Here is a 115,343-nt window from a genome sequence, read left to right as displayed (position 1 = left end):
CAACATCGACATTGAAGGCATTTCAAGCCAGTCATCCGTTAATGATCCAACCTTTTATTCATCATGGGGCCTGCGTATTTCTGAAGATCTGGGGAACGGAATCAAAGCACTGGCAATGATTGATTATGGTTTTGATACCAATGGCGGCCCTACCGGCGCCCGAGAACGATGGGTTGGATTTTCTAACGATACCTGGGGCCTGATAAAATTTGGACGCATCCATTCGCCATTTGCTGATTTTGCCGGGGGATGGACGATTGATCCCTTTGTCTATACGGTACTGCAAGCGACCGGCAGCGGCGGCACCATGATTGCCAGCGCCAATGGGCTGGGCTCAGGCTCGTACTCTGCTGTTAATAGCGTCGTACGGTTTGACTCTGTCGACATAAACGGACTTTCCTTTGCAGCGATGCTCATGCCGGGCGATGCCAGTCAGCTTGAAGCCAATCTTGGTGGCGTTCTCGGCGGTGCAGGAGGCAATATCGGCAATACAGGCGGTGCAAATGGCGAATGGGATTTGCAAATCGCGGCCAAATATTCGGTTGACTATGAGGATCACACCTTTGATGTGTTCGGTGGTTACTCGCGAGATAACATTAGTACCTTACAAAAAAATATCGCGGCAGTCCATCTCAAAACAGAAGAAGTCGGACGCATCGGCGGTGTCTGGCATTACAAGAATTTCCGCCTTCAAGGTCAACTCGACTATATAAACAACGCACTCGGCGCGGCGACCTGTTCCGATGCGGCAGCTCTGGGCAAGATAGGCGAAGCAACCAGACAATGTAATTCCGCGATCAATCCTGGGGGTGATGGCATTGTCTGGTATGCAGGGGGGCAGTATAAACGGGGGAATAATACGTTCATTCTACAAGGCGGCATGACGAATGCGTTTAGCGCAAATGCTTTTGCGAGCCGGAAATCAGAAAGTATTACAGTGGGCGCATTTCACGATTTAAGTAAACGCTCCAGTCTTTTTGGCGGCTATCAACATGTCAATGTAGACGATAACAACGCTACCATGGATCGTGACCGCAACACCTGGACAATGGGCATACGTCATCATTTTTAAATAAACCACACTCTCTCCTCTGATTCAAACGATTTTCCCAAGGGTGTGGGGGTGAAATACGGATTATTCAGATATGATAACCGGTTGCCGTCGTTTACATTTAAATCCGGTATAAATTAAGTTTACCCAGAATGTGCGGAGGAGTTAAGGCAGCCTTAACACCGTCTCACTTAAAACAGTTCATCAAGTAACTTACGCTCATCTTCCAGATAAACCAGTTTATCCAATAATTCCTCAGTGCTTGTAACCTGAGCACAGGCAAAACCCAATGCCGCCATGAAAGCAGCATGCACCTGATCTGCCGGAATAACATTACCATTAAACTCCACATCTAATGTCGCACAAGCATCATGCGCAACTGAGCAGTTATAACCAAAATCATGCGCCGCACGGGTCAGTGCATCAACACACACATGACTCACGGCACCGGCAATGATCGTATTCTCTATGCCCGCCCGGTCTAAGAAATCTTTTAACCCTGTATCCCGCAAACTATTTACCTGATGACTCTGTATCACACATTCACCATCCTGAGGCATCATCGATGCATGAATCTCAGCACATCTCGAACTGGGCAGGAAAAAAGGCGGGGAATCAATTGCATATTCATGTCGTATATGCACAACGGGAAGTCCATTCTCTCTAAAGACAGCCAACAATTTTTCACCTTGTTTAACGGCCTTCTCCATGCCTCCCAGCAGCCATTTACCATCCTGGAAATAATCATTCTGGAAACCAATTAAAAGCAATGCTGTCTTCAACATAATCACCCTTGCTCGGTAAAGAAAAAAAGATTATTACCGACAATAGCAAGATACACTAAAGCCATAAATGGCATAAAACAGGTTAAAAATAACAAATGGATGCTATAACTATAAAAATCGGTATTATCAATTATCCTGGAGCCATGCAATCAGCAGTACATGGGCTCGAAGAAATGTTTATATTGGCTAACAATATATGTAAGCAGCATGACATTCAGCGATGCTTTTCTACGGAATCGTGTGACATTGAACGCGTTACAGAAACGATAAATGATGATCACACCTTCTTATTGCAGGCGGTCCTTATTCCACCAAGTATTGCAAATGATTATTATTTATCTCCGGACAAACAGTTGAAAGACTGGATAAAAAAACATCATGCCCGAGGTGCTATCACCTGCTCAGCCTGTGCAGGAGCCTTTATTCTTGCCTCTACAGGCTTGCTGGAACAGAGGCCGGCCACAACCCATTGGGACCTCGCCGCACAGTTTTCTTACGCCTATCCCAACGTCGCATTAGACGTTGATAAAACATTGATTAATGATGGTGACATCATTACCGCCGATGGCATTATGTCTTGGATAGATTTAGGCTTGGAGTTGGTCGCGCAGTTTACGCACCCGCATATCATGCGTCAGCTCGGAAAATATCTGATTGTCGACACGGGCTTGCGGGAGCAGCGCTATTATCGAAGCTTTGTGCCTAAACTAGATCATGGTGACCCCGTGATTCTTAAAATTCAGCATTATATGCAGATTCATTTTAATGAGCCCATCACAATAACCGCCCTATCAAAGCAAGGCCATCTCAGCGAACGAACTTTCTTAAGACGATTTGTTAAAGCCACTGGATTGCGGCCCGCACAATATTTACAAAGACTGCGTATTCAAAAAGCCTGTGACCTAATTGAAACAACAAATAGCACATTCGAAACCATATCATCAGAGGTAGGTTATGAAGATAACAGTGCTTTTAGAAAAACATTTGTAAAAATTATCGGGCTAACCCCCAAAGGTTTCAAAACTAAATTCGTGAATAGCTAACCCGGTTGGGTGCAAAAATAACTGGAGGCCTTTGCAAAAGCCCTCACCATAAGTTTTTGACTATTGATTATAAAGGATTAATTTTTCAACTATAGGGGTTTTGCAAAGGCCTCCTCATATCTAGCTTTCATCGCGGCATAACGACAGGCTGACTCTATTTGGTTGGTTTTTTTCTGGTGTGCTTTTGTGCAATCAATTCAGCCATTACCCTTCCAAATAGCGCATATTCCTAAATACCAATGAAAATTCCGACCATTGGTGCAATCCAAAATCGGCGCAAGCACCTTACGCAAACGTCATATTCATTGCCGGTTAGGCATCCTATCCGTTCCCCATTTCTTGCACCCCCCAAAAAAAACAAGTCCACCCAATGCCGATCACTGACACCCATTATCATCAGTTGATATATTTAGACCCTTTGATGCGAAAGACATTACCTTGATACCAGCGGCGATGACATAATAAGTCGGGTCGTGTTAGCAATAGTGAATCAAGTTGATTCAGACCACTGGCGGCCGAAAACCTCACATACCATGTGACTCTCTTATTTGAATTTTATTTTATCGCTTGTTTTTACTCAATCCACAGGAATACAGCAATCATGACGGAATCGGAGCGCATCCCAACCGAATCTACAAAACCCTCTATAGATGAAGTTATTATCCTGCTACAACAAGCAGATTTTGATCAATTAAAGTTTTTATTAAACCACTTCCATCCCGGACAGCTGGCAGATATTCTGGAGGCAATGCCGCCCAAGGAACGTAAACAGCTATGGGATCTTATACCAGAATCCCAGGGTGCCGACACATTAACACTTCTGCATGATGAAGTTCGCAACAGTCTGATCGTTGAAATGCCGACCGAAGAACTGGTCGCGGCTACTGAACAAATGAATGTCAGCGATTTAGCCGACATGATTGAAGAGTTACCCGAACGCATCAGGCAATCTATCGAAGAGAATTTATCTGATGAAATTCGTGAGCATCTGGAAACCAACCTGTCTTTTGAAGAGGGAACGGCCGGACGCCTGATGAGCCCAGATGTAATTACCGTCAGAAACGACGTCACACTGGAAGTAGTGTTGCGCTATCTACAATTGCACGAGGATCTGCCCGATTATACCGATGGGCTGATGGTGATTGACCGGTCTGGTCTTTATCAAGGCAAGTTGCTGCTAAACAAGGTGTTAACTCATGATAAAACCAGTCTGGTTAAAGAAGTCATGAACAGCCAGCATCCAGCCATATTGGCAACCACGGATGAACATGAAGTCGCACATTTCTTTGAGCAGTTTCATTTTGTTTCGGCCGCAGTGGTAGATGAAAATAATTATCTATTGGGGCGCATAAAAATGGATGATGTTATCTGCATTTTACGCGCAAAATCAGATCACGCATTAATGGGCCGCGATGGCCTGCATGAAGAAGAAGATCTGTTCGCACCGGTCATCAGCAGTGCTAAACGCCGCACCGTATGGCTGGGCATTAATCTAGTTACCGCCTTTCTCGCAGCCTGGGTAATCGGCATATTTGCGGACACTCTCGATAAAATCGTGGCGCTAGCCGTATTGATGCCCATTGTTGCCAGCATGGGCGGCATTGCGGGCAGCCAGACATTAACCTTAACCATCAGAGGACTGGCATTGGATCAGATTACCAACGGCAACAGTGGTTGGTTAGCTCGTAAGGAGGTTTTAATCGGTATTATCAGCGGTTTATTATGGGCGCTCGTTGTCGCCGGAATGGTCTGGCTCTGGTTTCAAGATACCGGCATCAGTCTAGTCATTGCAGCTGCCATTGTAATCAATCTGGTCGCAGCAGCCGCAGCTGGCATTGCCATCCCCCTGATTCTACAACGCCTCAACATAGACCCAGCACTATCCGGCGCAGTTATTCTGACAACAGTCACTGATGTGGTCGGATTTATGAGTTTCCTCGGCTTGGCTACATATTATTTATTATAAATCAGCTTATTGCATAATCTTATAGAAACGCTGATCGGGCAATACATATATAAAGGGGCGGTCTCGTAATAGAATTACTTGAAACTTCACTCGTTAATAATCAATAAGTTGTACGGTAAAAAACGGATAACTCTATATTACGAGGCAGTCCCATAAACGACACAGATACCTGGTTTAAATCAGGCAGCACGGGATCAATAAAACAGGCCTTTTACCCCCCCTTATGATGCGATAATTAGAGTGGGTGTAAGCACGACTAAACTGCTCTAGCATGCCATCATCCTATCTTGCATTAACGGCCACCAGTTAATCGGACAAATAAACGGATCCCTACTCGAGCCAAAAGATTGGTTTATTCTGCTATAAAAACCAGGCTTCCCCAAAACAATATCTTAAAACGCACGACAATCAAGGAATCTGCATTGACAACCCATAAAGCCTTCAGTACATTTCCATCAAATAGGCAGAAAACTTTTTCTCGAGTACTCATTATAAATTTCGATCATATCGCTTCATTAGATAGAACAGGAATTTGTAACACATAGTTTGAAGTCAACCTATTGATAATGATAAATGTATAAAACCGCTGCATAACTGGTTATCTCGGGCTGGGAAAGATTTTAAGTATTAATTTATCGATGCTGAAAGTAATCAGAAAAGCTCAAAAACGCAGTTGTGCAGAGGTCTCTGTATGGCTAATTATCGCTTCACTACTGAGAGGAATATCATGACTATCCGTAACCCCATTGATGTTGCCACCCGCGTAAGCCCCGATCTATCCGCGTTAATAGAAACCCGGATCAACAACTCAGATTCCGATCAGCCTATAACACTTGCCACCATGCGCACATTTATAGCCGGTTTGTTACCAGCAACCTTCACCGAAACAGAGCAATCACATCATTTTGATATCACTGAATCATTGCTCGATGAGCTAGATGCTCTGATTGAAGAGTTTGATGAAACAACGTTAGCTATCGATTTCGTGCAAAGTGTAGCCAGCGAGCCACTTTCCAGAGTAGTGGAAACGGTCATAAATAGTGAGAATTGGGAATCTCCACCTACACTGGGAAAAATACAGGAAGCGATCACTTCTGGTTTATTAGCCAGCCTGGTAGGTGCGGGTGTACTGGAGGAGGATGAAGATGATGCCTTACTCGCTGAAATTGAAGGATTAATTAGTCGTCATGGTGTCGATTCATTGGCAGAAGAATTTTTACGTTACGAATAACAATACATCTGTTTTATTCTGATTCATATATAAAAAGGTGAATAAATGGAACTTAGTCAAAAATTTTAAATCATAGTTGTTGATTTAAAATCGTTTGTTTTTACTGACATATGAGCCTCAATCAAAATTATTCGTTACAGACGGGTGTTGTTCTGGAAATTTCGGCAGCAACCTTACATCACCTGATTAAAAGCGCTGCGTACGAACAGCGCACAACGGCGCTCATAAAGATTCGCCGCCCAGCGGATCTTTATGATTATCTATCTGTTATCGTGCATCAGGATGCTCATGGTCTGATCAAAAGGCGTCACGCTTGGGCCAAAAAAATCAAAGGTGATCTACTGGCAGGGAAGCCAGTTTCATTCAAGAATTTTGATAACTTATTTTGGCGTCATCTTGATGAAGAGGATCCAGACGGTGATGAATGGTATCGATTAATCGCCGACGAAAGATTCCATTTTCAGTTGACCAGCTTATTGGATACATTACGTTCAGTTGAGCGGAGACTTCATCAAACCATCAATACACCATCTGACTTAAACCTTGGGTTAGGTAATGTTGATATGATGACGTCTGACATATCCCTATTTCAGTACTGATAGATCTATGCTCCGATCTTAAATTGACTGCTCCCCTCCGTAAACGAAGGGGATTCCCAATTCAACGAATCCAACCCGGACGCACCTAAATGCAAACAGGACTTATAGATTCTCCAAGGGCTGACACCGCCAGTCCAGCGGCCAAAACATTACGCGCTGCGTTGATGTCTCGATCATGGATTGATCCGCATTCCGGACAAGTCCATTCACGCACATTCAAAGGCATCTTGTTTACGGTATGCCCACATCCCGAGCAGCGTTTGCTGCTTGGATACCATCGGTCAATACCTACAAGCTCTCGCCCGTACCACAGCGACTTGTATTCTAATTGCCGCACAAATTCACCCCATCCTGCATCGGAAATTGATTTTGCGAGGCAACGATTTTTCTTCATATTGCTAACAGCTAAAGACTCTACAGCTATCACTTGGTTTTCGTTCACTAGCCGTGTTGAGAGTTTATGTAGAAAGTCTTTACGAGCATCAGCAATTCCTGCATGTAGTCGCGCTACTTTTAGTCTGGCTTTTTGTCTATTGGCCGACCCTTTGCGCTTTTTAGATAGCTTGCGTTGCAGCTTAGCAAGCCTGGTTTCATTCTTTCGTAGCGTGTTAGGAGACGCAATCTTCTCGCCCGTAGAAAGAATAGCGAAGTGCGTTAATCCTAAGTCAATGCCGACTTTGCCGCTAACCCTTGGCTTTCGCGCAACAGAGTCGTCGCAAAGCATAGAAACATGGTATCGACCCGCTGAGTCTTTAGAGACTGTTGCAATCGTTAGTTTTGTTGCCTTAGGAAGGGTGCGCGACCATCTGATATTCAGTGGATCTTTCATCTTCGCCAGTTTCAGAGACTTACCGTCCCACTTGAAGGCGCTGGACGTGTATTCAGCCGATTGCTTCTCATGCTTGCTTTTGAATGACGGGTATTTGGCTCGTTTGGCAAAGAAATTACCAAATGCCGTTTGCAGGTGGCGGAGAGATTGCTGCACAGGAACACTGGAAACTTTGTTCAGCCATTCAAATTCAGGCTCTTTTTTTAACTCGGTCAACAAAGAGGAGGTAGCATGATACCCGATTCTTTTTTTCTCGGTATACCAAGCATCAGAACGAACGCGCAACATGCGATTATAGACAAACCGAGCACACCCGAATGTTTGAGCCAGAATAGTTTCTTGCTCAAAAGTTGGGTAAAACCTGAATTTGTATGCGCGCTTAATTTCCATTAACACACTGTAACAGAAATAGGTGAAAAAACAGGCTTTAGTATCAGCGAAGCTGACTCCCTATCCATCCCCGGCCTTAAGACCGGGGTTTTCCGGAAGTTGAGATGATAAATAGAAGCCTAATGTTCATTATTGAATAGGCAATAAAAAAAGCACACTGAAAAACCAGTGTGCTTTTCATTTTAAACGACAATTACAGCAATGGGATAATTAACAATGCAACAATGTTGATAATCTTGATCAACGGATTAATTGCAGGACCCGCCGTATCCTTATAGGGATCACCCACTGTATCACCAGTAACCGCTGCCTTATGAGCTTCGCTTCCTTTTCCACCAAAGTTACCATCCTCGATGTATTTTTTGGCATTATCCCATGCACCACCACCAGTCGTCATTGAGATAGCCACAAACAAACCGGTTACAATGGAACCCATCAGCAAGCCACCCAACGCTTGAGGACCGAGGAATACGCCTACTAACACTGGCACAAGCACCGGCAATAGCGAAGGAATCATCATTTCCTTAATGGCAGCTCTGGTCAACATATCCACTGCGCGCGAATAATCGGGCTTGGCTGTTCCATCCATAATGCCAGGAATCTCACGAAATTGGCGACGCACCTCGATTACAACAGAGCCAGCAGCACGTCCAACCGCTTCCATGGACATGGCGGCAAATAAATAAGGCACCAGACCACCAATAAACAGGCCAATAATAACCATGTGATTGGATAAATCGAACGTTAACACATGTCCCGCATCTTCCAGCCCATGCGTATAATCGGCAAACAGGACTAATGCTGCAAGACCTGCGGAACCAATAGCATAACCTTTCGTTACCGCTTTGGTTGTATTACCCACTGCATCCAGTGGATCAGTAATCGCTCTTACCGACTCAGGCATCTCAGCCATTTCAGCAATACCGCCCGCATTATCAGTTATCGGACCATAAGCATCCAATGCTACGATAATTCCGGTCATCGAAAGCATGGCGGTCGCCGCAATCGAAATACCATAGAGCCCGGCTAATGCATAAGCAATCCAGATACTGGCACAAACAGCTAAAACAGGAGCCGCAGTAGCGCGCATTGAAACACCTAAACCGGCAATAATATTAGTGCCATGTCCCGTCGTAGATGCTTCGGCAATATGTTGTACAGGCGGATATTCGGTAGAAGTATAATATTCAGTGATGACAACCATTAATCCGGTTAGCAACAGACCAATAGCAGCTGCAAAGAATAACCGCATAATCAACGCACCACCCGTCACATCTACACCATCAAGTACAAGGGTCATGTCGCCCATAAACCAGACCGTAACAGGAAGATAAGCAAACAATGCGAGCCCCCCGGCAACAGCCAATCCACGATACAGTGCATTCATGATGGTGCCACCCTCACGCATCTTGACGTAATAGCAACCAACAATGGAGGCAACAATAGAAACGGCACCCAACATTAACGGATAAATGACCGCATTCATATCATTCGTCGTAAATAGCAAGGCACCCAGCAGCATGGTTGCAATAATTGTAACCGCATAAGTTTCAAACAAATCTGCGGCCATTCCGGCACAGTCACCCACATTATCCCCGACGTTATCCGCAATAACGGCTGGATTACGTGGATCATCCTCAGGTATGCCCGCCTCTACTTTACCAACCAAGTCGGCACCAACGTCTGCACCTTTAGTAAAAATACCCCCACCAAGACGTGCGAAAATAGAAATAAGCGAGCCACCAAAAGCAAAACCAATCAATGGCTTAATAATATCGCTGATAGATTCATCACTGCTTGCGCCATTGAATAGCATGGCACTATATCCGGCAACGCCCAGCAATCCCAGGCCAACCACCAGCATGCCGGTTACCGCCCCACCACGAAAAGCGATAGCAAGCGCCTCATTCAGTCCGGTACGAGCTGCCTCGGCAGTTCGCACATTCGACTGAACCGACACATTCATACCCAGGAAACCAGCGGCACCGGATAAAATCGCGCCTAAGGCAAAACCAATGGCGGTATCCCATGTGAGCGCAAAACCAATGGCAAAAAATAGCACAGCACCCACGACACTAATGGTCATGTACTGGCGTTTGAGATAAGCTGATGCCCCTTCCTGCACGGCAGAAGCGATTTCTTGCATACGCTTGTTACCGGCAGATTGGGTATAAATACCCCTGATCCAGATACCACTGAATATCAGGGCCAGAATCGCACTACCTATTGCGACAATTAAACCGTTAGCCATAAAGAACTCCAATTAAAGTCAGACCATCTAAAACACATGTAGAATTTCGGCCTGATAATTCCACATTAAACCCTAGTCCAAAACCAAAATACAACAACATATATTTTATATGTTCTTGCTATCTGGATGTATCAAGTTTAATGAAACTTAGATCTTGAATTCATCCAATTTTTTCTTGACCGCTACATTCTTTAACCGCACGTAATCGGGTAAACCATCCTTATAGGGCGGATAGTCTTCTCCTTCAATGAGCGGTGCAAGATATTCACGGCATGCTTCGCTGATACCAAAGCCATCTTCGGTGATGAAATTCTCGGGCATCATTTTTTCAACATTAGCTACATTTGCAAGCTGCGCCATTCCAACCTTCCAACGATAAGGCGAATTAGATTCGCGCTCTATCGTCGGCATCACCGAGTTATGCCCCGCAATGGCAAATTCCACCGCAGCCTTACCCATTGCATAAGCCTGCTCCACATCGGTTTTGGAGGCAATATGACGTGCAGCACGCTGTAAATAATCTGCCACACCCCAGTGATATTTCAAGCCCAAACCATCTTTAATGATATTTGCAACAACCGGCGCAACACCACCGAGCTGAGCGTGACCAAAAGCATCTCGCAAGCCCTGATCAGAAAGGAAATTCCCATCTGCACCTTTAACACCTTCAGATACCACCACTGAGCAATATCCAAATTCCTTGACATAACTATCTACTTTAGAAAGAAACTTTTCTCTATTAAAAGCAATCTCTGGGAATAAAATAACAATGGGTATCTCGCAATCTTTACTCGATGCCAAACCACCTGCTGCTGCAATCCACCCGGCATGACGGCCCATCACCTCCAGCACAAAAACTTTTGTAGATGTTTTTGCCATGCTGGCCACATCAAAACTAGCCTCACGTGTGGATACCGCTATATATTTTGCTACTGAACCAAAACCGGGACAACAATCCGTAATGGGCAAATCATTATCAACCGTTTTGGGAACATGAATCGCTTGGATTGGATAACCCAGCGTATCCGACAATTGCGATACTTTCAGACAAGTATCCGCAGAATCACCGCCTCCATTATAAAAGAAATAACCAATATCATGTGCTTTGAATACTTCAATCAGGCGCTCATATTCACGACGGTTTTGCTCGAGGCTTTTCAGCTTGTAACGACAAGAACCAAATGCACCTGAAGGTGTATGGCGCAACGCACTAATCGCAGCAGCCGAATCTTCACCGGTATCAATGAGATCTTCAGTCAACGCACCGATGATGCCATTCCGGCCCGCATAAATCTTGCCAATTTTATCTGGTTGCTGACGCGCGGTCTCTATAACACCCGCGGCGGATGCGTTAATGACAGCAGTAACACCCCCAGATTGGGCATAAAATGCATTTTTTATTGCCATAATATTTCTTTCTCCTGATTGATCAAACCGTAAGCAAAACTATCCGTGTATATTGACACGATTCATATCCACATAAAAACTCAGACGCAATGTGATACACCCTGAGTCTGTAAATAATACGACCAAGTGATAAGACTAAAACTAGAGCAAGCTGAGATTATTTCAATGCAGCAAGAATACGGTCACGAATTTCTTCAACCGTTCCAACTCCGGCTACTTTTATATAACGGGGCCCATTTTTCTCCCCATTAGCTGAGCATTTTGAATAATATTCAATCAGAGGCTCGGTTTGATTATGATAAACCTCTAATCGTTTCCTGACGGTATCTTCTTTATCGTCATCACGTTGTATTAGCAACTCACCGGTTTCGTTATCTTTTCCTGCTACCTTAGGCGGATTGAAATCCACATGGTAGGTGCGGCCTGAACTTGGATGAACTCTGCGGCCAGACATGCGTTTGATGATTTCCTTATCACTCACATCAATTTCAACGACGCAATCAATGTTCACACCGGCCGCTTTCATTGCATCGGCTTGAGGAATCGTGCGTGGGAAACCATCAAATAAAAAACCATTGTCACAGTCAGGCTGCGCAATGCGTTCTTTAACTAAGTTAATAATAATATCATCTGAAACCAGCCCGCCTGTATCCATGATTTTTTTTGCCATGATACCCAGCGTAGTACCCGTTTTAACAGCACTACGCAGCATGTCGCCAGTAGAAATTTGTGGAATACCGAAATGCGCCTTAATATAATTGGCCTGTGTGCCTTTTCCCGCACCGGGACCACCTAATAAAATAATTCGAATCGCTATTCTCCCTCTGTCGCTAAATAAATTTTTTGCTGGCACAGTGATGAATTTATACCTGTCACTTCAGCAACATCTGTTAATTATATCGCAGGCAAGCCAGATACTCGAATTTTTTACTGCAACCCACATTCCTGCACTAATTAACCTCATTGTAAGTTCACTTTGCATAAAACCGAATATGCGATAATTTAGTCAACTCTTTACAGGACAAATTATGGATGAGAACAGAAGTACAGCACTGGAACTCGCACTCTCTCAAATTGAAAAGCAATTCGGCAAAGGATCAATCATGCGTTTGGGGGCGCATGAAGTCGCCAATGATATTCAAGTCGTTTCTACCGGCTCATTAGGATTAGATATTGCGCTGGGTATCGGTGGATTACCACGCGGTCGTATAATTGAAATTTATGGGCCGGAATCTTCAGGTAAAACCACCTTAACGTTACAGGTTATTGCGGCAATGCAGAAGAAAGGGGGAGTCGCCGCTTTTATAGATGCAGAGCATGCGTTGGATCCACAATATGCACAGAAAATTGGAGTCAACGTACAAGAACTATTGATATCTCAACCCGATAATGGTGAACAAGCACTAGAAATCGCGGATATGCTGGTACGCTCCGGTTCAGTTGATATCATAGTGGTAGACTCGGTTGCCGCCTTGACGCCGCGCGCGGAAATTGAAGGTGATATGGGTGAGCCACAAATGGGACTGCAAGCCAGATTAATGTCGCAGGCTTTGCGTAAATTAACGGCCAATATCAAACGTACCAATACAATCGTTATCTTTATCAATCAAATCCGCATGAAAATCGGTGTTATCTTTGGTAGCCCAGAAACAACTACCGGTGGTAATGCACTTAAATTCTATGCATCAGTACGCCTTGATATTCGCCGCACCGGATCCGTCAAACAGGGAGAGGAGGTGATCGGCAGCGAAACACGTGTTAAGGTAGTTAAGAATAAGGTGGCCCCACCATTCAAACAAGCTGAGTTTGATATTCTCTATGGCGAAGGTATTTCGCGTGAAAGTGAAATTATTGAATTGGGCGTATTATATAAACTTATTGATAAATCAGGGTCCTGGTATGCTTACAACGGTGAAAAAATTGGCCAGGGTAAAGATAATGTGCGCGCATATCTTAGAAAACATGTTGATATCACAAAAGGGCTTGAACAGAAAATTCGATTAGCTGCCGGTATTCTCGACCAGGTCAAAACAACCAAGGTAAAATAATTATCGTAAAAATTAAGTTATCTCTGAAAAACTTGAAATTATCTGGCACGATGAGCGTATCTCTGACAAGAACGGAAATTTGGGCAGCTTCCCCACCAACATCCAGGAACGAGGCAAACAAATGCGTGCAAAGTCGCAGTTTTTTGATAAAGAAGCAAAATCTCTGGTGTTATCACATACCGATATGAGGCAATTTATTGCATCACTCGTCTTGACAATAATGATCGCTCTGCCGGGTAGCCAGGTAAATGCCAGCGATACCACGCCTATTCACGATATCAACACATCGCCCGCAAATTTTGATGGCAAAGAAGTAAAACTTGAAGGGATTGCAAAAGAAGTCACTCGTCTTCCACTGCTGAATCTGAAGTCCTTTGTATTAGAAGATGCAAGTGGAGAAATTACCATTCTAACTGAAGCAGAGTTACCCAGGATGAATGAAGCAATCAGCCTTCGTGCCCGAGTCGAAAGCATTGCAATTATCAAGGGTGAATCGATCGGCATGACGGTCATCGAACTGGAGAGATACTAGCCCGGATGTTACTAAAACGAATTCCCTGCGAACCCGTCGTCGTATCATGCCCGGCAATGACTTCAAATCATAACCACCAATTATTTATTGAGTATTTCCTAATTATTTGAGTTTGATATGAAAAGTAGCGAAATAAGACAGCAATTCCTAGCGTTCTTCGAATCTCATGGTCACACAACCATAACTTCCAGCTCGCTCGTTCCCAATAATGATCCCACGCTGTTATTTACCAATGCAGGCATGGTACAGTTCAAGGATGTCTTCCTCGGTCAGGACAAACGCACTTATACACGCGCCGCAAGTTCGCAACGGTGTGTACGGGCCGGCGGTAAACATAATGACCTGGAAAATGTTGGCTATACCGCTCGACACCATACATTCTTTGAAATGCTGGGAAATTTCAGCTTTGGTGACTATTTTAAGCGTAACGCTATTCAGTTCGCATGGGAATTTCTCACGGTCACGTTGAACATTCCACGAGAAAAATTGTGGGTAACCGTATATGCGGAGGATAACGAAGCCGCTGATATCTGGCTTAACGAGATTGGTGTTCCCCCTTCCAGACTAACGCGTATCGCAACTACGGATAATTTTTGGCAGATGGGAGAAACGGGTCCCTGTGGACCTTGCTCAGAGATTTTCTATGATCATGGTCCTGAAGTGGCCGGTGGGCCACCCGGTTCTGCTGAAGCGGAAGGTGATCGCTATATAGAAATCTGGAATCTGGTCTTTATGCAGTACAACCGTGATGATGCCGGCGTTCTGCACCCCTTGCCTAAACCTTCTGTCGATACCGGCATGGGGTTGGAACGTATCTCTGCGGTGATGCAACAAGTTCATAGTAACTATGAAATTGATCTATTCCAGGCTTTAATCAAGGCAGCCGCAAAAATTACAAATACACAAGATCTATCAAATAACTCTCTTAAAGTTATCGCCGATCATATTCGGGCTTGCGCATTTCTGATTACCGATGGGATCATTCCGGGCAGCGAAGGACGAGGTTATGTCCTACGGCGCATTATCCGCAGGGCTATTCGCCACGGTTACAGGCTTGAGCAGAAACAGCCCTTCTTTTACCTGTTAGTAGAAGATTTGAGCAAAGTAATGGGCGCGGCCTATCCGGAATTAGTTGCAGCCAAAGAACAGGTTGCAGCGATATTACGACAAGAAGAAGAACGATTTGCGGAAACACTAGAGCACGGTATGCAAATTCTTGAATCGTCATTACATAAAGAAATTAGCACATTAGATGGTGAAACTGCATTTCGGCTTTATGATACTTTCGGTTTTCCACTCGATCTCACAGCCGATATAGCCCGTGAACGAGGCATTACGGTCGATCATGCCGGCTTTGATCAGGCGATGTCCCGCCAACGTGAACAGGCACGTGCAGCCAACAAATTTACCATGCAGGAAAGCATGGCTTACAGCGGACAGCAAACCGTCTTTCACGGTTATGCATCACTACAGCACGAAGGGCAGATCCAAGCTATTTATAAACAAGGCAGCCCGGCTAGTTTTATCGAAGCAGGCGATGAAGCCGTCATCGTACTGGATCAAACACCTTTTTATGCTGAATCGGGTGGGCAGGTTGGCGATTGCGGTGAATTGCTGGCTGGGAATGGTACCTTCGTGGTTTCAGATACACAAAAAATTCAAGCAGCGGTATTCGGACATAAAGGTATATTGCAAAGTGGCCGGCTGGCCATAAGCGACAAGGTTATCGCCAAGGTTAATCCATTAACACGAGCCAGTATAGCCAATAACCATTCTGCCACACATCTCTTACATGCCGCTTTACGCAAAACATTAGGCAATCATGTCACGCAGAAAGGATCTCTGGTGGATGCCCAGCGGTTGCGCTTTGATTTTTCACACCATGCCCCTCTGGCTATTAATGAAATACGCAGCATTGAATATCTGGTGAACGAACAAATCAGACACAACTGGTTAGTTAATATACAGCATATGAAATATGATGATGCCATCAAACATGGCGCAATGGCTTTATTCGGTGAGAAATATACTGACGTAGTTCGAGTAATTGGTATGGGTGAGTTTTCTACTGAATTATGTGGTGGCACTCACGTCGCGCATATTGGCGAGGTCGGATTTTTTAAGATGGTATCCGAATCGGGTGTAGCAGCCGGCATCCGACGCATAGAAGCCATAACAGGAAAGGCAGCCATAGAATATGTACAGCAACGCGAAGCACAGTTATTAGAAATAGCGAATATATTAAAAACACACCCACAGGAAATAACGCAAAAACTTTCTCAGACACTGACCCATGTCAAGCAGATGGAAAAGGAGCTGGCCTGCCTAAAATCAAAATTGGCGCATTCCCAAAGTGAAGCATTAATCGGACAAGCACAGGAAATAGGGGGAATTAAAGTACTGGCTGCTAACCTGGATGACGCTAATGTCACTACTCTGCGTGAGACTCTGGATCAGTTTAAAAATAAATTTAAATCCTGTGTAATCGTGTTAAGTTCGATAGAAGATAGAAAAATAACCCTAATTGCCGGCGTTACAGGGAATCTGACCGACCAGATCAAAGCTGGCGAATTAGTCAATTTCGTAGCACAGCAAGTAGGTGGTAAAGGAGGCGGACGACCCGATATGGCACAGGCAGGCGGAACACAACCCGATAAATTGCCAGCAGCGTTGGAAAGCGTAGCTGACTGGGTCAAAAATAGAATGACCTCAAGAAAAACTCGGGATATTCAATAGATTCAAGTGGTCAATTATATGAGCACTGATTTTCTAGAGCGCAGATGTATGGCACGCGCATCTGTTCATATTTTTCTCTGACAAAAATATTCAGCTGCCAGCAGGGGTTACCAAGATGACTCGGGATATTACATTCATGCGACTTCCATGCCGTATTACGGATACCACTTGTAAAACCCACCCAATTACAGTTTATCTGCCGGTCAACTACACAACAACTTCTGTATAGCTAATTTTATGGATAGCTTTGAATTTTTAACTGATTGATCTTATGAACCAAACATAAGTATAAAAATGCTTATAACACAGTTCGCAAAGATCTCTCGCTCCAGCCTACTTGACCAGTTTCATTGCTCAAAACACAGTTACGCAAAGATCTCTCGTCCCAGTCTATTTGACCAGTTTCATTGCCCAAAACACGCCGAATAACTTATTTTCAAAAATGATTTAAACGTAAATGACTGTAAAACAAAAAGATAGCAAACATACACCGATGATGCAGCAATACCTGCGTATCAAGGCGCAACACGCGGATATGCTGATGTTTTATCGTATGGGTGACTTCTATGAATTGTTCTTTGATGATGCGGAAAAGGCTTCTAAGCTTTTGGACATTACACTAACACAACGGGGTACTTCGGGAGGAGAGCCAATCAAGATGGCCGGCGTCCCTTATCATGCTGCCGAACAATACTTGGCCAAACTGGTCAAATTAGGAGAATCCATCGCTATCTGTGAACAGATAGGTGATCCAGCTACCAGCAAAGGACCCGTAGCCCGTGAGGTAACACGTATTGTTACGCCCGGAACCTTAACCGATGCAGCATTGCTAGAAGATAAGCGCGATTGCATATTACTTGCTTTATTTATACATGAATCTGTACTGGGATTAGCCTGGCTGAATTTAGCTGCTGGACAACTACGCGTAATGGAAACATCGCAAAATAATCTGGTAAGTGAGCTAGAACGCATTAAACCATCTGAAATTCTCTTGCCGGAATCCCTATCAATAGCTGAAATATTCAACAATCCCCGGACACTAAAACGTTTACCACTATGGCAATTCGATGCAGGCAGTGCAATCTCCAATCTTACCAGGCAATTTGAAACACACGACCTTTCCGGCTTTGGGTGCGACGATTTATCGGCTTCATTGAATGCCGCAGGTGCACTATTAGAGTATGTTCGTCTCACACAGGGAACACATATCACTCACATTACAACACTACAAGTCGAGCGCGACGGTGCTTATATTCGTATAGATGCATCGACACGGCGCAATCTGGAAATTTCTGAAACCATACGTGGTGAAAAATCGCCCACACTGACATCATTGCTGGACACGTGTTCTACCAATATGGGCAGCCGTCTACTGCAGTATTGGTTACATCATCCATTACGGGATCATACGGCCATTCAAGATCGGCTCGAAAGTGTCACCGCTTTGATCGGAAAAGATGAGCAGCCTATCTATCTCCCTATACGAAATTGTTTCCGGCATATTGTTGATATCGAACGAATTACTGCCCGTATCGCTCTAAAATCCGCGCGCCCCAGAGATTTATCCGGATTACGCGACAGTTTACAACGACTCCCTGAAGTAGCTCATCTGGTTACTGCATCTTGCCACGGATTAGTCAATCGGCTAGCACAACTCATAATATCAGATAAAACGCTCATTAATTTACTCAAAACATCCCTGCTTGCAGAACCCAGCGTCGTGCTGCGTGAAGGTGGGGTCATTGCAGATGGCTATGACACTGAACTAGATGAATTACGCGCTTTGCAAAATAACTGTGGCGAATTTCTATTGCAACTGGAAACACGGGAAAAGGAGCGCACCGGCATTACTAATCTCAAAGTCGAATATAATCGAGTTCACGGCTTCTACATTGAGGTCACTCATGCACATAGCAATAAGATCCCAGAGGATTATCGCCGCAGACAAACCCTGAAAAATGCAGAACGTTATATCACACCGGAACTAAAGGCCTTTGAAGATCGAGCGTTGGCTGCTCAGGATCGTGCCTTAGCCAGAGAAAAATCCTTATATCATGCGTTATTAAATACCCTTTCAGAATATATTAATCAACTGCAGCGCATTGCTTCAAGTGTAGCTGAAATGGATGTATTGTCCACATTTGCTGAGCGCGCGCAATCTCTTGGCTACAATGCACCCATTTTTACGAATACGCCTGTCATTGAAATTGATACGGGGCGTCATCCCGTCGTCGAGAGCCAGGTAGAAAATTTTATAGCCAATAATATTCAGCTGGGTACTCGGCGCAATAACAAACAGCAAATGCTTATCATCACAGGTCCAAATATGGGTGGAAAATCGACCTATATGCGGCAGGTTGCACTGATTGCATTGCTCGCACATTGCGGGAGTTTTGTTCCTGCGAAGTATGCACGCATAGGGATACTGGACCAGATATTCACCCGCATTGGTGCCGCAGACGATCTTGCGGGTGGACGTTCGACATTTATGGTCGAAATGACAGAAACAGCCAACATACTGCACAATGCTACAGCACATAGCCTGGTCTTAATGGATGAGGTAGGGCGAGGGACTGCTACCTTCGATGGCCTCGCATTAGCCTTTGCTATTGCTCGGCATCTCTTAATGAAGAATCAGAGTTATACACTTTTTGCCACACATTATTTTGAATTGACACGACTTGCTGACGAATTTGAACAGGTAAAAAATGTACACTTAAATGTTGTCGAACATAAAAACCATATTGTATTTTTGCATAAGGTCACCGAGGGAGCGACTAGTCAGAGCTATGGCTTACAAGTTGCTGCACTGGCCGGGGTTCCTGCATCCGTTATTCAAACAGCAAAGAAACATTTGATAAAACTGGAACAGAAAAACACGGTACAACTGGATTTATTTCCCTCCATTCCCAATAAAATAGAAGAGACTCCACAAGACCATCCGATCATCACAATGTTGCATGACATTATCCCTGATGAGTTAAGCCCCAAACAAGCACTGGAAAAGCTGTATCTGTTTAAAAAAATTATTGTCGAAGAGAAGGATAAAAAGATTGACAGGCATTAGCCTCCACCACCAGAATTCACTTTTGTATCTGGATACAGAGCTAGATTATTCTAAAATATCCAGTCATGGATCTTTTATCATATACGTGACTGATGATCATCAGTCACGATACTCAGAAACTAATGTTCATGCCCATGCGGGCCATGAGCGTGCTGATGGGAAAGTTCTTCCTCGGTAGCAGGACGCACTGCCGTAACCGTACATGCGAAATTCAGCGTCATTCCTGCTAAGGGATGATTCCCATCTACAATCACCTTATCTTCAGCAATGTTGGTAACCGTATAAATTAGAATATCATCAGAGCCTTCTGCACCGCCTTCAAATTGCATTCCCACCGCCACATTCTCAGGAAAAGCACTACGTGGTTCAACACGAACCAGCTCGCTATCATACTCGCCAAAAGTATTCTCAGGTTCCATGGAAATAGAGCAGGCATAGCCCACCTCCATATTATGCAGTGCTTCTTCCACCATTGGAAAAATACCACCATAACCTCCATGCAAGTAGCTAATCGGCGTATCCGGTTTCTCCACAATATTACCGGACGCATCTGATAATTCATAGCTTATTGATACTACGTCATTTTTTTCAATGCTCATAAAACCCCATCCTTGTTTAATTAGGTCAATTATAAATTATTCAGAACATACTCTGTACCCCGCAGATAGCCCATCCATCTTTTTTATCCTAAATCATCCAGTTTATTGAACTATTCAGAAGAAAAAAACAAGATAGCCACTTTACCAATCAGTATATGAAATTGCCGAATGGAATTGATCTGCCTGAGATTACAGCCATCATTATCATAATATCGCATATAAGATTTATTTCGATCAGAAAACGATTCCCTGACAGTACAGTATCCACCGATCATTGCCAGCCTTCTGGAAAAATATGACACTTGAGCGCTGCATAAGTTACAAAAAATACAGAAACAGAGCTTATCTATCATTACTAGATCTCGTTAATATTACCAAGCGCTTCGACAATATGGGCGAAATGGATAAATGAGAGAAAGATGGTATTCAGTTTGTCGAATCTGGAGAATATTCGACAAAACTCCTTGAATCTGTGGAATAGTCTTTCGATCTCATTGCGTTTTTGTATATGCACGATCATATTCCCAAGGTCCCAACCGATTAGTTTTGGGTGGGCAACCGGAATATAACCGAATCTCAATGCAAGTTGTCTGGTTTGGCCACTCTCATAAGCACGATCCATCAACAGATGGGTAAGTGAAGAGACTAAGAGAGATTTTTTCAAAAGCTCTCGCCAGAAGTCTTTTGGCTATTGATTATAAAGGATTAATTTTTAAACTATTGGGATTTTTCAAAGACCTCAGGCTATATAGAGCAGTCTCACTGCATTTCCAAGATTCTGACGGGCGAAAAGGTACGGCGATGTACAACAGTAATACCATATTTTCGTAGTGCAGCTATATGTTGCCTCGTTGGATATCCCTTATGTTGATCAAATCCATAAAATGGAAAGCGCTGATGTAACGCACACATCTCAGCATCCCGGGCTGTTTTTGCTAAGATAGAAGCTGCTGAAATTTCGGGTATCAAACTATCACCTTTAATCACTGTATGCACCGGATAATTCAGCTGCGGGCTTTGATTTCCATCTATCAGCACAATATCGGGTGCTAATGATAAACTTTCTACCGCACGCTTCATGGCTAGTAAACTGGCCTGTAAGATATTTAGCTGGTCTATTTCTGCAACTGATGCAGAAGCAATCGCCCACGCCCTGGAATATTTTTTGATCGTCACTGTGAGGCTATCCCGTTTCTTTTCATTTATTTTTTTTGAATCAACTAACCCATCTATCTTATGATCCGGATCAAGAATGACACAGGCAGCAAAAACGGGTCCAGCTAACGGGCCTCTTCCAGCCTCATCTACACCACAAACCAATCGATAGTTATCTAAGCTAAGCCCGCAACCGCTGTTAATTGTTTCACTATGTATGTTCATACTCCATTCCTGTTGACTATTTTTATAATTAACAGGAGACTTTCGCAAAAGCCCTCGCCATAAGTTTTATACTATTGATTATAAATAGTTAATTTTTCAACTACTGGGGTTTTTCAAGGGTCTCAACAGGTTAATTCGATTAGCACATAATGCGCGAGCTATGTATGTTTTTTTATAAACATAAATGTTGTTATATGATGAAAGACAACCTGATCAATTCTGCTGCCAACGACACAGTAGGGAAACATTCAATCAAACCTGGCTTGATTGATTGATTGATTGATTGATTGATAAAACAGCCTAACAATAAACGTTCAAATATAATATTCCAACTAGCTAAAACAACGCTTCAATTGATCAGGATATGCTTATTTTTTGATGTTTGCCCACGCCAAATTAAACATTTCTTGCAGTACACATTAATTTAGCCTCAGTAATCAGTTTATCATCTACTTCTGCGCGTGCAGTATATTTCCATACACCCTTTATTTGTCGCTCTATTTCAACCTTCAGAATCAATTGATCACCTGCCATCACAGGTTTTTTAAAACGAACTCCATCTATTCCAACAAAATAATAAACAGAATCATCACTACTTACTGAACCCTTAGTCCTCAGTGTCAGAATGGCAGCAGCCTGGGCCAATGCTTCAACAATCAGAACACCCGGCATCACAGGATGATGTGGAAAATGTCCTGAAAAAAATGGCTCGTTAATGGTTACATTTTTGAGCGCTACAATACTTTTTCCGGTTTCGTAAGCAATTACCTTGTCCACCAACAAAAATGGATAACGATGGGGTAAATATTTTAAGATCTCATGGATATCCATGGCACTCACTGCTTCTCCCTTAAATTTGAATATTCGATTGTTTTTATTTATATCAATCGAAAAAGTTTGATCCCGTTTCTCACTATATCCTATATTCAGTGATTACTTTTTATCCAATGCTTGAATCACCTTGTCGGTAATATCAATTCGCTGACTTCGGTAAACCGAATCCTGTAATTGCAGTATAAGGTCATATCTCTCGGTTTCCGCAATACTGTTAATAGCATGATTAGTGCGTTCTAGAATTAGACCATATTCATCGTTTTGACGTACACTCAAATCTTCCCGCATCTGTCTTTGAGCGCGCTGATATTCACGACTAAGATTAGCCAGATCCCGCTCTAAATTGCGGCGCTCAGCTTCAGCCATCGCAGTGCTATCTTCTTCTAGTCGATCTTGTAATATTTTAGCCTGGTTAGCCATTTTTTTGATCTGCTCATCACGCAGTAAAAATTCCTGTTCAATGCTTTTTTGTGCTCTCACTGCTGCCGCAGATTCACGCAGGATCTTTTCAGTATTCACAACGCCAATCTTAATTTCATTGGCATCGCTATCCAGCGATCCGCTAATCGATACAATGACCATACAAGCTATAAGCAATTTCCGTTTCAATTTTTTCTCCTGATTGATCAGAACTAACCTTAGAACGTCTGCCCAAATTGGAATTGAAATACTTGTAAGTTATCCTCTGGCTTGTCATTTAACGGTTTTGCAAGACTGACTTTTAATGGCCCCATTGGAGAAATCCAGGTAACAGCAACACCGGCCGAATAGCGCATCGCTGATAAATCTGCTTTTCCAGCGAATACCGTGCCACCATCCACAAAGGTACTCAAACGAACAGATTTATCATCCTGCATAAAAGGAACCGGAAATAACACCTCTATATTGCCCACAAATCTTTTATTGCCGCCCAAAGCAATACCCCTCTCATCACGCGGTCCCAATGAATTCAAATCATAACCACGGATTGAATTATTACCACCTGCGAAAAAATTCTTAAAGAATGGCAAGGGCTTTCCAGAATATCCATCACCAATCCCTGCCTCTCCGTTTAGCATAAGCGTAAAATTCTTTGAAACTGGATAAAACCATTTCTGCGCATAGCTCAATTTATAGTAATTCAAATCACCAATTGGAGCACTGACTTCGCCAAATAATCGATGAGTTGTTCCCGATGTTGTCCAAATTGCGCTATCACGCCGGTCACGTGCCCAGCTAACCGTTAGTGGCAAATTACTTGTGCTACGCCCAAACTCCGCAACAAAATCTTTATTACGCTGTGGACTATCATCAAATATACCAATCGACGTTAGCTCGGCACCAAAACCAAACGACACGGTATCATTCTCGGCGATAGGTATTCCTACCCGTATAGTCGCACCCGTTGTAGCCGTTCTGAAAGTGCCGACTCTTGATAGTGAGCGCGTATTCAGGTTACGTCTAAACACATCGAACCCAAGACTAACGCCATCAACTGTATAGTAAGGATTAGTGAATGATGCCGCATAGGTTTTGTTAATGCTGCCCGTATTCACTTGCAGGCTCAAAAAATTACCGGTACCAAAAATATTATTCTGCGAGATAGAACCATTTAGTATCAAACCTTCACGATCGGAAAAACCCGCGCCAAACATAATGGCTCCAGTTGGTTTTTCAACGACGCTCATATTCACATCAACCTGATCAGGTGCATCGGGAACGGGTGGTGTTTCCACATTCACACTGTTAAAAAAGAATAATCTATCCACCCTTTGCCGGGAAAGATTAATTTTAGAAGTAGAATGCCAGGCGCCCTCCATTTGACGAAACTCCCGACGAATCACTTCGTCACGTGTACGATCATTCCCGGATATATTGATACGCCGTACATAAACCCGACGACCTGGATCAATAAAGAATGTGAAAGCAGTTTGATGTGCTTCTTTATCCAGTTCCGGCGATGCATTAACATTTGCAAAGGCATAACCCTCATCACCTAATCGATCGGTAATGAGCTTCACCGATTCGGTCAACTTCTCACGTACAAATACTTCTCCGGGCTCAAGCTGTATGAGCTTACGTAACTCCTCTTCCGGTAATAAGGTTTCCCCAGCCAGTTTAATATCAGAAACGGTATACTGATTTCCTTCGGTAACATTGATCGTAATATAAATATCCTGCATATCAGGTGTTATAGATACCTGCGTAGACTCAATATTAAACTCCAGATAACCTCGGTCAAGATAATGAGAGCGCAGCGTTTCTAAATCCGCAGATAATTTCTGCTTTGAATACTGATCATCCTTAGTGAACCAGGATAAGATGCCTGGTGTTTTGAGCACCAGCAACTTACGCAATTCGTTATCATCAAACGCTTTGTTACCTACGAAGTTAATTTGCCGAATTTTGGCCGTCTTTCCTTCATCAATATCAAAATTAATGCCCACACGATTACGTTCTAGTGGCGTTGTCGTGGTCGTAATTTTTACCGCATATTTTCCGCGACTGATGTATTGTCGTTTTAATTCCAACTCCGCCCTTTCCAGAACAGAGCGATCAAAAATTCGTGATTCCGTTAAACCTGCTTGTTTTAAACCATCCTTAAGCTGATCTTTTTCAAATTCTTTGGCGCCATTAATGTCAATTTGTGCGATAGCTGGACGTTCATCAATCTGAACGATTAACACGCCATTCTCAGCTTTTAATCTCACATCTTTAAAAAAACCAGTTGCATACAGTGCCTTGATCGCGGCAGTAGCTTTTACATCATCCAGAATATCACCGACCTTAACCGGCAAATAACTAAATACGGTTCCTGCTTCTGTGCGTTGTATTCCTTCAACTCGAATATCTTTGACTATAAATGACTCACCTGCCCAGACAGTAAAAGCGTAAAAAAAACAAACTAACGCGGCAAGATGCTTAGATTTCATTATCTAGCCAGAAACAAGCCGAGTAATATCATTGTATATAGCAAAAATCATTAAGGTAAATAACAGTGCCATTCCGATTCTTTGGCCGATCATCATAGCCTTTTCGGAAAGAGGCGCACCCTTCACGATTTCAATAATATAATACATTAAATGCCCGCCATCTAATATCGGGATAGGTAACAGATTCAAGACACCCAGGCTGACACTGATAAGCGCCAAGAATCCGAGATAGGAGGCAATCCCCATTTGCGCAGATTGACCCGCATAATCAGCAATTGAAATAGGACCACTGATATTTTTCCATGACACATCACCCATTACCATCTTAACGAGCATTTGTAATGTTAATACCGTCGTTTCCCAAGTTTTATCGATAGCCTTGAGCAGAGCTGTTCCTACCGGATAGCTCACCTTTACCAGTAATTTCTCCAATTCAGACTGGTTAATTTCAGGTGCAATCCCAATTTTTCCTATTTCTTTGCCATTTTCAGTTATTATGTCCGGAACCACATTAATACTGATCACCCGGTCATCACGAAAAATATCCAGCATCAAAGGCTTCCCCGGATTAGCCTGTACCTCTTGAACGAACTCTAGCCAGTTATTAATTTCCTTTTCATTTACTGCTAAAATTTCATCTCCTGCTAACAAACCAGCGCTATGACCCGCACTATCCGGTATTACTTGAGCAATCACCGGCTTAATTATGGGTTGATGACTGCTTAATCCAATTTTTCTCAGAAAATCTTCATTCAACTCATTCGGATGAATACTGCTTAAATTTAATTCCCGCCAATTAACTTCTTCATTCGAATTAAGCGTCTCAATACGCACATTAGAAGATTGATCCACCGCATGTTTCAGTAATATCCAACGCACATCCTGCCAACTAGCAACCAGTTCATCCCCAATTTTAACAATCGTCTCTTGTGCTTCAAATCCTGCCACAGCCGCCGGTGTTGCCGGTATCACCGGTCCTAATATTGGCTTCATTCCATTGATGCCTATAATGAATAATAACCAATACAATAGGGCAGCCAGTAAGAAATTAGCGATAGGCCCTGCAGCGACAATAGCAAAACGACGTCCGACTGGTTGACGATTAAATGACCGCGGCAGATCTTCAGGCGCAACCTGACCCTCCTGTTCATCGACCATTTTGACATACCCCCCCAGCGGGATGGCAGCCACTACCCATTCAGTCTGATCTTTCCCCCAACATTTGCGGAATATGGGCGGACCAAAACCAATCGAAAACCGCAATACCTTCACGCCATTCCAACGCGCTACCAGGTAATGACCAAATTCATGGAATGTAATAAGTACGCCCAAAGCGATGATAAAAGAAATTATCGTAAAAAGTAGTGTCATGTCGGTTTATTGAGTCAGAGATGGTAATACAAAGGTTTCAGTCGAATCCAAATAAAATACGTTATCCCAAGCAATTTCAATCAATATCAACACAGTATTATTAATAGTCAGCAACGAAGCACACGAAATAGATGCCTACTGAAAATTAGGCAGGCAATTATGCCTATTCGACAATGAATCATTGAAATAATTTAAGAAGGCTATGCCAGACAGGCCAACCATTCGCGAGCAGCTTCTCGTGCCACATTGTCCGTTCTCAATACGTCATCCAGAGTCGTCATTTCTTCGCATTTAACTGACTGCATGACCTGTTCAATCATCGATGGGATTGCGGTAAATGACATCAGGCCTTTAAGAAAAGATTCCACTGCAATTTCGTTAGCCGCATTGAGCACAGCAGGCATATTACCTCCTATAGCCAATGCTTGATAGGCTAACTGCAAACATGGGAAGCGTTTCAAATCAGGTTCTTCAAAATTTAACTGGGCAACCTTAAACATATCCAAAGGCGTGACGCCACTACTTATTCTTTCAGGATAACCTAATGCATGTGCAATAGGAGTACGCATATCAGGATTACCCAACTGAGCCAGCACGGAACCATCGACATACTCGACCATAGAGTGAATAACACTTTGAGGATGAATCACTACCTGAATATCCTTAGGCGCGGCATCAAATAACCAATGCGCTTCAATAACCTCCAACCCTTTATTCATCATAGTTGCTGAGTCTACTGAGATTTTTTGACCCATGTTCCAGTTAGGATGAGCACATGCCTGTTCAGGTGTAACCTGCTCCAGCGAAGCAAGAGGCGCACATCGAAATGGCCCGCCAGAAGCGGTCAGTAGAATTCGGCGCACTCCAGCAGCGGCCAGGTTTCCGTTAAAATGATGGGGAAGCGACTGATATATCGCATTATGTTCGCTATCGATTGGCAACAAGGTTGCCTGATGTTTTTTCACCACGTCCATAAAAATTCGGCCCGCCATGACCAAAGTTTCTTTATTGGCAAGCAATACCAGCTTGCCCGTGCGGGCAGCAGCAAAAGTCGGCCGAATACCTGCGGCACCAACAATAGCCGCCATCACGCTATCTACCTCAGGAAGTGAAGCTACCTTTTCCAAAGACTCAACACCGGATAGCACCTCCGTATCCAACCCGTTTGCACGCACTTCTTTAGCTAATCGTTCAGCACTTCTCGCATTCAGCATGACCGCATAGCGCGGCTGATAGCGCTGACATTGTGCTAGCATTCTCTCAGTATTATTATTAGCCGTCAGGGCTATGACATGAAATCGATCCGGATGACGTGCGACTACATCCAGTGTGCTCTCACCGATGCTACCAGTGGAACCAAGTATGGTTAAATGATGAACAGCTTTCATAACTGGCGTGAGTAAAAAACCAAAAATGCCAGTATGGCTACTGGCAGGGTAGAAGTAAGTGCATCAATGCGGTCCAGCACACCACCGTGTCCTGGGAAGAAATGACCGCTATCTTTAACATCGGCAAAACGTTTCATCCGTGACTCAAATAAATCACCAATAATACCGAGCGCAACCAGTAAAAGCAGTAGAGGTAAAAGCATTATGATTAAAGATTCTTCCATCAGATAATCCCAAACCAGAGCATATACCAAAACAGCCATCAATGCGCCAGCCACACCTTCCCAAGTTTTTCCTGGGCTAATCATACGTGCTAATTTATGTTTACCAAATGCGCGTCCTGCGAAATAAGCCGCACTATCAGAAATCCAAATAGTCCCCATAAACCCCAGCAAAAGCATAGGATTAATTTCACGTAACTGGTACATGGCCAGGCATGTTGGTAATAATAATAACCATCCCATCGACATCAGTATAATGGGGTTTTTGACTGGATTGGATAATTTCAGAAATATGGGCGCCACCGTTACCCAAAAAACAGATGACAATGCATAAAGCCATATAAATTCTGATGTGTAAGGATTGACCCGAACAGCTTCACTTAGCAGAAACAATAATTCCCCGCCCAGCAATGTTGTCAGCACCATAAAGAGAATCGTATTTCTTACAGATAATTTAGCTAACCGACTCCATTCCTGTGACCCTACTACAACCAGGACGAGTAGCAATGCCGCCCAGAAAATAGCTGGCAAATAAAATATAGCCGCTAGAAATAAAGGAAGGATAATGATGACGGTGAGAATACGAACTTTAAGCATGAAATAGAACTATCGAATAAAAGCGCATATTGATTTTAAAATGGTAAGGAATTTGTTTCATTATTAGATGGTCGTTTCTATTATCTTTTCGCAGATAAAGAAATTTCAAGTTGCTCGCTAGTCCGGCCAAATCGACGCTCACGTTGCTGATAAGATTGAATAGCCAGATCAAGTTCATTTGTATCAAAATCCGGCCAAAGAGTGTTGGTAAAGTACAATTCTGTATAAGCCAGCTGCCACAACAAGAAGTTACTGATACGGCACTCACCGCCAGTGCGAATAAATAAATCAGGCTCTGGAGCATAACTCATGGAAAGATATTCCGTCAGATTTGCTTCAAAATTTACAGGCAGCTCATGAGAATTTATCATCATCTTACGAACAGCCTGCATAATATCCCACCGTCCACCATAATTAGCAGCAATCGTAAATATGAGACGTGTATTTTTAGCCGTCAGTATCTCACCATTGCGAATAAACTCTACTATTTTAGGTTCAAACTTTGATAAATCACCGATCACCTTAAAACAAATACCATTCTCATGCAGCTTGGCAATTTCTTGTTCAAGGGCGCCAATAAAAAGTTGCATTAAAAAAGAGACTTCATCCGCCGGTCGACGCCAGTTCTCACTACTGAAAGCAAATAACGTTAGGTATTCAATGCCACGCTCAATACATGCTTTAATGGTGCCACGAACAGTTTCAACACCCTGCCTATGTCCCGCTATTCGGGGCATGAAGCGATTTTTTGCCCAGCGGCCATTACCATCCATGATAATAGCAATGTGTCGCGGTGTTGATCCTATTTCAGGGATGTCTTGGGTAGAACTGGAACCTCGCGGCATATCAAACAGCCATTAACTCGGCTTCCTTAATTTGTAGAATTTTATCAATTTCAGCAATGTAGTGATCTGTCAGCTTTTGAATTTCATCCTCACCGCGACGTTCATCATCCTCAGATATTTCCTTGGATTTCAATAAATCTTTTAATTGAGCGTTTGCATCACGACGAATATTTCGCATCGCAACACGCACAGCTTCCGCCTCGTGTTTTACCACCTTAGTTAAGTCGCGACGACGCTCCTCTGTTAAGGGAGGCATAGGCACGCGAATCATCTCGTTTACTGACACAGGGTTGAGCCCCAGATCGGAATTACGAATTGCCTTTTCAATAGCATTCGCCATTTTCTTATCCCAAGGAACTACACCAATAGTACGTGCATCAACCAAATTAACATTCGCAACCTGACTAACGGGGGTTGGCGTGCCATAATAATCAACCAGAACATGATCCAATAAACCGGCATGTGGCCGCCCACTACGCACCTTACTCAAATCAGTTTTCAACGCCTCCAGGCTCTTTTGCATTTTTTGCTCAGCAGACTTCTTTACATTGATGATCATAATAGTTATCCCATTGATATCTTTTTAGTTAGAGATTTAAGATCTATCCGGATCAGACTGTTACCAAGGTTCCTTCATCTTCTCCCATGACCACCCGTTTGAGTGCCCCAGCCTTAAAGATACTAAATACATTAAGCGGTAGTTTCTGGTCGCGGCATAATGTCAATGCAGTCGCATCCATAACCTGAAGATTTTTAGCGATCGCTTCATTAAAGGTAATTTTTTGAAAACGGGTAGCCTCTGAATTAATTTTTGGGTCGCTTGTATAAATCCCATCTACCTTTGTTGCCTTCAGTACGATATCAACATTCATTTCCATGCCACGTAACGCAGCGGCCGTATCCGTAGTAAAAAAAGGGTTCCCTGTTCCCGCAGCAAAAATTACGACTCGTCCTTCTTTTAGATAACGCATTGCTCTACCGCGAATATAAGGTTCCACCACTTGTTCCATACGCAATGCAGACTGTATGCGCGGTATTAAACCACCTTGCTTCATCGCATCCTGCAATGCCAAGGCATTCATGACGGTCGCTAACATACCCATATAATCAGCAGTAACCCGTTCTATTCCATCTTTCGTTGATGTCATTCCACGGAAAATATTACCACCACCTACCACAATGGCAATCTCAACGCCTAGTTTATTTACTTCAGAGACTTCGGCAACAATACGCTTCATGATTGCGTGATTAATACCGTGGCTATCCTCTCCCATTAAAGCTTCACCTGAAAGCTTTAGCAAGATCCGTTTATAAGTAGCAGTCATAAATTATAAGCAATGAATATAATGTCTACTTTATTTTGTCTGGCTCAACTGCGCTCTGACTTCATCCGCAAAATTCTCAGCCTTCTTTTCTATTCCCTCTCCAACAATAAACAGAGTAAAATCATTTACTTTGGAAGATTTTTTTATCAAAAGCTGTTCAATTGTTTGCTCCGTATCTTTAACAAAAGGCTGACCTAGCAACGTAACCTCGGCAAGGTACTTGACAATACGCCCTTCTACCATTTTTTCCACAATATTAGCAGGCTTTCCGCTTTCAGCGGCTTGAGCAGCGAATATTTTCCGCTCATGCTCCAGTACATCAGCCGATACCTGTTCTTTAGACACGCATATTGGTTTGCTCGCTGCAATATGCATTGCCAAATCCTTGCCTAGTGCTGCATCGCCGCCGGTATAGTCAACCAAAACACCTATTTTGGCTCCATGCAGATATACCGCAAGTTGCCCTGTCGTTACATGACGACTACAACGTCGTATGCTAATATTTTCGCCTAGCCTCATCACCAGCGCTTTACGAAATGTCTCTACGGTTTCGCCATTTGGCAATGATGCGTTACTTAATGCTTCAATATCCATTAGATTTTTTGTTGCGACCAGTTCCGCCAGATTCTTAGAGAAACTGATAATATCTTCATTCTTTGCAACAAAATCGGTCTCACAATTCACTTCCACCAGTGCACCACACCGACCATCCGTCGCGACAAATGCACCTACTATTCCTTCTGCTGCAATACGCCCAGCAGCTTTGCTCGCCTTAGCACCACTTTTAATTCTCAGCAGATCCTCGGCTGCCTTCATGTCGCCATTCGTTTCTATCAATGCTTTTTTGCATTCCATCATGCCAAGTCCGGTCGACTCACGCAATTCTTTTACCATGCTCGCGGTAATATCCGCCATATTTACTCCAGATGCCAAATTGGTTTATAACTTGAGCTCGCTTAGCCCGGAGCAATCTCAATACATTCGATTGTCTATCGTAGGCATTGAAAATCCGAGCTAAAGACACTGTCTGAATAGAGCAGTTACTATAAAAATCCAACTGCTCTATTAATTATTTACAATGCAGCTAGCTTATAGCTCCATCCATTTCAACAATTTCTTGAACAGATTGATTGCGCCCCTCCAGAATCGCATCGGCAGCTCCGCGCGCATACAGGCGTATCGCCTGACTAGAATCATCATTCCCTGGAATGATGTAATGTAGTCCGCTAGGGTTATGGTTCGTGTCCACTACGCCTACAACTGGGATACCCAGTTTCTTAGCCTCAGTAACAGCACCTTTTTGATAACCAACATCAATAATAAATAAAGCATCAGGCAGGCCCTTCATATCCTTAATACCTCCCAGGCTGCTATTCAGTTTATCTAACTCACGCTGCGTATCAAGCGCTTCTTTTTTAACCAGCTTCTCCAGTGTACCGTCTTGAACCATCGTTTCCATATCATGCAAACGCTTGATCGACTGCTTGATCGTTTTAAAATTGGTCAGCATTCCGCCTAACCAACGCTGATCTACATACGGAGAACCACAACGTGTTGCCTCTTCGCGCACAATATCACGCGCCTGACGCTTAGTACCAACGAATAAAATTACACCTTTATTCGCCGATAATTGACGTACATATTTCATCGCTTCTTCATACCGTACCAACGTCTTTTCCAGGTTGATGATATGTATTTTGTTGCGATGTCCAAAAATGTACGGAGCCATTTTTGGATTCCAGAAACGAGTTTGATGACCAAAGTGCACGCCCGCTTCCAGCATTTGCCGCATAGTTACTGACATAATGTCTCCTGTTAGGGTTAAGCCTCCATTCGCCATAATCGCCCTACGCCGTAGGGCACCCCTCTTTTGACGAATGTGTGAATTTAATCTGGTCTAGCATAAAATAAAACGCAAATATAACCAAATTATACGGATATTATAGCATTTTCCGAGACTTACTCAAGATAAGAAGGCATCATATAATCTCGACTATTTTAAAGAAAAGCATAGATGAATAGATCAGCCCGGCTTATCTCTACAACCCTCCAAAAGGGTTCTCCACGACTTAACCCATTCTAAAAAGGCACTAATAGAAAATTTTTTCAGAGAATCATATAAAAATCATTCATGTTAGTAGAAATATATTTTTGCAATCTGAAATCACATAATTTTGTCTGTACAACCCTGTTTTTACGAGAGAAAACAGAACATTTCCGTCTGCTATTTCTTTTAAGTTCCACACAGCAGCCAATATTTCAAACACCGTTATCTATTTAAAACGGGCTGGGATTTAAACACACAAAGAAATTCCAATTTTCGATTTCAACCGTTTAATATCGCTTATTTGAATATATTTATTATCAACGGTAAGGATTTTTTCTTCCTGCAATTTAGAAAAGGCACGGCTGACTGTTTCCAACTTAAGGCCTAAATAGCTGCCAATCTCTTCCCGTGTCATACGCAGGTTAAAATTCAGAGAAGAATAACCCAATCTGGAGAAACGTTGAGACAAATTAAGCAAGAAAGCTGCCAGCCGTTCATCCGCTTTCATGCTACCCAGTGATAACATCACATCATGATCTTTTACAATTTCACAGCTCATAATTTTATAAAAATGGTGCATCAATGTCGGAATGATGCGTGTTATTTCTTCCAGCTTTACAAAAGGAATTTCGCATACCTCACTATCCTCCAATGCCACGGCATCACATGTATATGCCTCTGCGCTAATGGCACTGAGTCCCAACAATTCCCCTCTCATGTGTAATCCAACGACTTGCTGGCGTCCATCCTCATGAAGCAAGCATGTTTTAAAGAAGCCATTACGAACAGCAAAAAGAGATTGAAAATCTGAACCCGCATGATACAGATACTCGCCACGCTGTATTCTCCGTTTACGACTGACTACCTCACCAAGCATTTCTATTTCATCTTCGTTGAGGCCTACCGGAAGACACAATTCACGCAGATTACATGATGCACAGTTAGCCTTGATATCAGAGGCATCAAGGTGATCTGTTGATACGGTATTTAGTAACACAGCAGATTCCTCGCTTACTTTTATTTATAACAGTTTTTTAACTCACACAAATCTATTTAATGTGATGTTAAATAATCAGCCATCCATTACTCACATAGGAGAATACCTCTATCCATATGTTATATAGACGATTATTTTTTCTCAACACCTATTCTTTTATCTTATGCACCATTCCGTAATGATTCTCCACTATAACTATAGCCCGATTGATTCAAATAATAAAATCTATACAAAAAGGACGGACTATTCGTCGCATAAAATAAGCTAACCCGGCAAGTTGGCTCAGCGTAATATAGTCCGCTGGATAGCATTCTGATCACTTTCAGTAAGCGACAGTTCTGTCTGAATAGGCTCTTAAGAATATTTATTGCCTGAGAACCCTGTCGATTCCCAGACACATTGGTTTAGTTATTTGGCTTGACTATTGGCTAATATATAGTCGGCTAGACGATCTGCTGCTTCGCCTTGAATATTCGTAAAAGAAGGCATCCTCATGCTACCTGACTTTACCTTATTAAGAATAGCATCCTTATTTGCCATATCCTCACTCAGTATCATTGCAACACTGCCACTTAAAGGCTTATGACATCCTGTACACGCTGTACTGAATATCTCTTCACCAGTGGCGTCGGCTACAGGGGTGTAGTCATTACTTGCTCCACAACCAGCTAAAATGAACAATACAGCCGCTGCTAACAAGAAATTCGTTTTTTTCATCTTCTACTCCAGTTTATTTTATTAAAAAAGCCAGTAGGCTTATCAGACAATTCATTAACAAGACATCATAGCTCGTACGAACATCCAGATAGACCACCTGACCCAAGTTACCACACCTTACAATAGCATCAGGATTCATTTTTAGTCCATTTCAGCCATATATCAACCACCACTCGATCTCTCTACTTTCTATGATTCATTACTTCCTTGACAACAGAAATACACATAAGCACCATTACCATAGAAAATGGCAACGCACCAATAATCATGGCATTCTGCAAGGCTTCAAGACCACCATCACCAACAATCAGTAAGGTACCGATAACCGTTGTAAGAATTAGACCCCAAATTATTCTATGCTTTATACTGGTATGCTTTTCACCACCAGCCATAATCGTATTGAGTACCAATACACCAGAGTCCGCTGATGTAATCAGAAAAGTCAGTATCAGAATTACCGCCAAAATTGAAACAGCCTTTGACATCCCGCCAGAAAGCAACATATTTAATGTTTCAAATAGCTGTGCCGAAGGTGCCGCACCAATGATATTACCATCAGCCGTACCATAGAGCTCTAAATTTACTGCAGTACCACCTAATAAAACAATCCAGATAAAGCATACGGCCGTGGGCGCAAACATCGCTCCTAATATGAATTCACGAATCGTACGCCCCTTAGAGATACGGGCTAGAAATAATCCAACAAATGGTGCGAACGCTATCCACCAAGCCCAATACAGAATGGTCCCATTTTCTTGCCAATCCCCTAGTGGTGTTTTAATTTCAAATACCGCAACTGAAATAGCCGGTAACGTAATCACATAATCAATTAATCCGCTAATATATAGCTGTAATAAAAAAAATAATGGGCCAAAAATCAGGAAGATTAATAATAATATACATGACAACCCCAGATTTAAATTACTTAAGTACCTGATTCCACGCCCAACGCCGGTAGCAGCTGAAATAGTTGATAACGACATAACGATGCATAATATAAAAATAAGTGCTGTATTCGTTGGAGCTGAATTTTCATCCGATGACATCATCCAGCCAAACTCGGTAATATCGCTAAAACCAATCACCAATTGATTCACGCCATAACCAATTGTCACAGCAACCCCCAAAAGCGTCGATATAATCGCCGTGATATCAAGAATGTGCCCGATGTAGCCATTCAGATGTTTACCCAATAGCGGTGCCAATGTCGAACGTACTGTCAAAGGTAGGTTATGCGTGTATGAGAAATAGGCCATACTTAACCCGGTTACAACATAGATTCCCCATGGGTGTAATCCGTAGTGCAAAAATGCATAACGAAAAGCCGATTGAATTGCATCACGAGTATAGGGCTCAACATTGCCCTTGATTACCTCAGGATTGTCACCGAAGTGCCAAAGCGGCTCCGCAGTAGAAAAAACCATTAGCCCAATGCCCATTCCAGCACTAAACATCATGGAAAACCATGACAAATTAGAGAATTCTGGCTTCTCATGCTCCTTGCCAAGTTTCAACTTGCCAATTGAAGGAATGACTGCCATCCCAATACAAAAGACAAGAAAAAAAGAAACGACCCAGACATAATAAGCATTAAACCTATTAAGTAATGCATCATTAGCGGTATTTAAAACAATTAATGCCTGATCGGGAGAAATTGCAGCCCAAAGAACAAGCGTCATAATGACGGCTTTGCTACAAATTGTAATAAATCTATTCAACCCTTTATAAAAACCAGATTTTGCGAGTTTAATTTGTATATTTGTAAATAAAATAATATCCGCCCCTCCTTTTTTATATATTCAACTGAATTTATCTCTTAATCTCTTAACATTTTCTTAACATTTTCTTCACATTTTCTTGACATTCGTCGTGTTAAGCTGCCAGTCAATTCTAAATCTTATCCTCTATTAATCTGACCTCGCACTTTGATAAAACAAAAATTGACATATTTTCAATTGCTTGTGGTGAAAAATTATTTTTAATAATAATTTTAGATTTAATGATCCCCAAAAAATAAAGGAAAGTGTAATGTTAAAGAAACTCAACATTTTTATAGTTTCAGCAATAATTAGTCTGATCCCTTCCAGTTTGGCATTCGCTGATGAAAAAACCGTGAATGATTTCATGACCTGGAGTGGAACAACGATTACAGGTGATTTGTCTTTTATCGATCCCAACAACCCCCATTTAAAGAAAATCAAAGTCATGCTTTTAGCACAAGGGCGTTGGGGTGATGATACATCGCGATTTACCCAGGCACTCATACGCCCTGGCATCGGCTATGCTTTTAATAAATATGTAACAGCCATGATTGGTTACGACTGGCTACCCACTCAACGTCCATTTGCGGGTAACCGCCCATTCAATGAACACAGACTCTGGCAGCAATTAGAGATAAAGGATACCTTTTCTTTCGGCACATTAAGTGCCCGTACTCGATTTGAGCAGCAGTTTTTTGATATCCCCGGCGTCAAGGATGTTGGTCAGCGGTTCCGGGAAAAATTAAAATTATCCATACCTCTGTCTTTTGTATCCCCTAAACTGAATTTAGTTGTATGGGATGAGGTATTTGTCAATATGGTAGATACTGATTCAGGTATTCGGCAAGGTTTCAATCAAAACTGGGCATTTGGAGGGTTTGGTTATAAATTTACCGATGTCATTTATGGCGAATTGGGTTATCAAAATCAGATTATTAACAGACCAGACAGTCCCCGCCCAGACCAAATGGATCATATTCTGGCGATTAACGTTAATTTTAATTTCTAAGTATAATAATCTAACAAATTATTCGTTATAAGAATAGCTTATATCAGGACACTTTTATCAACCAGGCAAGGTGTCCTGATCCACCTTATAAACATTTATAAACAACCACATAACTAAATCAATCAAGTCAATGGCGGCTTTCTTTCACCAAAACAGTATCTCCACCCATCTTACTCCATATAGCCTTTCACTACAGTAAACCCGAAATTTAAATTCCTGGACCAATCAATATTCTATTGATGGAGAGAATGAAAAACGTACAAACGTATAGGCGGTTTAAACTGCCTATACGTCTGTACATCGCAGAATATTTCGTTTCTTACCATCCACCTACCACCTCATAGACCAATCTGGTCTTGATCGTTCACATCCTTATTCAAGAAAACAATAAATCAAGTATATAACCCTGCTTATATTAAGGTAGAATTCTCCCTTTTCATGTAAAGGGAAAATAGATTAATAGATTCGTTAAGCAATTGTTTTATTAAATAAGATTAAGAATGTCACTTAATATAGAAAAATTTATAATTACAATTTGTAGATCTTATTAGCTCTAGAGAAAGGGATAAACAATGCTAAAGAAAATAAATATTTTTATGGTCTCCGCATCGGCAATAATAAGTTTAATCCTATCTAGTCCCGTCGTTGCTGAGAAGGTAGCAGAAGATTTTCAAACCTGGGGTAATATAACCGCTACGGGAAATTTTTCTGCTATCAATCCAAATTTAAAAAACCTTAAATACTGGGTTGAGGGACAAGGACGCTTTGGTGATGATTCTTCACGGTTTTCTCAGTCACTTATTCGTCCTGGCATCGGATACGCAGTTAATGACAAGACCAGTGTATGGGTAGGCTACGCCTGGGTTCCAACCAGCCGCCCATTTGCAGCTAAAAGTCCTTTCAACGAACATAGAATCTGGCAACAATTATTATGGAGTGATTCATATTCATTTGGTAAAGTGACTAGCCGTACTCGTTTTGAACAACGATTCTTTGATATTCCTGGTAGTACTGATGTAGCCTATCGTTATCGACAGATGTTGAAACTATCCGTTCCCATGCCTTTTATCTCACCAAACGTAAGTTTTGTGGTGTTCGATGAGATATTTGTTAATCTCAATAATATCGATACAGGGATCAAAACTGGTTTCAATCAAAACAGAGCATTTGCGGGTATAGGTTATAAGTTTAACCAATATACTACCGGTGAAATAGGTTACATGAACCAATATTTCAACAGGCCGCAGAATCCCCGTCCGGATCAAATGCAGCATATATTGTCCGTTAACTTATTCTTCAATTTCTAGATATCTTGTCTTCTGAACAGATTTTAAAAAGATCGCTGACTGATATTCGGGGGAATTTCGGATGCCGCAGAAAACGCCTCGAATTCAGTCAGCCAATCAACAATAATCCATATAACTCTATCTAGTCGATATTTTCCAAATAAATTCCGGATTTAAAATTAGCCTACTATCAAAGTGACTGAATCAAAATATTTTATCAATAATCTATTCTGCGTATCTGGCTCAGTTTTTCTTGCCTATTTCTGCTCCCATCCCATTCTTTTTCTAATGCCAATAAGTTTATGAATGATTTTAGACTCGGTCAACGCTGGATATGTGATGCGGATTTGCAGCTAGGTTTAGGAACTATCCAGGCTGTCGAGAACCGAACCGTCACACTTCTCTTCATGGCAACAGGAGAAACACGTTCTTACGCGAGACAATCAGCACCATTAACACGTGTTATTTTTTCAGTGGGCGATACGCTAACCAGTCATGAGGACTGGACATTAAAAGTTGAGTCAGTGATACAACAAGATGGGTTATTTATCTATTCCGGAATAACCCCGGATGGAAACAGACTGAGACTTGCTGAAACACAACTGGCTCAGTTCATGCAATTTAACCAACCTGCTGAACGGTTATTTAATGGACAGATTGATAGAGACCAATGGTTTCGGATACGATACCAAACGCTACTGGAGCGAAACCGGCTGGCCAACACCCCATTATATGGCTTGATCGGTTCCCGCGCCGATCTGATTCCTCATCAATTGTATATTGCCCATGAAGTTGCACAGCGATACGCGCCGCGCGTATTACTCGCTGATGAAGTGGGCCTGGGGAAGACTATTGAAGCCGGCCTGATTCTACATCAACAGTTATTGACCGAGCGTATCAAACGAGTACTCATTGTCGTCCCGGAAACATTGCTGCATCAGTGGCTGGTAGAAATGCTGCGACGTTTTAATCTTTATTTTAGTGTATTTGATAAGGCTCGCTGTGAGGCCTTAGCAGAAAGCGATGCTCAGGAGAATCCATTCCATAGCGAACAACTGATCCTGTGCAGCCTCAATTTTCTTTGTCTCAATCCAGATTATTGCCAATTCGCCATAGAAGGTGAATGGGATTTGTTAATTGTGGATGAAGCGCATCATTTACAATGGTCAGCACAAGAAATAAGCCCGGAATATGCCATCATTGAACAATTAGCAACGCACACTAAAGGCATTCTTTTATTAACAGCAACACCCGAGCAATTAGGAAAAAGCAGCCACTTTGCGCGTCTTCGATTACTGGATCCCAATCGATTTCCTGATTTTGAAACTTTTGTTGCAGAAGAACAATCCTATGCACCTATTGCACAAGCAATAGAGGCTCTACTCAGCGAACAGCATTTAGATGATGAAATAAACCAAGTTATCGCATCGACAATTCAATCGGAATACGCCCAGAAATTATTGAGACAATTGAACAGTCCGGCTTTAGATTTACAGAAAAATAATAGTATACGAAAAGAACTGGCCGAATTATTACTCGATCGACATGGAACGGGCCGCATATTATTTCGTAATACGCGCGCAGCGATCCAAGGGTTTCCAAAAAGACATGTCAAGGCTATACCGCTTGCATTACCGCCGCAATATCGTGACTGTTCTTTGTCATCTGTAGCAATCGCCAAATCGCAACCACAATTATTGCTTTGTCCAGAACGACTCTATCAAATGACCGCACAACCCGTCGATCCATACTGGACCGAAATTGATCCACGGGTAAGCTGGCTGAGTACTACCCTGAAACAACTAAAACCTGAAAAAGTATTAGTGATTACCGCCAATACACAAACAGCACTCGATCTGGCTAAAGCACTCAAAACCCTAACCGGTCAGCATATTCCAGTATTTCATGAGCATATGAGCCTAGTTGAACGCGACCGAGCTGCGGCCTTTTTTGCGAATAAGGAAGGGGATAGCCAGCTGCTTGTCTGCTCTGAAATTGGTAGTGAAGGGCGTAACTTCCAATTCGCCCATCATCTGATTCTATTTGATTTACCCTTAAATCCAGATTTGCTTGAACAACGAATTGGCAGGCTGGACCGAATTGGTCAGACCGAAACAATTAATATATCGATTCCTTATCTGGAAAACAGTGCCCAGGCGATCATGTTTTACTGGTATCACCAAGGATTAAATGCTTTTCAGAAAACCTGCCCTGCGGGTCAAACTGTTTTCTTATCGATCGAGACCTCACTCAAGAAGATCCTTTACCAACGTGAACCAAACTTAGATGAAGTTTCAGATTTAATTCGTGTTACTCACGCTACCCATCAAGCACTCAACGATACGCTAGAGCGTGGACGGGATAAGTTACTTGAATACCATTCTTTCCGGCCAGATATCACTGACAAGCTAATGGCATTACAGGATACAGATAAACGCTTATCACATTATATGGATACTGCCTTTGATTGTTTTGGCATCCATAGCGAAGAACATCGTTCCAACAGTTTTCTTATCCGCCCCAGTGAACATATGACCGCCCCATTTTGGGGTTTAAATGATGAAGGGACGGTCATCACTTATGACAGAAAAACAGCGTTAGCCAATGAAGATATTCATTATCTCACCTGGGAGCATCCTATGGTTATCCATACCATGGATAGGGTTTTGAGTAATGAATTAGGCAATGCTGTAATCATCGCCATGCAGCACAAAACGGTCATACCTGGAACTCTGTTTCTAGAAAGCCTGTACGTCATTGAAACAGGACACATTAATCTATACCAAAGCAACCGCTATCTACCATCAACCATGATTCGTATTTTACTCGATGAACAGGGTAATGAGAATTATCCCTCTCTGAATCATACCGCAATTAATAATCACTATTCGCCAATTCCAATCGAAATAGCAAAACAGGTTATTCAGTTAAAAAAGGAATCAATTCGAACACTAATTTCAATCAGCAGACAACAGGCTCAGATACAAATCCCCGAGATCACTGCGCAGGCACATGATAAAGTAGAAAAGATTTTTACACTTGAGATTGATCGGCTCAAGACTTTACGCAACGTCAATCCGAACGTACGCACAGAAGAAATCGATTTTCTCGAACAACAGCGGAAAGATCTAACTCAGGCATTTAACGCGGTCAATTTAAGATTGGATGCACTCAGAATTATTGTTGCCACCTAATCGATCTCATACGATCACGATCCCTTCAATGAGAAAAATGGTCAAAATTACATAAAATAATTCTACTTGCTACATAAAGGGAGACTTTTTCAGAAGCCCTTGTAAAAAGATTTAACCTATTGATTATAAAGGAATAGCTTTTAAACCATTGGGATTTTACAAAGATCTCAAAGGGATTGTCTCGTAATATACGATTTATTCATTTTTAGCTATACAACCTATTAGTTATTAACAAATAGGTTGAGTAAGCAGCTCAGTTTTTGGCTATTTATAGGCAGGCCTATAAAATAAACGGAATTCTAGTTATACATTAAAACGAAAATGCATGATGTCTCCATCTTTAACGATATATTCTTTGCCCTCAAGACGCATTTTACCGGCCTCTTTTGCACCTTGTTCACCTTTGCAGGTAATAAAATCGTCATAAGCAATGACTTCAGCACGAATAAAACCTTTTTCGAAATCGGTATGAATAACACTCGCAGCTTGCGGTGCAGTGTCCCCCTTATGAATCGTCCAAGCTCTAACTTCTTTTACTCCGGCAGTAAAATAAGTCTGCAGTCCCAGTAACTGATAAGCAGCACGTACCAAGCGATTCAATCCTGGTTCCTCAAGATGAATATCCGCAAGAAAAATCTGCTTATCCTCATCCGATAGCTCTGCAATTTCAGCCTCAAGTGAGGCACAGATTGCCACCACCGGCGCACCTTCTTTGGCCGCATATTCCTCCACACGCGCCAATAACGGATTATTCTCGAAACCAGTATCGTCAACATTAGCTACATAAATAGCAGGTTTGGCCGTTAATAAGCATAAGGGTAGTAATAACTGCCGTTGATCTTTATCCAGATCCAAGGTTCGAGCGGGCCTGCCTTGATCAAGATGTGCGTGCATCATTTCCAATAAGGTGCACATCTTGATCGCGTCTTTATTGCCCGATTTCGCCAGCTTGGCTTCACGTTGTAATGCTTTTTCTACTGTCGCCAGATCAGCTAAAGATAATTCAGTCTGTATAATTTCAATATCCGAAATCGGATCCACTTTGCCAGTCACGTGAACAATATTATCGTCCGCAAAACAGCGCACCATATTCACGATTCCATCCGTTTCACGAATATTGGCAAGAAATTTATTTCCTAATCCTTCTCCTTTGGATGCCCCGGCAACCAGACCCGCGATATCAACAAATTCGACGATAGCGGCCTGTATTTTCTGCGGGTTTACGATCTCACTGAGTTTTTCCAAGCGTAGATCAGGCACCTCTACAATACCTATATTAGGATCAATCGTACAAAAAGGATAGTTTTCTGCGGCAATACCCGCCTTAGTTAATGCATTAAACAGCGTGGATTTTCCAACATTGGGAAGGCCCACAATACCGCATTTCAGACTCATGACCTGATTCTCATTGAAATTTTATTCACGTAATATTCTGCACAGTAAGGCTAGAAATAGGATTTGTTTTTATCGCCCACCCCACCATTTTCACGCTTTGGTATGTAGTTTTAACATTGCTGCTTGACAATCACCCTGGACAAGTAGTGGCCAAACTTCCAAACTACGCTCAATCGCTTCATCAATCAGTGTAGCCTCTGCTTTTCCTGGCGAACGCAGCACATAATCCACCACGGCATTTCTATTACCCGGATGCCCTATACCAATTCTCAAACGCCAAAAATCTTTGGTACCGAGCTGTGCCGCAATGTCTTTAAGACCATTATGTCCACCCAAACCACCCCCCCATTTCAGCTTGCTTACCCCCGGCAATAGATCCAGCTCATCATGTATCACTATTATCTGCTCAGGCTGGATTTTATAAAATCGACATAGAGCCGCAACAGCTCGTCCACTCGCATTCATGTAGGTCTGTGGTTCTAGTAAATACAGTTCAGCGTTGCCCTGCCCAACTCGGGCACATAAACCATGAAAACGTGCTTCTGCTCTCAGCGAAACTCCCAGTTTATCAACCAGGTTATTTATCCACTGAAAGCCGGCATTATGCCGAGTATCAACATACTCCTTCCCTGGATTTCCCAGACCAACAATGAGCTTCATGAAATTTTTTAGGTTTTTACAATGATAGCCATTGTCCAGTTATTCTATCAATCAATATAAGTACTGAGCACATCGATTCCAGAATATTCTGGGTGGCAACTAAAAAAATAAAATCTGCTGTGACTCAATATACCAGCAGATTTATTCCTTCCAGTCAGCATCTGAATCAATTCAGTTTTACCGCCTATTTAAACACCGTCTTTATCCGTCGCAGCAGTGTCGTTATCCTCAGAAGAAAGAGCCGAGCGTGGGATAACAATCGTTGCAACAGGCGAATCATCCCCCTTGGCCAATGCAGGAATTTCCACGTTTGCAGGTAATACCAGATCTCTTAAATGAAGTGTGTGTCCCGCCGCCATCTCGGCTAAATCGACAGAAATAAATTCTGGCAGGTCTGCTGGCAAGCAGGATATATCCACTTCGGTAAGAACATGGCTGACAATACCTCCAGAAGTCTTGACTCCTGGAGAGATCTCCGCATTAATAAAGTGCAACGGGACTTTCATGTGTATTTTTTTATTCTTGGCAACGCGTTGAAAATCAACATGTAATACTTGCTGTTTAAACGGATGCATTTGCACGTCACGCAACAATACCTGCTGGCTCTCTCCCGCAACAATCAAAGACAGGATAGAAGCATGAAATGCTTCCTGTTTCAGTTTATGAAATAAATTATTATGATCCAGCTCGATAGATTGTGCCGGAGATTCCCCGCCATAAATAACACCTGGAACCTTGCCAGAACCACGCAGACGGCGGCTCGCACCCTTTCCCTGCATTGTACGTTTATCAGCACTAATTTCAATTTGCATTTTACTTCTCCAAAACGTAGTTTGTCCGCGACCAGGCAAACCAATTATAAAAAAGAGACAAAATTCGCTCTTACTCCATAAACAGCGAACTTAATGAACTTTCATTGCTAATCCGCAACATTGTTTCCGCCAGTAAGCTAGCAACACTCAATTGACAGATGCGACTACAGGCTTTGGCATCCTCACGCAAAGGAATCGTATCAGTAACGACTACCTTGTCCAATTCGGAGTTCTCAATCCGTTCCACTGCGCTACCCGATAATACAGCATGAGTTGAATAAGCCAGTACATATTCGGCGCCTTCTGCTTTCAATGCCCGAGCTGCTTCACATAAAGTATTCGCAGTATCCACCATATCATCGATGATGACGCAGGTACGACCCTTAACCTCACCAATAATATTCATTACCTTTGCTTCGTTGGGCTTAGGGCGGCGTTTATCAATAATCGCCAGGTCACATTCCAAACGCTTGGCCATATGCCGAGCCCGTACTACACCACCCACGTCGGGCGAAACAACGACCAAATTCTGATAGTTACTCTTCCAGACATCACCAAGCAGAATAGGCGTCCCATAGATATTATCTACTGGAATATCAAAGAATCCCTGGATTTGGTCAGAATGTAAGTCCATTGTCAGTAACCGATCCACGCCAACTGTGGTTAACATATTGGCCACTACTTTAGCTGTGATCGGCACGCGTACCGAACGCGGTCTTCTATCTTGCCGGGCGTAACCAAAATAAGGAATAGCGGCAGTAATACGCCGAGCAGATGCACGTTTGAGTGCATCCACCATTACCAATATCTCCATCAAGCTATCGTTAGTGGGTGCGCAAGTAGACTGTAGTACAAACACATCCTTACCGCGCACATTTTCCAGGATTTCCACCATAATCTCACCATCGCTAAAACGCTCAACCGTAGCGCGTCCTAAATGTATATTGAGATGTTTGACAACATTCTGTGCCAATTTTGGATTGGCTGTGCCGGTAAAAACCATCAAACTGTCGTAAGACATGTTATTCCTCTGACATAAAAGTCTGGAAACGGGAGAACACCGACTGCTCCTGACTATATGAAGCGGTTACAAATAAAACAATAGGCTGGATCTTGTCTTGTTGTTTATACCTGAAAAAAGCCGGATCATTCTTGAAATTTCTTAATGATAATATTTGCTCAATCTGGCTGGGGAGGTAGGGATCGAACCTACGAATGCCGGAATCAAAATCCGGTGCCTTACCACTTGGCGACTCCCCAAATTCTTTAATCCATAGAAATACACATAGGATGCCGATTCAGTCCTTGTGCTATAAAGCCATTGATACCGGCAGGAATCTGTTCAACCGCAGCTTTCGCCGCTATTTCGGTTGCAAATTCAGCAAATACACAAGAACCTGAACCACTCATTCTGACTATTGTAGTATTATCCAACTGTTTTAGCCACTCTAAATAGTTCGCCACTTCAGGGTATGCTCGACATACCACCGATTCTAGATCGTTGTGTCCTTGCCAGATGGGAAAGTGCGGTATTTTGATAGGAATCGTGTTTCGTGTCAATTCCTTGCTTGCAAAAATCTTTGCTGTCGATATCTGCACTGAAGGAACTAACACCAAATACCAGGCAGATGGTAGTTCAATAGGCGCCAGTTTCTCACCTATTCCTTCTGCAAAAGCACTTCTTCCAAAAATAAATACAGGAACATCTGCACCCAGCTTTACTCCCAATTTCATTAACCCATTCTTTTCCCAACCTAGCCCCCACAATTGATTCAGCGCCAACAAAGTCGTTGCTGCATCAGAGCTACCACCGCCCAGACCACCTCCCATCGGGATCTGCTTCTTCAAAAAGATATCAACACCTTGCGCTGCGCCACTTTCCTGTTGCAATAATTTTGCAGCACGAACACATAAGTTTTCTTCCTCGGGAATAATCGCAGTCGACATATGCAATTTGATAACGCTGTCCTTGCGTAGCTCAAAACTTAATTCATCAGAAAAGTCTAAAAAACGGAAAACGGTTTGTAATAAATGATACCCATCATGCCGGCGACCTATCACATGTAAAAATAAATTAAGCTTGGCAGGGGCAGGCAGTGTCAGCATTGATATAAAAAATAAAATTTAAATGATTATGTAGCAATGGATCACTCTACTTTCCAATCATCGACTACCAATTTAATTTTTAGGTCGTCGTTATAGCTCAGTTCTATTATTCTAGGACGATCCAGTGAAACCGCACTGACTGAAAAATACCGGATATAATTAATCTGCCAATTATCCTGCCGAATAGTCTTGATCCGACCATTAACATCCAAATCCTGCTCGGATGCGGTTGCTGGAGAATGCATCCCCTGCACCCAATACTGCAGGCCTTTTAACGGTAAGCGCCACCCTAAAATTTCCTCAGTCAGGCTTTCCACATCCACAGCATAAAATATCGCCTGTTCCGAAGTTGTAAGGCGAACGCCCTCAAGATCACGCTCTATTTGTGCTACTGTTTGGCCTAAAGGCGAGAGCAGCAGAATTTCATCATTGAATCCCGTATGTTCCCAGCGCACTCGACCAGAAAAATGTTGCTTCTCATCTCGAACTGATATTCTGCCCAGCAAATTAAAATTGGCAAGCACTGTATTTGCCCGGTCTGGCTCAGGTTGGGTAACAATAGTAGTCACAATTGTGGCTTGCGGCGTTAAGATTGCACAGCCTCCCACCAATGAGAAGAAACAAAGCAGTAATTTCCATGCAAAGAAATTACCTATCTTTCGGCTAATCGAACATACTTCTTTCTCCGCGTGAGAAATATATAATTCACAATTTTTCAATTGCCGGAATTTTTATTCGTTTGCTGGTAATCAGGCAAAATAATGTTTAACTCGAGCGTCTCCTGATCCTCATCTTGCTCAAAATTAACGGATATGGCATCTTGATCCACATTTACATATTTACGAATCACCTCTAATAATTCTTTTTGTAATTGCGGAAGATAAGAGGGCTGGCCACGGCCAGATCGTTCATGAGCAACAAGGATTTGCAACCTATCTTTTGCAATTATTGCAGATTTAGGTTTAGATGATCTAAAGTAGTCCAGTAAGCTCATTATTTCCCTCCGAAAAGCTTGCTGAGAAACCCCTTTTTGCTGTCAATAAATCGATGCGGTCGTTTTTCACCCAAGTAACGCGCAACAATATCAACATATGCTTGCCCCGCCTCGCTTTTCTCATCCAAAATTACAGGTATCCCGGCATTCGACGCGGTTAGCACGGATCTTGATTCTGGAATAATTCCAAGCAAATGCAACGATAATATATCCTGAACATCATCAAGTCCTAGCATCTCTCCAGATTTAACTCTAGCTGCGTCATAGCGGGTAAGCAGCAAATATTCCTTGATAGGCTCCTCATTCCTTTCAGCTCTGCGAGATTTGCTCGATAAGATTCCTAACATTCGGTCAGAATCCCTAACTGAAGAAATCTCTGGATTCGTCACAACAAAAGCATCGTCAGCAAAGTAAAGTGCTAAATTTGCACCTTTCTCAATACCTGCGGGAGAATCACAAACGATATATTTAAAATCTTTGGATAATTCATCCAAAACTTTACCTACTCCTTCCAGGCTTAAAGCATCTTTATCACGCGTCTGTGAAGCAGGGAGAATATAAAGCAAATTACAGTTTTTATCGCGAATTAATGCCTGGCTAAGACTAGCTTCTCCATTAATAACATTAATAAAATCATATACAACCCGCCGTTCACACCCCATGATCAAGTCTAAATTACGCAAACCAACATCAAAATCAATAACGGCCGTTTTATGACCTTTTTTTGCAAGCCCCATAGCAATAGCCGCACTTGTTGTTGTTTTACCAACGCCACCTTTACCTGATGTCACGACAATGATTCTTGCCAATTGAGTCTCCTTTGCTAAATGGTCTTATGCAATTTCTTTAATAATTAAAGCGTGATCCTGCAAATAGATCTGTACCGGTTTTTTATTTCTGATTTTATTTAAATCTTCACTCGTTTTATAATCTCCGGCAATGGAAATCAGTTCTGCCTGCAGGTCAAAACAGAAAATACGGGCAGCTTTATTACCTTGCACACCTGCTAAAGCGCGTCCTCTTAACGTATTGTAAACATGGATATTCCCTTCAGCCATAATTTCTGCGCCGGCGCTAACCTGGGATAAAATCACCAAGTCACCTGCTGCATAAACACGCTGACCAGAACGAATAGGCTGGGTAATCAATGTTGTTATCGGTGGAACAGTTGCCGAAACGGCTACTGCAGCCTCAGCCGCAGCTGCCTTTGGTTGAGAAAAGGATGTATTCGTGGCCTGTTTTTGTGTTTCACCAAATGTTACAGCGCTGTCATTACTACGCATGGTATCAATCGGAATAAAGAGCGTATTTGCTTGCTCATTTTGTTGCTCGCTTCCACCGCGAATACCTGTAGGGAATAAACCCATCATGCGTAATTTATCTGTAAGGTGAATGATATTTAAATCATGCCCCTGTTTATTTAATTCTCGAACATCAACTATCAGAGGTGAATTTCTAAAAAATTCTGGGGCTAAGCGGATTTTTTCCTGAAGATGCTGTTCAATAACAGCTAAATCATTGCTGAAAAGAATCAGAATAGGCACAAAAAAAGTACCGCTCTTGAATTCAAGTGCGGGTGGTATATAAGATGCTGTTTGCGGATCTTTCGACATCCCGTTAGGCCTGCTTGATTTACAATGTATAGACCGATATTTTACTATTATACCTACCAATACAGCAGATAGAAATTCTGGCATATATTCTAACGATACTGTATATATAACTGGACATATTATAGGGACAACATTCGTTTTAAAAATAGAATTAAATGTCATAACCTCCCTCAATTCTAACAGCTGTTAGAAGGTTATAGTTATAGCTTAGGAAATTAATCTCATTAACATTAAATCGGAATGCTATCCGTTTGTTTAGGCTGCATTATGACAACGGTTATTTCAATTCACAGAGAAATCAATAGCATCTTCACTCAAAGGCGGCATTATTGAGATTCAAGCAGCTGTAATAACTACGATGCGATTGCTCATTACCATTTTTTATTATGACTCGCATGAACTATATATTACCAATAAACTCAGATAGTTAATAATATTAACAACACCAACCGAAGAAGTTTCAATCAATCCCTGGAGGAAGTATGAGACTTTATTTCTTAGTTATCTATCTATTATTGACGGCCTGTTCGAGTTCACCTTCGATTATCCGTGACATTCCTGTTGTTGATGTTTCTTACAACCTGGCAAACCAAGATATTAATCAATACAAAGATATTTCTGTACGTTGGGGCGGAATTATTATTGATGTAGAAAATGATTCACATTTTAGTCTGGTTCAAGTTTTATTCTATCCATTGAATTATAATAGTTATCCACAAGTTGATCAGCCACATGAAGGGCGCTTTGTGATTAAAAGCCATGAATTTCTGGATCCAGTAATTTATGCCAAGAATAAGAAAATTACCGTTGTGGGAAAACTCATAGGCCGTATTACTCGTACAATTGGAAAAAAAACCATTCAGGTTCCTTTAATATCATCCACTGCTATTTATCTATGGCCTGCACATCCTCCCCGCAGTAGTTGGGGAAATTGTGGCTACAGCAACTATGGATATCCTCTCTGCTACTTTGGCTATCCTTTTTATCGGGGAGGATTCTATCATCCACTCTGGTATTGAGCGCATAAATCCATGAAACCCACGGTATCATGCACCACATGATGCAAACAGATAGTTGTGCTTGTGCCACTCAATAAATACTCATTTGAATCAATTGTATAATTATGCGTAGATTCCTACAATTACTAGCCATCTGTCTATTTGCAACGCCAGTTCTGTTAATCGCTCTTCTATTCCAAGCTATTGAAGCACAGCCACGGATTGTTCGTCAGGTAACACTCTCTCCTCAGCACATAGCACATGCAAAACAGCTGATCGATACCCATCTCCATCAGGCCAATCCTGGCGTGCTGACTACCGCCAGCATTCTCTCCAAAGATGCTGACATTGCAACAAATTATCTGGTTAATCGTTTTGGAAATGGCAGCGCACAAGTCGTATTCTCTGATCAACACGCACTCATCCGTCTTTGCCTTCCCATACCCACAAACTTAATAAATGGCTATTTAAATTTCGAAATAACTCTAATGCAGATGGCCGGCCTTCCACAACTACAGGCCGTACATGTCGGGAATCTAATTCTTCCGGATTTTATTACCCGTCTATTCGTATCTCAGTTGATTAAATGGGCGCAACGGAATTACGAACTTTACGCAATTGCCGACGCCATTAAGTTGGTTCGAATAACGCCAGATAAAGTCAACATCGTCTATCGCTGGGAAAATAAATTTTCTCAAAATAAACAAGGAATTCCGCTGATTGATAAACAAGAAAGAGCGCGGTTATTTCGTTATCACACATTATTGACCCGAATCAGTAAGCAAAGTAATACCCGAACTATTTCTCTCACAAAAATTCTCCCGCCTCTTATGCAACTTGCCTCCAGCCATTCGATAAAGGGTAATGCAGTGCTAGAAAATCGGGCTGTACTTTTAGTAACGGCTTTCCATGTACTGGGAATGCCATTAAAACTGCTCATTCCCGAAGCAGCTAACTGGCCCCGCGCCAACAATCAGATCGTTACCATTGATGAGCGCGATGATTTTGCCAAACATTTCATCTTATCTGCTGCCATCACCGCGTATACCGATACGATTTTATCCGATGCCATCGGTTTATATAAAGAACTTGAAGACTCACGTTCTGGCAGTGGCTTCTCATTTAATGATATTGCTGCTGATCGTGCCGGCACAAGATTTGGTGAAAAGGCAGTAGCCAGCCAAGCCACTGCCCGACACCTTCAGCAAGTGATCGCACCAGGCCTCGATGACGCAGATTTAATGCCGCCTTGGTCTGATCTGCCTGAATCTATGTCTGAAGCGGAATTTAAACAACGCTATGGCGGTCTGAATACGCCGGCCTACCAGAAAATGATGCAGGATATAGAAAAACGAGTTTCGGCATTACCAATATTACGTTAGCATAAGCAAAGATAAAGTGTTCACTTGGCCCTTATCACTAGCTTAAGTCGGGAATAACAGGGTAACGGCAGGTTGTTTTGTTTTGATGTCAATGATCCGAGCTAATGCATCAATCGTTTCATGGTATCGAGCAATGCTTCATTATTCGGATTATCCTCTAATGCTGTTCGCCATATTCTTTCGGCATCGTCCCTCGCACCCTGCACCCAGAGTACCTCTCCCAAATGAGCGGCAATTTCAGGGTCAGGACGAGCAGCAAATGCAAGATTCAAGTAATTAAGTCCATCTACGATATTACCCATACGGTAATATATCCAACCTAAACTATCCATGATGTATGGATCTTCTGGAGAAAGCTCAACTGCTTTTTTTATCAACACTAAAGCCTCCGGCAAACGATTTCCCCGTTCGGCAAGGCTGTAACCCAATGCATTATAGGCATGCGCATTGTCTGGCTTTAATTGTATTAACTTACGCAAGTCTTCCTCCAGAATCTCAAACCGACCGATCTTATCCGCAGCCAAAGCACGATCATAAAGCAGCTCGGGATAGTCAACCAGCCTTTTCAGGCTATTATCGAGCAAATCAAATACCTCTTGATATGCACCCGATTCACGCAGTAACTGCGCTTCCGCCAGAATCAAATGAGCTTTTTGCTGATCATCGGCAGCAGGTACTTGCTGTAAATATTCTCGTGCCTCATTCAGATGCCCCTGTTGTGCCAGCAAGGCGGCATAACGAACTTGTGCAGGAAGATGGCGCTCACCACTGGTCACTCGCTGATACAATTCCATGGCTGCATCAATGCGCCGCGTTTCCTCATATATCTGCGCAAGATGAAAACGAACTGAATTAGCATCCTCATATCCCAGATCGAGTGCTTTTTTAAAACTTGTTTCAGTCACATCGAAATCCCGCAACTCCATCGATAGCAAACCAACTGCTAATGCTATATCCGCACTATCCGGATTTTCCAGCAATAGTTGTTGTAGTTGTTCACGCGCCTTATCCAGATTGCCTATTGAAACCAATACGCGAATATAAGCAATACGCACATCATTCGCTTTGGGATATTCATTGAGATAATCACCATAAAACTCAGTTGTATCGCCATTGGGAATGCGTTGTAATATACGCCCCTGATAAATGGCCGCCATTTCCCAATCTGGACGTAATGCCAGGGCCCGTTTCATCTCCTCCAGAGCAAGCTCGTACTGGTGAGCAAACCAAGCCGCCTGAGAAACAGAAAAATGTGCCTCAGGTAAGTCAGGATAGAGTTGAGATAATTCTTGCAGCAATCTAAGAGTTGCTGTCTTATTAACGTTACGTGACAACAATGTGTTCAATTGCATAAAAGCGTTATCAACCGAATCCTTTTCTGCTGCCAATAGTTTTTCCAGATGAGGGCGCGCCTTATCTAGTTCACCAAGGTTCACCAGTAATGCTGCGGCGGTCTGGCGTGCATCCACCGAATCGGGATCCAGCTCCACCCACATTGATACAGCAGCTTCGGCGGCAAACGGATGACGCGCATGTAACGCGATCTCACTGGCTCGCTGGGCAATACGCGGATCGCGAGTCATTTTCACTAATTTGAGGTAGCTTCTAATCGCAGTTTCTAGATCATTGCGCTGTAGTGCCGTCTCTCCCAGTAAAAGATCAAATAATATCGATGCGGTCAACTCCTGTTTAGGTAAATTGAACTGATCAACTTCAGCTTGCTCAGCGGACTTTACTGTTTTTTCACTCTCAATTTTAATAGGATTCTGCGCACAGGCAGCAAGACCAAATGACAGTAACACGCCAAGAATTTTAAAGTTCATGAAAAATCCAGATAATATTCAAAAATAAGTTAATTAAAGGGCGTAGCCAGCCTTCAATTCCGCCTCTATATTTGACACATTCTACTTTTATACAAACAGTAAAGTGAATAAATTAATGATGCAACAATCACGCCCCATTTCCTGCACATCTACACATCGGCAGTGTCCAGATATCGATAATGTGCATTGTTAGCTTTAGTTTATCGATTCAATTAGCAAGTGAGATAAGGATGCCAATAAACTTTCATGAGATGATTGAATCATGAAAATGATGAAAGTTCATACAATTTTTTGACATAAAAAGGAAATATTCTCTTTTCAGTAAAAATTTATTCAGTTTGAATTCCTTTATACACCAGCTTATTTTTAATTATCACTAGATATTGCTGAATCCGGCAACCTTCTTTGCATAACAGGCATATCCTAATTAATTTGTACCGCTGATATTCACAATCAATAATCATACATATACTATATACATTAGTCAGTTATACTACCATTCTCCAGATCGCCATCAATACGAGAAAGAATATAGCAGTTATTGTCTCCTAAATGAGACAATAACAGTACGCTTCGAATGTTTGACATCCTCCCCCCGCCTAAAGACAGGGAACTCCTGCTGCCTCTACCCCGGAATGGGGTAGATGACTTCGGTGAGTTTTTGTTGCTGACGGCATTGCTGCATCGTTCACTTAGCAGACGAACTGGGCATGTCCTCCCCTTAGAATATTGATGGCCGCGTTGAGGTCTGCATTTTCTGCGTATCCACATTCGACACACGCGGAGACCTTTGTAAAACCCCAGTAGTTGAAAAATTAACCCTTCATAATCAATAATATAAAACTTCTGGTGAGGGCTTTTTCAAAAATCTCACGCGAACTTGGATTGCATTGTGCGATTCCCGGCGAACACATGGTCGCAGGCCGGTTCCGGCTTGTGCTACGCGGATTGATGGCAAGCACATCACCGTCCCGCCTCGCTTGCTTGTATTCCAACTGGCGGCGGAATTCACCTCAGCTCTGATCGAGCATCGATTTGCTGAAACCCGCTTTGGCTTTGATACTTCATCCTGGCGACTCAATCGAACCTGCTGCTGACTTATTCATATTCTTGACTTTCAGATCTTCAATAACGATCATCGCGTGGTTTTTGCTTATGCGGTTGGAAGTCTTATGGAGAAAATCATTCCGGATACGGGCTACCCGCTAATGCAATTGTATTATTTTCTGTTTCTGTTTCTGTTTCTGTTTCTGTCTTTTCCAATTGTTGCTGAACTTGGTTTTGCGACTCAGCCCACGTTGGTATTTCGTCAGCTTTCCGCATTTTTGCGAAAGGCGTTGACCGGTTCAAACATCGTACCATCCGAAACGCAGCAAATAGCGTAACGACTGCGTCAAGACCCACAATCGATGAAGATGGATGGCACCGGCCGTTCAACCTTGCGCCCAGTCTGAATGCTGGCGTACCACTTGCCAGCACACAGGATACGTGATGTTTTTTGATTGTGCCTTCGACAGCGCGACGCTTGCAATAGCGAATCCAGTCCAGCTTGGGAAGTCTGATACGACTATTGGCATCGTCCAACTCGCAACCTTGAGACGGAGCTAATGGAATTTGATGGTGAGCATGACTACGCTCATCTCCTGAGACTTTTGCAAAAGTCTCTATTAAACGATTCTTTAGGCTCGGTCAGTTTAAACGCAACTGTTTACTTAATGGGTCCAAGATCAGCTCTGGTGACTCTTTGTCTCCCCGCAATGATTATCCATGCGTCCAGCGATAGTGAGACCACTGTATGAGACCTTTGCAAAATCCCAATAGTTGAAAATTAATCCTTTATAATCAATAGCCTAAATCTTATTGCGAGAGCTTTTGCAAGAGCCTCGTATAATTATTCCCGCTCGAAAAAATACCGGGTGCGGCTCCTGATTCACTAAAAAACGACGAGGCAATCGGCCATACCGCAAACAGCAACCAAAAAATAGATCCTATCTAATAGATTTTGCGTTAGCTCTACTTTAAGAATACGAATCAGTCGCTGATACGGCCTTTCAACATCTCATCCGTATGTTTAGCTTTTTCTGCAATCAAATCAAGCGCCACATCTACCTGACCCCAGGTATTCCATAGTAATACACCGCAGACACGGCCATCGCGCAGGTAATAAATTACGCCTTTACGGAAGGGTTCCTTCCAATCCTCAACCATATCAAGATTCGCGTCCAGTTCGCCTACAGCCTCATATCCCAGATCAAACAAATCGGAATAGAAAAACGGCTGGTGATGATAAACATCTGACTGGCCCGCCATGTTTCTACCGGCCATTTCTCCCATAACATTGGCATTGTCTTCATGTTCCACCCGCATCCGTTTTTCCAGTAATATGCTGTAAAAATTGGCAACATCACCCGCTGCATAAATATCAGGATGGCTTGTACGCAACATCTCATCGACAATAATGCCATTATCAACCATCAAACCCGCTTGTTTAGCAAGGTCTATATTCGGCTGAATACCTAGCCCAGCTACAACACCATCAGCACTCATTTCCGAGCCATTTTCTGTCACAATTGTTATTTTCGCACCTGTCGTCTGAATAGACTTAATGGCCTGCGAGCTCAAGACGGTCACACCTTTTTCTCGATAGTAATTATCCAGAAAATCCGCAAGTGCGGGCGGATAGATACGCGCCCCAATATTTTTTTCCGGAAAAAGCATCGTCACTTGTTTATCATTTGAGGCCAGCGCAGCAGCTATCTCCGAACCTATAAAACCACCACCGATGACAATAAAATCAGAACCGTGCTCACATAATTCACGCAGTTTTCGATAATCGTCCACGGTTCTAAAGTAGAGGATCCCATCATCAGGATACGGCAGGCGTCTTACCGCCCCTCCTGTGGCCAGCAAAAGCTTTTCATAGGTATAAATATTTCCAGCGTCATCAGTGACTGCCTTCTTTTCTGGATCAAGTGCAATCACTTTCTTACCCAGATGCATGGCAAAATTAAGACCATGCGTACTGCGCCAAATCGATTCAAGCGGCGTCTCTTTTCCTTGCCACAAGGATTTGGATAAAGGTGGGCGATCATACGGCGGGTGCAGCTCCTCACAGATCATTGCAATCGCACCATCCTGATCAATTTTGCGGATACCGTGAACAGCTGAATCAGCGGTCATCCCACCGCCAATAATAAGATATTTGTGATGTTTCATGGCAGCTCCTTTATAAAGACGTATAAAAATAGACCTTTTACGTTTATTGAGGCTCGTCCAAATATAATACTCTCAAAATTTTATTCGTAATCTTTTTCTGCTCTATATGTGAGATCTTATATAAGATCTGTTTAATTCGATAACAATGCATTTGTTTATCGCAACACTTGAAACGATCAAGAATAACAGCGTACTTCACTATTCAAGACCGTCTTCCACTATATAAAATCGGTCATACCCCGGTAATTTGGATCAGGAAAATCCCATCGGCATGAGAATGAATAAGCCGTCGTGAAATAAAGGCGCAAGAGTCTATGCAGCCATACGCTTATTTTGGATTAAAAAAATACAACAGGTTCGTCAGGCAGCTCATTTCCACCCTGCTTCAGATTAGGCGGGAAGTATATTCGCAGATAATAACTAACAGCATCAATACCGTTAATGATTCCTGCCTCAAATTGTTGCTGTCTAAAAGCAGATTCCATGGTATGGCAGATATTATCCCATTCCCCATTAGCCACCTTGGCATCAATCCCGCGATCCACAATGATTTCTACATCACGATCTGCAAGCAGCAGGTAGATCAGGACCCCATTATTGTATTCGGTATCCCAGACCCGTATTTGGGAAAATACCTCTATTGCCCGCTCACGCGCGGTTTGACCGCGTAACAATGAAACCGTACTCAATGCGGCTTCTACAGCAAAACAGATCTCACCGTCATGAGTCATTTCTGACCGCTGGATAGCCGACTCGATGGCGGTCAAAGAAGCCGCGGGCAATATACGCCGCACAGCCAGTTGGCCGGTTGTCAGATGCCGCATAATACGAACATAATTCATTTACCATCTCCCCGATGCCCCGCCGCCGCCAAAACCGCCGCCGCCTCCCCTAAATCCGCCCCCGCCAATACCATGAGAACCGGACCAGCGGCCATTCCTCCGTCCATTGCGATAAATCCCTCTACCCGCGCCTTGAAAAAGGCCAAGACAGAATATAAAAACAGCCATGAGTATGGCCATAACCACAGAGGAAAAAAATAACCAGCCTGCCAATCCTACCGCGATACTCGTCACGGTGGCGCCGACAAGACGTCCCAACAAGACCTGTAATATTTTTCCAAGCACCGTGAATCCCATTACAACAGGAATAAAATTATCCAGAAAAAGATCCATACGGTCAGCACCGTTATCGGCAGGCATCAAATGGGGGCGAGGCAGTGCTTCTCCTTCGATCAGTTTCAGAACAGCATCGATACCCGCGTCAATTCCTTCCGCAAGCTTTCCTTTTTTAAGCGGTGGCACGATTATCTCTTCGATAATCCGTTTTACCATTGCATCCGGCAAAACACCTTCCAGACCATAACCGACCTCTATACGTAATGTTCTGTCATTTTTCGCGATTAACAACAACACACCATCATCGATGCCTCTACGCCCCAGCTTCCATACTTCGGCAACACGTATTGAATACTGCTCGATTGTTTCAGGTCGAGTGGTAGGGACAATCAATACCGCAATCTGGCTGCCTTTCTTTTTTTCAAAAATACTTAATTTTTGTTCCAACCGCATCATTTCAGAAATGGAAAGTGTCGCTGTTAGATCAATAACCTGGGATTCAAGCGGCGGAACAGCCATTTCTGCCCGAGAAAAGGCAACCGAGAAAAGCAGCATGGCAAGCCAAAGTGCTTTTATTCCGATTCGAATCATTGGAGAAGATTTCATTATATTACCGTAACATAATGAGAATAATGTGTTCGGGCAAAACGATCCTTATTTTCCTATGGGCTCTGAAAAACCAAAATCCACCATCGGAGCAATTGAAATGGCCTGCTCATCTTCCACAGTAAAACTGGGCTTTATTTGAAAACCAAACAGCATCGCTGTGAGGTTGCTGGGAAAAGAGCGTACGACAATATTGTATGCTTGCACTGCCTTGATAAACCGGTTGCGAGCCACGGTGATCCGGTTTTCCGTACCTTCGAGTTGCGCCTGTAAATCACGGAAGTTGATATCTGACTTAAGTTGCGGATAATTCTCCACGACGACCAGCAGACGTGCCAGCGCACTCGATAATTCCCCCTGCGCGCGCTGAAATTTGGAAAACGCTTCCGAGTCATTGATCAGTTCCGGTGTGGCCTGAATACTACCAACCCTGGAACGAGCACTGGTTACACCCAAAAATACTTCTTTCTCCTGCGCCGTAAATCCCTTCACTACATTGACCAGATTAGGGACTAGATCGGCACGGCGTTTGTATTGGTTTAATACTTCCGCCCAGCTTGCCTTAATCTGTTCATCCGCAGACTGTAGCGCGTTATAGCCACAACCACTTAAGGTCAACATAAAAAATAACGCCGCCATCGATAGCCATTTGCGCATACTTGTCTCCCGAAGAAAATTGACTGCTGCATCCGCTGATACTCCACTATGGTCATCATCGAACAGCGAGTTTGCTTATGCTCTCCCTCTCTTCATAAAAAAACATGACTTCTTCTGTTCGCTATGAGAAAAGCGTGCTGTTTTGACATAATTCCTCCACCTCTGTTCCTTCTTATGTCACAATTTTACAGAATATCGGAATTCATGATAGACGAGCTGAACTACGCACATCCATCCAGGTCTCGGTAAATCATGACTAACCCATTTTCAATACCCTGCATAATCGTCAAAGAAAGAGGAAACCGCAATGTTTGAATGGCTGATGAGTCCTGAGGCTTGGATCGCGCTAGGCACGTTAACCGCATTAGAAATTGTTCTGGGTATTGATAACATCATTTTCATTTCTATTCTCGTTGGACGCCTTCCTGAGAGCCAGCGAGCCTTTGCCAGAAGAATCGGGTTGAGTCTCGCCATGATCTCGCGCTTAGCCTTATTATTTTCTATTTCCTGGGTCATGGGACTCACCGAACCATGGCTCACGGTATTAAGTTATGAAATTTCAGGACGCGATATTATTTTGATCGGTGGGGGCCTGTTTCTGGTCGCCAAAGCAACTCATGAAATCCATAATAGCCTGGAAGGTGTAGCAGAACAGGGTCACATGGTCATAGCGATGAACCTGGGAATGATACTATTCCAGATTACGCTTCTGGATATTGTATTTTCATTAGACTCCGTTATTACAGCAGTCGGTCTGGTCGACGAGGTTTCTCTAATGGCAACAGCCATTATTCTAGCTGTCATCGTGATGCTTCTGGCGGCCAAAGCAATCGGAGACTTCGTAGACCAACATCCCACGATCAAGATACTTGCACTTTCTTTTCTCATCCTGGTCGGAGTCACCCTCATGGTAGAAGGCTTCGGTGTACATGTACCAAAGGGTTATATTTACTTTGCAATGGCTTTCTCCATGACGGTAGAAATGCTCAATCTTCGTATGCGGAAAAAACGCGGGACCCCGGTCAAACTCTATAAGAAGATTCCCGAACAAACCGTTGATATACCCTAGGAAACAACGTCGAGTACACAATTGAATACCATCTCACTTGTCCAGCGAATTTATCAAATAGCGCGTAAAACTTCGTCCTTCAGGGCGGAGATATAAGCGCACAGGCGAAGCCTGTTTAATGCGGTCTTTGCTGTTGTTCATATATAAGACCGCTGCATAACTGGTTATCTCGGGCTGGGCAAGATTTTTAAGTGTTTGATTTATCAATGCTGCAAGTAATCAGAAAAGCTTAAAAATACAGTTATGCAGCGGTCTTTATATTGCTTAATAATCGAGAGTGGTGCTCCACCACAACTACCCGCAAAATAGCTTGGACTCCAAAGCATATTACTCCAAAGCTTATTTTTAATTTCGGGATAATTCTTTTTGCGAATAAGTCGGCTTGAAACGCCTTTCAAACTATTTACCAAGTTAGAAATAGCAATTTTTGGTGGATAGTTAACTAAAAGGTGAATATGATCATGCTTACCGTTAAATTCCACCAATTCTGCTTCAAAATCCAAACACACGTTTTTAAATATTTCTTCCAAATCAATTAATACCCTTCCGGAGAAAACATCTCTACGGTATTTTGTTACAAAGACCAAATGAACATGAAGATTAAAAACACAATGTTTTCCTGTTCTTACATAGTTATTAACTTGCATAGACCAATTATTTTTTGTATAATTATAACCATGAAGCAGATTATACGCAAAGCCTTTAAATCTCGACTCAATCCAGATTCTGACCAAGTACAGAAGATGGTTGAGTTTGCGGGTGCTAATCGGTTTGTTTGGAATAAAACCTTAGCAATGAATCTGTTCAGATTAGAGCAGAAACAGCCATTGCTTTGGTACAACGAGTTGTCATTTTGGCTAAAGCTATGGAAATCCTCAGAAGATTATGGATTTCTAAAAACCGTTCATTCTCAACCGTTGCAACAAGCCTTAAAAAACTTAGAAAAAGCGTTCAAAGACGGTTTTGATAAAAAACAGCCTTTAAAACGGATTCCAAAATTCAAGAAAAAAGGTTTGAGTGACAGCTTTCGTTATCCACAAGGATTTAAGCTGGAGCAAGAGTCTAGCAAAGTGTTCTTGCCTAAAATCGGTTGGGTGAAATATCGTAATTCACGCCAAGTCATTGGTGACGTTAAAAATATGACGATTTCCCGTAAAGGCGGTTATTGGTACGTGTCGATTCAGACTGAGTACGAGACCGAGCTAAAGCGTCATAGCTCAACCAGTATGATTGGTGTTGATATGGGCGTTACCCGCTTTGCAACCTTGTCAGACGGCTCATACGTAGAACCTTTAAACAGTTTCAGAAAGTTATCAAAGAAACTGGCTTTTGAACAGCGTAAGCTGTCTAAAAAAGTCCGTTTCTCTGCTAACTGGAAAAAGCAGAAACAAATCATTACCCGACTACATGAGCGTATTGCCAATGCTCGTTTAGACTTCTTACACAAAACCTCAACCGAAATCAGCAAAAATCACGCAATGGTCGTAGTTGAGAATTTAAAGATAGGAAACATGTCTAAGAGTGCCAAGGGCAGTGTTGAAAAGCATGGTAAAAACGTCAAAGCGAAATCGGGTCTAAACAAATCCATTCTTGACCAAGGATGGGGAATGTTCGTTTCGTTCTTGGAGTATAAACAGGCTTGTTCAGGCGGGGATGTATTGAAGGTAAACCCTCAATACACCTCTCAAACCTGCCCTGGATGTCAACATGTTAGTCGTGACAATCGCAAAAGCCAAAGTGCTTTTGAATGTACAGAATGTGGATTTAAAGCCAATGCCGACTTGGTAGGTGCCTTGAATGTACTTGAGCGAGGACATCGCTTGTTAGCCTGTGGAGTTGAAACGTTAGTTTCGTCTAAGAAGCAGGAACCAGTAGGCAGTAGCAATACAAACCTACTCTTAACGGCTTAATAAGTCGCTAGGAATCCCCTTCGTTTAGGAAGGGGAGGATGTCAATCTCACAAACTGGTTAACGGATACAGATTGCGCTCATCGAATACCTGGAAGTGGCTGTAAGACAAGATAACAGCCGTACTTCCAGTGTCAAACGCGTTTACTTCAATGAAAGGCTTTCCAGTGCTTTCTTATGATTCCATTGTCCATGGAAGAGGTGACCCTTCTTTTCCGGTGTACGGTCGCTGGTCCAGGTCAGAAATGCCCCATCCGGCGTAAAAACGGGTAGGCCATCGAATCCTGCTTTATCTGTTACTTGTACGGGAGGCTGCTTCCCGTCAACATCAACGATATACAACTCAAAATTTCGATGTCCGTGAATATTAGTCGAAAAAATGATGTATTTTCCGGAAGGATGGTAAAAAGGCGCCCATGACATTGCTCCCAGGTGCGTGATTTGTTTTTGATCCGACCCATCAATGTTCATGGTATAAATTTCAGCTATTCTGCCACCAGAAGAGAAGCGTCGCCACACAATCCGTTTTCCATCCGGACTAAAAAACGGACCACCATCATAAGCATTGGTATGTGTCAGCCTTTTCACATTGGTACCATCAGCATGCATGATATAGATGTCAATTAAAGCAGATGGATCCTTCTCAAAGAGCGCACTTTCCTCTGCTGACAGTTTTTCCGTATAAGCTCTCCGATTCGATGCAAAAGCGATATATTTTCCATCGGGAGACCAGGAAGCTTCCGCATCATATCCCATTGTATCTGTAAGATTCTTTATTTTATCGCCACTATAATCCGTTTCAAAAATGTCATAGTACGCATCATAATCCCAGGCATACGATTTCCGCTCTCCTGATTTCCTTCTCTCGATTTCAGCTTTCATTTTGTTTTTAGCATCGGGATCCAGATGAGTGGAAGAGAACAACACTTTTTCCTGAGAAGGATGAATCCATGAACAAGTCGTTTTACCGATTCCAGGAGAAACGCGCTGCGTCTTGTCATTCGCCAGGTTTTTCAAATAAATCTGATAAAAAGGGTTCTCTTCAGAGACTTCTGCCTGATACACCATCCAGCGCTGATCTGCACGATAATAAGCCTCACCTACCCGTTTTTCATCACTGGAAAGCTGATATTCCTCTGTAATAAAATCCAGCGTACCCGATTCAGCCGTCCACGAAAAAGCAAATAACCATAACAAGCCCGAAAAAAGAATCGAAAATTTAGTCAAAACCGGTATTCCTATCAAAGCATTCATTCTTTACTCATCCTGCTCAAAAAAGAGAAAACATTAACACATCGCTTCAAAAAAAATGTATACAAAAGTGAATCCGCAGCGGATTCACCTAACCCACCCTAAAAAACAAACCCACTCTCGGATCATTTGAAGCACGTATCAGCACAATAGTTCAGAAATAATCCAAACAGACATGTTCTGATCTTTACACTTTTTATGTTATCCCTGCTTCATCAATCCATGAAAGGCAACATACCCGCATCTCAAATACCTGAAAAAGCCCGTTTGCATTCATTCGCGCTAAAATGGCACCGGGAGCATGCTTATGCCGCATACCGCTATCAAGCACCAATGTTTGTTACACTAATCATATCGAGACCGATTCAATCACAATGCATTTAAAAAGGATGTGCATGCTAATGAAATATCGCTTAGCCTTAATATTGATAGTCAGTTGTGGATTACACAGCATGATCGCCCATGCGGATATCCAGCCTTTTCAGCATCATATGGAAATTTCGTTATCACCGGCCTCCTCTCACATTCAGGTTAAAGATCGCATTCACATTCCCGCGCATTATCGCAGTACACAAAAGACACCGGCGACACTCTCATTCAGTTTGCATGCGGGATTGACTATTCATCAAACTGAGGGGGGAGAAATTACACACCAACCGGCAACCGCAGCTGCCCATTCTATCGTTACAGGTAGCCCGGTTCCTTTAAAACACTACCTGCTGACCTTATCCCCCGAACAGGAATCCATCACACTGCACTTTAGTGGCCAAATTAATCATCCCGTTCAGGGGCCCGGCCAGGAATATGCCCGCAGCTTCAGTTATACACCCGGCGTGATTTCTAGCCAGGGAGTTTTTCTAGCCAATTCCAGTGCCTGGTATCCCCAGTTTGAACAGCCGATGGTCTCGTTCCGGCTGAATATCCGCTTACCGAATAGCTGGGATGTCGTCAGTCAGGGCAAACTCGTAGATGAGCAGCAGCAGGATTCAATGAAAACCCTCGTCTGGGAGGAAAAACAGCCCCAGGACAACATCTATCTGGTCGCCGGTCAATATGAACGATATACGCAGTCCACCGGTGCAGTCACGGCCTTAGTCTATTTACGCAACGCTGATCAGGCCTTAGCACAAAAATATCTGGATGCCACCGCACAATATATTGCCTTGTATAGCAAACTCCTCGGACCCTATCCATATGAAAAATTCGCACTGGTCGAAAATTTCTGGGAAACCGGCTATGGCATGCCTTCTTTCACCCTGCTCGGTTCCAAGGTCATTCGTTTGCCCTTTATTCTGCATTCATCCTATCCCCATGAAATTTTGCATAACTACTGGGGTAACGGGGTATTCGTTGATTACGAAAAAGGTAATTGGGCAGAGGGATTAACCGCTTATCTGGCCGATCATCTGATTAGTGAGCAACGGGGTAAAGGCGCGGAATATCGCCGGGATGTGCTGCAGAAATATACCGACTTTGTCACCAAGGAAAAAGATTTCCCCATTACGCGATTTACTTCCCGACACAGCCCCAGCACAGAAGCCATCGGTTACGGCAAGACCATGATGTTTTTTCATATGCTGCGGCAAACATTAGGTGATCAGGATTTTATTCGGGCTTTGCGGCATTTTTATACTCAATTCAAATTTAATCAGGCTAGCTTTGACGATTTAAAAGAAACATTCAATACAACCAGTGGGCGGAATTTCTCCAGCATGTTTCAACAATGGATCAATCGTAGCGGCGCGCCCGATCTCATCCTACAACAGGCAGAGGCTGAAAATACCGCACAGGGATATCGACTGAAAGCTGTTATACAGCAAAGACATTCGGGTCAACCTTATGATCTGATGGTACCGATTGCAGTATATCTGGCAGGACAGGAACAACCCTACCAATCCACAATACAATTGAACCAGCAAACGCAGATTGTTGAGATGCAATTACCGGCACGACCCATCCGGATCGATATTGATCCGCAGTTTGATGTTTTCCGCCGACTGGATAGCCGGGAAATTCCGTCCGCACTATCACAAGGATTCGGCGCTGAAAAACCGTTACTCATATTACCTGCTCGCGCAGACGCATCCGTTCTGCAGGCCTATATCGCGCTGGCTGAAAACTGGCAAAAAACCCAGGCAAACCAGCTGGAAATCATCCTGGATAACCAGCTCGATACTTTACCCACCAATCGCACCATCTGGATTATGGGGTGGGATAATCAGTTTAGCCCGAATGTCCTAGATGCCTTATCAGAGCACGGCGTGAAACGACATCAAGATCGATTACATCTGGATAAACAGCACTACACACAAAATCAACATTCTCTGGTTCTAACTGCCAGGCAGCCATCTGATCCCGATAAGACCTTATTATGGGTCGCATCAGACCTCCCCGCAGCGATAGCGCAGTTAACCCATAAATTACCGCATTACCGCAAATACAGCTATCTGGCATTTAACAATGACAAACTCGATAACATCAATAAAGGCCAGTGGGCCATCTCACAGTCGCCCCTGTCCAGGCTAGTCACCCAGAAAGACAATGTCGTCATTGATTCCCCCTCCTATCATGCCCTCGCGCCACGCCAGGCATTGGCTGAACTTCTCCCCTTGTTTTCTGAACAACGCATGATGGCCGATATTGCCTATCTAGCCAGCGAAACACTAAAAGGACGAGAACTGGGCAGCAAAGAGCTGGATCTGGCAGCAGAATATATTGCGACACATTTTCGGGAGGCCGGTTTACTGCCAGGAGGAGATGATAACGATTATTACCAGGTTTGGCAGCAGAACGTGGAGAAACCGAAAGGCGAGGTTACACTGCGCAACGTCATCGGCATTTTACCGGGCACCAATCCAAAACTAGAACCGCAAAGCCTTATTATCAGTGCGCATTATGATCATCTGGGCACGGGCTGGCCGGAAGTACGTGCAGGGAATGCGGGCAAAATCCATTATGGCGCTGACGATAATGCCAGTGGCATCGCCGTATTACTGGAACTGGCACGGCAGACGGCCCAGAAATGGCGGCCCGAGCGCAGTATTATTTTTATCGCTTTTACCGGTGAAGAAAGCGGTTTATTAGGCGCCCGACACTATATTAATACCGCCAGAAAATACCCGGTGGAAAGCATCAACGCGGTGCTGAACCTCGATACCGTGGGACGTTTAGGAGAAAATCCGGTCACTATTTTCGGCACAGGGACTGCGCAGGAATTTATCCATATCTTTCGCGGGGCCAGCTTTGTAACCGGGATTAATGTCAAGCCAGTACAGGATGATTTTGGTTCCAGTGATCAGGCTGCCTTTATAGCCGCGGGTGTGCCGGCGGTACAGTTTTTTGCAAGTGCACATGAGGACTATCATCGTCCCGGAGACGTCATCGATAAAATTGATTCAGCCGGACTTGTCAAAGTCGCCTCGATTCTTAAAGAATCCGCAGAATATCTATCAAATCGCATAGAGCCTCTGAATACGACCTTAACCCCTTCCGCTGCATCAGCAGGCGATGCCACTTCCCAGCCACAATCTACCCGAAAAATCAGCTTGGGCACCGTTCCGGATTTCGCCTATCAGGGTGAGGGCGTCCGCATCAGTGATGTTCTGCCAGGCTCCCCCGCCCAGCAAGCAAAGCTGCAAGCCGGTGATATTCTGCTTCAAATTTCAGATCAGCCCATTAAAGATCTGGCCACCTTCTCCAGGCTTCTGAAAACCTTCGAAGTCGGGCACCGCATCCAGCTCAAATATCGCCGCGATGGACAGGTTATCAGCATCCAGGTTACTTTGGTGGAGCGTTAGCGTATGGCAGCCCGCTATATAGCAAATGGCTCTGTTGCGGAGAGTAAGAAGAATGGTGCAGCACGATTATATGCTTCATTCAGAACTGCCCATCAATGATCGGTCTCAGGTGATGTCATTATCAGGACAAGATAATCCTGAGCTGTATCCGATGGCACTGCAAATACGAGAGCAGCTTCACACGGGGTTTCAAATCAATGCAGACAGCATGCGCAACGATCAGTAGATTTAAACTCATGCATCCCTTCAAAAAAGGACCGTTGAATGTACGAAAATGTGGACAGTAAAAATCCGTTTTATTGAAAGACAATTCGATACTTATACCGCATACTAAAAGATATCAACGCATTAGTTCCTGTTGCCCTGTTCTTTTGCAGCAAAACCACCAAATAATATTATTTGTGGGGAGGGAAAAAATGAATGTATTTCAAAAGATTCTAATAGGCATATCTGGAATACTGGCTGTCAGTTGTGCAGAGGTCTTAACAATGCCGTAGCGGAACGATTCTTTCTGAATCTCAAGATGGAACGTGTCTGGCAGCGGGGATACACCAACTATATATACCGAAGCAGAAATTGACATCACTGAATACATCGTTACCCCTTCTACAACACCGAACACCTGCATTCAATATTGGGCAATCTCACCCGTTATATTTAAACAAAAAATGGCAGAAAAAGAACCTATGGCAGTGTCCGAAATGACTTGACCACTACAAACATCCTCCTAATAATATCGAGTTTAATGCAGTTTTTTCTAGCCAATGCTAGAGCAAAGGGTTTTAGGAGATAAGATGCATATTTGGGTCGATGCGGATGCATGTCCAGTAGTGATTAAAAATGTTTTATTTCGGGCAGCACAACGCTGGAAACGGCCTTTAACGTTGGTGGCGAATCAGGTGTTGTATACACCACCTTCGCTTTTGATTAGGGCGATTCAAGTACCCCGTGGCTTTGATGTGGCGGATGATTACATTGTACTGCACGCGAGTGTTGGTGATTTGGTGGTTACGGGCGATATTCCACTGGCAGCACAGTTAGTTGATAAAGAAGCCTTCGTGCTCAGTCCTCGAGGAGAGCTTTTCAGTGTAGATAACATACATGAACGATTATCGATGCGCGATATGATGGAAGAATTGCGTAGTGCAGGGGTGGAAACGGGCGGGCCCGCGGCGTTTAGTCAATCTGATCAGCGCGAGTTTGCCAATGCATTGGATCGTTTGATGATGAAGCTGAGTCAAACAGCCTCTTAGATCATTATCAAAGCATGAATTTCGGCTAATAATTATAAGTTAGGTAAAAGAGTTAAAGTAAATTCCGGAGTATTCGTTGCCATTCACTGCAAAAGATTTTCATTAACATTCAGCTAAATTCAATTTGTATCCACCAAGAAATCCCTGGTCACATGCGTATAGTGGTCTAATTTTCCTTGTCTTTTAAGGACCAGAAATCCAAATCACACTTCCAGTAGAGTTTCAACGCATTAAGTGTCACCGGAATTGGCATGTTGCCCAACTTAACGAGTAATTCAGGAAGACTACTGCACAACTCCCTTTAAACAGAGGAAAAGCTTCACTTTTTTCCGAAATGACACGCATAACAAATATCATTTGGATATTTCTTCCATTATCACAGCAAATTTACGCAGTTATGCGGAGGTCTTATATGTATTTTATTTTGGCCATTTAAGGTACTTAATTATCTTTTGGTAGTTTTTTGTTATTTTTGGCCTGTTCTATGCTGATTTTGACTTTAGTGTATTTAGCCGCTCAATGCAACAATGGTCCTTTTCCTGGCGATTAATTAAATTGATATCAACGAAGAGGAAACAGATCATGACTAAAACAGCACTATTATTAATTGATTTTCAAAACGACTATTTCTCAAGTTACGATGGCGCAAAGTACGCTCTATCGGGTACTGAGGAAGCAGCCAATCAAGGCGCTAAATTATTGGCGGCGTTCCGTGCAAAAGGCTTACCCATCGTGCATGTGCGGCATGAATTTCCGACCAATGATGCGCCGTTCTTTTTACCAGGCTCAGAAGGCGCAGCAATTCATACATCAGTAGCGGCTAGTTCTGATGAACCAGTCGTTTTAAAACATCAAATCAATAGCTTTCATGACACTAATTTAAAAGCCATATTAGATAAACAAGGTATTGAAAATGTAGTCATCGCAGGCGCAATGACACATATGTGTGTTGATGCCGTGACGCGTGCCGCAAAAGATTTTGGCTATAATTGTGCTATTGCTCATGATGCATGCGCAACCTTGGACCTTGAATTTAATGGCGTAAAAGTGCCTGCTGAACATGTACACGCCGTTATTATGGCAGCGCTTAATTTTGCCTATGCAAATGTAGTCAGTGTTGATGAATTAATCGAAGGCTTAGCATAGTGCATTACGCGGATCGCGCCAATATGGGGCCAATCCTGGGAATTGTTAGTATCCTTTAAATTAGCTTTATTTTTACTACTCAGAGCTTAACAACTTGTCCAGTTTTGCGGTGCCACTTCAGTGAGTTAGGGTGCGTGCTTAGGTTGAGCGAATCATCACCCAGCTGGGAATGCCTAAAATAGTGGGTGTGGCCAGGGTCTTAAAGCCAAAGCGCTGATAGAGGTCCACATTGCTTTGTTTGTCGGTTTCTAAATATAGGTGTTCTGCCGCACATTGGTTGATGGTGAACTCAATCATTTGTGTGCCAACGCCTTTGTATTGCCATTGAGGTGCGATCGCTAAAGGACCTAAGTGCCAATGGGGTTGTTTTGGATCAATACGAGCCCAGGTGCCTAACCAGATGGCTAAGCGTAAGCCGCCGAGGGGGCTGCTGGCACTGATCATTCTTGGCAGTAACTGTATCAAGTCCCTAAGTGTTGGTTGGCAAGTGTTGGGTGGCAGCATGCCTAATACACCAATGAGGTTGCCATCAATAAAAGCGCCATACAGCTCACCTTTACGCTTTACATAGGTTAGCAGGGCGGGAAACATACGCCTGAGTCGACGTTGACGTAAATCTGGATTAGCACCGAATACTTTGATATGCAAAGGGTTTTCATTCATCGCTGCTGCACAGATGGCAGCTGCTGTTGTCATGTCATTTACGCCCAGCGGCAGAATGTTACAGTTGTGTTTATGCATGGTAGAGGTTCTCCCGTAAGCTGCAAAATTTTCACGTCAAGGGCAAGCCCAATATCTGCTTGTGTTAGTTAATAGGTTGCATGACTGCTAAGCAAGGTTTCGCATTCCCTCTGGCAACGCTGTAACATTGGTCAAACGCAAAGAGATTTGTTGCCTTGTGCCATATTAATTTTAAAGGCATAGGATTTACCTGGTGAGCTCCATGCCTTTTTTATTGAGCCTTGAGCTTGTTTTTAAGGTGTTGTGTTTGTGACTTTTTTACAGATTTTGTTATTTATCCCAGCTTATTTTGTGTTAAATTTGTCGCCCGGCCCAAATAACTTGATGGCTTTGGCCAATGGCAAATATTATGGCGTGCGTACGGCTTGCTATGCAGGGGCTGGCCGTTTTCTTGCCTTTGCTGGAATGATCACTTTAGCTGCTTTAGGCTTAGCCTCGATTTTATATACTTCAGAACATTTGTTTTTCTTCATAACGTTAGCAGTATCCCTATCAATTGATTTTCACGGCAAAGTAACCGGGAAAGCAGTTACCGGCGCTTCCGCCTCTGAGAAAATACTCACTTGCGCGATGCCATCACTTTCTATAGTTCCCCGGTACATATCCCCCTGGTCCACGCATGAGGAGTCCCTATGATAAAGCCACTGATCCAGGAAACATCCCCTATCATCGCGACCCTTGATGATCTTGCAAAATTGGCGAATTATTCGTTCATGGATTCTCTCAACTGCGACCCTGACGCGAAAGTAAACGGACGCGACCACACGCCGCGGCAAGTCTTTACAGGCCACTATGTTCCCGTCAACCCCACACCAATTGAAGACCCCAAGTACGTGGCGCACAGTAAAAACTTTTTTCGCGAACTGGGCTTTGCAGACAGCATGGCGAAATCGGCCGACTTCGTCCGCGTGTTTTCCGGCGACATCGCGCACGTGCCGGAGCCGATGCGCAAGATCGGTTGGGCGTGTGGCTATGCACTTTCCATCTTTGGCACCGAATATTACCAGCAATGCCCGTTCCAAACCGGCAACGGATACGGCGACGGGCGTGCAATTTCAGTGCTTGAGGCCGTCATCAACGGTCAGCGCTGGGAAATGCAGCTAAAAGGTGGTGGCCGGACACCCTACTGCCGTGGTGCCGACGGGCGGGCCGTTCTGCGGTCAAGTGTCCGGGAGTTTCTGGCACAGGAGCACATGCATGCGCTCGGGGTGCCAACGTCTCGATCTTTGAGTTTGTACGTTTCAAAAACGGAGAAGGTCCGCCGGCCATGGTACTCGGAGGGTTCACGCTCGCAGGATCCGGACATGCTTGTATCGGAGGCGGTTGCCATCTCGACACGCGTGGCACCTTCGTTCATCCGGGTTGGTCAACTCGAGCTCTTCGGTCGCCGTGCCCGTAAGATGGAACACCCACGAGCGATGGAGGAGCTCGAGCATATTGTGTTGCATTTGATCGATCGTGAGTACGATGACGTCATCGACCAGAAACTAACGACCGCCGAAAAAGTGGTGTTGCTTGCCCGTGAATTCCTCAACCGACTCACCTCACTTGTGGCGAACTGGATCCGCGTCGGCTACTGCCAAGGTAACTTCAACAGTGACAACTGTGCGGCTGGCGGCTTCACACTCGACTACGGCCCATTCGGATTCTGCGATATGTTCAATCGGCATTACCAGTCATGGACGGGGGGTGGACATCATTACTCGTTCCTGAACCAACCCGTGGCAGCAGAACGCAACTTCCACATGTTTTGTTCGGCATTGCGGCCGTTGCTGATGGCGCATCAGGACTGCCTGGCGCAACTCGACGAGATCCAAAGTGCTTTCCCGAAGGTGATGAAAGCACAAATGGAGAAGATGTGGGCTGCCAAACTTGGTCTTGGCGCTTTTCACGCGACGTTGTTCAACGAACTCATAACACTGATGGAGCAAACGTCTGTTGATTACACCATGTTCTTCCGCGAGCTCTCGATGGTGCCCGACGATATTGGCTTACTCAAAAAAAGCTTCTACAAGAGCTCGACGTATCATGCAGACTCGGAAGAGATGGACAAACGATGGTCAACGTGGCTCACAAAATGGAAGTCACTCACTCAACCTTGCTCCCGTGAGGCGCTTTCTCGTCAGATGAAACTCGTCAACCCAAAATACAGTTTGCGGGAATGGTTCATGGTGCCTGCGTATCAGCAAGCGGATACGGGGGACTACTCTTTAATTCAAGAACTGCAGAAGGTCATGACGCAGCCATACGCCGAGCAATCGAAGGACGTGGAAGAGAAATACTATAGGCTGAAGCCACTGGAATTGTTTGGCGTCGGTGGGTCGTCTCATTTAAGCTGTTCGTCGTGACTGAAGTGGTACCGCAAAACTGGACAAGTTGTTAAGCTCTGATAAAGACCTCTGCACAACTGCGTAAACTTGCTGTGGCAATGGAAGAAATGTCCAAATGACATTTGTTATGCGTGCCATTTTGGAAAAAAATGAGGTTTTTCCTCTGTTTAAAGAGAGTTTTCCCCTTTATGTAGTACTTGGACGGACTACTCCTCTTGGTGGCTTGTTCACGAAAAGGCCCACCAGTTTTTTATGGCTGCAATCGACACAACGTAGACACAAAAAGACATACACTAAAATGCTGCGCTCAAGAAAAACAACGGATGGACGTTAGTAGTGTTTATAACAGTAATGCGCCTAGCATTCGATAAGCGGTGGCGCTTCGCTAAAACACAAAACAATCTCAGGAATATTTTATGAGAATATTTAAAGCAATAGCCTTGATTATGGTTATGTCCATATCCGCTTGCACATCTACGAATAGCATAATGAACTCATGGATTGGCTACTCTGTTGATGATCTTACCGCTTCGTGGGGGGCTCCATCTTCCAGAATTTCACGAGCTGATGGCGGTTCGACATATACGTGGTCCACACTTAGCTCGGATCAATATGGTATACATGAATGTAGGAAAACTTTCGTTACAGATTCAACCGGAACGGTGACACAATGGTCTTATAATGGATGCCCAAAACTGGTCCTCAAGTAATTAGATAGTACAGTCATGAGATTTCTACCCAGAAAGCGATACATCTGCCTTGCACAGCGGTGAGAAATGAAGTGGTATTTTTGGCGTATCTTGTGCCGATACCGAGCTATAGTCAACCTGGCATTTAAGCGAAACCGAGAAGTATGCAAAACTCAGGGAGTTCTTGGAAAATAGGCGAGTCAGCGTTTACTTTGCCACGGTAGTCCTGGCAGCGGCCATTGCCATGTTCCTGCCCGGAACAACTGTTCTTGGGGCTGGCGTTAATCCAGCAATTGCATTGATATTGTTCGCACAAATAACGGGGTCACACAAATAACGGGGTCAGGTCGATAATCAAGAAAATGTATGTATAGAGGCTTTTGCAAAAGCCCTCGCCAGAAGTTTCCGACTATTGATTATAAATAGTTAATTTTTAAATTATTGGAGTTTTGCAAAGATCTCAACTTGTAATCTTTAGAATTAAATGACACTAATTCTTTTTTTTAGCGATAAATATCAAAGACCGCTGCATAACTATGTTTTTGAGCTTTTCTGATTACTTGCAGTATTGATAAATCAAACACTTAAAAACCTTGCCAGCCCGAGATAACCAGTTATGCAGCGGTCTTTATCATCCACGCAAAAAAGGTGTCAGGTCTAGAATCAAGGATTCTTGCTCTTGCGAAGAACAATCTCAATTATCGTTGGGTATAATGATAGTACTCTCCGATTTCTCGTTGGCTGTATGCACCTGTTTTACAGGCTGCAATAATTGCCGTTGCGTGGTCTTTGTGTTGTGCTGCAATCTCAGGCAAAGGTATTGCGATCGGCCGCTTTTGCTGCTTGGGTATATTTAAATCGTACTTTTCCTTGCCGATCCTTTTCTGCATCTCCGCGACAAAATCCTTATCCCCTAAATAAATCTGACCTTTCAGATTCGACCATATCTCAGGTTTCTGCCGCACGCCTTGCAGGAAAAATTGCCGGTATTTATCCATTACAATGATTCTTTGCTGCCCAAACAAGGATAATATCTAGAGACCTTTGCACGGTAGACGGCATATTTGACTGCTCTTTGTGATAAAATACTGCTTTTAATCAATAAGATAAATGTGTATTGTGAGCTTCTCAGATTTTGATGTCGTGTGTCGCACCCGCAAAGGAAACTTTCTGAATCAAATTGACCATTTGAAACCTTTGCAAAATCCGAATGAGCTATAGTCAACCCGGCATTTAAGCGAAGCCGAGAAGTATGCAAAAACTCAGGGAGTTCCTGGAAAATAGGCAAATCAGCGTTTACTTTGCCACGGTAGTCCTGGCAGCGGCCATTGCCATGTTCGTGCCTGGAACAACTGTTCTTGGGGCTGGCGTTAATCCAGCAATTGCATTGATGTTGTTCGTGACATTCCTGCAAGTGCCCCTTGTCGATCTCGGGCGGGCCTTCATTTGCGCTAAATTCTTCGCAGCATTGCTCATTACGAATTTCGTTATGGTGCCCCTGCTTGTAGCACTTCTAGTGCAGTTTCTGCCGCCCGATCCAATGGTGTTTCTCGGTGTGCTGTTAGTGCTGCTTACACCTTGCATTGACTACGTTGTGGCCTTTTCGCACCTTGGTCGCGCCAATGCGCGCCTGTTGCTGGCGGCAACGCCCGCGCTCTTGATCGTACAAATGCTGTTGCTACCGATCTATCTCGGTCTGTTTCTTGGAAAGGATGCAACTAGCCTTGTGCAGCTCGGTCCGTTCGTTCACGCGTTTGTTTGGCTCATTGCGGTTCCGCTTGTACTTGCTGGTCTTGTCCAATTTTGGGCAATTCGGACTCGAGCAGGCGAGTGGGTATTTACCCGGCTAGGATTGCTCCCGGTGCCTGCGACGGCGCTTGTCTTGTTCGTGGTCATCGCGGCTGTAGTGCCACAACTCCAGTCTGCGATCAATGTGGTCTTGCAAGTGATCCCAATCTATATTGCCTTTGCGGCGATTGCTCCCTTTCTAGGGTGGCTGGTGGGTCGGTTGTTCCGCCTTGACGTACCGGCTGGCCGTGCTATTGCATTCAGCGCCGGCACGCGAAATTCGCTGGTGGTGTTGCCGCTCGCGCTTGCTGTGCCTGGAGCCATACCCGTATTGCCAGCCATCGTCGTTACACAAACACTTGTCGAGTTAATCAGCGAGCTGATCTATATTCGCTTAATTCCGAAACTAACCCAGTCATGAATTTGTTGAAACCGCTTAGCGTGCTTTATTTTCCATTTTCTGAGGCGCCGTCAACTCCAGAGAATCAAACACCAGCTTGGCAAACCCAGCCAATTTTTCGGGGTTAGATAACAACTGCATCATCTGATTCTGATACGCCTCACCGCTATCCATAACAGCATCATCCACGGCCTTGGTGAAGGCTCCCAGCATCGCCTGTTCTGGTGAGTTATTGGCAATTTGCTTCATGACCAAGGCATTCTGGCTGATTTTGTCTCGAATGCTATAGGCGTAATTCACCAAATCTTTCTCGGTCAGATTGTCGGTAGTTAAACTCTCCACCCACACCTTTGAATTTCTCAACGAAACTAGCGATCTTTTGAAACACGCTTTGTTTCTTGGTGAGGTATTGTGGGTTTAACGGGCTCATCTTTGGCAGAATGGCATTAAGCTCTGTTCCTGCGTCGCTGGCGTACTCCCGCTTGAGTGAGTTGGTGATATAGCGTCGGGCTTCTTCCACATTCAGGCTTTCTGTGTTGATCAGTTCCTCGGCTTCTCGTTGCTGCTCAACTTGGGCAAAGGAAAAGAATGCTTCAATCACGCTGGACTTCTCGCCAATCTGATCGAGGTCGGTTTGATTGATGAAATCCACTAACAGGCTTTCTTTGGCGCGGTTGCCGAGACTGGCACGAATCACACGGCGCACCTCATCAACCAGATCGGCTTTGCTTTTGGTTTTCTTGTTGTGCTCGAAAATCAGCTCAAGAATGTAATCCAGGTTGATCTCCTGGGATTTCAGCAAGTCTATCTCGAACACCACGTCATCCCAGTCGATGGTGGATTTTGCTTTCTCTTCTGCTGATTTTTGACGGCGCTGCCAATCGCGGATGTCGTTGTAGGTAGAACGGTAATCCTGAATCTTACGTTCGGCTGGCAGGCGTATGGTCTGTAACTCAGCCAGTTTTTCATCATCCAAATAATGTTCTGCTTTAAACGCTTCAACCGCTTCGGGGTCGTTCATGTCAAGGCTTTGCGTGGCTTTCAGACTGGCAAACTCATCATAGTTTTGCAACACGTTCTCTACCCGCAGGTATTCGCCAAAGAGTTTGGCAAAGTCTTTTTTATCGGACTCTTTTTTAATGGCGCTCGGATCAGGAAAGCGTTGCTCCAGCTCGCTCACCACATCCATAAAACCGCGTCTGGCTTCACCGGTCACCACATCGGTAAAGCCTTCCATGTATTCCTTATAGCTCTTTTCCAACACCACGTTTTTAGTGTTTTTATCACCAAACAGAGTGATAGCATCCACGGTGGCCATTTCCAGATCACGGAATGTGACGATATTGCCAAAGGTTTTAGTGGCGTCATAAATGCGGTTGGTGCGCGAAAAGGCCTGCATCAAACCGTGGTAACGCAGATTTTTATCCACAAACAGCGTATTGAGCGTTGGAGCATCAAAACCAGTAAGGAACATACCCACCACAATCAGCAGATCGATTTCCTTGGTTTTCATCCGCTTAGCCAAATCACGGTAGTAATTCTGGAAGCCGTTGCTATCGACACTGAAATTGGTTTTAAAGAAGGCGTTATAATCGCCTATCGCAGAGTTTAAAAACTCTTTGGCGCTGCTATTCATGGCCGAAACATCAAAGCTTTCATCCAGAATATCACCCACCGCATCCTGCTCTTCATTGGCAGCAAAGGAAAATATGGTGGCGATTTTCAGCGGTTTTTCGCTCTCAGCCTGCAACTTATTCAGCGATTCATAATAGAGCTTAGCTGCATCCACACTGCTCACGGCAAGCATGGCATTAAAGCCCTTAGCATTGGCTTGCAGGCGATGAGTTTTCTGGCGGTAGTTGTTCAGAATGTACTGGGAAATTTCGCGAATACGCTCTGGGTGTAACAGCGCCTCTTTGTTTTCAGCGGCAGATAGTTTTTTCTCATCCTGTTCAGTTTCAATCGCCTTAAATTTGTGGCGCACATCGTTGTAGTCGACCTTGAACTTGAGCACTTTCTCATCGCGTATCGCATCGGTAATCACATAGGAATGCAGTTCGCGGCCAAACACGCTGGCGGTGGTTTCCGCACCTAAAGCGTTTTGCGGAAAGATGGGCGTGCCGGTAAAGCCAAACTGATAGAAGCGTTTGAATTTCTTGTTCAGGTTTTTCTGAGCTTCACCAAACTGGCTGCGGTGGCATTCATCAAAAATAAATACCACCTGCTTGTTGTAGATGGGCAGATTGCCTTCGTTTTTCATCAGGTTGTTGAGCTTCTGGATGGTGGTGACGATGATCTTGTTATCATCTTTATCCAGATTGCGCTTTAAACCTGCGGTGCTGTCTGAGCCATTCACACTGTCGGGTGAAAAGCGCTGGTATTCTTTCATCGTCTGGTAGTCTAGGTCTTTTCGGTCCACCACAAAAAACACCTTGTCGATAAACGCCAATTCGGTAGCCAAACGCGCGGCTTTAAAGCTGGTTAAGGTTTTACCAGAGCCGGTGGTATGCCAGATAAAACCGCCACTTTGCGGGTTGCTCCAGTTTTTTGCCTCATAAGTGCTTTTCACCTTCCACAAAATACGCTCGGTGGCCGCAATCTGGTAGGGGCGCATAACCAGTAATGTGTCACTCACATCAAACACCGAATAATGCAGCAACACATTGAGCAGGGTGTTTTTCTGGAAGAAGGTAGCGGTAAAGTCTTTTAGATCCTTAATCAGGCTGTTATCGGCCTTCGCCCAGTGCATGCTGAAGTCGAAGCTGTTTTTGTTGCGCTGGGTGGTATTGGCAAAATAGCGGCTGTCGGTGCCGTTAGAGATGACAAACAACTGCAAGTACTTATACAGCGAATCCGCGCTGTTAAAGCTCTCTTTGCTGTAACGATGCACCTGGTTAAAGGCTTCGCGAATGGCGACGCCACGCTTTTTCAGCTCGATTTGTACCAGCGGTAGGCCGTTCACCAGAATAGTCACATCATAACGGTTAGCATAGCTGCCGGTTTGTTTAAACTGCTTGATCACCTGAACTTTGTTGCGGGCGATGTTGTTTTTATCCAGCAGGTAAATGTTTTTAATGCGGCCATCGTCAAATACAAAGTCGTGAATATAGTCATCGTGGATTTTGCGGGTTTTATCCAGGATGGTATCACTGGGCTTATCGAGATACGTTTCCACAAAGCGGCGCCATTCGCCCTCAAGAAACGTCACGCTATTGAGGGTTTGCAACTGCACGCGCACATTGGCTAGCATGGCCTGCGGGTTGCTCAGACCAGGCAGGTACTCATAGCCCTGATTTTGCAAATCCTGAATCAACTCGCACTCTAACGCATCTTCGCTCTGGTAGCTGTCGGCCACTTTCCAATCTTTGTTGTATTTATCCAGAACGATAAAGTTGTTCGATTCAGCGATGACTTTATAATCCGTCATGCCTCGTTATCCTTTTTGTTCAGCAGTTTTTTTACTTCCCGATCAAAGTCTGATTCGATGCGTTGTTGCTTGTTGAATTTGTCGTATTCCGCATGAGCCTTTTGCTCTGCCAACTTGCGCGACACTTTTCCGTAACCTTCAAGAATTTGGTACTCATTAAACGCGAGGAATTTGTTCACGCTCTCGGCAAAGCCTTCCATCGTGAAGGTGTTGCGCCGCTCAATGATCCCTTCGATATAATCAAAAAACGCCGCTACGGCGCGTTCCAGCTGTTTTATTTCATCTTCACTTAAATAATTTTTGGCCACCGTAGCATCTGATTTTAATACGCGCCCCTCTGGCGCATTTTTATAGGAGCTCATGCCCATCAGGGGCTTGTTAGCATCGGCCTTCAGCGAAATAATCTCGGCGGCGGTATGGCCGGTAATGGCAAAATGGAACTTGTCTTGCACATGGGCGTAGAACTGTTGGGTGGTTTTCGATTTTGGATCGTAATCAATACTGCACTCGGCGAAAATATCGGTAATCTGCTGGTAAATGCGCCGCTCGCTGGCGCGGATGGAGCGTACCCGCTCTAGCAACTCGCGGAAGTAGTCTTTGCCAAAATAGCGGCCATTTTTCAGGCGCTCATCATCCATGGCAAAACCCTTGATGATGTACTCTTTAATCAGCTGGGTGGCCCAGATACGAAACTGGGTGGCCTGGGCGGAATTGATCCGGTAGCCCACCGAAATCACAGCATCGAGGCTGTAGTATTTGACTTGCTGGGTTTGGGTGAGTCCTGCCACCGCGCCGTGTTCAGTGGTATTTTCCAAAATGGAAACAACCACTTCTTCTTGTAACTCATTGCTTGCAAAAATATTTTTCAGGTGCTTGGAGATGGCCGGCACACCGACGCCGAACAACTCTGCCATACGCTTCTGGGTCAGCCAGAGGGTCTCACCACTGAGCAACACTTCCACTTTGATCTCACCACTGGGCACGGTGTAAAGCAAAAACTCCGTGGTTTGGTCTTGCAGGCTTAGGTTAGGCATAGGGCACATCCTTGGCAGTGTATTTCCGTTAGCGTCTTGCTCATATCACGCCGCTACCTCTGAATCTGGCTTGGGGAAGCTCAATAGCAAATCGCGGTAATACTCGTATTGCTTTTGGCGCAACTCGATTTCGCGGGGCAAGCCTTCACTGATGGAATTAGTTAGGGCGTCGAACTTATCCAAGATGGCGACGATGCGGGCTTGGTCTGCTGGGTGAGGAGTGGGGATTATGAAACTTTTCACCTTCCCATCAGAAATAGCAGGATATGCAGCACCACTTTGATTTTCTTCAACATAGTTTTTAAAGTTAGTTGAGGAAAGGTAGTAGTAAATCCATTTAGGCAAAACCTCATTGCTTTTAGCCCTCAAAACGCAATAACCTGTACTTGCAACCTCACCAGAGTATTCTTCATCGATCAAGCTAAGTCGTAATTGAGTTGGCCTAGTAGTTGCAAAAATAACATCATCTTTTTCAACCAACTTCTGTGCTCTGCTTGGTGCATTCTTTGCTGAAATTTCTGATGTTTCAATAATCGCATTACTTTCACGACTAACGGACGTTAAATCAATATAGCGATATGTTTTGTTTGTATCTCGCCAGCGAATATTACTTGTAGGTAACGAAACCTCCCCTAACGTCTTCCACTCCACTTCCCCTTCTTCAAAACTTAACAACTGATCACGGTAGTAGTTGTATTGTTTTTTGCGGGCGGTCAGCTCAGCGGTCAGCTCAGCGGTCAGCTCAGTGAAGGCGTCCAGAATGCGGACGATTTCAGATTGGATTTCTAGCGATTTTTTTGGGTTTTCTGGGCAGGGAATGGGGATTTGGATCGATTTCAGTTGGCCTGCTGTAATCAATAGTTGACCAGCCCCCTGAGCAATTCGGTTTAGGTTTATATTTACCAAATAGTAATATAAGTATTTCAAAATAATATTTTCTTTGTTTTGAACAATTAATGTATTATCTGAAACGTCATATTCTCCTTGGGCGATATTTACTCGCCCAGCATTAGCGCCAACTCTAGCAACTAAAATCTGTACCTTTTCATAGCCTTTATTGTTTGTTCTTCCAATAACCCCAGTTGAACCGAATACTGGATACAATCCATCTTCACATTTTTCTTTATTTTTCCCCGACGAAATCTTCTCACAAAGATCCCCTAATGCTGGCCAGCCCATCTCAATCCCATCAAGCAGTCTTTCCATAAAGCTCGTACTGCTCATGCGTCTATCTCCGCCACAATCTCATCAATATCGGTACGCAGTTGATCGATCTTGGCGACTGTGGTTTTTAGCTCGGCATTGAGCTTTGTAATATCGGTCACTTCGCGACTATCTTTGGCTTCCACATAACTGCTGACCGATAGGTTGTAATCGTTGGCGGACACCTTCTCAAACGGTATGGATTTGGCGAAGTGTTCCACATTCGCTTTGCTATCGAACACCTGCATGATCTGTTCAATGTGTGCATCGGTCAGGGTGTTGGTATTGGTATCTTTTTTAAACAAACCACTGGCATCAATAAACTGGGTGGTTGTGTCAGTTTTATGTTTGGAGAGCACCAAAATATTCACGGCGATGGTGGTGCCAAAAAACAGGTTGGGCGCTAACGAAATCACGGTTTCCACATAGTTGTTATCCACCAAATATTGGCGAATTTTCTGCTCAGCACCGCCACGGTAAAAAATACCGGGGAAGCAAACAATAGCAGCACGGCCCTTGCTGGATAGATAATTAAGCGCGTGTAGTACAAAGGCAAAGTCAGCTTTGGATTTGGGTGCAAGCACACCGGCAGGGGCAAATCGATCATCGTTGATCAGGGTGGGATCATCACTACCTATCCACTTCACGGAATACGGCGGGTTGGAGACGATAGCATCAAAGGGTTTGTCATCCAAAAAGTGCGGGTCTGTTAAGGTATTGCCCAGCTGCATATTGAATTTGTCGTAGTTGATGTTGTGCAAAAACATGTTCATACGGGCAAGGTTGTAGGTGGTGTGGTTGATCTCCTGGCCGAAGAAGCCCTCTTCAATAATATGGGCGTCGAAGTGTTTTTTGGCTTGCAGCAGCAGCGAGCCGGAGCCGGCAGCCGGGTCATAAATTTTATTGACGCTGGTTTGCTTGTGCATGGCAAGCTGGGCAATCAGCTTGGAGACATGCTGCGGGGTGAAAAATTCACCACCCGATTTACCGGCATTGGCGGCATAATTGGAGATCAGAAATTCGTAAGCATCGCCGAACAGGTCAATCTGGGCGGCATCACTCTTTTCATAAAAATCATGACCAAAATCCAAGCCTGCCACGCCTTTCAGTACCGCCGTTAAACGAAGGTTTTTGTCTTTAACGGTATTACCGAGGCGGTTACTGGTGGTATCGAAATCAGCAAACAGGCCTTTGATGTCGCCTTCGGAGGGGTAGCCACTGGCCGAGGCTTCGATAGCGGCAAAAATGGCGGCGAGATCGGTGTTCAGGCTTTCGTTGCTGTTGGCTTTTTTTGCGACATTGGCAAACAGCTGACTGGGATAGATGAAGTAACCCTTAGTTTTAATGGCGTCGTCTTTGATGGCTGGCGTGATCACCTCATCGCTAAGCTGGGCGTAATGAATACTATCGTCATCGGCCTCAATATAGAGGGCAAAGTTTTCGCTGATGAAGCGGTAAAACAGGGTGCCGAGGACATATTGTTTAAAGTCCCAGCCATCTACTGAGCCGCGTACATCATTAGCGATTGACCAGATTTGGCGTTGAAGGGCGGCGCGTTGTTGGTTGCTTGTCATGCTGTTGTTCCTATTTTTATTCGTTTACTAGGTGTCGTTAAACGCCTTATCAAATGATCTTTATCTTTTAACGGGCAACCTTGTTTATTATTGTGTCAGCTCAAGTAAGTCGCTTACCTGACACTCAAACAGCAAGCATAGCTTCTCAATGGATTCCAGATCTACTTTCTGGGCCGTTTCTTTTTGACATCCTCCCCCTCCCTAAACGAAGGGGATTCCCAATTCAACGAATCCAACCCGGGCGCACCTAAATGCAAACAGGACTTACAGATTCTCCAAGGGCTGACACCGCCAGTCCAGCGGCCAAAACATTACGCGCTGCGTTGATGTCTCGATCATGGATTGATCCGCATTCCGGACAAGTCCATTCACGCACATTCAAAGGCATCTTGTTTACGGTATGCCCACATCCCGAGCAGCGTTTGCTGCTTGGATACCATCGGTCAATACCTACAAGCTCTCGCCCGTACCACAGCGACTTGTATTCTAATTGCCGCACAAATTCACCCCATCCTGCATCGGAAATTGATTTTGCGAGGCAACGATTTTTCTTCATATTGCTAACAGCTAAAGACTCTACAGCTATCACTTGGTTTTCGCTTACTAGCCGTGTTGAGAGTTTATGTAGAAAGTCTTTACGAGCATCAGCAATTCCTGCATGTAGTCGCGCTACTTTCAGTCTGGCTTTTTGTCTATTGGCCGACCCTTTGCGCTTTTTAGATAGCTTGCGTTGCAGCTTAGCAAGCCTGGTTTCATTCTTTCGTAGCGTGTTAGGAGACGCAATCTTCTCGCCCGTAGAAAGAATAGCGAAGTGCGTTAATCCTAAGTCAATGCCGACTTTGCCGCTAACCCTTGGCTTTCGCGCAACAGAGTCGTCGCAAAGCATAGAAACATGGTATCGACCCGCTGAGTCTTTAGAGACTGTTGCAATCGTTAGTTTTGTTGCCTTAGGAAGGGTGCGCGACCATCTAATATTCAGTGGATCTTTCATCTTCGCCAGTTTCAGAGACTTACCGTCCCACTTGAAGGCGCTGGACGTGTATTCAGCCTATTGCTTCTCATGCTTGCTTTTGAATGACGGGTATTTGGCTCGTTTGGCAAAGAAATTACCAAATGCCGCTTGCAGGTGGCGGAGAGATTGCTGCACAGGAACACTGGAAACTTTGTTCAGCCATTCAAATTCAGGCTCTTTTTTTAACTCGGTCAACAAAGAGGAGGTAGCATGATACCCGATTCTTTTTTTCTCGGTATACCAAGCATCAGAACGAACGCGCAACATGCGATTATAGACAAACCGAGCACACCCGAATGTTTGAGCCAGAATAGTTTCTTGCTCAAAAGTTGGGTAAAACCTGAATTTGTATGCGCGCTTAATTTCCATTAACACACTGTAACAGAAATAGGTGAAAAAACAGGCTTTAGTATCAGCGAAGCTGACTCCCTATCCATCCCCGGCCTTAAGACCGGGGTTTTCCGGAAGTTGAGATGATAAAATAGATCAAAGCGTTGATTACGGCTGCCCTGTTTTTTGCAGCAGAGCCGCTATAATGATGAACGGTTATATCAAGTACGCACGACCTCAAAAGGATAATGGATGACGCACAGTGAAGCACACAAATCACATCGTGTAGGATGGCTGCGTCCCGCTGTATTAGGTGCAAATGATGGTATTGTTTCTACCGCCAGCCTCATTATTGGTGTTGCCGCTGCAAACACCACACAAGAAAATATTTTACTTGCCGGTGTTGCTGGATTAGCAGCCGGTGCCCTGTCGATGGCAGCCGGTGAATACGTATCGGTAAGCTCACAATCAGATACAGAAAATGCCGATCTGGCATTAGAAAAAAAATCATTAGAGGATAACCTTGAGTCTGAAAAAGATGAGCTTGCAAAAATATATCAGGATAGAGGGCTGGAATCAGCCTTAGCAAGACAGGTTGCTGAACAGCTAATGGCCCACGACGCGCTGGGAGCACATGCCAGAGATGAAATCGGTATATCGAAAAATGCGAGCGCACGCCCTGTTCAAGCGGCTGTTTATTCGGCCGGGGCGTTTACAGTAGGCGCTGCACTTCCCTTATCGGTGGCCTGGATTATTCCGGGTTACTATCTGATAGTCGCAGTTGCAGTCTTATCGCTTTTCTTTCTGGCATTCCTGGGGGGCCTTGCAGCACGAGCGGGCGGTGCATCCATTATGATTGGTGCCTTCAGAGTCGCTTTTTTGGGTGCCCTGGCTATGGGTTTAACCGCAGTAGTCGGTCGCATATTTGGGATCGTTGCGTGATGGAGCATCAATCGATAACACATCTGCTGAGACTTTTACAAAAGTCCTCGCCAGAAGTTCTTGTCTATTGATTATAAAGAGTTAATTTTTCAACTATTGGAGTTTTGCAAAGGTCTCGCTGTTTAATCGAAGTATCGTTCGATGATAGAAAAATGATGATTGCTGCAGGAAATAAACGTGTCTATGAGCAGAATAAACGTGAAGTATTTGATGGCATGCGTGTTTATTACTGCTTTTATATTAACGCTTCTCGCCACTTTCATTGGAAGCTGATAAGGGATTCAGTACAATCTGCAAAAAAGCTTTATAACGACACGGCTTTTTTGCAGTCAAGCATTTTTACGCACAGTCGAAGATCGCTGCGCTGTAGAAATCAATTTTCAGAGGTAATTTTTGGCAAAACCTCCCGTCATTCTATTCTGACGCTATGAAAACGGGAGTTGACGTAAAGCTACAGGCTAGCGTGATTCTCTTGTAAAATCAGCCCGCCGTGCGTGACGCACGTTTGCGTTCATGTTCTAACAGATAACGCTTACGGATACGAATGTTTTTAGGTGTAATTTCAACCAGTTCATCGTCTGTAATGAATTCGATAGCGGATTCCAGCGTAAGGTGAACCGGGGGCGTTAAACTCACCGCTTCATCCGTTCCTGAAGCACGAATATTGGTTAATTGTTTACCTTTGATCGGATTCACAACCAAATCATTGTCACGGCTATGAATACCAATGACCATGCCTTCATACAAACGATCGCCCGGATTCACAAACATACGGCCGCGCTCCTGTAGTTTCCACAAGGCATAAGCAACCGCCTCACCTTTTTCTGCCGAAATCAATACGCCATTTCTGCGCGGTGCAATTTCAGGCCGCATCGGCGCAAATTCATCAAACACATGACTCATGAGACCTGTTCCGCGTGTCATCGTCATAAAATCAGCCTGAAAGCCAATTAAACCACGTGCGGGAATACGATAATCCAGTCTTGTCCGTCCACGGCTGTCTGAAACCATATCCAGCAAATCGCCCCGACGAGCACCCAATGCTTCCATTACTGCGCCTTGATGGGACTCCTCCACATCGACCGTCAGCATTTCAAACGGCTCACACTTCACCCCGTCAATCTCGCGGATGACTACATGCGGACGAGAAACAGCAAGCTCGTAACCTTCACGGCGCATATTTTCCAGCAAAATAGTAAGATGCAGTTCCCCACGGCCAGAAACCAGAAATGAATCGGTTTCTTTGGTATCTTCCAGCCGCATGGCTACATTTGTTAGCAATTCTTTTTCCAGACGCTCACGTAACTGCCGACTGGTCACAAATTTTCCTTCTTGTCCGGCAAAGGGAGAGCTATTGACCTGAAAAGTCATCGTCAGTGTGGGTTCATCCACAACACGAATCGGCAGGGCCTCAGGATGATCAATATCAGTCAGTGTAGTGCCGATACTGATTTCCTCTACGCCATTAATCAATACGATATCTCCCGCCAAGGCCTCGGTCATCTGAACGCGTTCCAGGCCATGAAAACCCAAAACCTGATTCACTCTGGCTTTCTTCGGCGTCTTATCACCCGTTAACACCAAGACATCCTGAGCGGGTTTCAGTCGTCCGCGACTGATTCGGCCAATGCCAATACGCCCAACAAAACTGGAATAATCCAATGCACTGATTTGTAACTGCAAGGGCTCATCAGGATTACCCTCCGGCGATCGAACATGTTTGAGAACCGTGTCAAACAGCGGACGCATATCTTTATGCGGCTGATTCAGATCCAACGTGGCATAACCATTTAATCCGGAAGCAAAAACTACCGGAAAATCCAGCTGTTCTTCTGTCGCACCCAGTTTATCAAATAGCTCAAAAGTATGATCCACAACCCAATCAGGACGAGCGCCCGGACGATCTACTTTGTTGATAACCACTATCGGGCGCAATCCCAATGCCAGCGCTTTCTTCGTCACAAAACGTGTTTGCGGCATAGGGCCTTCAACCGCATCCACCAGTAAAAGAACGCCATCCACCATTGATAAAACACGCTCCACCTCTCCGCCAAAATCAGCATGCCCGGGGGTGTCCACAATATTAATATGCACGCCTTCATAATCGATCGCGCAATTTTTGGCCAGAATGGTAATCCCTCGCTCACGCTCAATATCATTGGAATCCATCACCCGCTCAGAAATATGCTGGTGTGAGGCAAAGGTACCTGCCTGATGTAATAGCTTATCCACTAAAGTGGTTTTACCGTGGTCAACGTGAGCAATGATAGCGATATTGCGGATAGGGCGAGACATAGAGAGCAAGTCCTTAGGATTAAGTCGGTCAGTTAACACGACAAGGGGGCAATATTATATCAGGCAATAAAAAACATAGCCAATTTCTTCATTCAGTCACAAAAGACAAGACAAGCGGCTTATATTGATCCGGTAGCTCAGCTCGTCTTGTCAGTAAACAAGTCAGTTTAAAGCTAATTTATTCGATATCAGAATCCGTATTTTATTCGATATCAGAATCCGTATTTTATTCGATATCAGAATCCGTATTGCTGGTAACCGATACTGACACTACTTTGATTCTTCATCTGCACCTGCAAAAATAAACTTTAATAACTGCACAATAAAGAAAGGAATGGCGCTCAATCCGGTTAGAAAATAGTGCTCAGATGTAAATTGATCGCCTTCATCCATAAGAATATAAGTAATAAAAATAATGACGGGAAACGCGAAAGTGAGTATTTGCAGCAACCAGAACAATCTTTTAATCATAATATTATCTCTTTTAGTGTATTAACCTTTATCGACATGCAGGCTTCTTCCACTTATGTAAGCCCCTGCTCCATTGCAATAAATATCTTTTACCATGCGATACTACGCTAAAATCTGTATATCAAGCATATTGGTGGTTTTCATCTGACACCTTTGAACGTTATGACACCTATATTAATTATCACTCATCTTCCTGACAAAGAAAGTGCCCATTTGCTTTCACAACAACTGGTTCAGATGCGATTGGCCGCCTGCGTCAGCATACTGGCCGAGTGTACCTCGGTGTATCGCTGGGAAGATAATATTGAAACTGCTAATGAAATACCGGTTTTAATTAAAACCCAAGCACAACACTATAGTCAGGTAGAACGCATTATAACAACGTTGCATCCTTATGAACTCCCCGAAGTAATTGCTGTCTCTGTAGACAAAGGCTTGCCTGCTTATTTGCAATGGCTTGCCAATGAAACCAGTGATTCCAAACCAGATATAAAAAACAAATCAGACTGAGCTATTCTAATCATGCGCCTTATTCCATATTTCCTATTGTTATTCTGCTTAACCAGCACCCCTGTCTCTGCCGAAGAAGGAAGGGCTTTCAGCCTGCTGGATGGTCTGCAAAAACTGGGCATCAATCTGGGTCAGCAGGATCAGCAAGCCCTGTTGCCGCCAGATGAAGCATTTAAGCTATCGATAACAGTTCGTGACGCACAGACACTTATTGCCAGTTTTGAGCCGGCAAAAGATTATTATCTTTACCGGGATAAAGTTGCCTTTGAACCCAAAGACAGTACCACATCTATAAAAAAAATGGCCCTGCCTCAGGGAAAAATGAAAGATGACCTCACTTTTGGTCAGACCGAAGTTTATTATCAGCCATTTCAAGCCATTCTCTCTCTAGATCGAGCAATACCGGCCGAAGAACAGTCATTGACACTGACTGCAACCTATCAGGGCTGCAATGAACCCATTGGCGTCTGTTACGCGCCTATCAGCAAGGTGATCACGCTCACGTTGCCGGCAATAACAGCAGCGACAAATCTTGTTGCCGAAACTATCAGTGGCGAGGCCGCCGCCGCCCAGTCCGAAGCCACAACAGAATTGTTTCAGTCGCTGCCACCATCTCCCGCAATTGAGACAGAAACCTTCAAAATCGGGCAGATGTTTGAGACAGGCAATTTCTGGCTTATTCTGACCGGCTTTTTTGGTATTGGCCTCTTACTCGCCTTTACACCTTGCGTGTTTCCTATGTTTCCTATCCTATCCGGAATCATCGCAAACAAAGGATTACACCTTACCAGGAATCAGGGTTTTATTTTGGCGCTGGTTTATGTCCTGGGCATGGCCATTACTTATGCTGCTGCAGGTGTTGTCGCAGGGCTCTCTGGTGCCATGTTATCCGCCGCGCTGCAGAATGCCTGGGTATTGACTACCTTCGCGCTGATTTTTATTCTGCTCGCTTTTTCAATGTTTGGCTTCTATGACCTTCAGTTACCTGTATTTCTGCAAAGCAAGCTTTCTGTAGAAGCCGGTCATTTTAAAGGGGGGCACTTAACCGGCGTATTTGGCATGGGCGCTTTGTCTGCATTGATTGTGGGGCCTTGTGTGGCAGCTCCTCTGGCCGGTGCACTACTCTATATCAGCCAGACACGTGACGTCGTATTAGGTGGTGCTGCGCTATTTGTTATGGCGCTGGGCATGGGTGTTCCTCTCCTGTTACTGGGAACTTCTGCCGGCGCACTGCTTCCCAAAGCAGGTGCGTGGATGGAGTCCATTAAGCAATTTTTCGGCGTATTGCTATTAGGTGTCGCAATCTGGCTGGTTTCACCTGTCATTTCAGAAGTAGTGCATATGCTAATGTGGTCAGCCCTGTTAATTATTTCGGCCATCTATCTGCATGCGATTGATCCTTTGCCAGAAAGAGCACCCGGCATCAAAAAATTCCTCAAAGGTGTCGGTGTCATTGCGCTACTGACGGGCATAGCATTATTAGCCGGCGTGCTATCCGGTAACCGCGATATCCTGCAACCCCTCTCAAAATTTAATCTATCCGACATGAATGCCGCAGGCACCAGCGGAATCGTTGCGAGTGCTGGCGGACATCTGCCATTCCAACGGGTTAAAACAATAGCCGAGCTGGATGAATCTATTCGTCTGGCAAAAGATAAATATATCATGGTCGATTTTTATGCCGACTGGTGTGTTTCATGCAAGGAAATGGAACGCTTCACGCTGTCTGATGCCAAGGTACAGTCACGATTACAAGATGTCGTGTTACTGCAAATTGATGTCACAGCGGGAACACCAGACGATAGCGCATTACTGAAACGCTTTAAATTATTTGGACCACCGGGTATTCTGTTTCTAGATCGTCAAGGTAATGAGATTCCCGATATTAAAGTAATCGGCTATTTGAATAAAAAGGATTTTCTGGCTGTTCTTGATGCCGTGTTAATTTAGTCTAACCAAATAGATGCAAATCTGAGCCGGGGGAATTCGTTCATCGAATGAATCGTTATTTTTATGCCTGCCTGTTCTTCATTTGCCGGAACACACCAATATCCCCGTCGTTCGAGACGGGGATGAATAGCGCCTGATTATGAAGGACAGGACACACCCAGTTAGCTTGTGAAGTGAACCGTGTAGTCACGCCATCAGCAGCCGAAATTCTCCAGGGATGTACTGTGTAAACCAGGCTGAAAATGTGTATTTCTTCTGCGAATAACCAATCAGGTGCATATAAACGTATAATGGGCTAACCGCTTCGTCGCGCTTTTGAATTGAAGGAAAACAATAAATGGCAACATTAAAACAGGGATTACTATTTTTAGGGGTGGCTGCATTTGCTTTGACGGCCGGTTTTCTGCTGCGATCCCAGCTGATCGGTGATACCCAGCAAACTTCCCTTTCCAGCGCAGCAAGCAAACAAGGTGCTGAAGCCATCTTAGCTGCCAATTTGCCAGATATCCATGGGGAAAATCAAGCCATTGCCCAATGGCAGGGCCAGGTGCTGGTAGTAAACTTTTGGGCAACCTGGTGTGCGCCCTGCCGAGAAGAGATTCCTGAGTTTATTGAGATGCAGGAAAAATTCCATGACCAGGGATTACTTTTCATTGGCATTGCCATTGATAGAGAAGAAAAGGTTGTTGCCTATAGTAAGGAATTTGGGATTAATTATCCTGTCCTGGTTGGCGGAATGGATGCCATGTCGCTGGCCGAGGCCGCTGGAAACCACCAATCGGCCTTACCCTTCACCGTCATAATCAACCACAATGGTGAAATGATGACGACCTATCTGGGTCGTGTCGATCAGAAAAAATTAGAAAAGACACTGATCCCTTTGTTACAGGACAGGTCCCAGTCCAGGCATCAGACGCCTCTTTGATGCAGGCTTTCCATCATCAATACAAGCGAAACACCGTAAACGAATCACCAGTTATCGACAATTATTTTGCTTGCTGACGTCATACTGGTTATTCATTTTCTCTTTGTGTTGTTTGTTGTGGGCAGCTTGCCCCTGATTTGGGTTGGTGCGTGGCTGAAGTTCACCTTTGTCAGGAATCGCTGGTTTCGACTGACCCATCTCGCGGCTATTCTAGTTGTTGTTGGTGAATCTTTAGCCGGTGTTACCTGCCCATTAACCGCATGGGAAAACGCCGCCCGTCAGATAGAAACGGATCAGGGCTTTATTCAGCTGTGGCTGCATCGTATTTTATTTTACACTTTTCCAGAAGGCATACTCACCACAGTCTATGTACTCTTTGCAGGCTTAGTGGCCATCACTTTCAAATGGATTCCGCCCGATTATCGTAATACCCGTCTCTAATTAATTATCCGGAAACCGCACGACCCGGCTTCGTTTCTGCAACAGCCATCAAAGTCATTTCTTCAATGCTGGATCCAAATACTTCCTCGTCAAATGCTTTATCACCATCGGCAATCGGCTCACCTTGTGCTTTCAATCCAACAAAATCATAACGTGTCTTATCCGCCAAATGTGATGGCTGAATATTTTGTATGGCGCGAAACATGGTCTCAAGTCTGCCCGGAAATTTTTTATCCCATTGTTGCATCATCTCTTTCACAGCCTGGCGTTGCAGGTTCTTTTGCGATCCGCATAAATTACAGGGAATAATCGGAAAATTTGCAATTTCGGCATAGGCGGCTAAATCCTTTTCCTTACAGTAAGCCAATGGTCGAATGACAATATGTTGACCATCATCACTGACCAGTTTGGGTGGCATGGCCTTAAGCTTACCCCCATAAAACATATTGAGAAACAGTGTTTCCAGAATATCATCACGGTGATGACCTAATGCAATTTTAGTGGCACCCAGTTCGCCCGCCACACGGTAAAGCACTCCCCTGCGCAATCGCGAGCAAAGACTACAGGTTGTTTTTCCCTCAGCAATGACACGCTTTACCACACTATAAGTATCCTGCTCAACAATACGAAAGGGCAAGCCAATCTTTGTCAGATAAGTCGGTAATACCTGTTCAGGGAAACCAGGCTGTTTTTGATCCAGGTTGACGGCAATTAATTCAAATTGTAAAGGTGCATGTGCTTGCAGATGCATCAGAATGTCAAGCAAGGCATAACTGTCCTTGCCACCCGACAGGCAAACCATAATGCGATCACCAGCCTCAATCATATTGAAATCAGCAATCGCCGTTCCAACCTGACGATACAGTCGTTTACGTAATTTATTATGGTTATATTCCACCTTTCTGGATAACATTTAAAGTTAGCCTCGCTTATAATCAATTTGAATTAGAGATCAGGATAATATACTAAAAATTTTATTCACAAAGCAAAAGCGATACAGGCGCCTTTATCCTGTAGTCTAATGCCAGGTTCCCTGCGAAAATAGCAGAATGATGCTTTTTTTCAAATAACTTACCAAAAATAGACAAATGCACCGGAACAATTTAGCATTGATGCTTTCCAATCTGCTAAGACGTGAACGAAGCTAAATAAAACATTTGAGATACTATGGAGAGAATCATATGAGAAAGCATTTGATCGTTTGCCTTTCTTTTGCGTTGTTGAACATATTCTCAACCAATATATTCTCAAGTGCTTATTCTGACAACAATGCAATCGATTCCGTTATTGGCAAACCGGGTGATGCAAGCAATGTAACACGTATCATCAAGATAACGGTCATCGAAAACCGCTTTCTACCTTCAGAGATTAATGTCACGCAGGGAGAAACAATCAGGTTTGTGGTTAAAAGTGGAGGCAATGAACAGCACGAAATGATTATTGACACCATGGATAACCTGCAAGAACAAGCCAAGATGCGGCGTATCCATCCAGAAACAAAAGCTGCGGAACAAAATCAGATACGCTTGGATCCTGGTGAACAAAAGGAATTAATTTGGCAATTTACCCGTGCTGGCACGATAGATTTTGCCTGCCCGCTACCGGGCCATTTCAAAGGAATGCGCGGAAAAATCAATGTGGAGAAAAAATGAAAACGCAAATTTGTACCCTATTAATTAGATCTATCCTCGCCATCAGTTTTTTCAGCGTGGCCACTTACGCTGCTGCCACAACAACAGTTGAAGTCTATAAAAGCCCTACTTGCGGATGTTGTTCTAAATGGGTCGATCATTTACGTGATAATGGCTTTACCGTCAAGACCAATGACGTTGGCAACAAGGAAGCAAGAGCACGGGCTGGTTTTTCCAACTCAGTGGGATCATGCCATACTGCATTTGTGAATGGCTATGCCATTGAGGGTCACGTACCGGCACAGGATATTAAACGACTCCTGAAAGAGCGGCCTAAAGCCGTTGGTCTGGCTGTACCGGATATGCCCAAAGGTTCTCCCGGTATGGAAGGTCCCCGCAGTGAGCCCTATAATGTGCTTTTAGTTGAAAAGAAGGGCGATCAACGGATCGATGCAACCGTATACAGCCGCCATGATCCATCCGCTCAAAAGCCGGATCAGGCAGAATCTGGTGGCTCTATCATGAGATTGAAATAACATTCTATATTGATACTTTATATTATTATGATTACACGCTATTTTTTACTCATCAGCATCAGTGGATTGCTCATTGCCTGCAACGATCCGGCACCATCAGGCAATGCACCACCACAAACACCACAAACGCATGAAACGTATCAAGCTCAACCTCGTGACAGTCAGGAGCCGCTGATAACACGTGATTTTGATCCTGCACAGATCAAACAGGGTGAGACCGCCTATCGCGCAAATTGTACGGGCTGCCATGGACAAAAAGGAGAAGCAGGACCAAATTGGCGTCAACCAGGAAAAGACGGGCGGTATCCACCACCGCCGTTAAATGGCACTGCGCATACATGGCATCATACAACCGAAGCATTGAAAAAAACGATACTCAAAGGTGGACCACCCGGAAATAATGGAATGCCCAGTGGCATGCCTGCATGGGAAAACAAACTAACCGAACAACAAGTTGACGACATCCTGGTATGGATCAAATCATTATGGCCAGATGAGATTTACGATGCCTGGTACCGGAATATTGAAAACAAGTCATAATACATGGCATGTGGTTCAAAACCTCAGTACGGCACGCTCCTATTCATAATCAGGATATTAACCCAGCCTATCTGAATTGAATCAGGTTTATTTCAGTAATCAATCTAGAAATCACCATGATATATACCCAAAAAAATCCGGCACTTTTGATTATTGGATCTATTATGTTGGCAATCTGGTATTGCGCTCATAGCGGTTTGTTCGCACCGGTTATAGACCACTTGACGACCGATAAACCATATGAATACGTTACTGAACTTACAACAATTCCATTCTATTTTGGCCTTATCGCTACGCTAATAGGTATCTGGCAGTGGTTGGGTTCACATAGAGAAGGACATTGGGATTATTACTCATCCACCATTGCAGGCGGCATGTTTATCCTGCTGATCACCATGCTGGTCCGCTGGTTTATTGCACCAGAAATCGCCGTTATCAGCACAAGTTTCGGAGAAGTTGGCGAAACGGGTAAATATATTCATGATCTATTTGGCTTGAACTATGTTGTGCTAGGTATTGTCAGCGGTATTATTATTGTTAATCTATTCAAGGTACCTGATTGGGCTCAGAATGGCGTTCGCTTGTCCCGTCTCGGCCTCAAAACCGGGGTGATTCTGTTAGGAACCTTGTATAGTGCGGCGGAATTGGAAAATCTGGGAGGGTTGTCCATTGTTATGATTGGCTTTTTCGTGCTCGGTTCAGTCGGGATCGTGCTATGGATTGCTAACAAACGCAACATTCCCAGTTCCATGGGCGGCGTATTGTCAGCCGGCATGGGCGTTTGTGGTGTGTCCGCCACAGTTGCTGTTGCGCCTGTAGTACAAGCCAGGCCCATCGAAATAGCCTATACCATCGGGACTATCCTGCTTTGGGGCGTTGGTTGCATGTTCATCTTCCCTATCATTGGTAATCTGTTGAATATGAGCTATGTGCAATTTGGGGCATGGGCGGGAACAGGCATCCTCAATTCAGCACAAGTCGCCGGTGCCGCACTCGCCTACCAGCCTGATGGGATCGAAACACTCAAAGTTGCTGAAATTTTCAACATTACCCGTGTGCTCATTCTGCCTATCGTCGTATTATGGCTGGCTGTATGGTATGTAAAACGTGAAGGAAGCACGACGATTACGCAAGTCAATGTCGGAAGTATCGTTATTGAGAAATTCCCAATCTTTGTATTAGGTTTTATTCTTATGTTTGCCCTCTCCACTACTGGTATTTTTTCACCCGCACATCATTACCAGGGTAAATATTTTGGAAACACTACAGAACAAGGTTTTAAAGCGGAAAACCTACTCCAGGCTGGGCAAGTGCTGCAACTCAGATCGGAAACAAATAAAGTACATCGTGCCGATTATAGTGAAGCGCTACAGCGCCTGATCGAAAATGGCAAGATCATGTCCAGTGATGATGATACGACGCTGCGCGGATTAATCAATGCAAAGATTCTGTCGCAGGATGCCAATACTATTCTTAAATCGGCACATAAGGCCGTTCGGCATACTGCAAAAAAAATTGAAGCTTTTCGTCAATGGATTACCTGGCTATTCGCTTTTGGTCTGGTCGGATTAGGCATGCAGATTACAATCAGTTCCATGAAACAGGCCGGGGGGCAACCTGCTGTTATCGGGGGGATCGTTGGCTTTATTAAAGCGGCGTTATCACTGATTATCGTGATGACGCTGGTTAGTGAAACAATTTAATCGATAGAGAAATTATGGAAAAAGAAACGATACAGTCATTTGATCGCGGTTCCGCATTGTCAATTTTTGGCAGTGACCGAAAAGAAGATCTGGTTGCATTAGTTTTTGCACTGATACTTGCTCTTGTTATTTACATCGGTTATTAATAGCCGCCAATAGTAGTCCACTTTATCTTGCCGGAAAAACAAGCGTTCGGTCGTATTTTATTAGCCAGCCACGGTACTGAAGGGGCTATGGCGGCAGAAAACAAGGCCGTTTCCACATGCACCCAGGGTGGAACAATAGATCATCTGATCGTTGTGCCGACCTTATGGCAGGGAATGACCGGCGATGACTGGCTGAACAATGGAAACACCCGCGACAAATTCTGTCGATATCTGGAAACAGAACTCGGTCGGGAAGTTGATGAACATATTCAACGAGTCCATCAGCAGGCCCAAGCACACGCATTAGGCTACAATAAAATCATTACATTCGGTGAGCCAGATGAAAGCCTGCTGTATTACAGTAAAAAGACGCTATTTGACTTAGTCATTATTGGCTCACCGCGCCCTCCCGGGAAAAAGGGATTACGTTCTCGCATGCTGACTCAGGATTTAATCCGTTCCCTTGCAATTCCTTTGCTCATCGTTCCATACCCGTCGCCAATCGCTCATGAATGATCCGAATAGCCTAGCCACGCCTATGAAAGATGCCGCATGGGCAACCATTCATACGCCGCTTAAGATGGAGGCATTGAAAGTCTTTTGCCAGGATATTGAACGCTTGCTCCGGATTAACCCCATGCTTCATTTCAAGCAATGGCAAATTCTCGGCGCGCACCATTATCGCTTTTCCGGAAAAAACCTGAGTCAGGAACAGCCCTTTGATTTTGACCTCATTCTAAACGTAAAGATATTACCGGATGGTCTTCAGATTCATTATCAGCAGGGCTTGAAAAGCAGCACTACCCTTATTATTGAGCCGCTGACTACAAAAGATAAATGGCAATCCAAATTAACCATTATTGATCATTACGAAGGCGTGCCCGAACATTTACGTAAACAATATTTACATCAAGTCGACAAAAGTATGGTGGTCTGGGCAGAATATTTACAGCGATATTTGCTGGCCTGGAAACAATGGTCTTGTTTTTGGCCATGGCGCTGGTATATGCGCTACATCTGGCAACCTATGAGTCCTTCCGCTCGACGTATTACCTATATGCTGCTATGGATAAGCGGATTTGAAGCGGCGCTAATCGCATTAGGAATAGCGATCTATTACCTGGAATACAGTTAGCGCTGATTTTAAAAAGCAACGTATATCGCTTGTTATCATGGTGCTGTTCGGATTCACAGCAACTATGAGTCCATAGACGACGCTGCAATGCCGTCATCGATTGCATATTCTATGCATGTACTCACACAAGAATACGCCTCAATGGTCAATTGAGGTCAATCTGTTGTATCCTTCAGCCCGACATGAATCCCTAACGAATCGATTCTATTGGATGCGACTTTCTCCGTAATTGCACGAAATGGCACGGTTTGATGCTGTCCTGATGTGATATCTGTTTAATTCCATCCACTCATTCCGGTTTTCTGTTCAAAAAAACGGCTTTATTACAAAAAATCATAACGATTTCTATGGCAGTTGAAACGAAACAATCGCATCAGATTATTATTCGTGGCGCGACAGACACACATATTATTTATCGATGTGAGGAATAACAGGAATCATTCGTGAGTAAATCGTAATTTTTTATGAATGATGCCTATTCATTTTCAATAAAAAATCAATCTATCAATTACAGCCCAGAACGACACCTGCTTTGTTTTCTTAAAAAGAAAAATTTTGAAATCAGTCAATCATGAAAAATTCAGTATTAGAAATACGTCAATTGCTTCTAAATCGCTTCCTGGCAATGCTTTGATTCAAATAACCGATCAATATCAATGGACCAGATAGTCCGCTGAATTTATCAATAATTTCCAAAAACAGGTTCGGGATGGTGCACAAAAATCAGTCTTTTTTAAAATTAACGGGAGAAAGTATGCAGTTTTTGTACCTTCAATATGAGATATACAACAGCGCGATAGCGCGGATTCATCGACGTAAGAATCCAGGCAAAAGGAAATCCAGTCATGACAATCTTTAATTCGTTCGTTTCCTTTTATGTCAGTATGACTCAACCCATAACATATTCAAATGTGAGGGTTAACAAATGGTGTTTAAATCTGTGTTTAAGTATCGGCGTGGCCAGTTTAATGTCTCTGGGTATCGCCGCCGAGCCAGATACAGACACGAACAAAACGATGATGGCCATGGCCAGTTCAAGCGAGATCGATTGGTCCACAGTCCCGCCTGCAACACCCATGCCGCGCCCCGGATTATTTTCTAAACCGGCACCAGCATCAGGTTATTATTCTATCGGGGATTTCCTTACCGGCAATAAGCGCTCAGGCCCGCCTGTTTCACCTTATGCCCCTTCTGCCTTGTTGCCAACTTCCGCTTTCGATATCGACTTTCGTTATCTGGAAACACCCGGCTATGAAGAAGATTTCTTTGATCCCGTCAAGCGTATCCATCTCGGCAGTGACTGGCTCCTGTCATTTGGCGGCAGCTTCTGGTATCGCTACATGCATGAAACAGACAGCCGTCTCAATATAAGCGGGAAAAACAATGATTATCATCTGACTCGTACGCGTGTTCATGCCGATCTCTGGTATCGGGATCAGGTACGCATATTTGCCGAATTCCTGGATGCGCGTTCCTTTGGTCCTGAATTAACCCCCCTTGCGATTGATAGAAATCATACAGACCTGTTAAATCTGTTTGCAGATGTCAAACTCGGTAATGTCAAAGAAGCCCCACTTTATATTCGCTTTGGTCGACAAGAATTACTCTATGGTTCACAACGATTAATTGCACCTTTAGACTGGGCAAATACACGACGTACTTTTCAGGGTATTAAAACCTTTTGGCGCTCTCCGACATGGGATGTGGATGCTTTTTGGGTACGGCCAATGGATACGGAAAAAGGTGATTTTGATAACTGGGATCAGCAGCGCAATTTTTTTGGTTTATGGGGAACCTACAAACCCATGAAAAACCAGTTACTCGATCTTTATTTTCTGAGTCTCGATGATAACCGGACACTCAATCCGGCAAACCTGCGGCAGGGGAATATTCTGCAAGGGGATTCCACCGTACATACCCTGGGTGGCCGTATTGTAGGGGATTACAATCGTTTTTTATATGAACTCGAAGGCATGTATCAGTTTGGCAAAAGGTCTAACCTGGATATTTCAGCCTTTTCAGTCTCTACGGGTATCGGCTATCAACTCCCCCTACCGATGAATCCTAATATCTGGATTCGCTACGATTTTGCTTCCGGTGATAGCAACCCGCAAGATGGTAGAAGCAACACCTTCAATCATCTGTTTCCCTTTGGTCATTATTATTTTGGCTACCTGGATCAGGTAGGGCGGCAAAATATACATGATTTTAATGCCCAGATTACCCTGAAACCACAGCCCTGGTTTACTTTCCTGGCCCAGTACCATCGATATTATTTGGCCAACAAACGGGATTTTCTATACAATGCCGGCGGTGCCGCAACCCTGAGAGACCCTACTGGACAATCTGGCAGTCATGTTGGTGATGCAATTGATTTCGTTGTTAATTTTCATATCGCTCGCCATCACGATGCGCTGATTGGCTATTCAAAGCTATTTACAGGCAATTTTATTGAAAACCAGAGACCCGGCATTTCGCCCGATCTTCTCTATGTCCAATATAATTTTCGTTTCTGATCGTGACATAGAATAACGTGATTATTCATTGTATTAGAAAGAATAACCCGGATATTCAACGGCAATGTTGCCGGAACATAAAATACAGCGGAACGCCAGTCAATAGGTATTCCGCCGTAATGATCTTAATTGGAGATTTGGAGATTATCCCCGGTTCTGTTGCATAAAACATAGCGATAAGAATCAACATTTTGATCGACAATATTGTTTAGACTTTTCACCTGCCGGAGCAGGTATCCGGCGGGCAATTAAAAATCATCGCTGCCATCCTAAATCCAGCATCATTACTAAGATTCTAAATCATCTCGGTTTGCTCACTCGGACACCGTCGCGATTAGCTGGCAGAAATCTTAAAATCATCGGGCCCACCTGATTCCAGTTTGATGAAAAAGGACGTTTATTTTTCTTATCTCTCGTCGTTAAAAGAAAGGGGGGTTCCCGTTGAAATTTTGAGACATAATTATGCAAAAATTACTATTGTTGTTTATCTGGCTCATTGCAAGCCCTTCGATTGCGTGTGTGCCGGGTTATTTACACGACAATCCTCTAAAGCACAGACCATATGTTGGCACCAGTTGTATTTACTATGGTGAATATGGCGGTCATATTACAAGCGGGAAATACGAAGGCTACGTCATTTCAAATGAGATGTTATCTGAATTCTAGTTATTAAAAATAGATCGCCCAGGCGAAGCCTTCTCTGAATGGCTTATCTTAGCAAGCCTTGGGAATCGAGGCGCACAGTATAATGTAGCAACTATGCTTCACAGAGGAATTGGCACGCAGCCTGATTGGATTGCTGCACTCGATTTTTTAAATGAGGTCAAAGCAAGTATTTCACACTGGAATAGTGCGGATGTCTATGAAACTAGAATCTTACAGGAAGCTTTGATTGGATTAGATTTTTTGGATGGAAAGATCGATGGCGATTTTGGTCCAAAAACACGTGCTGCGCTGGATAGCGCTATCAAGGTAATTGGAGTAAGTGGGCCACGCCCAGATCAAGACAACTGGTATGCATATATGTTAGCTGAGGAGTTTGGAAATAAAGGCGGCTGGCATTCTGCGAGTTCAAATGAGTCAGCGATGAGCAAGTCCATTTCGGTGCAACACTATCGTAAATCGACTACTCGCCAAATAAGCCCAGTAAACCCCAGCAGCTCCTACGCACAGCGAGACACTGACTCAAACATATATTTTAATTCGAAGAATGTCGATTCGACGCTTTCACCATCTGAGTTATTTCGGCAACGTAGTGAATCTGTTCATATGATTTTTGCGGCGAAAAATCTGAGCGAATTCCAGTCATTTGAGAGTATTTCACAAGGCTCAGCGGTCGCTATTTCAGACACGCTATTGGTAACGAACTGCCATGTGATCTCGGACAATAAATTTATAGTCTTTCTAGCTGAAGGGATTCCGCATGCGGCGCGGTTCGTCAAAGGGACGCAAAGAAAGGATGCATGTATTCTGAAATCGGATTCTCTTAAGCTAAACCCTGTGAAGAGCTTTAGAAGTATCGAAGCTATGGCAGTTGGTGAAGTAGTTTACGCAATTGGATCTCCTAGAGGTCAGGAAAACACCCTAAGTCAAGGATTGCTTTCTGGGAAGCGGAAGATTAAAGGCATTTCCTATTTGCAAACAAATGCTTCGATTTCTTCTGGATCAAGCGGGGGTGGATTATTTGACCAGTACGGTAATCTTGTGGGGATAACAACCATGATGCTAAAAGATTCGCAGGCATTAAATTTCGCTATCGCAATTGAGGAATTCCGATGAAAAATACTTACTGGATCTGTCACAAGCTCATTCTGTATCGTGTCGGCATTTATCAAACCGTGCAGTAACTCGCTTTGTGGATGTCTTTTCGTTGATGACGCCAGCAAAAGCATCTAAATAATGTGCTTATATTGAGGACTAAAGATGCCTTGGAAAAGAGGATGGATACTCGATTCGTTACGATACAGAGATAAAAGCCACCATGAAAATTGCCGAATGGTATTCGCTCGAATTTTGTGTGGCATAACAGAACTCATGCCACCTGTCGTCGAACTCCCGGTGCTTAAGATTAATAGATTTCTTTATTCAAGAATTTTTATTATCTTCCGTTATTATCCTATTATTGCCTACCTTCATTGGGCGCATTTTCTGTTTTTAATAATTGGGGGTTTTCCGTGCCACGCCCATTCATGCGTTGTTCAATTAATGAGCTGGAAGAAAAATTCAGGCGAACTCAAGATGGAAGCGACTCCAGGACTCTTGGTCAACTAGCCCATGAGCTAACATTTCGGACTACGCCAAGAGCAAAGAATCTCAGACAAGCGATAGAAAAACTAACAAAGAACTTGCCTGGACAAACTGACCCAGTATGGCGGCCTCAGAGAATTTTAAAACTCAAACCCACAAATGAACAAAATAAGGCGATTGACGCTTTTCTAACTGGCGGTTCTCTTAAAATTAACGCCTTTGCAGGCACTGGCAAGACATCCACATTGGAACTGCTAGCACATGCTACTACAAAACAAGGGCAATACATTGCCTTCAACAAAAACATTGTAAATGACGCAAGAAACAAGTTTCCAAACACCGTAAATTGCTTCACTATTCACGGCCTCGCCTATAGAGCAACACCTTCAAGTTACAAGAATAATCCAAATAAAATGACGGGCAAGATAAATGCAAATCAGCTTGCGGAACTGTTGAATCTGAAGAAGTGGCGGGTTGATAAAAATCATATTCTATTGCCCCAGTCACAAGGTTACTTAATTCTTGAAACGATTCGCCGCTTTGCTCAGAGTGCAGACCTTGAGCCGAAACCTTCGCATGTGCCGCGACAGGGAGTTTTTCATGCCGCGCGTGAGTCTACACAAATCATTGAAGACTTCGCGGTCCACGGTGCTATGCACGTTTGGAAACGGATGCTGGCTATAGATGATCCAATTCCCTTAGGTCATGATGGTTATTTAAAGCTTTGGGCTTTATCTAAACCCATCATCGGGGCAGAATTCATATTATTGGATGAGGCGCAAGATACTAGTCCTGTAATGCTCGACGTAGCGAAAAGACAGTCAGCACAAATGATATATGTGGGTGACAAATATCAACAAATTTACGAATGGCGTGGCGCTATTAATGCTATGAATGAAATTGACACAGACAATACCACAAATCTGACAAATTCCTTTAGATTTGGCGGCGCTATTGCGGCGGCAGCTACTAACATTCTTTCACTTTTAGGTGAAAAAAACGCTATTGTCGGTAACCCAGAAATTAAAAGTATGATCGGTCCAACATCACCTTGTGCAATTCTGGCGCGTACAAATACAATGACAATTGCCGCTGTCATTGAAGCGCTCGACTCTGGCAAGAAGCCTCATCTTGTCGGTGGCAAGAGTGAGCTCATAGAAATGCTGCGTGGTGTACAAAGTTTAAAGAATGGCGAGCCTAGCATTGTCGCTGATTTTTTTGGCTTTAATACCTGGCAGCAAGTGACGGAATTCGCTAATAGCGGTGAGGGAGGACACCTTAAAGCATTCGTTAACTTGGTTGAGTTGCGCGGTGAACGCAAATTATTGTGGGCACTCAACCGTACGGTCGATGAGGATAGTTGCGATATTATAATTTCGACGGCGCACAAGTCGAAGGGTCGTGAATGGCGGAATGTTCGGCTTATGGATGATTTCCTTAAGAGCCAACCAAAAAGACAGGGAATGGCCAAAGAACATCGTAATACAAACGGATATGACCCAGCAGAATTAAGGCTCTTTTATGTAGCCCTCACTAGAGCACGAGAAGAAGTGGAAATAGCCCCCAACCTGATGTCTTTGATAAGCTCGAATGTAGGTACCCCGCCTTTCCATGATTCAACGCCACAGGCCCATAAAAAAAGACCTGATGCTCCACTGAAAGGCACAGAAACCAAGCAATACGTTAATACTGCAACGGTAACAGATTTCCAGGCACGCCACACTCCCCTAGAAGGACCGAGCGAGCTCAGCAACAATCCATAAAAGCGGAAGATAAAAAACAACCGAAAAAGAAGGGGTTTTGTGTTTAGTCCCACCTTGTAATGGTATATATAATGTACTACCGATGCAGGAGGAATTATGAGACAAATATTACACGGAAGCGCCCGCACGACAGCGGCAGTGCGTCGAGCGATACAAGATAGTCAAGAGAGTCTGAACGTATTGGCGAAACGCTACGCCATTAACCCCAAAACGGTAGCGAAATGGTTTCGTAAGGTCGCTGAACTCGGACAACCTTTCTCCCAGGAAGCGCTTGGAACATTGTACGGCCGGGGAGATGGAGTCGCGCAGGATTTTGCTGAAGCGATGAAATGGTATCGTAAGGCCGCTTCACAAGGTAATCCAAAGGGACAATTTTATTTGGGTCATTTATATTTGTCAGGTTTAGGAGCAAGCAAAAATCTTAGTGAAGCAGGTAAGTAGTTTAAGCTGGCAACCACAAATAAAAAATTTCGAACCCATGCACTGACTATGTGGGAGCAAGGCTATATCCCCTCAGAACACAATCCAGAAGAAGAGGCGTCGCTGCTATATGTAAAGGCCCTGGTGGCTCCTCCAGAGATGTTAGCCCTATCTTACTTAGCCGTTAGTTATAACTTAAAACTTGCGGAGCAAGCGCACTTTGGAGCGACTGTCCATATCATTGAGCAACATAAGCCGGTAATTATTGATATATCTAACGCAAAAACTTATATCACTCTCTTCGAGGAAAGACCTAGTATTTATGCCAGCGCCATTCAACACCGTGGTTTTCAGCAGCTCGCTACAGAATATGTGGCGGAGGTCAGTCATGGTTGTGAGACGGTTGGCTTTTTAGAAGGAAAAATAGTTTTCGATCAGGATAAATTTGCACTTCAAGTAGCTCATGGTTTTTTTCAGGAAAAATTAAAACATCGGGGAATCGTAGTGGAGTCCGCGCTAGTTATTGAAAATGCAATGAATCCAGAAATTATATTCATCGGGAAAATACAACAAGATCGCATCGAACTTGAATATCCTCCAACAAAATGCAGCATTACCTTGACCGTAGAAAATTAAAGACCGCTGCATAACTGTGTTTTTAAGCTGTTCTGATTACTTGCAGCATTGATAAATCAAACACTTAAAACCTTGCCCAGCCCGAGATAACCAGTTATGCAGCGGTCTTAATTAGGTTCTGCCGCATTAAGCGAGATCATTGATGGCTTCCTGCAGACCGTTGATATTGAAAAGACGGTGAGGCTACATGCTGATTATAAAAAGAATCCGATTTCCGATCGAGGTGATACTGGTTTACATCCACTGGTATGCGGTGTATCCGTTAAGTTACCGGCACCTGGAAGAAATGATGAAGGAACGCGGTGTTACAGTTGACCATTCTACAGAGGTTTTTGCAAAGATTTCCCATGGGGTTCGTCAGGTCAAATATCTCAATAATATTGTGGAACAAGACCATCGATCAATGAAACGAATGACGAAACAGACCCTTAGATTTAAATCTTTTCAATCAGCTAAAAAACATCTTGGCTAGCATCGAACTAATGCGCATGATTCGCAAAGGTCAGATTGAAGTGGCCCCCTTTAATTAGACAACCTGAAGATAAATTAAGCTCTAACATGGCTGGTTAATCAAGCTCAGGCAGCTTGAGGAATTGCATACTTCTGATAGTAAACTTCATCTGGTGTTAGATCATCAAGACTTTGATGAAAACGTTCCTGATTGTACCAGTTGAACCAAATATTTAAACTTTTTCTTACCTCCTTTAGATTGTTGAATTCCTGGGTATATAAATGTTCGTATTTGACTGTACGCCATAGTCGTTCAACAAAAATATTGTCATAGTAGCAGCCCTTGCCATCCATGCTGATCTGTATACCATTGGTTTTTAGCATTGATGTAAATGCCTCGCTGGTAAACTGCACACCCTGATCACTATTCATGATTTTCGGACAGCCATGATCCTGGATGGCAGCTTCCAAAGCCTGGACACAGAAATCGGCGTCCAGTGTGTTGGATAAGCGCCAGCTCAGTACTTTACGCGAATGCCAGTCCATAATAGCAACAAGATAGCCAAAACCTTTTTCCATCGGTACGTAAGTGATATCAGTCGCCCAAACTTGGTTGGGACGACTAATGGCCTTATCTTTGAGCAGATAAGGATATTTCTTGTGCTGCTTGGCCGGAATACTAGTTTTGGGCTTTGGTGCTGTGCTAATAATGCCCAGCATCTTCATCATTGAAGTGGCTTTCTTGCGGCCTATCATCATCCTCTGGCGCCTGAACCACGTGGCATAACTACGTGAACCATACTGTGGTGTTTTCAAATACTGCTCATCCATTTGACGCAACAAGATTAACTCACTCCCATCTGTGGGTTGTGGCTGATAATAATACGACGAGCGTGCAACACCCAGTAAATGGCATTGACGCGATTGACTTAGTTTCTCGTGGTGCTCGATCATTGTTTTGCGCTCAGCAACACTTAATGATCGAGCTTTCTGGCTAAAAAATCGCGTTCCACCGTCAATTGCCCAATCACGCGATGTAAATCGTCGGCACTATGACCATTCTTATTATTGGCGTCACTATTCTTGCCAAACAAATCACTGGCTTTTTCAATCAAATGACGTTTCCAGCTATTAATCTGCGTAGGATGGATATGATAACGAGCGGCTAGTTGTGGTACCGTTTCTTCTCCACGTATTGCTGCCAAGGCTATTTTGGCTTTGAATTCTGTTGAATATTGCATACGTTTCTTGCTCATGATTATGTCTCTCTATTTATCTCATATCAGAGCTTAACAATTTGTCCAGTTTTGCGGTACCACTTCACATCTTCCCTCGCCTAAAGACAGGAGGAAACTTTTGCAAAATCCCTCGCTAGAAGTTTTTTACCATTGACTATAAAGGATTAATTTTACAATTATTGGGGTTTTGCAAAGGTCTCAGAGGATTTTTTCTGCCTCTATCCCGGAATGGGGTAGATGACTTCGGTGCGGTGAGTTCCTGTTGCTAACGACGTTGCTGCATCGTCCACTTGGCAGGCGAGCTGGGCAAGATTTTTAAGTGCTTGATTTATCAATGCTGCAAGTAATCAGAAAAGCTCAAAAACACAGTTATGCAGCGGTCTTTCTTTTACTTGTCACCATTTTAGTCGATTATCGTGCTGACAGGGAAGTTGTGCAGTAGCCTTCCCTATTGATCCGTACACATTAATTTCTTGTCAACTCGGGGCCTTTAGTCCTCGTTAGGATTAAAATGAATAACTGTAATTGAAAAACATAACCTCGACATAAAAATGGGCATTCCCTTAGAATATTGGCTACATCATGCTATTTTTTACGTATTGCTATTTTCTATTCATTACATCAATGGCTTACTAGTAATACATCGAGATTTCAAGGTTAATTACACCCGAAAAATAAATCATTTTGCATTTTTTTCTTCCGGTTTTATTGTTGTCAGTAATTGAATTTGACTGCTCCCCTCCGTAAACGAAGGGGATTCCCAATTCAACGAATCCAACCCGGACGCACCTAAATGCAAACAGGACTTATAGATTCTCCAAGGGCTGACACCGCCAGTCCAGCGGCCAAAACATTACGCGCTGCGTTGATGTCTCGATCATGGATTGATCCGCATTCCGGACAAGTCCATTCACGCACATTCAAAGGCATCTTGTTTACGGTATGCCCACATCCCAAGCAGCGTTTGCTGCTTGGATACCATCGGTCAATACCTACAAGCTCTCGCCCGTACCACAGCGACTTGTATTCTAATTGCCGCACAAATTCACCCCATCCTGCATCGGAAATTGATTTTGCGAGGCAACGATTTTTCTTCATATTGCTAACAGCTAAAGACTCTACAGCTATCACTTGGTTTTCGTTCACTAGCCGTGTTGAGAGTTTATGTAGAAAGTCTTTACGAGCATCAGCAATTCCTGCATGTAGTCGCGCTACTTTCAGTCTGGCTTTTTGTCTATTGGCCGACCCTTTGCGCTTTTTAGATAGCTTACGTTGCAGCTTAGCAAGCCTGGTTTTATTCTTTCGTAGCGTGTTAGGAGACGCAATCTTCTCGCCCGTAGAAAGAATAGCGAAGTGCGTTAATCCTAAGTCAATGCCGACTTTGCCGCTAACCCTTGGCTTTCGCGCAACAGAGTCGTCGCAAAGCATAGAAACATGGTATCGACCCGCTGAGTCTTTAGAGACTGTTGCAATCGTTAGTTTTGTTGCCTTAGGAAGGGTGCGCGACCATCTGATATTCAGTGGATCTTTCATCTTCGCCAGTTTCAGAGACTTACCGTCCCACTTGAAGGCGCTGGACGTGTATTCAGCCGATTGCTTCTCATGCTTGCTTTTGAATGACGGGTATTTGGCTCGTTTGGCAAAGAAATTACCAAATGCCGTTTGCAGGTGGCGGAGAGATTGCTGCACAGGAACACTGGAAACTTTGTTCAGCCATTCAAATTCGGGCTCTTTTTTTAACTCGGTCAACAAAGAGGAGGTAGCATGATACCCGATTCTTTTTTTCTCGGTATACCAAGCATCAGAACGAACGCGCAACATCCGATTATAGACAAACCGAGCACACCCGAATGTTTGAGCCAGAATAGTTTCTTGCTCAAAAGTTGGGTAAAACCTGAATTTGTATGCGCGCTTAATTTCCATTAACACACTGTAACAGAAATAGGTGAAAAAACAGGCTTTAGTATCAGCGAAGCTGACTCCCTATCCATCCCCGGCCTTAAGACCGGGGTTTTCCGGAAGTTGAGATGATAAATACAGCGCAGCAACATTTATCATGGATATGGTGTGTGTATTTGTATTCTTGACGTTTTTTATAGAACCGATACGAAACAGAGTCAAGCTTCTGATGGTAATGTTTCGTTCATTTGATAGACCGGAAGACCGGCCGTTAACACTAACCTGGCTTTACACTCAGTTTATCGCAACTTATCTAGTGCTTATTCCATTGTTAGCATACTTCGAAAGTCATAATATATTGCCGCTGATTATGATCATTATTATAGCCAATGGTGTTGGAGATGGTCTCGCTGAACCAATAGGTGTCCGATATGGAAAACGAAAATATACAACCTACGCACTTTTTACTAAGAAAAAATATACGCGTAGCTATATTGGCAGCGCTTGCGTATTTGTGACAACTTTTATCGCAATATTAGTATTCCAACAATATTTCAATTCTGTTCAGCTAATCACCGCCTTATTTACAATACCCATTCTCATCACTTTGGCGGAAGCTTTTTCTCCGCATACCTGGGACAGTCCGCTCATATATGGAACTGGGGGTGTTTCAATGATGGTTATCTTTATTATTTTGTGATCTATGAAAGAATTTTATTTTAAAAAGATAGGCACTTTCAAATATGAAGCCCAGCAGTTTTGCATAGTACCGCTGTGTAAATACTGCTGGTGATAAATAAACTGGTCGTACCAAAGAAATGAAAACCAAATATTGTCTTTCTTACTGCCATTCTTTGTAATAACTCAGTTCAAAAATTAACTGCTCATTAATGAATGCTTTTTTAAATTGTGCAACATAAGTTGATTGTTTGCCATTTTCATGTGTTTTTCTAATGGCAGGAATTTCTAATATACCCGTATCAAGAGAATAATAAGGCATATCACTCTGTTGAAAATTATCAGTTAAAGACAACTCCTTAAGCCGAGTCACTTGATATTGAGAGGAAGCTTGAGCTGCGGCAGTTTTTTCCATTTGTACTGAATATATCCTGCTAACTACATTCTGCCCTTCAATACGTACATAAGGTAAATTGATGATATTTCGCTGATCTATCGTTGCCCATTCATCTAATTCATAACCATCGCTTAGCGTTCTCAAAAAAGCAACAATGTCATCTACTTCCTGATCAGATAGCTTTAGATCTCCCAACTCCTCAGTATTCATTCCTGCTGCAATTTCAGGTTCAGCCCACCTTGGATCCACATCACGTGTGTTATAAAAATCTACCACTTCTTTTAAACTGGTGAAAACCCCGTTATGCATGTAAGGAGCTGTCTTGGCACTATTGCGCAATGTAGAAACCTTGAATTTTCCATTATTTGCACCTGCTTCAGCATTCGGATGATCCTTTACTGTTTTACCAAGACCCATATCCACAAAGTCTGCGCCTTTGATTTCGAGAATTTTCTGATTAGCAGGAACACCCAAATTATCGTACGTGAAATCTGTAAATAGGGGTGGCTTTTCATCAAGAGGTTGGCTAGGATGGCAGGCAGCACAGTTTCCTTTGTCTTCAGCCTCAAAAAGATGCAATCCACGTTCCTCTTGTTCAGATAATTCCACCATGCCAGCCAGGTAATAGTCATATTTAGATGTGAATGGATTGAAAATGACGCTACGTTCAAAGCTTGCTACCGCAGCAGCAACATGGTTATAAGCCGCGTCAATGTCATCTAGTGCGTCCTGCCCAAAAACCAATTTAAAGTCGTCGGCATATGTAGCGTTTCTAATTTTTTCAATGACATTCGCTTTGTCTGGATTATTCATCTCATCCGGGTTAAGAAAAGGTTGCTTCGCCTGCGCTTCTAAAGTGGACTCGCGCCCATCTAAAAACTGTCCACCGATAAACAATCCTTCTTCAGAATTAAAGTGAAATGCTGGAATAAACGCTGCGTACATCGCAGTGGGTGTATTAATGGTGCCTATTTTTCCTATTTCCGCACCGCTCGATACAGGCGAATCTAAGTCGGGCTCTGAAAAAGCGGTTTTAGGATCGTGACAACTAGCACACGATTGGCCGACTGGATTAGACAAATTGGTATCAAAGAATATTTTGTGTCCTAAAGACTGCTCTATCGAAAGTTTTCTAACGTGTTCGGTACTTAGCTTTGAGTCACCTGCAAATACGTGCGTAGTAAATAATACCGTTATACAACCTATAATAGATCTTCTAATCAGAAGTCGAATATGCATCGGAATGAATTTCCCTTGACAAAAACCTTATGGATAGTAATACGAATGAGAGTGATTATCAATCATAACTATGAATAATTTCGAAGCTAAAGAACTGAAGTGGCACTGTGAAGCTAACTTCTCCTGGGCTCTCTCCGGGGAAAAAGCCGGACGCGAGAATCAATGTGGTGATATATCTTATTAATGTCGCATCAATACCGAATTGTTTTTCAACCCAACGGATTTCTGCTGTGAGACCCTGCCCACATTTCCATGCCTGTAGTCACCTTTGAACAGATGTATCAGTTTCAATCTCCGCAATCTCGCAGCAAAATCCGCCACGGTGCGTTCATACGCATAACCCAGGAAACGACATTAATGAACTGGCGGTTATCTCTAGCTATCTCTCCTCAAATACCTTGGTGATCCTGGAAAATGGGCCTCAAGCAGCGTCCGTAATTCGCCTGATATATCATGCCTGCGCTGTCACAAACTGTAAAAAATGACAACGAAATATTAAGGTGTCGAATAAATTTACGGCTCAGTTTCTTAATTAATCATGAAATTTGAAAACAGACTCAAAATGTTCGTTTATCTGCCATTGATACGTTATTCTGAAAAACGTAATAGAACGCTACGCCTCTTATTTCTGACAACAGAGTCATCATCATGATTAGTAAAAGAGTGGGAATTTTTACTGAATATGACCAATTATTCTGCTGGCTTTTGCAATAATTGCCCAAGCTGTTCGACCAGCGCTTTCCTTTCATCTCCTAATTCTCTATGACGGATATAAAGATGCTCTAAATCAACCGTATATTGCTCTATTCTCGCGTTATTTTCCCTTTTACGTTTAACCAGGTCATCATAATTAATTATCGGACTGCTAATCATAGATCCACTGGGTGGTATTGAAACTGGGAACTCCTGCTCCGCCTGCATTGCATTACGACGTAGTTCTTGAACCATCAAAAATTGTTGATAAGTAGACTGTTCCTCTTGTTGTATTCGTGCCAATGCCTGTTCCAACCGACGAATAGGATCATTCGTATCAGCCCACCCTGAAACAGGTACAAGTAGTAGTAATAAGAAGAAGAGTATTTTTTTCACAACATGCCCCCCACATTAATTAACACATTGATATATAAGGAATACATCAACATATTGATAGGAACAAGCGCGTTTCAGCAATCTTTCATCAGTTTCTCGAATTTAATCAGCGTAACAATGATAGATAGATTTCTCGATAGGCAGCTGCGCTGGGGTACCAGCTGAAATCTTTCGCCATACCGTTCCTTTGTAAACGTCGCCAGTTTTTCTTATCATGATAAGCTGTAACAGTCCGCTTTATCGTAGCCAAGAGTTCATTTGCCGTCATATTATAAAACAGGAATCCACTTGCACTTCTATCATTGAGCGTTGCCGGCGTGCAGTCTACTACCGTATCCAGCAGGCCGCCTGTCGCATGCACCAGAGGCGGCGTACCATACCGCTGACTATACATTTGATTCAAACCACATGGCTCAAAGCGCGAAGGCATTAAGAAACTATCCGCACCTGCTTCAATTAAATGGGAAAGCGCTTCGTCGAAGCCAACGCGCACCACTATCTTTCCTGGATGGGCGTTGGCCAGCAGTGTCAGCTTGAACTCCAGCTCTGGATCACCCGTGCCTAATATAACCAGTTGTGCGGGTATTTTAACCAACTGGGGCGCCACTTGTAATAGCAAATCATAGCCTTTCTGATAGCTGAAACGACTGATGGCACCGAACAAGGGAATATCTGCATTGACAACCAAACCCATTTGTCGTTGTAAAGCTTGCTTATTCAAGCTTTTAGCTGAAAGCGTCTTGCTAGTGTAATTACGTACGATATCGGGATCATTGGCAGGATCCCACTCATGGGTTGCAATTCCATTAATAATACCGCTCAAATTTTTATGACGAGTGGCCAGCAATCCTTGCATACCAAAACCTAAGGGCAAGGTTTGAATTTCTTGTGCATAACCAGGGCTTACTGTAGTGATATGGTGTGCATAATAAAGTCCGGCTTTTAGAAAGGACAAATCGCCGTAATATTCGACCCCATTCATATCAAAACTACTCGGAGGTAATCCCAGTTGAGCAACACTGTCAGACGGAAATATGCCCTGAAAAGCAAGATTGTGTATTGTCATCAAAGATGCGGATTTCTGTCCTTGATGAAAATGCAGGTATGCCGGGGTAAGGCCACTTTGCCAATCATTGCAATGCGCGATATGTGGCCGCCAGGCAAGCGGACTGGCATCACTTGCCAGAATGGCGCCAATTTTTGAAAGTAAGCCAAAGCGAAATGCATTATCTGGCCAATCACGTCCACCCTCATCCAGATAGGGACCACCCCGACGTTGATATAATTCAGGGCAATCGATCACAAATATCGGGATACTTTCAGCGGTACTAGTGGATAATCTCGCTGACAATAAAGTGGCAGCAGGAAACTGCGACAGATTCTTAAATTCCGCTATCTTACGTTTGTATTTTAGTCCCGACAGTACCTGCGGATAGCCTGGCGTAAGAACCCGGATATCTATACCTAAGCGACGTAATTCTCCGGGTAAGGCTGCACTGACATCTCCCAACCCGCCGGTCTTGCTCAATGGGTAAATTTCAGGCGTAATAAATAATATAAGGAGTTCATTCAAAACAGAAGAGATCCTATCTCTATTGATTCGTTTTGAAATAATTTATTAATCCATTAGTAGAAACGTCATGAGAAGTAATGACTGCATCCTGATTCAGCTCAGTCAAAATTTTACTGGCAAGCTGTTTACCCAATTCAACACCCCACTGATCGAATGGGTTGATATTCCAAATAACGCTTTGCACAAAAACTTTATGTTCATAGAGTGCAATGAGTGAACCCAGGGTCTTAGGATCTAGTTTCTTAAATAGAATAGAAGTGGTCGGATGATTACCAGGAAAAACTCTATGTGGAATGGCTTTTTCCAGTAAGTCATTCGCCACACCTTGAGATTCAAGTTCAACACGTACTTCGTCCGCTGTCTTGCCACGCATTAGCGCTTCTGTCTGAGCAAAGAAATTAGCCAACAACAAATGATGATGCGTACCAATCATATGATGGCTTTGGCAAGGTGCCAGAAAATCGGCTGCGATCGTTTGCGTGCCCTGGTGTAATAGCTGATAGAAAGCATGCTGTCCGTTGGTTCCTGGTTCACCCCAGACAACGGGGCTGGTGCTGTAATCAACAATTTCTCCAGCGCGGGTGACTCGCTTTCCATTGCTTTCCATTTCCAGTTGTTGTAAAAAAGCGGGAAAACGGTGTAAAGACTGATCATACGGCAATATGGCATGCGCAGTGATACCCCAGAAATTAATTTGCCAGATACCAATCAAGCCGAGTATGACTGGCAGATTTTTTTCCAACGGTACCGTCATGAAATGCTCATCCATTTCATTTGCACCAGCAAGCAGTGAATAAAAATTATCCATACCGATTGCCAAAGCAATTGGCAGGCCAATTGCTGACCATAATGAATAGCGTCCGCCTACCCAATCCCAGAGCATAAACATATTGTCTGGATCAATGCCAAATTCCTTTACGGCTGCACGATTAGCTGAAACGGCTACAAAATGACTGGCAATATTATCCTCGTTGCCGCCATGAGTCAGAAACCATGTCCGCGCAGAACGGGCATTCGTTATGGTTTCCTGAGTCAGGAATGTTTTTGAAGCAATAATAAAAAGTGTCCGAGCCGGATCAAGTGACTGTAATGTTTCAAACAATTGTGTTCCATCAACATTTGAAACAAAGTGGACTGTGAGATGAGGCGATGCGTAAGGTTTCAATGCCTCCGTCACCATGAAGGGGCCCAGATCAGACCCCCCAATACCGATATTAACAATAT

General features: G+C 43.6%; 100 protein-coding genes, 1 tRNA gene and 6 pseudogenes (2 of these 107 cut by a window edge). 45 read left to right on the top strand and 62 right to left on the bottom strand.

The window, feature by feature from the left end; genetic code table 11:
* Positions 1–1,072: the 3' portion of a porin gene (locus tag BUQ89_RS00715; protein WP_028462268.1), read on the top strand. Its footprint begins 113 nt before the window's first position; the window shows 1,072 of its 1,185 coding nt (coding positions 114–1,185); its start codon lies beyond the left edge, outside the window; it ends in the stop codon at positions 1,070–1,072.
* Between the two features lie 170 nt (positions 1,073–1,242).
* Here BUQ89_RS00715 and BUQ89_RS00710 read toward each other — a convergent pair whose 3' ends face one another.
* Positions 1,243–1,836, bottom strand: coding sequence for a cysteine hydrolase family protein (locus BUQ89_RS00710; protein WP_051537699.1), 594 nt, complete (start codon positions 1,834–1,836; stop codon positions 1,243–1,245).
* Between the two features lie 95 nt (positions 1,837–1,931).
* On the opposite strand from BUQ89_RS00710, the gene BUQ89_RS00705 reads away from it, so the two are divergent.
* The 4 genes from BUQ89_RS00705 to BUQ89_RS00690 all read left to right on the top strand — a co-directional run bounded on the left by BUQ89_RS00705 (position 1,932) and on the right by BUQ89_RS00690 (position 6,675).
* The gene (locus tag BUQ89_RS00705) at positions 1,932–2,879 is read left to right on the top strand and encodes a GlxA family transcriptional regulator (RefSeq protein WP_028462269.1); all 948 of its coding nucleotides are present in this window, start codon (positions 1,932–1,934) and stop codon (positions 2,877–2,879) included.
* A 601-nt stretch (positions 2,880–3,480) separates the two neighbouring features.
* On the top strand, positions 3,481–4,845 hold the full coding sequence (mgtE, locus tag BUQ89_RS00700) for a magnesium transporter (RefSeq protein WP_028462270.1): 1,365 nt from the start codon (positions 3,481–3,483) through the stop codon (positions 4,843–4,845).
* Between the two features lie 727 nt (positions 4,846–5,572).
* A complete protein-coding gene (locus tag BUQ89_RS00695) occupies positions 5,573–6,076 on the top strand; it encodes a hypothetical protein (protein WP_028462271.1) in 504 nt (167 codons plus the stop codon).
* A 110-nt stretch (positions 6,077–6,186) separates the two neighbouring features.
* Positions 6,187–6,675, top strand: coding sequence for a hypothetical protein (locus tag BUQ89_RS00690; protein ID WP_051537701.1), 489 nt, complete (start codon positions 6,187–6,189; stop codon positions 6,673–6,675).
* A gap of 85 nt (positions 6,676–6,760) precedes the next feature.
* On the opposite strand, the gene tnpB is transcribed toward BUQ89_RS00690, so the two are convergent.
* From tnpB to adk, 4 genes are all read right to left on the bottom strand, one after another.
* The gene (gene tnpB / locus BUQ89_RS00685) at positions 6,761–7,894 is read right to left on the bottom strand and encodes an IS200/IS605 family element RNA-guided endonuclease TnpB (protein ID WP_074202452.1); all 1,134 of its coding nucleotides are present in this window, start codon (positions 7,892–7,894) and stop codon (positions 6,761–6,763) included.
* A gap of 193 nt (positions 7,895–8,087) precedes the next feature.
* Positions 8,088–10,145 carry a sodium-translocating pyrophosphatase gene (locus BUQ89_RS00680; RefSeq protein ID WP_028461513.1) on the bottom strand — a complete coding sequence of 686 codons (2,058 nt, stop codon included), beginning with the start codon at positions 10,143–10,145 and terminating at the stop codon, positions 8,088–8,090.
* A 147-nt stretch (positions 10,146–10,292) separates the two neighbouring features.
* Entirely contained in the window at positions 10,293–11,552 is a 1,260-nt protein-coding gene (locus BUQ89_RS00675) for a 6-phosphofructokinase (protein WP_028461514.1), read from the bottom strand.
* Positions 11,553–11,709: 157 nt separating this feature from the next.
* Entirely contained in the window at positions 11,710–12,363 is a 654-nt protein-coding gene (gene adk / locus BUQ89_RS00670; protein WP_028461515.1) for an adenylate kinase, read from the bottom strand.
* Between the two features lie 217 nt (positions 12,364–12,580).
* Between adk and recA the strand changes: the two genes are divergently transcribed.
* From recA to mutS, 4 genes are all read left to right on the top strand, one after another.
* Positions 12,581–13,600, top strand: coding sequence for a recombinase RecA (gene recA / locus BUQ89_RS00665; protein WP_028461516.1), 1,020 nt, complete (start codon positions 12,581–12,583; stop codon positions 13,598–13,600).
* A gap of 121 nt (positions 13,601–13,721) precedes the next feature.
* A complete protein-coding gene (locus tag BUQ89_RS00660; RefSeq protein ID WP_245812862.1) occupies positions 13,722–14,132 on the top strand; it encodes a hypothetical protein in 411 nt (136 codons plus the stop codon).
* A gap of 117 nt (positions 14,133–14,249) precedes the next feature.
* A complete protein-coding gene (gene alaS, locus BUQ89_RS00655) occupies positions 14,250–16,868 on the top strand; it encodes an alanine--tRNA ligase (RefSeq protein WP_028461518.1) in 2,619 nt (872 codons plus the stop codon).
* Positions 16,869–17,325: 457 nt separating this feature from the next.
* Positions 17,326–19,935, top strand: a complete 2,610-nt coding sequence (gene mutS, locus BUQ89_RS00650) for a DNA mismatch repair protein MutS (protein WP_028461519.1) — start codon at positions 17,326–17,328, stop codon at positions 19,933–19,935.
* Positions 19,936–20,054: 119 nt separating this feature from the next.
* Here the strand turns inward: mutS and BUQ89_RS00645 are convergent, their stop codons facing one another.
* From BUQ89_RS00645 to BUQ89_RS00565, 17 genes and pseudogenes are all read right to left on the bottom strand, one after another.
* On the bottom strand, positions 20,055–20,534 hold the full coding sequence (locus tag BUQ89_RS00645; protein ID WP_028461520.1) for an FKBP-type peptidyl-prolyl cis-trans isomerase: 480 nt from the start codon (positions 20,532–20,534) through the stop codon (positions 20,055–20,057).
* Between the two features lie 355 nt (positions 20,535–20,889).
* Positions 20,890–21,162 (bottom strand): annotated as a pseudogene (locus BUQ89_RS14050) (IS5-like element ISCARN85 family transposase); the annotation flags it as partial.
* A gap of 131 nt (positions 21,163–21,293) precedes the next feature.
* Positions 21,294–21,914, bottom strand: coding sequence for a ribonuclease HII (gene rnhB, locus BUQ89_RS00635; RefSeq protein ID WP_051537592.1), 621 nt, complete (start codon positions 21,912–21,914; stop codon positions 21,294–21,296).
* Positions 21,915–22,310: 396 nt separating this feature from the next.
* Positions 22,311–22,745, bottom strand: a complete 435-nt coding sequence (gene fabZ, locus BUQ89_RS00630) for a 3-hydroxyacyl-ACP dehydratase FabZ (protein WP_028461522.1) — start codon at positions 22,743–22,745, stop codon at positions 22,311–22,313.
* A 102-nt stretch (positions 22,746–22,847) separates the two neighbouring features.
* Positions 22,848–23,357, bottom strand: a complete 510-nt coding sequence (locus BUQ89_RS00625) for an OmpH/Skp family outer membrane protein (protein WP_028461523.1) — start codon at positions 23,355–23,357, stop codon at positions 22,848–22,850.
* 29 nt (positions 23,358–23,386) lie between these two features.
* Positions 23,387–25,660 (bottom strand): outer membrane protein assembly factor BamA, encoded by a 2,274-nt coding sequence (gene bamA / locus BUQ89_RS00620; RefSeq protein WP_028461524.1) that lies wholly within the window; start codon positions 25,658–25,660, stop codon positions 23,387–23,389.
* 3 nt (positions 25,661–25,663) lie between these two features.
* Positions 25,664–27,031: an RIP metalloprotease RseP gene (gene rseP / locus BUQ89_RS00615; RefSeq protein ID WP_028461525.1), complete on the bottom strand. Its 1,368-nt coding sequence runs from the start codon at positions 27,029–27,031 to the stop codon at positions 25,664–25,666.
* Between the two features lie 200 nt (positions 27,032–27,231).
* The gene (gene ispC / locus BUQ89_RS00610) at positions 27,232–28,419 is read right to left on the bottom strand and encodes a 1-deoxy-D-xylulose-5-phosphate reductoisomerase (RefSeq protein WP_028461526.1); all 1,188 of its coding nucleotides are present in this window, start codon (positions 28,417–28,419) and stop codon (positions 27,232–27,234) included.
* Positions 28,416–29,237 (bottom strand): phosphatidate cytidylyltransferase, encoded by an 822-nt coding sequence (locus tag BUQ89_RS00605; RefSeq protein WP_028461527.1) that lies wholly within the window; start codon positions 29,235–29,237, stop codon positions 28,416–28,418. The genes ispC and BUQ89_RS00605 overlap by 4 nt, the downstream gene beginning before the upstream one ends.
* An 80-nt stretch (positions 29,238–29,317) precedes the next feature.
* On the bottom strand, positions 29,318–30,082 hold the full coding sequence (gene uppS / locus BUQ89_RS00600) for a polyprenyl diphosphate synthase (protein WP_028461528.1): 765 nt from the start codon (positions 30,080–30,082) through the stop codon (positions 29,318–29,320).
* Between the two features lies 1 nt (position 30,083).
* Positions 30,084–30,641 carry a ribosome recycling factor gene (gene frr, locus BUQ89_RS00595; RefSeq protein ID WP_028461529.1) on the bottom strand — a complete coding sequence of 186 codons (558 nt, stop codon included), beginning with the start codon at positions 30,639–30,641 and terminating at the stop codon, positions 30,084–30,086.
* Between the two features lie 52 nt (positions 30,642–30,693).
* Positions 30,694–31,407, bottom strand: a complete 714-nt coding sequence (pyrH, locus tag BUQ89_RS00590) for a UMP kinase (protein ID WP_028461530.1) — start codon at positions 31,405–31,407, stop codon at positions 30,694–30,696.
* A gap of 30 nt (positions 31,408–31,437) precedes the next feature.
* Positions 31,438–32,322 carry a translation elongation factor Ts gene (gene tsf, locus BUQ89_RS00585; protein WP_028461531.1) on the bottom strand — a complete coding sequence of 295 codons (885 nt, stop codon included), beginning with the start codon at positions 32,320–32,322 and terminating at the stop codon, positions 31,438–31,440.
* Between the two features lie 169 nt (positions 32,323–32,491).
* Positions 32,492–33,211: a 30S ribosomal protein S2 gene (gene rpsB / locus BUQ89_RS00580; RefSeq protein WP_036573069.1), complete on the bottom strand. Its 720-nt coding sequence runs from the start codon at positions 33,209–33,211 to the stop codon at positions 32,492–32,494.
* A gap of 490 nt (positions 33,212–33,701) precedes the next feature.
* Positions 33,702–34,451, bottom strand: coding sequence for a fumarate/nitrate reduction transcriptional regulator Fnr (fnr, locus tag BUQ89_RS00575; protein ID WP_028461533.1), 750 nt, complete (start codon positions 34,449–34,451; stop codon positions 33,702–33,704).
* A gap of 408 nt (positions 34,452–34,859) precedes the next feature.
* Entirely contained in the window at positions 34,860–35,168 is a 309-nt protein-coding gene (locus BUQ89_RS00570) for a c-type cytochrome (RefSeq protein WP_028461534.1), read from the bottom strand.
* Between the two features lie 182 nt (positions 35,169–35,350).
* Positions 35,351–36,886, bottom strand: coding sequence for a BCCT family transporter (locus BUQ89_RS00565; RefSeq protein ID WP_256205440.1), 1,536 nt, complete (start codon positions 36,884–36,886; stop codon positions 35,351–35,353).
* 310 nt (positions 36,887–37,196) lie between these two features.
* Between BUQ89_RS00565 and BUQ89_RS00560 the strand changes: the two genes are divergently transcribed.
* The 3 genes from BUQ89_RS00560 (at position 37,197) to rapA (ending at position 42,417) form a co-directional block, all read left to right on the top strand.
* The gene (locus tag BUQ89_RS00560; protein ID WP_028461536.1) at positions 37,197–37,937 is read left to right on the top strand and encodes a DUF2490 domain-containing protein; all 741 of its coding nucleotides are present in this window, start codon (positions 37,197–37,199) and stop codon (positions 37,935–37,937) included.
* A 572-nt stretch (positions 37,938–38,509) separates the two neighbouring features.
* Positions 38,510–39,244, top strand: a complete 735-nt coding sequence (locus tag BUQ89_RS00555; protein ID WP_028461537.1) for a DUF2490 domain-containing protein — start codon at positions 38,510–38,512, stop codon at positions 39,242–39,244.
* Between the two features lie 281 nt (positions 39,245–39,525).
* Positions 39,526–42,417 carry an RNA polymerase-associated protein RapA gene (gene rapA / locus BUQ89_RS00550; RefSeq protein WP_028461538.1) on the top strand — a complete coding sequence of 964 codons (2,892 nt, stop codon included), beginning with the start codon at positions 39,526–39,528 and terminating at the stop codon, positions 42,415–42,417.
* 303 nt (positions 42,418–42,720) lie between these two features.
* On the opposite strand, the gene ychF is transcribed toward rapA, so the two are convergent.
* The 10 genes from ychF to minC form a co-directional block, all read right to left on the bottom strand.
* Positions 42,721–43,812, bottom strand: coding sequence for a redox-regulated ATPase YchF (gene ychF, locus BUQ89_RS00545; RefSeq protein ID WP_028461539.1), 1,092 nt, complete (start codon positions 43,810–43,812; stop codon positions 42,721–42,723).
* Positions 43,813–43,902: 90 nt separating this feature from the next.
* Entirely contained in the window at positions 43,903–44,472 is a 570-nt protein-coding gene (gene pth, locus BUQ89_RS00540) for an aminoacyl-tRNA hydrolase (RefSeq protein ID WP_028461540.1), read from the bottom strand.
* 188 nt (positions 44,473–44,660) lie between these two features.
* Positions 44,661–45,284: a 50S ribosomal protein L25/general stress protein Ctc gene (locus BUQ89_RS00535; RefSeq protein ID WP_028461541.1), complete on the bottom strand. Its 624-nt coding sequence runs from the start codon at positions 45,282–45,284 to the stop codon at positions 44,661–44,663.
* A gap of 70 nt (positions 45,285–45,354) precedes the next feature.
* Positions 45,355–46,305 carry a ribose-phosphate pyrophosphokinase gene (locus tag BUQ89_RS00530; protein WP_028461542.1) on the bottom strand — a complete coding sequence of 317 codons (951 nt, stop codon included), beginning with the start codon at positions 46,303–46,305 and terminating at the stop codon, positions 45,355–45,357.
* Positions 46,306–46,469: 164 nt separating this feature from the next.
* Positions 46,470–46,544, bottom strand: a tRNA-Gln gene (locus BUQ89_RS00525).
* Positions 46,545–46,550: 6 nt separating this feature from the next.
* A complete protein-coding gene (gene ispE, locus BUQ89_RS00520; protein ID WP_028461543.1) occupies positions 46,551–47,390 on the bottom strand; it encodes a 4-(cytidine 5'-diphospho)-2-C-methyl-D-erythritol kinase in 840 nt (279 codons plus the stop codon).
* Positions 47,391–47,431: 41 nt separating this feature from the next.
* On the bottom strand, positions 47,432–48,109 hold the full coding sequence (lolB, locus tag BUQ89_RS00515; protein ID WP_074202450.1) for a lipoprotein insertase outer membrane protein LolB: 678 nt from the start codon (positions 48,107–48,109) through the stop codon (positions 47,432–47,434).
* Positions 48,106–48,384, bottom strand: a complete 279-nt coding sequence (minE, locus tag BUQ89_RS00510) for a cell division topological specificity factor MinE (protein ID WP_028461544.1) — start codon at positions 48,382–48,384, stop codon at positions 48,106–48,108. Before minE ends, lolB begins: the two co-directional genes overlap by 4 nt.
* Positions 48,384–49,193: a septum site-determining protein MinD gene (minD, locus tag BUQ89_RS00505; RefSeq protein ID WP_028461545.1), complete on the bottom strand. Its 810-nt coding sequence runs from the start codon at positions 49,191–49,193 to the stop codon at positions 48,384–48,386. The genes minE and minD overlap by 1 nt, the downstream gene beginning before the upstream one ends.
* Before the next feature lie 24 nt (positions 49,194–49,217).
* Entirely contained in the window at positions 49,218–50,159 is a 942-nt protein-coding gene (gene minC, locus BUQ89_RS00500; protein WP_245812861.1) for a septum site-determining protein MinC, read from the bottom strand.
* Positions 50,160–50,479: 320 nt separating this feature from the next.
* Here minC and BUQ89_RS00495 point away from each other — a divergent pair, with 320 nt between their 5' ends.
* Both BUQ89_RS00495 and BUQ89_RS00490 read left to right on the top strand, forming a co-directional pair.
* The gene (locus BUQ89_RS00495) at positions 50,480–51,016 is read left to right on the top strand and encodes a Slp family lipoprotein (RefSeq protein WP_028461547.1); all 537 of its coding nucleotides are present in this window, start codon (positions 50,480–50,482) and stop codon (positions 51,014–51,016) included.
* A gap of 104 nt (positions 51,017–51,120) precedes the next feature.
* Entirely contained in the window at positions 51,121–52,377 is a 1,257-nt protein-coding gene (locus BUQ89_RS00490) for a YfiM family lipoprotein (RefSeq protein WP_028461548.1), read from the top strand.
* 101 nt (positions 52,378–52,478) lie between these two features.
* Here the strand turns inward: BUQ89_RS00490 and BUQ89_RS00485 are convergent, their stop codons facing one another.
* Together BUQ89_RS00485 and BUQ89_RS14480 are read right to left on the bottom strand one after the other, a co-directional pair.
* A complete protein-coding gene (locus tag BUQ89_RS00485) occupies positions 52,479–54,200 on the bottom strand; it encodes a tetratricopeptide repeat protein (RefSeq protein WP_028461549.1) in 1,722 nt (573 codons plus the stop codon).
* Between the two features lie 692 nt (positions 54,201–54,892).
* Positions 54,893–54,982, bottom strand: a pseudogene (locus BUQ89_RS14480) (hypothetical protein); the annotation flags it as partial.
* 108 nt (positions 54,983–55,090) lie between these two features.
* Here BUQ89_RS14480 and BUQ89_RS13645 point away from each other — a divergent pair.
* Entirely contained in the window at positions 55,091–55,297 is a 207-nt protein-coding gene (locus BUQ89_RS13645; RefSeq protein ID WP_177183586.1) for a hypothetical protein, read from the top strand.
* Here BUQ89_RS13645 and BUQ89_RS14475 read toward each other — a convergent pair.
* The 6 genes from BUQ89_RS14475 to BUQ89_RS00460 form a co-directional block, all read right to left on the bottom strand.
* On the bottom strand, positions 55,265–55,357 hold the full coding sequence (locus BUQ89_RS14475; RefSeq protein ID WP_369668803.1) for a hypothetical protein: 93 nt from the start codon (positions 55,355–55,357) through the stop codon (positions 55,265–55,267). The genes BUQ89_RS13645 and BUQ89_RS14475 overlap by 33 nt on opposite strands.
* A 25-nt stretch (positions 55,358–55,382) precedes the next feature.
* The gene (locus BUQ89_RS13790) at positions 55,383–55,784 is read right to left on the bottom strand and encodes a hypothetical protein (RefSeq protein ID WP_218146745.1); all 402 of its coding nucleotides are present in this window, start codon (positions 55,782–55,784) and stop codon (positions 55,383–55,385) included.
* Positions 55,785–56,231: 447 nt separating this feature from the next.
* The gene (locus BUQ89_RS00475; RefSeq protein ID WP_028461552.1) at positions 56,232–57,416 is read right to left on the bottom strand and encodes an NAD(P)/FAD-dependent oxidoreductase; all 1,185 of its coding nucleotides are present in this window, start codon (positions 57,414–57,416) and stop codon (positions 56,232–56,234) included.
* Between the two features lie 338 nt (positions 57,417–57,754).
* Positions 57,755–58,258 carry a TPM domain-containing protein gene (locus tag BUQ89_RS00470; protein ID WP_028461553.1) on the bottom strand — a complete coding sequence of 168 codons (504 nt, stop codon included), beginning with the start codon at positions 58,256–58,258 and terminating at the stop codon, positions 57,755–57,757.
* On the bottom strand, positions 58,259–59,140 hold the full coding sequence (locus BUQ89_RS00465; RefSeq protein WP_028461554.1) for a TPM domain-containing protein: 882 nt from the start codon (positions 59,138–59,140) through the stop codon (positions 58,259–58,261). It lies immediately after the preceding gene.
* 48 nt (positions 59,141–59,188) lie between these two features.
* A complete protein-coding gene (locus BUQ89_RS00460; RefSeq protein WP_028461555.1) occupies positions 59,189–59,797 on the bottom strand; it encodes a LemA family protein in 609 nt (202 codons plus the stop codon).
* Between the two features lie 307 nt (positions 59,798–60,104).
* On the opposite strand from BUQ89_RS00460, the gene BUQ89_RS00455 reads away from it, so the two are divergent.
* On the top strand, positions 60,105–60,866 hold the full coding sequence (locus BUQ89_RS00455; protein ID WP_028461556.1) for a TerC family protein: 762 nt from the start codon (positions 60,105–60,107) through the stop codon (positions 60,864–60,866).
* A gap of 203 nt (positions 60,867–61,069) precedes the next feature.
* Here BUQ89_RS00455 and tnpA read toward each other — a convergent pair whose 3' ends face one another.
* Positions 61,070–61,513: an IS200/IS605 family transposase gene (gene tnpA, locus BUQ89_RS00450; protein WP_074202449.1), complete on the bottom strand. Its 444-nt coding sequence runs from the start codon at positions 61,511–61,513 to the stop codon at positions 61,070–61,072.
* A 30-nt stretch (positions 61,514–61,543) separates the two neighbouring features.
* Here tnpA and BUQ89_RS00445 point away from each other — a divergent pair, with 30 nt between their 5' ends.
* On the top strand, positions 61,544–62,776 hold the full coding sequence (locus BUQ89_RS00445; RefSeq protein ID WP_074202448.1) for an RNA-guided endonuclease InsQ/TnpB family protein: 1,233 nt from the start codon (positions 61,544–61,546) through the stop codon (positions 62,774–62,776).
* Between the two features lie 142 nt (positions 62,777–62,918).
* On the opposite strand, the gene BUQ89_RS00440 is transcribed toward BUQ89_RS00445, so the two are convergent.
* Positions 62,919–64,028 (bottom strand): TolB family protein, encoded by a 1,110-nt coding sequence (locus BUQ89_RS00440; protein WP_028462212.1) that lies wholly within the window; start codon positions 64,026–64,028, stop codon positions 62,919–62,921.
* A gap of 398 nt (positions 64,029–64,426) precedes the next feature.
* Here BUQ89_RS00440 and BUQ89_RS00435 point away from each other — a divergent pair, with 398 nt between their 5' ends.
* The 4 genes from BUQ89_RS00435 (at position 64,427) to BUQ89_RS00420 (ending at position 70,221) form a co-directional block, all read left to right on the top strand.
* Positions 64,427–67,822, top strand: a complete 3,396-nt coding sequence (locus BUQ89_RS00435; RefSeq protein WP_083399555.1) for a M20/M25/M40 family metallo-hydrolase — start codon at positions 64,427–64,429, stop codon at positions 67,820–67,822.
* A 52-nt stretch (positions 67,823–67,874) separates the two neighbouring features.
* Positions 67,875–68,048 (top strand): hypothetical protein, encoded by a 174-nt coding sequence (locus tag BUQ89_RS13640; protein WP_178377637.1) that lies wholly within the window; start codon positions 67,875–67,877, stop codon positions 68,046–68,048.
* A 568-nt stretch (positions 68,049–68,616) separates the two neighbouring features.
* The gene (locus tag BUQ89_RS00425) at positions 68,617–69,075 is read left to right on the top strand and encodes a YaiI/YqxD family protein (protein WP_028462214.1); all 459 of its coding nucleotides are present in this window, start codon (positions 68,617–68,619) and stop codon (positions 69,073–69,075) included.
* A 582-nt stretch (positions 69,076–69,657) separates the two neighbouring features.
* Positions 69,658–70,221, top strand: coding sequence for a cysteine hydrolase family protein (locus tag BUQ89_RS00420; protein ID WP_028462215.1), 564 nt, complete (start codon positions 69,658–69,660; stop codon positions 70,219–70,221).
* A gap of 138 nt (positions 70,222–70,359) precedes the next feature.
* On the opposite strand, the gene BUQ89_RS00415 is transcribed toward BUQ89_RS00420, so the two are convergent.
* Entirely contained in the window at positions 70,360–70,962 is a 603-nt protein-coding gene (locus tag BUQ89_RS00415; RefSeq protein ID WP_036573715.1) for a GNAT family N-acetyltransferase, read from the bottom strand.
* Between the two features lie 249 nt (positions 70,963–71,211).
* Between BUQ89_RS00415 and BUQ89_RS13365 the strand changes: the two genes are divergently transcribed.
* From BUQ89_RS13365 to BUQ89_RS13355, 3 genes are all read left to right on the top strand, one after another.
* Positions 71,212–71,598: a LysE family translocator gene (locus BUQ89_RS13365; RefSeq protein ID WP_143071278.1), complete on the top strand. Its 387-nt coding sequence runs from the start codon at positions 71,212–71,214 to the stop codon at positions 71,596–71,598.
* On the top strand, positions 71,595–73,310 hold the full coding sequence (locus BUQ89_RS00405; RefSeq protein WP_028462216.1) for a protein adenylyltransferase SelO: 1,716 nt from the start codon (positions 71,595–71,597) through the stop codon (positions 73,308–73,310). The genes BUQ89_RS13365 and BUQ89_RS00405 overlap by 4 nt, the downstream gene beginning before the upstream one ends.
* 855 nt (positions 73,311–74,165) lie before the next feature.
* On the top strand, positions 74,166–74,318 hold the full coding sequence (locus BUQ89_RS13355) for a hypothetical protein (protein WP_177183610.1): 153 nt from the start codon (positions 74,166–74,168) through the stop codon (positions 74,316–74,318).
* 361 nt (positions 74,319–74,679) lie between these two features.
* Here BUQ89_RS13355 and BUQ89_RS00400 read toward each other — a convergent pair whose 3' ends face one another.
* Entirely contained in the window at positions 74,680–74,979 is a 300-nt protein-coding gene (locus BUQ89_RS00400; RefSeq protein ID WP_051537676.1) for a hypothetical protein, read from the bottom strand.
* Positions 74,980–75,233: 254 nt separating this feature from the next.
* Between BUQ89_RS00400 and BUQ89_RS00395 the strand changes: the two genes are divergently transcribed.
* On the top strand, positions 75,234–76,190 hold the full coding sequence (locus tag BUQ89_RS00395; protein ID WP_028462217.1) for an arsenic resistance protein: 957 nt from the start codon (positions 75,234–75,236) through the stop codon (positions 76,188–76,190).
* A 15-nt stretch (positions 76,191–76,205) separates the two neighbouring features.
* Here BUQ89_RS00395 and BUQ89_RS00390 read toward each other — a convergent pair whose 3' ends face one another.
* From BUQ89_RS00390 to BUQ89_RS13785, 8 genes and pseudogenes are all read right to left on the bottom strand, one after another.
* The gene (locus BUQ89_RS00390; RefSeq protein WP_218612728.1) at positions 76,206–76,418 is read right to left on the bottom strand and encodes a hypothetical protein; all 213 of its coding nucleotides are present in this window, start codon (positions 76,416–76,418) and stop codon (positions 76,206–76,208) included.
* A gap of 34 nt (positions 76,419–76,452) precedes the next feature.
* On the bottom strand, positions 76,453–79,596 hold the full coding sequence (locus tag BUQ89_RS00385) for a type I restriction endonuclease subunit R (protein ID WP_051537678.1): 3,144 nt from the start codon (positions 79,594–79,596) through the stop codon (positions 76,453–76,455).
* Positions 79,593–80,630, bottom strand: a complete 1,038-nt coding sequence (locus BUQ89_RS00380) for a virulence RhuM family protein (RefSeq protein ID WP_036573718.1) — start codon at positions 80,628–80,630, stop codon at positions 79,593–79,595. Before BUQ89_RS00380 ends, BUQ89_RS00385 begins: the two co-directional genes overlap by 4 nt.
* 45 nt (positions 80,631–80,675) lie before the next feature.
* Positions 80,676–81,854, bottom strand: coding sequence for a restriction endonuclease subunit S (locus BUQ89_RS00375; protein ID WP_028462220.1), 1,179 nt, complete (start codon positions 81,852–81,854; stop codon positions 80,676–80,678).
* The gene (locus tag BUQ89_RS00370; protein ID WP_028462221.1) at positions 81,851–83,407 is read right to left on the bottom strand and encodes a type I restriction-modification system subunit M; all 1,557 of its coding nucleotides are present in this window, start codon (positions 83,405–83,407) and stop codon (positions 81,851–81,853) included. The genes BUQ89_RS00375 and BUQ89_RS00370 overlap by 4 nt, the downstream gene beginning before the upstream one ends.
* Positions 83,408–83,494: 87 nt before the next feature.
* A pseudogene (locus tag BUQ89_RS14430) lies at positions 83,495–83,578 on the bottom strand (helix-turn-helix domain-containing protein); the annotation flags it as partial.
* Between the two features lie 76 nt (positions 83,579–83,654).
* Positions 83,655–84,413, bottom strand: a complete 759-nt coding sequence (locus tag BUQ89_RS00360) for an RNA-guided endonuclease TnpB family protein (protein WP_281250616.1) — start codon at positions 84,411–84,413, stop codon at positions 83,655–83,657.
* A 42-nt stretch (positions 84,414–84,455) separates the two neighbouring features.
* Entirely contained in the window at positions 84,456–84,788 is a 333-nt protein-coding gene (locus BUQ89_RS13785; RefSeq protein WP_218612725.1) for a helix-turn-helix domain-containing protein, read from the bottom strand.
* A 213-nt stretch (positions 84,789–85,001) separates the two neighbouring features.
* On the opposite strand from BUQ89_RS13785, the gene BUQ89_RS00355 reads away from it, so the two are divergent.
* Positions 85,002–85,691 carry a VIT1/CCC1 transporter family protein gene (locus BUQ89_RS00355; protein ID WP_028462222.1) on the top strand — a complete coding sequence of 230 codons (690 nt, stop codon included), beginning with the start codon at positions 85,002–85,004 and terminating at the stop codon, positions 85,689–85,691.
* A 480-nt stretch (positions 85,692–86,171) separates the two neighbouring features.
* Here the strand turns inward: BUQ89_RS00355 and typA are convergent, their stop codons facing one another.
* Entirely contained in the window at positions 86,172–87,986 is a 1,815-nt protein-coding gene (gene typA / locus BUQ89_RS00345) for a translational GTPase TypA (RefSeq protein ID WP_028462224.1), read from the bottom strand.
* A gap of 270 nt (positions 87,987–88,256) precedes the next feature.
* Positions 88,257–88,457 carry a hypothetical protein gene (locus tag BUQ89_RS00340; RefSeq protein WP_143071276.1) on the bottom strand — a complete coding sequence of 67 codons (201 nt, stop codon included), beginning with the start codon at positions 88,455–88,457 and terminating at the stop codon, positions 88,257–88,259.
* A gap of 162 nt (positions 88,458–88,619) precedes the next feature.
* Between BUQ89_RS00340 and cutA the strand changes: the two genes are divergently transcribed.
* From cutA to BUQ89_RS00320, 4 genes are all read left to right on the top strand, one after another.
* Positions 88,620–88,967, top strand: a complete 348-nt coding sequence (cutA, locus tag BUQ89_RS00335; protein WP_051537685.1) for a divalent-cation tolerance protein CutA — start codon at positions 88,620–88,622, stop codon at positions 88,965–88,967.
* 12 nt (positions 88,968–88,979) lie between these two features.
* Positions 88,980–90,917, top strand: a complete 1,938-nt coding sequence (dsbD, locus tag BUQ89_RS00330) for a protein-disulfide reductase DsbD (protein ID WP_028462227.1) — start codon at positions 88,980–88,982, stop codon at positions 90,915–90,917.
* 337 nt (positions 90,918–91,254) lie between these two features.
* Complete coding sequence (locus tag BUQ89_RS00325) at positions 91,255–91,842, top strand: TlpA family protein disulfide reductase (protein WP_028462228.1); 588 nt, start codon at positions 91,255–91,257, stop codon at positions 91,840–91,842.
* Positions 91,843–91,908: 66 nt separating this feature from the next.
* A complete protein-coding gene (locus BUQ89_RS00320) occupies positions 91,909–92,283 on the top strand; it encodes a DUF2784 domain-containing protein (protein WP_245812860.1) in 375 nt (124 codons plus the stop codon).
* 4 nt (positions 92,284–92,287) lie between these two features.
* On the opposite strand, the gene ttcA is transcribed toward BUQ89_RS00320, so the two are convergent.
* Positions 92,288–93,196: a tRNA 2-thiocytidine(32) synthetase TtcA gene (gene ttcA / locus BUQ89_RS00315; RefSeq protein ID WP_028462230.1), complete on the bottom strand. Its 909-nt coding sequence runs from the start codon at positions 93,194–93,196 to the stop codon at positions 92,288–92,290.
* Positions 93,197–93,464: 268 nt separating this feature from the next.
* Between ttcA and BUQ89_RS00310 the strand changes: the two genes are divergently transcribed.
* The 14 genes and pseudogenes from BUQ89_RS00310 (at position 93,465) to BUQ89_RS00250 (ending at position 106,086) form a co-directional block, all read left to right on the top strand.
* Positions 93,465–93,935: a cupredoxin domain-containing protein gene (locus BUQ89_RS00310; protein ID WP_028462231.1), complete on the top strand. Its 471-nt coding sequence runs from the start codon at positions 93,465–93,467 to the stop codon at positions 93,933–93,935.
* Complete coding sequence (locus BUQ89_RS00305) at positions 93,932–94,450, top strand: DUF411 domain-containing protein (protein WP_028462232.1); 519 nt, start codon at positions 93,932–93,934, stop codon at positions 94,448–94,450. The genes BUQ89_RS00310 and BUQ89_RS00305 overlap by 4 nt, the downstream gene beginning before the upstream one ends.
* A gap of 27 nt (positions 94,451–94,477) precedes the next feature.
* Positions 94,478–94,990, top strand: a complete 513-nt coding sequence (locus BUQ89_RS00300) for a c-type cytochrome (RefSeq protein WP_036573742.1) — start codon at positions 94,478–94,480, stop codon at positions 94,988–94,990.
* A 164-nt stretch (positions 94,991–95,154) separates the two neighbouring features.
* Positions 95,155–96,693, top strand: coding sequence for a YeiH family protein (locus BUQ89_RS00295; RefSeq protein WP_177183609.1), 1,539 nt, complete (start codon positions 95,155–95,157; stop codon positions 96,691–96,693).
* 14 nt (positions 96,694–96,707) lie between these two features.
* On the top strand, positions 96,708–96,839 hold the full coding sequence (locus tag BUQ89_RS14325) for a hypothetical protein (RefSeq protein ID WP_256205460.1): 132 nt from the start codon (positions 96,708–96,710) through the stop codon (positions 96,837–96,839).
* A gap of 27 nt (positions 96,840–96,866) precedes the next feature.
* Positions 96,867–97,355: a universal stress protein gene (locus BUQ89_RS00290; protein WP_036573746.1), complete on the top strand. Its 489-nt coding sequence runs from the start codon at positions 96,867–96,869 to the stop codon at positions 97,353–97,355.
* Positions 97,348–97,974 carry a hypothetical protein gene (locus BUQ89_RS00285; protein WP_028462235.1) on the top strand — a complete coding sequence of 209 codons (627 nt, stop codon included), beginning with the start codon at positions 97,348–97,350 and terminating at the stop codon, positions 97,972–97,974. The genes BUQ89_RS00290 and BUQ89_RS00285 overlap by 8 nt, the downstream gene beginning before the upstream one ends.
* Positions 97,975–98,819: 845 nt before the next feature.
* Positions 98,820–100,490 carry an alginate export family protein gene (locus tag BUQ89_RS00280; protein ID WP_177183608.1) on the top strand — a complete coding sequence of 557 codons (1,671 nt, stop codon included), beginning with the start codon at positions 98,820–98,822 and terminating at the stop codon, positions 100,488–100,490.
* Between the two features lie 759 nt (positions 100,491–101,249).
* Positions 101,250–102,269 (top strand): trypsin-like peptidase domain-containing protein, encoded by a 1,020-nt coding sequence (locus BUQ89_RS00270; RefSeq protein ID WP_051537690.1) that lies wholly within the window; start codon positions 101,250–101,252, stop codon positions 102,267–102,269.
* 395 nt (positions 102,270–102,664) lie between these two features.
* Complete coding sequence (locus BUQ89_RS00265) at positions 102,665–104,500, top strand: UvrD-helicase domain-containing protein (RefSeq protein ID WP_143071275.1); 1,836 nt, start codon at positions 102,665–102,667, stop codon at positions 104,498–104,500.
* 96 nt (positions 104,501–104,596) lie between these two features.
* Positions 104,597–104,734: pseudogene (locus tag BUQ89_RS14045) on the top strand (IS481 family transposase); the annotation flags it as partial.
* A 33-nt stretch (positions 104,735–104,767) separates the two neighbouring features.
* A pseudogene (locus BUQ89_RS14040) lies at positions 104,768–104,941 on the top strand (tetratricopeptide repeat protein); the annotation flags it as partial.
* 48 nt (positions 104,942–104,989) lie between these two features.
* On the top strand, positions 104,990–105,556 hold the full coding sequence (locus BUQ89_RS00255; protein ID WP_028462239.1) for a hypothetical protein: 567 nt from the start codon (positions 104,990–104,992) through the stop codon (positions 105,554–105,556).
* Positions 105,557–105,743: 187 nt separating this feature from the next.
* A pseudogene (locus BUQ89_RS00250) lies at positions 105,744–106,086 on the top strand (DDE-type integrase/transposase/recombinase).
* A 46-nt stretch (positions 106,087–106,132) separates the two neighbouring features.
* Here BUQ89_RS00250 and BUQ89_RS00245 read toward each other — a convergent pair.
* From BUQ89_RS00245 to BUQ89_RS00235, 3 genes are all read right to left on the bottom strand, one after another.
* On the bottom strand, positions 106,133–106,960 hold the full coding sequence (locus BUQ89_RS00245; protein WP_074202445.1) for an IS3 family transposase: 828 nt from the start codon (positions 106,958–106,960) through the stop codon (positions 106,133–106,135).
* Positions 106,961–106,980: 20 nt separating this feature from the next.
* Entirely contained in the window at positions 106,981–107,262 is a 282-nt protein-coding gene (locus BUQ89_RS00240) for an IS3 family transposase (protein ID WP_074202444.1), read from the bottom strand.
* 771 nt (positions 107,263–108,033) lie between these two features.
* Positions 108,034–109,167: an RNA-guided endonuclease TnpB family protein gene (locus BUQ89_RS00235; protein ID WP_143772734.1), complete on the bottom strand. Its 1,134-nt coding sequence runs from the start codon at positions 109,165–109,167 to the stop codon at positions 108,034–108,036.
* A 346-nt stretch (positions 109,168–109,513) separates the two neighbouring features.
* On the opposite strand from BUQ89_RS00235, the gene BUQ89_RS14035 reads away from it, so the two are divergent.
* Positions 109,514–109,843, top strand: coding sequence for a hypothetical protein (locus BUQ89_RS14035; protein WP_245812859.1), 330 nt, complete (start codon positions 109,514–109,516; stop codon positions 109,841–109,843).
* A 141-nt stretch (positions 109,844–109,984) separates the two neighbouring features.
* On the opposite strand, the gene BUQ89_RS00225 is transcribed toward BUQ89_RS14035, so the two are convergent.
* The 4 genes from BUQ89_RS00225 to pgi all read right to left on the bottom strand — a co-directional run.
* Positions 109,985–111,457, bottom strand: a complete 1,473-nt coding sequence (locus tag BUQ89_RS00225; RefSeq protein WP_074202443.1) for a cytochrome-c peroxidase — start codon at positions 111,455–111,457, stop codon at positions 109,985–109,987.
* Positions 111,458–112,147: 690 nt separating this feature from the next.
* The gene (locus BUQ89_RS00220) at positions 112,148–112,546 is read right to left on the bottom strand and encodes a hypothetical protein (protein WP_028461512.1); all 399 of its coding nucleotides are present in this window, start codon (positions 112,544–112,546) and stop codon (positions 112,148–112,150) included.
* Positions 112,547–112,652: 106 nt separating this feature from the next.
* Complete coding sequence (gene glgA / locus BUQ89_RS00215; RefSeq protein WP_028461511.1) at positions 112,653–114,119, bottom strand: glycogen synthase GlgA; 1,467 nt, start codon at positions 114,117–114,119, stop codon at positions 112,653–112,655.
* A 19-nt stretch (positions 114,120–114,138) separates the two neighbouring features.
* Positions 114,139–115,343, bottom strand: the 3' portion of a protein-coding gene (pgi, locus tag BUQ89_RS00210) for a glucose-6-phosphate isomerase (protein WP_028461510.1). It continues 430 nt past the right edge of the window; the window shows 1,205 of its 1,635 coding nt (coding positions 431–1,635); its start codon lies off the right edge, out of view; the stop codon is at positions 114,139–114,141.

Source organism: Nitrosomonas cryotolerans ATCC 49181 (assembly GCF_900143275.1).
GTDB lineage: Bacteria > Pseudomonadota > Gammaproteobacteria > Burkholderiales > Nitrosomonadaceae > Nitrosomonas > Nitrosomonas cryotolerans.
The sequence above is the reverse complement of the archived record's forward strand: the minus strand, read 5'-3'. Positions and strand labels throughout refer to the sequence as shown.

Excerpts from the sequence above, each read along its gene's own strand:
- BUQ89_RS00710 (WP_051537699.1), bottom strand. The coding sequence starts at position 1,836 with ATGTTGAAGACAGCATTGCTTTTAATTGGTTTCCAGAATGATTATTTC.
- BUQ89_RS00705 (WP_028462269.1), top strand. The coding sequence starts at position 1,932 with ATGGATGCTATAACTATAAAAATCGGTATTATCAATTATCCTGGAGCC.
- mgtE (WP_028462270.1), top strand. The coding sequence starts at position 3,481 with ATGACGGAATCGGAGCGCATCCCAACCGAATCTACAAAACCCTCTATA.
- BUQ89_RS00695 (WP_028462271.1), top strand. The coding sequence starts at position 5,573 with ATGACTATCCGTAACCCCATTGATGTTGCCACCCGCGTAAGCCCCGAT.
- BUQ89_RS00690 (WP_051537701.1), top strand. The coding sequence starts at position 6,187 with ATGAGCCTCAATCAAAATTATTCGTTACAGACGGGTGTTGTTCTGGAA.
- tnpB (WP_074202452.1), bottom strand. The coding sequence starts at position 7,894 with ATGGAAATTAAGCGCGCATACAAATTCAGGTTTTACCCAACTTTTGAG.
- BUQ89_RS00680 (WP_028461513.1), bottom strand. The coding sequence starts at position 10,145 with ATGGCTAACGGTTTAATTGTCGCAATAGGTAGTGCGATTCTGGCCCTG.
- BUQ89_RS00675 (WP_028461514.1), bottom strand. The coding sequence starts at position 11,552 with ATGGCAATAAAAAATGCATTTTATGCCCAATCTGGGGGTGTTACTGCT.
- recA (WP_028461516.1), top strand. The coding sequence starts at position 12,581 with ATGGATGAGAACAGAAGTACAGCACTGGAACTCGCACTCTCTCAAATT.
- BUQ89_RS00660 (WP_245812862.1), top strand. The coding sequence starts at position 13,722 with ATGCGTGCAAAGTCGCAGTTTTTTGATAAAGAAGCAAAATCTCTGGTG.
- alaS (WP_028461518.1), top strand. The coding sequence starts at position 14,250 with ATGAAAAGTAGCGAAATAAGACAGCAATTCCTAGCGTTCTTCGAATCT.
- mutS (WP_028461519.1), top strand. The coding sequence starts at position 17,326 with ATGACTGTAAAACAAAAAGATAGCAAACATACACCGATGATGCAGCAA.
- BUQ89_RS00645 (WP_028461520.1), bottom strand. The coding sequence starts at position 20,534 with ATGAGCATTGAAAAAAATGACGTAGTATCAATAAGCTATGAATTATCA.
- rnhB (WP_051537592.1), bottom strand. The coding sequence starts at position 21,914 with ATGAACATACATAGTGAAACAATTAACAGCGGTTGCGGGCTTAGCTTA.
- fabZ (WP_028461522.1), bottom strand. The coding sequence starts at position 22,745 with ATGGATATCCATGAGATCTTAAAATATTTACCCCATCGTTATCCATTT.
- bamA (WP_028461524.1), bottom strand. The coding sequence starts at position 25,660 with ATGAAATCTAAGCATCTTGCCGCGTTAGTTTGTTTTTTTTACGCTTTT.
- rseP (WP_028461525.1), bottom strand. The coding sequence starts at position 27,031 with ATGACACTACTTTTTACGATAATTTCTTTTATCATCGCTTTGGGCGTA.
- ispC (WP_028461526.1), bottom strand. The coding sequence starts at position 28,419 with ATGAAAGCTGTTCATCATTTAACCATACTTGGTTCCACTGGTAGCATC.
- BUQ89_RS00605 (WP_028461527.1), bottom strand. The coding sequence starts at position 29,237 with ATGCTTAAAGTTCGTATTCTCACCGTCATCATTATCCTTCCTTTATTT.
- uppS (WP_028461528.1), bottom strand. The coding sequence starts at position 30,082 with ATGCCGCGAGGTTCCAGTTCTACCCAAGACATCCCTGAAATAGGATCA.
- frr (WP_028461529.1), bottom strand. The coding sequence starts at position 30,641 with ATGATCATCAATGTAAAGAAGTCTGCTGAGCAAAAAATGCAAAAGAGC.
- pyrH (WP_028461530.1), bottom strand. The coding sequence starts at position 31,407 with ATGACTGCTACTTATAAACGGATCTTGCTAAAGCTTTCAGGTGAAGCT.
- tsf (WP_028461531.1), bottom strand. The coding sequence starts at position 32,322 with ATGGCGGATATTACCGCGAGCATGGTAAAAGAATTGCGTGAGTCGACC.
- rpsB (WP_036573069.1), bottom strand. The coding sequence starts at position 33,211 with ATGTCAGTAACTATGCGGCAAATGCTGGAAGCGGGCGTGCACTTTGGT.
- BUQ89_RS00570 (WP_028461534.1), bottom strand. The coding sequence starts at position 35,168 with ATGAAAAAAACGAATTTCTTGTTAGCAGCGGCTGTATTGTTCATTTTA.
- BUQ89_RS00560 (WP_028461536.1), top strand. The coding sequence starts at position 37,197 with ATGTTAAAGAAACTCAACATTTTTATAGTTTCAGCAATAATTAGTCTG.
- BUQ89_RS00555 (WP_028461537.1), top strand. The coding sequence starts at position 38,510 with ATGCTAAAGAAAATAAATATTTTTATGGTCTCCGCATCGGCAATAATA.
- rapA (WP_028461538.1), top strand. The coding sequence starts at position 39,526 with ATGAATGATTTTAGACTCGGTCAACGCTGGATATGTGATGCGGATTTG.
- ychF (WP_028461539.1), bottom strand. The coding sequence starts at position 43,812 with ATGAGTCTGAAATGCGGTATTGTGGGCCTTCCCAATGTTGGAAAATCC.
- pth (WP_028461540.1), bottom strand. The coding sequence starts at position 44,472 with ATGAAGCTCATTGTTGGTCTGGGAAATCCAGGGAAGGAGTATGTTGAT.
- BUQ89_RS00535 (WP_028461541.1), bottom strand. The coding sequence starts at position 45,284 with ATGCAAATTGAAATTAGTGCTGATAAACGTACAATGCAGGGAAAGGGT.
- BUQ89_RS00530 (WP_028461542.1), bottom strand. The coding sequence starts at position 46,305 with ATGTCTTACGACAGTTTGATGGTTTTTACCGGCACAGCCAATCCAAAA.
- ispE (WP_028461543.1), bottom strand. The coding sequence starts at position 47,390 with ATGCTGACACTGCCTGCCCCTGCCAAGCTTAATTTATTTTTACATGTG.
- minE (WP_028461544.1), bottom strand. The coding sequence starts at position 48,384 with ATGAGCTTACTGGACTACTTTAGATCATCTAAACCTAAATCTGCAATA.
- minC (WP_245812861.1), bottom strand. The coding sequence starts at position 50,159 with ATGACATTTAATTCTATTTTTAAAACGAATGTTGTCCCTATAATATGT.
- BUQ89_RS00495 (WP_028461547.1), top strand. The coding sequence starts at position 50,480 with ATGAGACTTTATTTCTTAGTTATCTATCTATTATTGACGGCCTGTTCG.
- BUQ89_RS00490 (WP_028461548.1), top strand. The coding sequence starts at position 51,121 with ATGCGTAGATTCCTACAATTACTAGCCATCTGTCTATTTGCAACGCCA.
- BUQ89_RS00485 (WP_028461549.1), bottom strand. The coding sequence starts at position 54,200 with ATGAACTTTAAAATTCTTGGCGTGTTACTGTCATTTGGTCTTGCTGCC.
- BUQ89_RS00475 (WP_028461552.1), bottom strand. The coding sequence starts at position 57,416 with ATGAAACATCACAAATATCTTATTATTGGCGGTGGGATGACCGCTGAT.
- BUQ89_RS00470 (WP_028461553.1), bottom strand. The coding sequence starts at position 58,258 with ATGAATTATGTTCGTATTATGCGGCATCTGACAACCGGCCAACTGGCT.
- BUQ89_RS00465 (WP_028461554.1), bottom strand. The coding sequence starts at position 59,140 with ATGAAATCTTCTCCAATGATTCGAATCGGAATAAAAGCACTTTGGCTT.
- BUQ89_RS00460 (WP_028461555.1), bottom strand. The coding sequence starts at position 59,797 with ATGCGCAAATGGCTATCGATGGCGGCGTTATTTTTTATGTTGACCTTA.
- BUQ89_RS00455 (WP_028461556.1), top strand. The coding sequence starts at position 60,105 with ATGTTTGAATGGCTGATGAGTCCTGAGGCTTGGATCGCGCTAGGCACG.
- tnpA (WP_074202449.1), bottom strand. The coding sequence starts at position 61,513 with ATGCAAGTTAATAACTATGTAAGAACAGGAAAACATTGTGTTTTTAAT.
- BUQ89_RS00445 (WP_074202448.1), top strand. The coding sequence starts at position 61,544 with ATGAAGCAGATTATACGCAAAGCCTTTAAATCTCGACTCAATCCAGAT.
- BUQ89_RS00440 (WP_028462212.1), bottom strand. The coding sequence starts at position 64,028 with ATGAATGCTTTGATAGGAATACCGGTTTTGACTAAATTTTCGATTCTT.
- BUQ89_RS00435 (WP_083399555.1), top strand. The coding sequence starts at position 64,427 with ATGAAATATCGCTTAGCCTTAATATTGATAGTCAGTTGTGGATTACAC.
- BUQ89_RS13640 (WP_178377637.1), top strand. The coding sequence starts at position 67,875 with ATGGTGCAGCACGATTATATGCTTCATTCAGAACTGCCCATCAATGAT.
- BUQ89_RS00425 (WP_028462214.1), top strand. The coding sequence starts at position 68,617 with ATGCATATTTGGGTCGATGCGGATGCATGTCCAGTAGTGATTAAAAAT.
- BUQ89_RS00420 (WP_028462215.1), top strand. The coding sequence starts at position 69,658 with ATGACTAAAACAGCACTATTATTAATTGATTTTCAAAACGACTATTTC.
- BUQ89_RS00415 (WP_036573715.1), bottom strand. The coding sequence starts at position 70,962 with ATGCATAAACACAACTGTAACATTCTGCCGCTGGGCGTAAATGACATG.
- BUQ89_RS00405 (WP_028462216.1), top strand. The coding sequence starts at position 71,595 with ATGATAAAGCCACTGATCCAGGAAACATCCCCTATCATCGCGACCCTT.
- BUQ89_RS00400 (WP_051537676.1), bottom strand. The coding sequence starts at position 74,979 with ATGGATAAATACCGGCAATTTTTCCTGCAAGGCGTGCGGCAGAAACCT.
- BUQ89_RS00395 (WP_028462217.1), top strand. The coding sequence starts at position 75,234 with ATGCAAAAACTCAGGGAGTTCCTGGAAAATAGGCAAATCAGCGTTTAC.
- BUQ89_RS00390 (WP_218612728.1), bottom strand. The coding sequence starts at position 76,418 with ATGAAGCAAATTGCCAATAACTCACCAGAACAGGCGATGCTGGGAGCC.
- BUQ89_RS00385 (WP_051537678.1), bottom strand. The coding sequence starts at position 79,596 with ATGACGGATTATAAAGTCATCGCTGAATCGAACAACTTTATCGTTCTG.
- BUQ89_RS00380 (WP_036573718.1), bottom strand. The coding sequence starts at position 80,630 with ATGCCTAACCTAAGCCTGCAAGACCAAACCACGGAGTTTTTGCTTTAC.
- BUQ89_RS00375 (WP_028462220.1), bottom strand. The coding sequence starts at position 81,854 with ATGAGCAGTACGAGCTTTATGGAAAGACTGCTTGATGGGATTGAGATG.
- BUQ89_RS00370 (WP_028462221.1), bottom strand. The coding sequence starts at position 83,407 with ATGACAAGCAACCAACAACGCGCCGCCCTTCAACGCCAAATCTGGTCA.
- BUQ89_RS13785 (WP_218612725.1), bottom strand. The coding sequence starts at position 84,788 with ATGGAAATTAAGCGCGCATACAAATTCAGGTTTTACCCAACTTTTGAG.
- BUQ89_RS00355 (WP_028462222.1), top strand. The coding sequence starts at position 85,002 with ATGACGCACAGTGAAGCACACAAATCACATCGTGTAGGATGGCTGCGT.
- typA (WP_028462224.1), bottom strand. The coding sequence starts at position 87,986 with ATGTCTCGCCCTATCCGCAATATCGCTATCATTGCTCACGTTGACCAC.
- BUQ89_RS00340 (WP_143071276.1), bottom strand. The coding sequence starts at position 88,457 with ATGATTAAAAGATTGTTCTGGTTGCTGCAAATACTCACTTTCGCGTTT.
- cutA (WP_051537685.1), top strand. The coding sequence starts at position 88,620 with ATGACACCTATATTAATTATCACTCATCTTCCTGACAAAGAAAGTGCC.
- dsbD (WP_028462227.1), top strand. The coding sequence starts at position 88,980 with ATGCGCCTTATTCCATATTTCCTATTGTTATTCTGCTTAACCAGCACC.
- BUQ89_RS00325 (WP_028462228.1), top strand. The coding sequence starts at position 91,255 with ATGGCAACATTAAAACAGGGATTACTATTTTTAGGGGTGGCTGCATTT.
- ttcA (WP_028462230.1), bottom strand. The coding sequence starts at position 93,196 with ATGTTATCCAGAAAGGTGGAATATAACCATAATAAATTACGTAAACGA.
- BUQ89_RS00310 (WP_028462231.1), top strand. The coding sequence starts at position 93,465 with ATGAGAAAGCATTTGATCGTTTGCCTTTCTTTTGCGTTGTTGAACATA.
- BUQ89_RS00305 (WP_028462232.1), top strand. The coding sequence starts at position 93,932 with ATGAAAACGCAAATTTGTACCCTATTAATTAGATCTATCCTCGCCATC.
- BUQ89_RS00300 (WP_036573742.1), top strand. The coding sequence starts at position 94,478 with ATGATTACACGCTATTTTTTACTCATCAGCATCAGTGGATTGCTCATT.
- BUQ89_RS00295 (WP_177183609.1), top strand. The coding sequence starts at position 95,155 with ATGTTGGCAATCTGGTATTGCGCTCATAGCGGTTTGTTCGCACCGGTT.
- BUQ89_RS14325 (WP_256205460.1), top strand. The coding sequence starts at position 96,708 with ATGGAAAAAGAAACGATACAGTCATTTGATCGCGGTTCCGCATTGTCA.
- BUQ89_RS00285 (WP_028462235.1), top strand. The coding sequence starts at position 97,348 with ATGAATGATCCGAATAGCCTAGCCACGCCTATGAAAGATGCCGCATGG.
- BUQ89_RS00280 (WP_177183608.1), top strand. The coding sequence starts at position 98,820 with ATGACAATCTTTAATTCGTTCGTTTCCTTTTATGTCAGTATGACTCAA.
- BUQ89_RS00270 (WP_051537690.1), top strand. The coding sequence starts at position 101,250 with ATGCTTCACAGAGGAATTGGCACGCAGCCTGATTGGATTGCTGCACTC.
- BUQ89_RS00255 (WP_028462239.1), top strand. The coding sequence starts at position 104,990 with ATGTGGGAGCAAGGCTATATCCCCTCAGAACACAATCCAGAAGAAGAG.
- BUQ89_RS00245 (WP_074202445.1), bottom strand. The coding sequence starts at position 106,960 with ATGATCGAGCACCACGAGAAACTAAGTCAATCGCGTCAATGCCATTTA.
- BUQ89_RS00240 (WP_074202444.1), bottom strand. The coding sequence starts at position 107,262 with ATGAGCAAGAAACGTATGCAATATTCAACAGAATTCAAAGCCAAAATA.
- BUQ89_RS00235 (WP_143772734.1), bottom strand. The coding sequence starts at position 109,167 with ATGGAAATTAAGCGCGCATACAAATTCAGGTTTTACCCAACTTTTGAG.
- BUQ89_RS14035 (WP_245812859.1), top strand. The coding sequence starts at position 109,514 with ATGATCATTATTATAGCCAATGGTGTTGGAGATGGTCTCGCTGAACCA.
- BUQ89_RS00225 (WP_074202443.1), bottom strand. The coding sequence starts at position 111,457 with ATGCATATTCGACTTCTGATTAGAAGATCTATTATAGGTTGTATAACG.